Raw genomic sequence first — 115,343 nt, forward strand, 5'->3', positions numbered from 1 at the left:
CTGGGACGGTGAGGCCCAGCTCGCCTGCTGGCCCGACCAGCCGATCGCGCTGACCAGGACGATAGTCAATTAACCGCCTCACCCGCTCGCTGTCGCGGGTGAGGACGTCGCCACGACGCACACATGCCGCGCCGGCCGGCCCCTCCGCGGGACGGCCGGCGCGGTCGCGCTTGACCTCCAGTGCGGTTGAGGTTGCAGGCTGGAGGAGGACGACGCGGAAGTGGGGAGACAGACGCGGAGTGGGGAGACAACAGCAGTGAAGATCGAGATCTGGTCCGACATCATGTGCCCGTGGTGTTACATCGGCAAGGCGCGCCTCGACAGGGCGATCGAGCGGTTCGACGGCCGCGACGATGTCGAGGTGGTGTGGCGCAGCTTCGAGCTCCGTCCGGAACAGCCCAGGACACCCGGTGCCTCGCTCGGTGAGATGATGCGGAGGAACCTCGGACTCGCGCCGGGGGATACGGTCGCTCTGTTCGAGAAGATCCGTGTCCTCGGTGAGGCCGAGGGCCTGGACATCCGGCTGACCGACGTACGCCCCGTGAGCTCCTTCGACGCGCAGCGCCTGGTGCACCTCGCCGCGGGGAGCGGCCTCGCGCACCGGCTGAAGAGCGAACTGTTCAAGGCGTACCTGACGGAAAACCAGAACGTGGCCGACCATGGCGTCCTGTCGCGCACCGCGACCGGCGCGGGGCTCGAAGCCGGCGCTGTCGAGGCGGTGCTGGCGGGAGATGCCTACGCCCAGGACGTTCGTGAGGACGAGGCTGCCGCTGTCCGGCGCGGGGTCACCAGTGTGCCGACCATCTTCGTGGACGGCACGCGGATCGCCGTCGGCGTCCCCTCGGTCGAGGAGATCCACTCGGCTCTGGTGGAGGCCGGCTGACATGACTGTGGCCCGTCCCGCGTACAACGTCACCGAGCTCACCGTCGGACAGCTGTCGGCGCGCAGCGGCGTCGCCATCACGACGCTGCACTTCTACGAGTCCAAGGGGCTTCTCACAAGCCGCCGTACCTCAGGCAACCAGCGCCGTTACACCCGGGACGCGCTGCGCCGGATCTCAGTGATCCGAGTGGCGCAGCGCGTGGGCATTCCACTGAGTACGATCGGCGACGCGCTGGCCGAGCTGCCCGGGGGGCGTACCCCTGACCGGGCCGACTGGGCCCGCCTGTCGCGGCGCTGGCGCGCGGCCCTCACCGAGCGGATCGACGAGTTGCACGCGCTCCGCGACGGCTTGGAGGACTGTATCGGCTGCGGCTGCCTGTCAGTGAGCGCCTGCCCGCTGACCAACCCGTACGACGAGCTCGGTGAGGAGGGCCCCGGGCCGCGCAGGCTGGGGGGCGGGGTGCAGACCGGGGTGCGGACCGCTCCGGTGGCCGACCCGTGTGGGGGCACGAGCCCGTCCTGCCAGGGCGGCGCCACGGACTGAGGTGTACGGAGTGCGGCGGACCGGGGCTTATGGCGTATGGCGGACCGGGGCACAGGGAGCGAGGGGCCCCGCTCCCTGTGCCCCGGTCCGCCGTGTCTCACTCCGTGTCGCGCGGCGGGGCCGTGGGGTGCAGCTCGCGGGCGTACGACTCGGCGGCCCCTTCGAAGCCCAGGACGACATGGCCTGCCGCGGTGTGCGCGTCCCGCCAGTGGCGCTGGAGCGGTGCGGTCTCCTGGTGGGCGCGGGTGCCCGCGGACGCGAACAGCCGGTCCACGGCGGCCGTGGAGAGCTCGGCGGCGAGTGCGCAGTCCCGGCTGTTGCGGGCCACATCGAGCTCCGTGACCAGACCGCTGTCGGCGGTACGGGCAGCCGACTCCAGGAGCAGCGCCGCCGTGTCGGCCTCGCCGGCGGCGCGGGCGAGGACGACGGCCGCGGCGGTCGTCAGGCCGCTGGAGGCCGATGTGTAGCGGGGTGCGCTCTCCTCGCGCCAGGCGGTCAGCGCCCCGCGTGCGGCGCCCAGCACGGGGGCCGCGAAACATAGCCCGTTGACTGCTTTGAGGGGCACCCGGTGGCAGGGCGCCTCCGCGCCGTCGGCGACTCCGACGACGATGGCATCGCGGGTGAAGGTCAGCTCGTCCGGTACGAACGTCCCGTCGGTCGAGAGCGTGTTGCTGCCGGTGCCGCGCATGCCGACCGACGACCAGGTGGCTTCCGTACGGTAGTCAGCGCGCGGCACCGCGAAGAATCGGGCGACCGGCTTCCTCTCGGTGGTCATCGCGCACACCAGTGCCCAGCACGAGTGGTCCACGACGCTGACGTAGGGCCAGGTGCCGCTGATCCGCCAGCCGCCCTCCTCCCTGCGGGCCCGGCCGAGCGGCATGAGCGCGCCCACGATCAGGGTGTCGGGGTCGTCCGCCCAGAGGCGCTTCTGTCCGGTCTCGGGGAGGTAGGCCGCCATCCGGCCGAGGGAGGCGGTCAGGGACGCGGCCCAGGCAGCCGAGGTGCAGCCCTCGCCGACCACGGACACCGCCCGCACGATCTCCTCGAAGGTTCCGGCGTCGCCGCCGTGCCTTCGGGGCACGAAGTGGCGAGCGAATCCCGCGTCCAGCATGGACCGCACCACCTCCGGCGCAAGTCGGCGGTCGCGCTCGGCGGCCTGTGTCCGCTCCGCCGCGATCTTCGCGACCTCCGTGGCCGCGACCACTACGGCGGCGGTTTCTGTGCGGGACGGGTGCTGTGTCGGCATCCTGGTCAGCTCCTCGTGACAGTGGCTGCGGCTGGTGCTCGGAGCCAGCCTCACGTGGGCCGCTCGAGCGGGACTACAGGGGCCGCCATGGAAGACCGCCGGGCTCCGGCGGCAGCGATTCAGGGGGACTCGGGCACGTTTCGTAACGCCTCCGTGGCATGTCCCGCGACGCTCTCGTGCCGCACGTGCTTGTCCTCGGCGGCAGCGGCTTCGACGGGTGGGCGTCAGACCGTCGTGACGTGGGCCGCCCGGTGGACAGCGTCGACCAACTCGGCCTGGCGGAGCACCGGCGCCTCGTCGCCTTCGCCCCCACGTACGGCACGGGCGAAGGCGGCGACGCGCGCGGCCGCCTGGTCGTGGGCGGGCAGGACGCGATCCTCGGCGCCGTCGGCGTGCTCGATCCGCAGCACCGGACGGTGGCCTGCCGCCGGTGAGTAGGCGCGGTCGAGGGCGAGACTGCCTTCGCTGCCGAGCAGCCGCCAGCCCGCCGTGTAGTGGTGTTCCATGCCGAACACCAGATGGGCGCCGGCTCCGGTGGACGGGGCGTCGAGGTGGGCGCTGCCGCCGAGGTCGACCCCGCGCGCGGAGTCGTGGCGCAGGACGGCGCCGCGCACCTTCAACTCCGGTCCGAGGAGGAGGGAGGCGAGGCGAATCGGGTAGACGCCGATGTCGAGGAGGGCGCCGCCGCCCAGATCGGCGCGGTAGCGGATGTCGGACGCGGGGCGCGGCGGAATGGTGAACGAGGCGTACAGCGACCGGACTTCCCCGATCACGCCCGATGTCACCAGATCCTTTACGGTCGCGTAGGTGTGATGGTGGACGAACAGATGGTTCTCCGCGAGTGCGAGGCCGAGCTCGCGGGCCAGGCCCAGCAGCCGGGCGGTGTCGGCGGCCCGTGTGGTGAGCGGCTTCTCGGCGAGGACGTGTTTGCCCGCGCGCAGGGCGCGTTCGGTCCACCGGGCGTGCAGGGCGGCCGGCAACGGTACGTACACGGCGTCCACATCGGGGCGCTCCAGCAGCGCTTCGTAACCCTCGACGGCCGCGCAGCCGTAGGCCTCGGCGGCGGCACGCGCCTTGTCTGCGCCGCGGCTGGCGATCGCCGTCACCTCGGTATGCGGCGAAGCGGCGAAGGCCGGCAGCATGCGGCGCAGGGCGATGTCGGCACAGCCCATGACGCCGATCCGCACCGTGTTCACCGGTCGGTTCCATGGCCGGGCAGGGTGCGTACGCACGCCAGCAGGGTGCGTGCCTCGACATCGACGAGGTTGCCCACCCGGCCCGCGCGCGTGAGCTGACGCACGGTCACCCAGGTGTAGTCCTCGGGGACATCGGCGTCCACATCGATGTCCGTGCCATCGAGCACGAGGTAACGGTTCTCCGCGTGGTAGAAGCGGCCGCCCTCCTCCGAGTGAACGGTGTCGAACAGCACCTGCTCGGGCCGCGCGGCCAGCACTGCGTCCAGATAGGGCGGGCGCGGTGCGTCGGCGGTCAGGTTGCCCGGGTTGCACTGCACGGTGGGGCCCAGCTCGGCGATGTCGAAGGTGCCCGCCTCGGCGCATGCCCGCACCAGCAGATGGCGCTCCCCGTGGATCTCCTTGCTGACGAAGGCGACGACACCGCGGCCGACCGGCGCCAGCATCGGCTGGGACCAGGAAGCCACCTCGCGGCTGTCGGCCTCGACGTCGACGCCGATGATCCGGAAGTACCGGCCCGTCTCGTGGGCGATCTCGCCGCGCTCGTCGTCCCTGTGCCAGCCGGAGACCTGGCTCAGCGGAATGCTGGCGCGCTCGACGTGTTGGCGCACCTTGGCTCCGGTGAACCAGTGCATCAGCGCCGCGGTGTCGTGCAGCGGCTTGTGCGGTGCCCGCTCCGGCGCCGCCGGCTCGTCCGGCAGCCCGGCGAGTACCGTGCGGGAGTCCATGTTGACGAGGTTGTCGACGCGCAGCAGGTCGGCCATGACCGGCCGCGGCACCCAGCAGAAGTCCTCGTGGACCGGGATGTCCCCGGTGGTCTCGACGACGATGTTGCGGTTGCGCTTGCCCAGGAACCACGAGCCCTGCTCGCTCTGGAGCGCGTCGTAGTGCACGTGGTCCCCGGCGCCCGGCGTGAGGAAATGATCGAGGTAGCGCACCGCGGTGCCCTGGTGCACCCGTGTGTAGTTGCTGAACGTGGCCTGCACGGTCGGCGAGAGCTGAAGGCTGTTGATGTTCCCCGGCTCCATCTTGGCCTGCATCAGCAGGTGCGGTACGCCGTCGAAACGCTTGACCAGTATGCCGAGAATGCCGATCTCCGGCTGTCGGATCAAGGGCTGGGACCAGGCGGGGCCGTCCGGGGCCTGCCGCTGGAACCGCAGTCCCTCGATGGAGAAGAACCGGCCGCTGCGGTGGCGGACGTCTCCGGTCGCCGGGTCGGTGTACCAGCCCTCCAAGGCGTGCAGCGGGGCCTGGGTCACCCGGTAGCGGTGGGCCGCGCCGCGTTCGGCGAACCAGGTGTGGAAGCCGGCCGCGTCGTCGATCCGCATCAGCCTGCCGCCTTCTCGGTGACGGACAGGGCGGCAGCGGACGGCCGGGTGACAGCGGTCGGCGCCGTCGTGTGCGGTGCGCCGCCGAACGGCGTGCTCACGGACAGGGCGCCGACGGTGAGGCGTACGCCCTGGCCGTGCGGCGCGTCGGCGAGCAACACGAGGCCGGGTGCGATCGCCGTCGGCCGCACGGTGCCCAGCGGTCCCGGCGTCCACGCGTCCGCCCGGAGTGGCTCGGGCAGCCCCTTCCCGAGCCGCTCCACGGTGAAGACCTCGGCCCCGTCGAGCAGCCAGCGCGCGACTCCTTCCGCCGCGTCCACGACGAGCGCGCAGTGGTGCGTGTCGGAGGGTACGCGCGAGGCGAGCGGCACGCTGTACGAGAACCCACCGCGCGCCCCGTCGGGGCCGGGGACCCGGCCGTAAAGGGCCCACACCCGGCCGCCCGTCAGTGCGAAGTCCATGATCAGTCCGGTTTCGCGGTCGAGTACGACGAGGGCGCCCGCGCCCTCACCCACCTCGTCGGCCACGGTCCCCGACAGCTCGGCCGAGAGGGTCGCTGCGACGACCAGCGTGGAGCCGCCGGTCGGACAGGCCGGGCCGAAGGCCGCCCATCGCAGATGGTCGGACGGCTCGCCGTCGGGCGGTACGAGGAAGGCGGGACGCCCGGTGCGTGAATCCGCGCCGGTGGGCTCCACCACAAGACCGGCGGCGGTGGCGCGTGCGGTGCCGTCACCGCCGGGGAGGGCGCCGGTGCGCCGCAGCGACCAGGGGGCGTCGGGCCGGGCTTCCGGGTGGCGCACCCGCAGCCCTTCGGTGAAGTCGTCGTGGAACAGGACCGTCATGGTATTTCTCCGGGCGGTGAGCCTTACAGGGACGGGAGGCAGTAGGAGGGAGGAGGGGGATCGGGATGTCGGCGGTCACGGGGCGGGCGGGCGGACCGGCCGCGCGGGCCGCGCAGGGGCACGCACGGGACCACGCCGGGGCAGGAGCAGGACAGGGGCGGCTCAGTCGGCGGTGCCGGAGCGCTCCAGGGCACGGGCCGCCGCGTCGACGATGGCCAGCCGCCCCTCCAGGCCGGTGGCGGCGGCCGACACCATGACCCCGAGGGTGGTCACGCCCGCGTCCGCGTAGGCGCGCATCCGGTCCGCGATCCGGTCGACAGGTCCGATCAGCGCCGTACGGTCGATGAAGCCCAGCGGGAGCGCGGCCCCCGCGCCCGGGCGGTCGCCGGCGCCGAACCGGTCGAGGAAGGTGGCCAGCTCGGCTTCGTACCCCATCGAACGGGCCATCGAGCAGTAGAAGTTGCGGTCGGGGTCGCCGATGCCCATCAGGTAGACGTACTGGCCGCGCAGCAGGTCAGCGGCCTCCAGCGGGGTGTCCGCAACGGCGGTGGGCAGGCTGGGCAGCACTTCGAAATCGCCCAGGTCGTCGGTGCCCCGTCCCTTTCGGATCTGTGCGACGGCTTCCGTAACGGTCTCCGGTGAGGTGAAGACGCCGAGCCAGCCGTCCGCTATCTCACCCGCCAGCCGCAGGTTGAGGGGGCCCACCGCCGCCAGTAACACCGGCAGCCGGCCGGAGCGCCGCTCGGTCAGCAGGTGCAGGGGGGCGGGCCCACCGATGTCGAAGTGGTCGCCCCTGTGGGTCACCGGTTCGCCGTCCAGGGCGCGCCGCACGATGTCGACGTACTCCCGGGTGCGCTCCAGCGGGTGGGCGAACGGCACGCCGTACCAACCGGCCGACACGTCGGGGTTGGACACCCCGAGGCCGAGGCGGAACCGGCCGCCGCTCAGTGAGTCGAGCGTGGCGGCGGTCAGTGCGGCCATGGCCGGTGGGCGGCCCGGGATCTGCATCACGCCGGAGATCAGCGAGATGCGTCTCGTCACCCCCGCGACCAGGCCGAGCACGCTGGCGGCATCGGACCGGTAGCCCTCCGGGGCCAGCACGGCGGCGTAGCCCGACTGCTCGGCGGCGCGGGCGAGTTCGCCCGCGCCCTGATGGACGAGGTTCACAGCGAGCCGCATGGCGGGACTCCTCGGGAGGCAGGGGCGGAACGGGTCACAGGAGGTGGGCGCCGCCGTCCACCAGAAGGACCTGCCCGGTGGTGTACGTGGCGCGGATCAGTCCCAGGACGGCGTCGGCGACGTCCTCCGGCCGGCCCGTCCGACGCAGCGGTGTGGTCTTCCGCACGTGCTCGGCGATCGGAGCGAAGAAGTCGCTGTTCTGCGTCCAGGGCGTCTCGACGAGTCCGGGCGCGACCGCGTTGACCCGCACGGCCGGTCCGACCGTGTTGGCCAGCAGCCGGGTCATGTGCTCGATGGCCGCCTTGCTCACGGCGTACGGGATCGAGCTGCCGGCCGGTCGGCTGCCCGCGATCGAGGACACGTTGACCACGGTGGCGCTGCCGGCGCGGGTCAGGTGCGGCATCGCGGCGACGGTGGTCTGCCAGGTGCCGATCACGTTCAGGTCGAGGATCTCCCGCCACACCTCGGGGGTGGCGGCGGCCAGGTCCGCGTGCGGAACGGCCCGGGTCCGCCCGGCGTTGTTGATCAGGACGTCGAGCCGGCCGTAGTGCTCGACTGCGGTGTCGACCAGGCGACGCGCGTCCGCCTCGGCGGAGACGTCGGCCTGGACGTAGAGCGCGTCGGGCAGCTCGGCTGCGGTCTTCTCGCCGTCCTCCACGGAGCGGGCGGAGTTGACGACGACGCGGTACCCGTCGGCTGCCAGTCGCTGCGCGACGGTCCGCCCGATGCCGGAGGAGGAGCCGGTGACCAGCGCGACCGGCGCGTCCCCGGCCATCAGTAGTTGCCCAGTCCGCCGCAGACGTTCAGCGCCTGCGCGGTGACCGCGGCCGCGTCGTCCGCCACCAGGTACTCGACCATCGCGGCGACCTCGCGGGTCTCCACGTACCGGCCGATCGGCACCCGGTTGGTGATGCGGTCGAAAGTCTCCTTCTCCGTCACCTCCCAGATACCGGCGTAGTGCTCGCGCACCCTCTCGGCCATGGGGGTCTCGACGAAGCCGGGGCACACGGCGTTGACGGTGATGCCCGTACGCGCCAGCTCCAGGCCGAGGGCCTTCGTCAACCCGACGACGCCGTGCTTGGACGCCGAGTACGGCACGGCGTGCACGACGCCCTGCTTGCCGCCTGTGGAGGCGATGTTGATGATGCGGCCACGCTTCTTGGCCAGCATGCCACCGAAGTTGAGGACTTCCTTCGTCATCAGGAAGACACTGGTCAGGTTGGTGTTGATGACGTCGAGCCAGAGTTCGTCGGGGATCTCGGCGGTGGCACCGCCGCCGCTGCGGCCCGCGTTGTTCACCAGGATGTCGACCGTGCCGTAGCGCTGCACGGCGGCCGCCACGAAGGCGCGTATCTGAGCAGGGTCGGCCACGTCGCACACCGTGCCGTCGGCGTCGAAGCCCGCGGTCCGCAGCTCCTTGACCGTCGTCGCCAGCCGCTCCTCGTCCCGCGCGCACAGGAAGGTGCGCGCCCCGAGTGCGGCGAGCCTCCATGCGATCGCCAGGCCGATTCCGCTGGTCGCACCGGTCACCAGCGCCACTGGCTTCGCTGCCGTGGCCGTCGAAGTCGCCGTCGTCATTGCTCGTCTCCCTTGGGTGGGGTGCGTGGCGGGGGCCTTGCCATGCCACGGGAGAGCGTGGCCGCCCCTCCTTGAGCGGGGCTGGAAACCCGATCGAGTGCGCGGCGGTCCCGGCAGGGCGGGCCCGGATCACCACCGCGGGCAGGCTCTGGTCCGACCGGTTCGCGAGTCGCTCTCGAGCCGGGCCGGGAAGCGTGCCGGTGTGTCAGTGAGGTACGGCGCGCGAAAGGACCCCCATAAGATGCCCAGCAGTACAGGAGAACGACAGTGACCCGACGCGCGGTGATCACCGGTGTCGGGGTGAGAGCCCCTGGCGGCCCCAGGACGAAGGAATTCTGGGAGCTGCTCACCGCGGGCCGCACGGCCACCAGGCCCATCAGCTTCTTCGACGCGTCGCCGTTCCGTTCCCGGGTGGCGGGCGAGGTCGACTTCGACGCGCGGGCGGAGGGCTTCTCCCCGCGGGAGGTCCGGCGCATGGACCGTGCCACCCAGTTCGCCGTGGCCTGTACGCGGGACGCGCTGGCGGACAGCGGCCTGGAGACCGGCGCGGTCGACCCTTCCAGGATCGGCGTGGCCCTGGGCAGCGCCGTCGCCTCGGCGACCAGCCTGGAGAACGAATACCTGGTGATGTCGGACGCCGGCCGTGAGTGGCTGGTGGATCCGGCTCATCTGTCGCCGTACATGTTCGACTACCTCAGCCCGGGTGTCATGCCCGCCGAGGTGGCCTGGGCGGTGGGGGCCGAGGGCCCGGTCACCATGGTCTCCGACGGGTGCACCTCGGGTCTGGACTCGGTCGGCTACGCAGTCCAGCTCATCCGCGAGGGCAGTGCCGACGTGGTGATCGCGGGAGCGGCCGACACCCCGGTCTCCCCGATCGTGGCCGCCTCCTTCGACGCCATCAAGGCGACGACGACCCGCAACGACGACCCGTCCCACGCCTCGCGGCCCTTCGACGGCACGCGTAACGGCTTCGTCCTGGCCGAGGGCGCCGCCATGTTCGTACTGGAGGGGTACGAGGCCGCCAAGCGGCGCGGCGCGCACATCTACGCCGAGGTCGGCGGCTATGCCACACGCTGCAACGCGTACCACATGACGGGCCTCAAGAAGGACGGCCGCGAGATGGCGGAGTCCATTCGGGCCGCCCTCGACGAGGCCCGTCTGGACCGCACCGTCGTCGACTACGTCAACGCGCACGGTTCCGGCACCAAGCAGAACGACCGGCACGAGACGGCCGCGTTCAAGCGCAGCCTCGGCGAACACGCCTACGCGGTGCCGGTCAGTTCCATCAAGTCCATGGTGGGCCACTCCCTCGGCGCGATCGGCTCCATCGAGATCGCCGCGTCGATCCTGGCCATCGAGCACAACGTCGTCCCGCCGACGGCGAACCTGCACACACCCGACCCCGAGTGCGACCTGGACTACGTACCGCTCACCGCGCGCGAACAGCGCGTCGACACGGTACTCACCGTGGGCAGTGGCTTCGGCGGATTCCAGAGCGCCATGGTCCTGCACCGCCCGGAGGTGGCCGCATGAGCACGAGTTCCCCCGTACGAGCCGTCGTGACCGGCCTCAGCGCCGTCACACCCGGCGGACTCGGCATCGAAAGCTACTGGAAGTCGCTGCTGACCGGCGAGAACGGCATCAGCGAGGTCTCCCACTTCGACTCCACTCGCTACCCGGCCCGGCTCGCCGGGAAGATCAAGGACTTCGAAGCGCGCGATCACCTGCCCAGCCGGCTGCTCCCGCAGACCGACGTCTCCACCCGCTACGCACTGGTCACCGCCGACTGGGCGCTGGCCGACGCGGGCGTCGGCCCCGACTCGGGCCTTGACGACTACGCCCTGGGCGTCGTGACCTCCACTGCCCAGGGCGGATTCGACTTCACCCACCGTGAGTTCCAGAAGCTGTGGAGCGAGGGGCCCGAGTACGTCAGCGTGTACGAGTCGTTCGCCTGGTTCTACGCCGTCAACACCGGCCAGATCTCCATCCGCAACGCCATGCGCGGCCCCAGCGCCGCCCTCGTCGGTGAGCAGGCAGGCGGCCTCGACGCCGTCGGCCACGCCCGCCGCACGGTTCGCCGCGGCACCCGGCTCGTTCTCAGCGGCGGCGTCGACTCCGCGCTGGACCCGTGGGGGTTCGCATCCCAGCTGGCGGGCGGCCTGGTCAGCACGGTCGCCGATCCGGACCGCGCCTACCTGCCCTTCGACACCGACGCGTCCGGCTACGTGCCGGGCGAGGGCGGAGCCCTCCTCGTCGTCGAGGACGCCGCGTCGGCCCGCGAGCGCGGAGCCGAGCGGATCTACGGCGAGATAGCCGGCTACGCCGCGACATTCGACCCGGCGCCCGGCTCGGGCCGGCCGCCCGCCCTCGGCCGCGCCGCCGAACTCGCACTGGCGGACGCTGGTCTGACGCCCGCCGATATCTCCGTGGTGTTCGCCGACGGTGCGGGCGTCCCGGAGCTGGACCGTGCCGAGGCCGACGCGATCAGCCGGCTCTTCGGCCGGCGCGGTGTCCCGGTGACCGCGCCCAAGGCCCTCATCGGCCGCCTGTGCGCCGGTGGCGGCCCCTCCGACCTCGCCGCCGCCCTGCTCGCCCTGCGCGACCAAGTCATTCCGGCGACCGGCCGCACCACGAGTGTGCCCGACGCGTACGGCCTCGACCTGGTGACCGACGAGCCCCGCGAGGCCGCCCTGAGCGCTGCCCTGGTGCTGGCCCGCGGCCGTCACGGCTTCAATTCGGCCGTGGTTCTCACTACTGCCTGATACCGATACGGCCGGGGTTCTCACCATCGCCCGGAACCGATTCGGCCGTTGTCCTCGCCACTGCCCGACACCGATTCCCAAGGAGACTCCGCACATGGCTGGACTGACCCTCGACGGACTGCGCACCATCCTCGTCGCCTGCGCCGGCGAGGACGACGGCGGCAACCTTGCCCGCGACATCCTCGACACCACCTTCGAGGACCTCGGCTACGACTCCCTCGCTCTGATGGAGAGCGCTGCCCGCATCGAACGCGACCTCGGCGTCACCCTCGACGACGAGGACGTCAACGACGCGCTCACCCCGCGCATGCTCCTCTCCCTCGTCAACGGCGCCGCGGCCGAAGCCGTCTGACGCCCTCTCACGGTCGCGTCCGGGGGCACCCACTCCGGTAGCGCCGACCGACCCGACGCGCCCATGCCCCGCCGAAGGAGTACGCACCATGGCCCACACCGCCACACTCGTCCACCGCAGTGAGCACACCGTGACGGTGGCCGCGCCGGCCGAGGCGCTCTACGCGCTCGTCGCAGACGTGACGCGGTGGCCCGCCGTGTTCGAACCGACTGTGCATGTACGGCACCTGGCCAGGGAAGGGCGGACCGAGCGGTTCGAGATCTGGGCCGAGGTGAACGGCGCGATCGCGCACTGGCGGTCGCGCCGGGTGCTGGACCCGCGGCGGCTGTACGTGTCGTTCAGCCAGGAGCACAGCCGCCCGCCCGTGATGTCGATGTCGGGCGGCTGGCTGTTCCGGCGGCTGGCCGACGGACGTACGGAGATCGTGCTGCGTCACCGGTTCACCGTCGCGGACGACGATCCGGGGGCCGTGGCCCGCGTCGAGGAGGCACTCGACCGCAACAGCGCCCGCGAACTGGGCGCGCTCGCGGCGCTCGCCGAGACCGGGTATCCGGCCGACGACCTGGTCTTCTCGTTCACCGACACGATCCCGCTCCAGGGCACCGCCCAGGACGCCTACACCTTCATCGAGCGCGGCGAGCGCTGGGCGGACCTGCTGCCGCACGTCGCCCGGGTCGAACTGACCGAGCCCGAACCGGGCGTGCAGTGGCTTGAGATGGACACCGTGACGGCCGACGGCTCCACCCACACCACGCTCTCGGCGCGGATCTGCCGGGCACCGGAGTGGATCGCCTACAAGCAGCAGCGCACACCCCGGTTGCTGTCCGGCCACAGCGGCGAGTGGACGTTCACACAGACCCCCGAGGGTCCCGTCGCGACGGCACGCCACACGGTCGCCGTCGACCCGTCCGCCATCGTCGAGGTCCTCGGCGCGGACGCCACCCTCGCCGACGCCCGCGCCTACCTCCGCGACGCACTCGGCGGCAACAGCCGGGCCACCCTGCGTCACGCCGCCGAGGCGGCCCAGCGCGTCTCGTAGTCCCTGCCGCTGAGCCTTCGGCCTTCGGCCGGGAACGCCCGCGGGCCGGCGGCGGCCGACGGCCCGGCCTCTGATCAGCACGACACCTGGTACGCACCGGGGCCGCCGCCCCGGTGCGTACGCCGTCTACGCCCCGGCCGGGGGACGCGCCCCAGTGGACCGCGCGCTCCCGTCCGCCATGTTCTGAACCGGAGCCGCGCCCTGCCGGCGGGCGGCGGCTCGGAGCGTCTCGTGCCCGTCCCCCGCGGCGAGAGACACTCGCCGGACGCGCAGACGCACCCCCTGGCCGTACGCCGACGTCGCGAGCAGCCCCAGGCCGAGTGCCAGGCGGTCGGGGGCCACCTCGATGCGCGGGCCCGGGGTGGACCACTCCAGGTGGCGGCCGTACGCGCGGGCATCGAGCTCCAGGCCTGTACGGTCCACCGCGAACACCTCCTCCCCCTCCAGCGACCAGCGGGCCCGCCCGGCCGACGGATCCACCTCGACGGCGCAGCGATGCCACTCCCGCGAGGCGCGGGCCGTCAAGGGCACGGCGTACGCGAAGGAGCCGTGCACCGAGCCGGGACGGGGGAGCCGTTCGTACAGCGCCCATACGAAGCCGTCCGTCAGGGCGAAGTCGAAGGCCATGCCTGAGGCCATGTCCACGCAGATCAGCGCGGCCATCGCACAGCGCGGACCGTCTCCGTCCGGGTGCCGGTCCGCTCCCAGTACCCGGGCCGACAGCTCCGCCTCGGCCCGGAACGGCCCCGGCCCGCGGGCCTCGGGCCGCGCGAAGGCCGCCCACCGCAGTTGGGCCGAGTCCTGCTGCCCTTCGGGGGCCTTGGTGAAGGCGGGCGGCTCCCGGCCCGCCGAGCCGTACCCGGACTCCACGCACAGTCCGTCGCCGTCACCGGGTGTCCCCGCCCGTCCGTCGCCCTCCGCCAGCCACGGCAGCGGTCGCAGCCGCCAGCGGGCCGCCCGCCCCGGCATCGCCCAGTCCTCGCGGAAGTCGTCCTCGAACAGCATGTCCTCTCCCTCTGCAGCCCAGGTAACGGGTCGAGGATCTGTGGTCGCGCTCAAGCCGCAGTGGAGGGTGCTTCGAGCCCGCCGGGTGAGGGTGGGGTGTCCGGCGGATCAGGGCCGGACATCCCCTTGCGCCATCGCCCGCACCCTGGAGAACCGATGACCGCCACCGCAGTACGTACCGACGTGTACGCCCAGGTCCAGCACTTCTACGCCCACCAGATGCAGGCCCTCGACGGAGGCCGCTTCAGCCAATACGCGGCCACCTTCACGGAAGACGGCACCTTCCAGCATTCCCCCGCCGCGGAACCCGCCGTCGGCCGCGCCGGGATCGTCGCCGAACTGGAGGAGTTCCACAAGCGCTTCATCGGCGACCCGGTCCAGCGCCGCCACTGGTTCAACCACATCGCCCTGGAGCCGCAGGCGGACGGCTCGCTGCGCTCCACGGTGTACGCCCTGGTCGTCACCGTCCGGCCCGGCGGCAAGCCGGAGATCGCCCCCAGCTGCGTCGTGCACGACGTCCTGGTCGTCACGGACGAGGGCGTGCACACCCGCTCCCGCCTGGTCACTCACGACCAGCTGACCTGACCCGTGGCTCCGCCGCCACCGCTGCGGCCGGTGCCCGGCGGACCGCCCACTCCGGAGTCCGGCCTCGGTCCCGGACAGCCGTCCCGCACCTTGGGGCCGGACACCGCGGACCCGGCCGGGCAGCCCGTGCTGAGAGACGCGGCCGGTGCCCCGCTGGCCGGCGGGGCACCGCGGCCACGAACAACCTGTCGGAGGCGGTGGTCAGCATGGTCGCGGCGTACCACCGGCCACCGCGTCCGGGCCGCTGACCGAGCCTGGAACCGCTCGCATTCGAGCCGGGCTCCACCCGCTCAACCGACTATGGGCCAGATTCATGATGTCGACGAGGAGGCCCGCATGACCGGAACAGCCGCTGGTACAGCCGTCGGAGCAGTCGCCGGAGCAGTTGTCGGCGTGTCCGCCGAAGCCCCTGCCGGGGTTGCCCGGGGACCGGCCGGCGGGCGGCCGGAGATGACCGAGGTCGCCGACGGAGTCTTCGCCTACGTGCAGCCGGACGGAGGCTGGTGCCTGAACAACGCCGGCCTCATCGTCTCGGGCGACCACACCGCGCTCGTGGATACCGCGGCCACCGAGGCGCGCGCCCGTTCGCTGCGCGAGGCCGCGCTCCACGTTGCCGCGACCGCCCCACAGGTCCTGGTCAACACCCACTTCCACGGCGACCACACCTTCGGCAACTTCGTCTTCCCCGAGGCCCTGGTCGTCGGCCATGAGCGCACCCGCACGGAGATGGCCGAGGCCGGCCTGCACCTGACGAGCCTGTGGCCGGAGGTGGAGTGGGGCGAACTGGAACTCTCCATGCCCACGCTGACGTTCCGTGACCGGATCACCCTGCACATCGGTGACAGGAGTGCCGAGCTCCTGCACTTGGGGCCGGCACACACCAGCAACGACACGGTGGTCTGGCTGCCCGCCGAGCGGGCGCTGTTCACCGGCGATCTGGTGATGAACGGTGTGACGCCATTCTGCCCCATGGGCTCGGCCGCCGGTTCCCTGGAGGCTCTGGACACGATGCGCGCCCTCGCCCCCGAGGTGGTCATCCCCGGCCACGGACCGGTCGGGGGACCCGAGTTGTTCGACGAGACCGAGGGCTATCTGCGCCTGCTCCAGGATCTCGCCCAGCAGGGTCTCGCCGAGGACGTCGATCCGGTCGACCTGGCCCGCCGCACCGACCTGGGCCGGTACGCGCGCTGGCTGGACGCCGAGCGGCTCGTACCCAACCTCCTCCGGGCGTACGCCGAGGAACAGGGGGAGCCCCGCGGCTCCCGTGTGGACATGAGTGCGTACTTCAGCCGCATGGTGGAGTACCACGGCGGACTGCCCGCCTGCCACGCCTGATCGCCGCGCGCTCATACGCGCGCGGCGATCTCCGCGACCGCGGTGTCCCACGCGGCGAAGGCCCCCCGCTGGTAGAGCAGCGGGCGGGCCTTCCCGTGCGTCCTGACCTGTTTCATGCGCCCCATCAGCAACTGGTGGTCACCGGCCGGCACGGCCCGCACCAGGGTGCATTCCGCGTGGCCGAGCACCCCGTCCAGCAGCACCGGGCAGTCGGGAACGGACTCTCCGCGACGCCAGGCCACCCCGTCGAACTTCCGGTCCGAGCGCCCCGCGAAGGTCCGCGCCAGCTCCTCACCACCCTCGGCGGCCAGGAGGTGCAGCGCGAAGATCCCCGAGTCGAGCAGCGCGGGCAGTGTGCGGGACCGTTCGTCCACGGACACCAGCAGTAGGGCCGGGTCCAGCGAAACCGCGCAGAAGGCGTTGCAGGTGAATCCGAGCGGGCTGCCGTCGGGACCCACCGTGGTCACCACCGCGACGGCCGTTGGTACGGATCCGAAGAAGTCGCGGAATGCCTCTGGTCCCAAGGCCATGCCCCTCACCGCCGTCACTGAAGTCGCACGTTCGCAGTGCCGGGCGGACCCCGGCCACGCTGAGCAGCGTGGCCGGGCTTTCTGGAGGTGCCCTGGACTCCCGCTGGAGCGGGGGGGTCCTGGGCTCCGCTGGAGCCGAGGGCGGGGCTTGCTTACCCGACACGTGGGTGATATATGAGCAAATGGCCATGTTCTGACGCCGCGAAAACCATATTGACCGGTTATCTCTCCTGCCCATACGTCGCGGCGGGCGATCACCTCGACGCCACCGGAGCACAGCTGAGGAGTACCGTCACGCAGGCGGTCGTCCGGGCTTCGCCGGTTGAGGTGAACTCGGTTTCCTGCCGAAGGGATTCGGCACGTTCGGCGAGCGGCTGGTCCTGCCTTCCGCACGTCACTCCGGCGGGTGACGACTGGGGGCTCGGGTGATCGATCTTGGCCGGTTCCGCGACCCGCGCTGCGCCCACTCGTTGAGCATGTTGCGGGCGTCAGGACTAAATCCGACCGATCGATCCGAGCTTTACAGGTGCCCGATTTGACCGAAACGCCATGCGTGAAATGCGCGACTGGTGTCCTCCGCCAGGCAATGTCCGCCCCGTCGCGACGCCTGGCACGCTCCCCCACTGCCTCAAGGGCGTGGGAGGTGCCCCCACTCGCCGCACCGGGCGAAAGCCCAAGTACAACCAGTACGAGGGCCTCCGTCCGGCACGCCGACAGCACGCACCAGACGCCGCTCCTCTCGGGCAGACATTGCCTGCCGCGGCACTAGGAGACCACGTCCTTGCGGGCGAAACCCCGGAAGGCCAGGGCGAACAGGACCAGCGCGTACGTTATGGAGACGGCCGTGCCCTGGATCATGCCGGACCACTCCGCGTGCGGCTGGACGGCGTCCGCCCAGGCGAACTGCCAGTGCGCGGGCAGGAAGTCGCGCCAGTGGCCGAGGGCCGTGACGGCGTCCAGGACGTTGCCGACGATGGTCAGGCCGACCGCCCCGCCGACCGCGCCCAGGGGGGCGTCCGTCCTGGTCGACAGCCAGAACGCGAGCCCCGCGGTGACCAGTTGGGACACGAAGATGTACGCCACTACCACCACGAGACGCTGGGCGGCGGTCCCGGAGTCCAGCGTGCCGCCGGTGGGGACCTGCAGCGGGCCCCAGCCGTAGGCCGCCGTACCGACGGCGAGCGCCATCACCGGCAGCAGGACCATCGCAGCCAGGCTCATGCCCAGCCCGACGACGAGCTTGGACCACAGCAGCCGGCCGCGGGGCACGGGAGCCGCCAGCAGATACCGCAGGGAGGACCAGCTCGCCTCGGAGGCGACCGTGTCCCCGCAGAACAGGGCCACCGGGACGACGAGCAGGAAGCCCGCCGACACGAACAGGTTCACCGCGGCGAAGTTGGCGCCGGACGCGGTGGCCGTGTCCATCAGGCTCACCCGGTTGCCTCGCCCGTCCGGGTCTCCGCCGATCGCGAAGGCGATCAGCAGGACGAACGGCAGCACGGCGAGGACGGCGCCCATGAGCAGGGTGCGGCGGCGCTTGAGCTGGCGGGCCAGTTCGACGCGGAGCGGCAGCGTACGGCGGGCCTGGTAACCGGAGGCGACCTCGGTGAGGGTGCTCATGCGGAACCTCCGATCAGGGTGAGGAAGGCGTCCTCCAGACGGCGATGCGGTCCGACCGACTGTACGGGCACCTCGAGCCGGACGAGTTCGGCGACCAGGCCCTGGGCGCTGCCCCCGGCCTCGAGCCGGACCAGGATGCCGTCGTCGGTGCGCAGGGCGGAGCCCACGCCCGGCAGGGCGGCGACCTTCTCGACGATGGGCTCCTCCACCGGAGCGGCGGTGCCGACGAGCAGGGTGTCGCCGGAGCCGACGATCTCCCCGACCGGGCCTGCCTGCACGAGTCGGCCGCGGTCCATCACCACGAGATGGGTGCAGGTCTGCTCGACCTCGGCGAGCAGATGGCTGGAGACGATCACCGTGCGGCCGGCGGCCGCGTACCGGATCAGCACCTCGCGCATCTGGCGGATCTGGGGCGGGTCGAGGCCGTTGGTGGGTTCGTCGAGGATGAGCAGGTCCGGCAGGCCCAGCATGGCCTGGGCGATGGCGAGCCGTTGGCGCATCCCCTGGGAGTAGGTACGCACCGCGCGCTCCAGCGCGTCCCCCAGACCCGCGATCTCCAGCGCTTCGTCCAGGTGCGCGTCCTGTGCGGGCCGGCCGGTCGCCCGCCAGTACAGCTCCAGGTTCTCGCGTCCGGAGAGGTGCGGGAGGAAACCGGCGCCCTCGACGAAGGAACCGACCCTCGACAGGACCGGGGCGCCGGGGCGGATCGCGTGGCCGAAGACCCGGGTCTCGCCACCGTCCGGTGTGATCAGGCCCATCAGCATCCGCAGAGTGGTGGTCTTGCCGGCGCCGTTCGGCCCCAGCAGGCCCAGGACCTGGCCCTTCTCCACACGGAAGGACAGGTTCCGTACCGCGTACCGGTCCACCGATCCCGCGTACCGCTTGCTCAGGTCCGTGATCTGGAGGGGGACCTCGGCCAGCCGCGGGTCGGGGGCCGGGGTCGCCGTGCGGCTGCGGCCCGTCACCAGCAGCGTCAGCGCGAGTACGGCGCCCCCGAGCGGCAGCCACCACACCCACGCGGGCAGCGGTACGGCCGCGGTCGTCACACCGGGCGCGGTCGGCACCTGCAGGTCGCCCTTCAGGGCCACCGTGTACGTCGCCGGGGCGGCCGGTGAGGCGTAGCCGAGGTCCGTGGAGGCCAGGACCATGCGCAGCCGGTGGCCCTGCTCCACCTCGTGGTCGAGGGCGGGCAGCGTGATCGTCACGTCCTTGCCGACCTTGGCGCCCTCGACCCGGACGGATGCGACCAGTTGGGAGGGCAGCACCGGCTGGGCCGCCCCCGGGCCGACGTCGTACACCTTCCCGAAGAGCACGGCGTCGTCGCTGGTCGAGCGCACATGGACGGTGACCGTCGGGGAGCCGGTGATCCGGAGGTTACGGGTCATGGGCGCCGACTCGAAGCGGGCGAACTGGCCGGGGAAGTCCAGGGACACGCCGAGCCCCAGCGACGACAGCTGGGAGAGGCCACCGGAGCCGCCGATGCCGGGCAGGGCGGAGACGGCGGGCGGGTTCCCGCCCGCCGGGTTGGCGAAGCTCTGCTCGCGTCCGGTCAGGGCGACCGGACGCTGTCCGCTCTCCAGACCCGGATAGGTGTCGCCGCTCGCTCCCCTCAACTGCGCGGCGCCGTCGGTGGAGTCGACGCCTCCGGTGCGGGTGACCCGGAAGGCCGGTCCGGTGTCGACCCCCTTGTCGTCCTTGAGGTAGCGATCGAACCACGTACGCACGCGTGCCTGGACGCGGTCGTTCTCCCGGTCGCCGCCGTCGTGCCCGCCCGCGATCCAGTCGACGTCGACCGGGGCGCCGTTGGCACGGATGGCCTTCGCCGCCGCGTCGGCCTGGCCGAGCGGGAAGAGGGAGTCGGTCTGGCCCTGCGTGATCAGCGTGGGCACCTTGATGCGGTCCCCGACGGCGGACGGCGAGCGCTCCTCGAGAAGTCTGCGCGCCTCGGCGTCCGGCGTGCCGGACTCGGCGACCCGGTCGTACATCCGGCACAGTTGCGCCTCGAACCGGTCGCAGCCGCCACCGGCGTTGATGAAGATGCCGCTCCACAGCTTCTTGAAGACGCCGTTCGGGAACAGCGCGTCCGCGAGGTTCCAGTAGGTGATCGCCGGGGCGATGGCGTCCACCCGGTGGTCGTACCCGGCGGCCAGCAGGGAGATCGCGCCGCCGTAGGAGGCGCCGGCCACACCCACCCGCGGGTCGTCGGCCTTGTCCAGTTGCACCCCGGGCTGTTTCGCCAGCCAGTCGATCAGCTTCGACACGTCGGCGACCTCACCCCTGGGGTCGTTCAGCCCTATCTTCCCGGTGGACTTCCCGAGGCCCCGCGCCGACCAGGTCAGCACCGCGTATCCGTCCCTGGCCAGGTCCTCGGCCTGCTGCTGGACGTCGGCCTTGCTGCCGCCGAAGCCGTGTGCCAGCAGGACGGCGGGGCGGCGGCCGCCCTCACCGGCGGTGATGTACGACGTGTCGAGGCGCACCCCGCCGCCCACGGCCATGACCCGGTCGGTGCGGTGCACCTGGGGCACACCGTCGGAGGCGACAGCCGTCCACGTGCCGGCACCGGCGATCACGACCACGGCGGCCGCGGCGGCGGCCAACCGTCGTGGCCCTTGTCGCGGCAGCCTCGATCCGGGAAGTCGAAGATCCATGCGTCAACGGTACGGGCCACCACGGACAGCCGATGCAGCCCCCGGGCTGAACCTCCGTGGTCCCACGGGTGTACGGGACCGCTGTCCCGTACCGCGTGCGTGGTACGGGGCGACACGGGCCCCTCCCTGTACCGACGTGGCCCGCGGTCGTCCCGGGCGCCCGATGTCACTGAGCCACTGACCATTCCTATTGTCTGGTGGAATCCCAACTCATCAGCGCATGGTCATACCGCAACCACCGAAAATCGCACGATCAAAACAGAATTCAAGCGCCGATGTGACGAATTAGCCCGAGCGCACTGTTTTTCACTCGGATGCCTCACACCTGGGTCACAAATGAATTCGTTGTGGGGTGTATGACAAGAGCGCAACTCCCCACGGCAACCGCGGGCGGGTATTCACACGGTGTCAAGACCCCCGCCTCACAGCTCGGGGAGTGGACATTCAGGCCGGCCCCGGTGACCTCCGCCCCGGAGGCGGCCGCGGTCCTCCAGCGCGGCATGGAGCGGGTGGAGCTCAGGTACACCTCGGCGTTGCTGAACGACTTCCTGTTGGCGATGACCCGGATCCAGGGCGACTTCACCCGCCTGTCGGGCACCACCGGGTTCGCCGCCGTCCCCGATACGCGCTCCCGGCGGCACAGCCATGCATGAGACGCAGTCTTTCTTTTCCTCCCGCAACGGCCACGTCGGCGAGAACCTGTACGACGCGTGGGTGAACTCGACCCGTCACGCCGCCCGTACCGTGTCCGGCAGGGAGGCGTGGTCCCCGGACAAACTGCACGTCACGGCGAACTGGGACCCCGCCGAGGAGCTGGCTTACCTCCTGCAGGCCCAGACCGCCGAGAACCAGTTGACCGAGGGCCCTCTGTACGAGGACGGCTTCCCGCCGGAGCAGGAACCCGTGTTCACCCCCGAGGGCTCGGTCAGGCGCCCGCGTCCCCCGGCGCACCGGCGGGTCCGCACGCCCAAAATGCTGCTGTCGAGGATGCAGACGGTCAGCTTCATGGTCGCCTCGATGGCCAGCGTCATCGTGGCCATGGTCAGTGTGTTCAGCGGCATCGTCGCCTACGACCCGTTGCGTCAGGTGGCGACCGCGGTCCCCGCCCACTCCCTTGCGGCCCGCTGGTGGCCGCTGCTGGTCTACGGGCCGTGGATGGTCTCCTCCCTCTCGATCCTGCGAGCCGCTCTGCACCGCCGCCGCGCCGCACACTCGTGGTGCATCGTCATGTTCTTCTCGGCCGTGGCCATGGCACTGAGCGTCATCCAGTCACCGAAGACCATTCCCGACATCGCCGCCGCGGCACTCCCGGCGATCGCCGCGCTGACCTGCTTCCAGCAGCTGGTGCGCCAGATCACGCTGACCCGTCCGCCCCGCAAGGCCGCCCGGCGGCATCGCGACGCCTCGCCGCCGCCCGAATAAGCGGGTGCGGCCGGTGAAGACGCACCGTCAGCTCGCGCATTCTGATCAACAGACGTGTCGGTGAATTCGGTTGAGGGTTCTGCGAACTCGGGCGAACGCAGACGACCACCGAAGAACTCAGGCGAAGTCAGGCGAACTCCTGGTGATTCGACGCGCCGCACGAGCGGGAGGTTCGGGCGGGTGCGGGCCTTGATCGCGTCGAGTGTGCGGGCGCAGGTCAGACGGCGGGCAGGGAGTTCGAATTCGAGGCTCGGAATACCGGATCGATCATGACGGCGTCTCCTTTGCGGGACGCCGTTTTTGTGCATGCCGGTCCGCCGAAAGCGTCGGCCGTGACGGTTTCCGCCTGCTGAGCCGGGCACCTTGAGGTCGCCGCTCGGCCATCGCGTAGGCAAAGGACGGGGCTCCTCAAGGAGGCAGCGCGTCAGCCGGGCGGGCGGGGAGGTGAATACCGCACCACGCAATTGACCCGGGCACTCGCCGGGCGCCTGGCGGGCGGACCGGGCCATGGGCAAGGCTCGGGGGACTCTCCGACATCAGGGGAACACCCTTTCCAGGAGCGAACATTCTGGAGGCATTCGCCATGGTTCGCCACCCCTTCCGCGAAAGGGAAACGCCCACGATCATGAGCGTGCCGGGGCCACCACCCTGGCGGCGAGGGAGAAGTACGTCGCCCGAGCGGGCCGACCGGATCCCGGAGGAACATGATGCAGAGAGCCCCGAAGCAGGCCACGGAATGGCTGGCCGCCGCGGCGACCAACCCGCGCGACTGCAAGCGGCAGTGGCGAGGAGAGTCGGGGATCGCGGTGCTGGCCTGCGGACGGTTCTGGGATGTGCTGAGCATGTCGGAGGAGCTGGGCCTGCTGGCCCTCGACACCCTGCTGTGCGTTGCGCCGCCGCCCGGTCCCGTGCTCGTCGACGCCGCCGCCCGCCGGGTGGGCTTCTTCCTGCCACCGGATCCCAAGTGCCGCTGGATCGGCTCGGACATTCGCTATCTGGGCCAGGACGCGTGGATCGCGGCTCCCGCGCCGCACCGGGCCGCGGGGCGCCTGCGCTGGCTGGTCCCGCCCGACGGCAGCGGCACGCTGTTCGTCCCGGCCGCCGTGGAACTGGCACTTCAGCAGGCGCTGGGCACTCTGTCGATGCAGGCCGGCGCGCGGCGGCTGTGTCCGACGTGCGGACCGGCCACCCCGCGCGCCCGCGCCGGGAGCGGTGGCCGCCCCGCCGACAGGCCCACTCCGTAGGCGGGGCACCCGCCCCGTACGCGGGACGCCCGCCCGTACGGGGGGGGACACCTGCCCCGTAGGCGGAACCCTTGCCCGTACACGGGACCCCGCCCCGTACGCGGAACCCCGCCCCGTAGGCGAGACGCCCCCAGCCGAAGGCCCGCGCCGCGATCAGTGGTTGCGCGGGAAGCCCAGGTCCACGCCCGAGGGGGCGTCGGCCGGGTCGGGCCAGCGGGTGGTGACGACCTTGCCGCGGGTGTAGAAGTGCGTGCCGTCGTTGCCGTAGATGTGGTGGTCGCCGAAGAGCGAGTCCTTCCAGCCACCGAAGCTGTGGTAGCCGACGGGGACCGGGATCGGGACGTTCACGCCGACCATGCCGGCCTCGATCTCCATCTGGAAGCGGCGAGCGGCACCGCCGTCCCGGGTGAAGATCGCGGTGCCGTTGCCGTAGGGCGAGCGGTTGATGAGGGCGACACCCTCGTCGTACGTGTCGACGCGCAGCACGCACAGCACCGGGCCGAAGATCTCGTCCTGGTAGGCCTTCGCCGACGTGGGCACCTTGTCGAGGAGCGAGATGCCGATCCAGTGGCCGTCCTCGAAGCCGTCCACCGTGTGACCGGTGCCGTCGAGGACGACCTCGGAGCCCTCGGCCGCCGCGCCCGCGACGTACGACGCCACCTTGTCGCGGTGGACCTTCGTGATCAGCGGGCCCATCTCGGAGGCCGGGTCGTTGCCGGGGCCGATCTTGATCTTCTCGGCGCGCTCGCGGATCTTCTCCACCAGCTCGTCGCCGATCGCGCCGACCGCGACCACGGCCGAGATCGCCATGCAGCGCTCGCCCGCCGAGCCGTAGGCCGCCGAGACGGCCGCGTCCGCCGCCGCGTCCAGGTCGGCGTCCGGGAGGACCAGCATGTGGTTCTTGGCGCCGCCCAGGGCCTGGACGCGCTTGTGGTGCGCGGAGGCCGTGGCGTGGATGTAGCGGGCGATCGGAGTCGAGCCGACGAAGGAGACGGCCTTGACGTCCGGGTGCTCCAGGAGTCGGTCGACGGCCACCTTGTCGCCGTGGACGACGTTGAAGACACCGTCCGGCAGACCCGCCTCGGCGAACAGTTCGGCGATCTTCAGAGAGGCCGACGGGTCCTTCTCGGACGGCTTCAGCACGAACGTGTTGCCGCACGCGATGGCCATCGGGAACATCCACATCGGGACCATCGCCGGGAAGTTGAACGGCGTGATGCCGGCGACCACGCCCAGCGGCTGGCGGAGGGACGAGACGTCCACCCGGGTGGCGACCTGCGTCGACAGCTCGCCCTTCAGCTGCACGCTGATACCGCAGGCCAGGTCGACGATCTCCAGGCCGCGGGCGACCTCGCCGAGGGCGTCGCTGTGCACCTTGCCGTGCTCGGCGGTGATCAGCTCGGCGATGGCGTCCCGGTTGGCGTCGAGCAGCGCGCGGAAGCGGAAGAGGATCTCCGTGCGCTTGGCCAGTGAGGACTGTCCCCAGGTGGCGTACGCGTCCTTGGCGGCGGCGACCGCCGCGTCGACCTCGTCGACGGTGGCGAACGGGACCTTCGTGGTGACCGCGCCGGTCGCGGGGTCGGTGACCGGCCCGTACGTGCCCGACGCACCTTCGACGGACTTGCCGCCGATCCAGTGGTTGACGATCTTCGTCATGACCGAGTGCTCCTTCACAGATGGCGGCGTCGGGTGGAGACGTGCCGTTCGTACAGCTCACGGGCCTTCACCGCGGACGGTCGCGTCGCGGTCTCGGCCACAGGTACATCCCACCAGGCCTGCGCGGGAGGCGGACCCGCCGACACTGTGTCCGCGATGTCGGTCTCCACATAGACACAGGTGGGAGTGTCCGCGGCCCGCGCCTGGGCCAGGGCGGCGCGCAGGTCGCGTACGGTCTTCGCGCGCAGCACCCGCATGCCGAGGCTCGCCACGTTGGCGGCCAGGTCCACCGGGAGGGGCGCCCCCGTGTACGTACCGTCCTCGGCCGGGTAGCGGTAGGCGGTGCCGAAGCGCTCGCCGCCGACCGACTCGGACAGGCCGCCGATGGAGGCGTAGCCGTGGTTCTGCACGAGCAGGATCTTGATCGCGATCCCCTCCTGCACGGCCGTCACGATCTCTGTCGGCATCATCAGGTACGTGCCGTCACCGACCAGCGCCCAGACGTTGCGCTCGGGAGCGGCCAGCTTCACGCCGATCGCGGCCGGGATCTCGTAGCCCATGCAGGAGTAGCCGTACTCCACGTGGTACTGGTCCCGGGAGCGCGCCCGCCACAGCTTGTGCAGGTCGCCGGGGAGGGAGCCGGCCGCGTTGATGATCACGTCCGACTCGTCGACGAGGGCGTCGAGGGCGCCGAGGACCTGCGACTGCGTCGGGCGTACGTCGGGTTCCTCGGCCTCGTAGCAGGCGTCGACGCGCTGTTCCCAGCGTTCCTTGTCGAGGGTGTACTCGCCGGCGTACGTGTCCGTGACCCGGTGCCCGTGCATCTGGAGGGCCTCGGTCAGCTCCTGGAGGCCGCTGCGGGCGTCCGCGACCAGCGGCAGGCCGGCGAGCTTGTGGCCGTCGAACGGGGCGATGTTGAGGTTGAGGAAGCGGACGCCGTCGCCGGTGAACAGGGTGTTCGAGGCGGTGGTGAAGTCGGTGTAGCGGGTGCCGACACCGATCACCAGGTCGGCCTGGCGGGCGAGTTCGTCGGCGGTGGCCGTGCCGGTGTGGCCGACACCGCCGACGTCCTGCGGGTGGTCGTGGCGCAGGGAGCCCTTGCCGGCCTGGGTGGAGGCGACCGGGATGCCGGTGGCCCGCGCGAACTCGTCGAGGGCCTCCTCGGCGCGGCTGTGGTGGACGCCGCCGCCCGCGATGAGGAGGGGCTTGTCCGCGGCCCTGATCACCCGTACGGCCTCGGCGAGTTCAGCCGGGTCGGCACCCGGACGGCGGACCGCCCAGGTGCGCTCGGCGAAGAACTCGTCCGGCCAGTCGTACGCCTCGGCCTGCACGTCCTGCGGGAGGGCGAGGGTGACCGCGCCCGTCTCCACGGGGTCGGTGAGCACGCGCATCGCCTGGAGGGCGGCCGGGATCAGCGCCTCGGGGCGGGTGACGCGGTCGAAGTACCTCGACACCGGGCGCAGGCAGTCGTTGACCGACACATCGCCCGCGTACGGGAGTTCGAGCTGCTGGAGGACCGGGTCGGCGACCCGGGTGGCGAAGGTGTCACCCGGGAGAAGCAGGACCGGGAGGTGGTTGACGGTCGCGAGGGCGGCACCGGTGACGAGGTTCGTCGCGCCGGGGCCGATGGAGGTCGTCACCGCGTGTGTGGACAGGCGGTTCGACTGGCGGGCGTAACCGACGGCCGCGTGCACCATGGACTGCTCGTTGCGGCCCTGGTGGTACGGCATGTCGTCGGCGTACTCCACGAGCGCCTGGCCGAGGCCGGCGACGTTCCCGTGGCCGAAGATGCCCCAGGTCGCGCCGATCAGCCGCTGCCGTACGCCGTCGCGTTCCGTGTACTGGGCGGCGAGGAAACGCACCAGCGCCTGCGCGACCGTCAGCCTCGTCGTCGAGGTCATCGGTAACCCTCCGTGTGATCGGGGTGGAAGCAGATCCGCCACTCCCGCGTCTCGCCCGGGCCCGCCATGACGTTCAGGTAGTACATGTCGTGGCCGGGCTGAGCGATCGACGGGCCGTGCCATCCGTCGGGTACGAGGACGGCGTCGCCGGAGCGGACCTCCGCGAGGACGTCTGCTCCGCCCACGCGTGAAGGGGATACGCGCTGATAGCCGAAACCGTTCGGGCCGTCGATCTCGAAGTAGTAGATCTCCTCCAGCTCCGCCTCCTCGCCCGGCCGGTGCTCGTCGTGCTTGTGCGGCGGGTACGAGGACCAGTTGCCGCCGGGCGTGATCACCTCGACGGCGATCAGCTTGTCGCAGTCGAAGGCGTCGGCGGAGGCGAAGTTGCGGACGTGGCGCGCGCGGTTCCCGCTGCCGCGCTGCTCCACGGGGACCTCCGGCGCGGGGCCGTAGCGGGCGGGGAGTTGTCGCTCGCACTTCGCTCCTGCCAAAGCGAAGCGGCCACCCGCGCCGGAGGTGATCTGTGCCCGGGCTTCACGGGGTACGTACGCGAAGTCGGAGACTGACGCGAACACGCTTTCCCGGCCCGAGAGTGGGAACTCTTCGCCATCTGTTTGTACGACACATCCACCTTGCAGCGGGAGGACGATCCATTCACTGTCCCCGGCGGTGAAGGTGTACGCACCGCCCGGCTCCAGCTCGACGATCCGCAGACTGCTGTGGGTCCAGCCGGCCCGCTTGGGGTCGATGTCGAGGACGTGGTTCCCGTCCGCGGTCGTCCCCTTGGCGACGTACAGCTCGTTGCTGGTCATGCGGCCCTCACAGCAGTCCGACGGCGGTGTCCACGGCGGCGGCCACATCGCCGTCCGCCGGGTACAGCAGTGAACGGCCGACCACCAGGCCGCGCACGGTGGGCAGTTGCAGGGCGCCGCGCCACTTCTCGTACGCGCGGGCTTGATCCTCGGCGGTGCCACCGACCTCGCCGCCCAGGAGCACGGCGGGCAGCGTGGAGGCCGCCATCACTTCGGCCATGTCGTCGGGGTTCTCGGTGACCGGGACCTTCAGCCAGGTGTAGGCCGAGGTGCCGCCGAGGCCGGAGGCGATGGCGATGGACTTGGTGACGGCCTCGGCCGACAGGTCGTTGCCGAGCCTGCCCTCGTCGTCGCGGCGGCTGATGAACGGCTCCACGAAGACCGGGAGCCGGCGTGCGGCCATGTCGTCGATGGCGCGGGCCGTGGACTCCAGCGTGGTGAGGGAGCCCGGGTCATGGTAGTCGATCCGCAGCAGCAGCTTGCCCGCGTCGAAGCCGAGGCGCTCGATGTCCTCGGGGCGGTGGCCGGTGAAGCGGTCGTCGAGTTCGAAGCTGGCGCCCTGGAGGCCGCCGCGGTTCATCGACCCCAGGACGACCTTGCCGTCGAGGGCGCCGAGCAGCAGCAGGTCGTCCAGGATGTCGGCGGTGGCGAGGACGCCGTCCACGCCGGGGCGGCTCAGCGCCAGGCAGAGGCGTTCGAGCAGGTCGACGCGGTTGGCCATGGCGAACTTGCGGTCACCGACACCGAGGGCGCCGCGTGCCGGGTGGTCGGCGGCGACGATCATCAGACGGCCGCTCGCGTCGATCAGGGGCCGGCGGGTACGCCGGGCGGCGGCCTCGGCCACGGCCTCCGGGTGGAGGGTGCGGGTGCGGACGAGGTCCGTGATGTCGATGGTCACTTGACGGCTCCCGCCGCGATCGCGGTCTCGATCTCGTCCGGGGTGGGCATCGCTGACGAGCACTCCAGTCGGGAGGCGACGATGGCGCCGGCCGCGTTCGCGTGCCGCATGATCTTCTCCAGGTCCCAGCCTTCGAGCAGACCGTGGCAGAGGGCGCCGCCGAAGGCGTCACCGGCGCCGAGTCCGTTGAGGACGGTCACCGGGAGCGGGGGCACCTCGGCCGACTCGCCCTTGTTGTTGACAGCGAGGACGCCCTTCGGTCCCTGCTTGACGACGGCGAGTTCGACACCGGCGTCCAGCAGCGCGCGGGCGGCGGCGTGCGGCTCGCGCACTCCGGTCGCCACCTCCACCTCGTCGAGGTTCCCGACGGCGACGGTGGTGTGCTTCAGGGCTTCTCGGTAGAAGGGGCGGGCCGCGTCCGGGTCGGACCAGAACATCGGACGCCAGTCCAGGTCGAAGACGGTCAGGCCGGCCTTGGCGCGGTGGGCGAGGGCCGCCAGGGTCGCCGTACGGCTGGGCTCCTCGCTCAGACCGGTGCCGGTGACCCAGAAGATCCGGGCCTCACGGATGGCGTCCAGGTCGAGCTCCTGGGCGCTGATCTCCAGGTCGGGTGCCTTGGGGCGGCGGTAGAAGTAGAGCGGGAAGTCGTCCGGCGGGAAGACCTCGCAGAAGGTGACCGGCGTGGGCAGGCCCGCGACCGGGGTGACCCAGCGGTCGTCGACGCCGAAGCCCCGCAGCTCCTCGTGCAGGTAGGTGCCGAACGGGTCGTCGCCGGTACGCGTGATCACCGCGGCGTGCCGTCCCAGGCGGGCCGCGGCCACCGCGACGTTCGTCGCCGAACCGCCGAGGAACTTGCCGAAGGTCTCCACCTGCGGCAACGGGACGCCCGTCTGCAACGGATAGAGGTCCACTCCGATCCGCCCCATGGTGATCAGGTCGTACGCCATCGAGTTCCCTTCGTGCGACGTGACGGCTCCTGGCCGCGTCGGCTCATGGCCCCGTCGGCTCCGGCCGCGTCGGCTCGTATCGGCTCTCTCAGGTTTTTAGCCCGGCGCACGCCGCCCTGTCAATACTTTGTCCAGACATTCGGACCAGCCCTTGACAGCGCTTACCAGGCGCCCGGAAGCTGACTGTCATGACGTCGTTGCCACCTCAGTCCCCATCTTCCGGTGTCTCCCGCATCCGCGTCGGATCGGCGCCCGACTCCTGGGGCGTCTGGTTCCCGGACGATCCCCAGCAGGTCCCCTGGCAGCGCTTCCTCGACGAGGTCGCGTCCTCCGGCTACGAGTGGATCGAGCTGGGCCCGTACGGGTATCTGCCGACCGACCCGGCCGTCCTCACCGAGGAGACCGCCAGGCGTGGCCTGAAGGTGTCCGCGGGCACGGTGTTCACGGGCCTGCACCACGGCGAGGCCGTCTGGGAGAAGACCTGGGCGCACGTCGCGGACAACGCGGTGCTGGCCCAGGCGATGGGCGCGTCCCATCTCGTGGTCATCCCGTCCTTCTGGCGGGACGACAAGACCGGCGAGGTGCTGGAGCCGGACACCCTCACGCCCGAGCAGTGGCGCAATCTCACCTCGCTGACCGAGCGACTGGGCAAGGAGGTGCGGGAGCGGTACGGCCTCCAGATCGTCGTCCACCCGCACGCCGACACCCACATCGACAGCGAGGAGAACGTCGTCCGCTTCCTCGACGGGACGGACTCCGGCCTGGTGTCGCTGTGCCTGGACACCGGGCACTACGCGTACTGCGGCGGCGACAGCGTCAAGCTGATCGAGACGTACGGGGAACGGATCGGGTATCTGCACCTCAAGCAGGTGGACCCGGAGATCCTGGCGGACGTACGGGCGAACCAGGTGCCGTTCGGGCCGGCCGTCGCGCGCGGCGTGATGTGCGAACCGCCGTCGGGCGTGCCCGCGCTCGGGCCCGTGCTGGAGGCCGCGGGGAAGCTGGACGTCGATCTGTTCGCGATCGTCGAGCAGGACATGTACCCGTGCGACCCGGACCGGCCGCTGCCGATCGCACAGCGGACCCGGGCGTTTCTCCGGTCCTGCGGGGCGTAGCCCTCCGGGGGTGAGGCGTAGCCCTCCGGGGGTGAGGCGTAGCTCCCCGGGGTGAGGCGTAGCTCCCCGGGCGTCTGTCGGGGGCGCGGGGTCGGCCAGGGACGCCGGGGCGGATAGCGGCCCGGCTCAACAGGTCCGGGCTGTCTTGCGCATCGCGCAGCCGGTGTCAACGCGCCACGCCCCTGAATCGGCGTATGCCTTTGTGGCATTCGTGTCACAAATGCCCCCTTCGTGTCACGCATGTCGCGACTATGCAGGTCTTGCGTCACACCCGCGCACGGGCCCTTCCCTGGCTCCGCACGGCGTCGTTCACCGAGCGCAGGCTTTGTGATCGCCAGCGCAGTGCCCGGTACCCCCGACGGCCGCCCCCGGCCGCCGCCGCGGCACACGCAGGGAGGTGCACTCATGACCGACCGAAGGCTTTGGTCCTACAAGGAGATCGCGGCGCACATCCGGGTGCAGCCGGACACCGTGCGGTCCTACCGCAAGCACGGTCTGCTGCCCCCGCCCGACCATGTCGAGGGCGGCAAGCCCTACTGGTACGCGGACACGGTCCGCGCGTGGGTGGCCTCCCGCCCGGGCAACCGCGGCCGGAGAGAGGCCTGACCTCTTCCGGGAGGGACCTGTGCTCCGCACGAGGGTGGGGCACAGGTCCTCTGCCCCACCCTCGTGGGGGGCTGTCAGCTCCACGGACGTGCGGGGACTGTCAGCTCCACGGCGCGATGACCGTGACGCCCGCGCCCGGTGCCGTCCCCATCGCCGCCAGCGCGGCCGGGGTGGCGTCCAGGGTGATCCTGGACGTGACCAGCAGGTCGGGGCGGAGGACTCCCGCACGCACCAGTTCCAGCAGCGGCGGGTAGGCGTGGGCGGCCATGCCGTGGCTGCCGAGGAGTTCGAGTTCGAGGGCGATGACGCGGGCCATGGGAACCGGGGTCGCGCCCGTCGGGGAGGGCAGCAGGCCGACCTGGACGTGCCTGCCCCTGCGGCGCAGCCCGTTCACGGAGGCGGCACAGGTGGCGGGCGAGCCGAGGGCGTCGAGGGAGAGATGGGCGCCCCCGCCGGTCAGCTCGCGGATCGCCGCCGCCGTGTGCTGCGTGCGGGACGCGTCCACGCACTCCGTCGCGCCGAACTTCCGCGCCAGGTCCAGGGCGTGCGGGGAGACGTCCACCGCCACCACCCGCGCCCCCGAAGCCGCCGCGATCATCACCGCGGACAGGCCGACGCCCCCGCAGCCGTGCACCGCGACCCACTCCCCCGCCGCGACCCGGCCCTGCTGCACCACCGCACGGAAGGCCGTGGCGAACCGGCAGCCGAGGGAGGCGGCGGTGGCGTAGGACAGGTCGTCCGGGACGGCGATCAGGTTCACGTCGGCGTGGTCCAGCGCCACATACTGGGCGAAGGACCCCCAGTGGGTGAAGCCGGGCTGGGTCTGCCGCTCGCACACCTGCTGCTCGCCCGCCGCACAGGACGGGCAGGTGCCGCAGGCGCACACGAAGGGAACCGTCACGCGGTCGCCGGGACGCCAATGCGTCACCCGGGTCCCCGCAGCCTCGACCACGCCGGCGAGTTCGTGCCCCGGCACGTGCGGCAGCGCGACGTCCGGGTCGTGGCCCTGCCAACCGTGCCAGTCGCTGCGGCACAGCCCCGTGGCCTCGACCCGCACCACGACCCCGTGGTCCGCGGGCTCCGGGTCCGCCACCTCGCGCACCTCGGCCGGCTCCCCGTACCGCTCGAACACCACAGCCCGCATGAGCGCTCTCCGCTCCTTCGCCGATCACCTCTGACGGCGGCACGCTATCCGTGCGCGCCCTGCCTGTCCCAGCCGGACGGCCGCGACCCCCGGGAAAATGCCGGGCGAATATCCCCTGGCCCCAGCACCTGGTCGGTGAAGTCGGCCTGCAAGATCGCCGAACGCTCGTGGAGGTAGTCGGCGTAGCGCGACTACCTCAACCCGTTGTCGGCAGCGTTTCCGAACCGGTGAGCCAGGCAGTCACACTCCCGTCCTGCCGTCAGGGCTCATCACCACCTTCGACGGGCCCTCGCCGACCTGCAGGTCGGCGACGACTCCCCCGCGCACGGCGTCGACGACCGTGACCGTGTCCCGGCCACGGTTCGCGACCCAGAACTGCTTGCCGTCGGCGGTGAAACTGCGTCCGGTTCCGAGGAGACCGGGGATCAGCAATGGTCTCCGGCTACCCGACCACATTCAACGCCGGGGGCGAGGCGCTTGTGCTGGGTCTACAGCTCGATGTCGAGCCGTTCCACGTCGGTGAACTCCACGCCCAGCCCGTGCGCGCGGCTGTTGTTGGCGCGGAAATACATCTGCGCGAGGCCGTCGGCCGCGATCTGCTGGTGCTGCTGCTCGTTGGCGCCCTGCTCACGGGCGGTGAACAGGCGGTCGGCCCACTGGGGCGGCAGGGCCTGGGGTGATCACGTGGACGGCGTCAGGAGAAGAAACCTCGATCACGGACATGACGACTTGCCGTCTCTCTCAGCCCTTTACCGCACCGGAAGTGAGCCCCTGGACGATGTGGCGGCTGGCGAAGGCGAACAGCACCATCGTGGGCAGGATGGTGAGGACCGCCGCCGCAGACATCGAACCCCAGTCGATGTTGAAGCTGGAGATGAACCCGTTCAGGGCCGTGGGGACGGTCTTGTTCCTGTCGCTGTTCATCAGCGTCACCGAGAGAAACAGCTCGTTCCAGCAGTTGACGAAGTTGAAGATGAACGCGGCGACGACCCCGGGGCGCATCACCGGCAGCAGCACCCGGAACAGCGCCCCGAACCGGGACAGGCCGTCGATCATGGCGGCCTCCTCCAGCGCGTCCGGGATGTTCTCGAAGAAGCCGCGGAGCATCACCGTGCAGAAGGGGATGCACACGGCGATGTAGACGAGGATGAGCCCGAGCCGGTTGTCGACCAGTTTGAGGTCGGTCATCAGCAGGTACAACGGCCCCAGCGCGATGAAGGTCGGAATCATCTGGGTGACCAGGGCGGCCATCAGCAGCGCGGACTTGGTGCGGAACTCGAAGCGGGCCAGTACGTACGCCGACAGCATCGAGATCGCCGTGGCCATCGCGCCCGCGACGGTGGCGACGAGGAGGCTGTTGGTGAGGTAGACGCCGAAGTCGGCCTTGCCGAACAGGCCGCTGTAGTTCTCCAGCGAGAAGTGCTCGGGCCAGTAGGCGATCGGGTAGGCGAAGATGTCGCCGGGCGCCTTGAGCGAGGTGATGGTGATCCAGTACAGGGGGAAGACGGTGAAGACCAGCCACAGCCCCAGGAAGGCGAACTTGATGGCCCGGCCGGCCGTGGACTCCTTGCCGATCACGGCTTCACCTCTCGTTTGTCGTTCCGCTTCTCGCGCGTGGCCAGAAGGTAGAAGACCGCGAACACCAGCAGCGTGGCGACCACAATGAGGCCGAGCGCCGAGGCCTTGCCGTAGTCGCCCTGCTGGGTGATCTTGATCATCCAGGTGGTCACGATATGCGTCTCGTTGTTAGGTCCGCCGCCGGTCATTCCGAAGATCAGGTCGGGGAAGTTGAAGATCCAGATGATCCGCAGCAGCACGGTCAGCGCGAGCGTGACCCGGATGTACGGAATGGTGATCTGGAACAGCGTGCGCACCTTGCCGGCACCGTCGAGTGCCGCCGCCTCGTACAACTCGTCGGGGACGGACTGCAGCGCGGCCAGGATCATGATCGCGAAGAAGGTGACGCCGTACCAGACGTTGGCGACGAGCACGGCGAACATCGCCTTGTGCGGGTCGGCCAGCCAGGCGACCGGCTCGTCGATCAGACCGGCCTTCTGCAGCAGGTCGTTGACGACGCCGAACTCGCTGTTGAACAGCCAGCGGAAGAGGATGCCGATGAGGAACCCGGAGATCGCCCAGGGGAAGAAGACCAGCGCCTGGTAGAGGCCGCGGAAGCGGAACCTGCGGCGCAGCCACAGGGCGAGGGCGAAGCCGATCACCAGCTGGGGCACGATCGACCCGAACACCCAGATGGCGGTGTTGGCAAGGACGGTGTCCCAGGCGGGGTCGGCGAAGACGTCGCGGAAGTTCTTCACGCCCACCCAGGAGGTGTCGGTCAGGTCCGACAGGTTCCAGTGACGGAAGGCCATCTGACTTCCGGCGATCATCGGGTAGTACGTGAAGACCGCCACGAAGATCGCGGCCGGGGCCATGAAGACGGCGATGAGGAAGCCCCGCCGGGAGGTGAACTCCGGCTTGCGGCGGCCTTGTTCGGCGTTGCGGGTGGGCGGGGCGCCTCCCTTGCGGGAGGGGCCCGCCGTGTTGGTTTTCGTCGTTGTGGACGCGGCAGGCATGCCTACTTCTCCTGATCCCACTTCTTGGTCCAGTACGCGTTCCAGCCGGCCAGCAGCGCCTTGGGCGTCGTCTTGCCGAGCACCATCTTCTGCACGTCGGCGTCAGCCATCTGCTGCCACTCGGTCCACCAGGTGACCCCGCGCGGCTGGCTGACGCTGAGGTACTTCTCCGGGTGCTCCGTCATGGTGACGTAGCTGGACCAGGGGCCGGTCTTGTAGAACGACTCCTCGGTGGCCGACTTGAGGATCGGCACCAGGCTGTTCTTCTTGGTGAAGGTCGTCGACGCCCCGCCCTCGGACAGGAACTCGACCAGCTTGACCGCCTCGGCCTTGTGCTTGCTGCCGTCCGCGATGCCCCACCCGGCGGTGGCCAGCGGCTGGACGGTCTTGCCGCTGGGTCCTGCCACCAGCGGGGCGGTGTCCCACTGGTCCTTCGCGATCGCCTTGGACTCCGCGACGGTGGCGATCACTTCGGGATCCTGGAGCAGGAAGGCCGTGGAGCCGTTGGAGAAGCCCTCGACCATCTCCGGATAGCCCCACGAGACGGACGACTTCGGCGATGCCTGCTTGAAGAGCTTGAGGTAGGTCTCCATGGCGTCGAGGGCCTCGGGGGCGGAGAAGATCGTGCTGCCGTCCTTCAGCTTGAAGCCGTTGGTGGGGTCGATCCTGTCGGCGACGTACGCCTCGATGACCGCGGTGGCGTTGCTGTTGGCGTTGGCTCCGCCGCGGAATGCGTAGCCGTACCGGCGCTTGGCCGGGTCGTGGATGGCGGAGGCCTGCTTCAGCAGTTCGTCCCAGGTGGCCGGCGGCTTGCTGAAGCCGGCCTCCTTGATCAGGTCGGTGCGGTAGAAGAGGCTCAGGCCGTAGAAGCCGTACGGGACGAAGTAGGTCTTGCCCTCGGCGTCCTCGGAAGCCTTGACGGCGTTCTCCGTCATGGCCTGCCAGCCCTTCCAGCCGGTGAGGCCCTTCTTCATGTCGTAGAGCCAGCCGTTGTTCGACCATGGGCCCACGGTGGTGTCGCGCACTTCGAGGGTGTCGACGCCGCTGCCGGACTGGAGCATCTGCTGGATCTTCTGGTCGGCCTGCTCGGTGGGCGGCGAGATCAGATTGACCTTGATCTTGGGGTTCTGCTTTTCGAAGTCCGCTATGAGGTCCTTCAGCAGGTCCGTGCGGGCGGGGTTCGTCAGGCTCTCGACCATGTTGAGGGTGACCGCTCCGCCGCCCCCACCGCCGCTCATGGTGGAGCAGCCGGTCAGGACCAGCGCGCTGGCCGTGCCTAGGGCGAGTACTGCCGTCCTTCTTCTCATTTTCGCCGACCTCTTCCTTGGATATGGCCGCGCCGGCGGCGGCTTCGGGGACAGGGGGTTGCGGTATCGCGCAGCTACGACGCGTCGGGCTGTTCGCGGGCCGCGCGGGCCCACTCACCGAGGACGGGGACGCACTCCTCGGCGAAGTGCTCGTAGTCGGCGGCGGTGTTGTAGACGTGCGCGGACAGACGGAGATAGCCGGTGCCGCCGAAGCTGGTGAAGGCCGTCTCCACACCCAGCTCGCGGGCCGCCCGGTCGCGCAGGGCGTCGGCCTCGATGCGGCTGGCAGCCAGCCCCGCCGGCAGTCGGACCAGCCGCATGCCGGGGATCGGCATTCCCACGTCAACAGTGCTGGAGGCGCCGGTCAGTTCGGCGAAGGCGGCGCCGACGACGCGCTCGGCGTAGCCGGCCAGGTCGTCCATGTACTGGCGGGCGGTCCCCCAACCCCAGGTGCGCTCGATGAAGTCGAGCGCCGTCGGCGCCGCGAGATAGCTGGTCGCGTCGACCGTGCCCTGCTGGTCGAAGCGGTCGGGATAGGGATCGGCGGCGCCCCACGAGTCGATCAGGGGGTAGAGCCGCTCGCGCAGAGCGCCGCGGGCGACCAGCGCGGCGGTGCCACGCGGTGCGCAGCCCCACTTGTGCAGGTTGCCGACCCAGAAGTCGCACGTGACACCGTCAAGCGGGGCGGCGATCAGACCGGGGGCGTGCGCGCCGTCCACCAGTAGCGGGATACCGCGCTGCTGAGCCTCAGCGCCGATCCGCTCCACCGGCATCCGCCGTGCGGTCGCCGAGGTGATGTGGTCAAGGACGATGAGGTCGGTGGCCTCGCTGAACTCGGCGGCCACGGCCTCGTACGCCTGCTCCTCGTCCGCGTCCAGCGGCACCTTCGCGGTGCGTACCCGGCCGCCCCAGCGGCGTGCCAACCGCTCGGCGCCCATGGTCACGGCGCCGTAGCCGTGATCGGTGACGACGATCTCGCCACCGCGGCGGCGAGGGAGGCCGGCGTACACCACGCTGGCGCCGGCGCTCGCGTTCGGCACCAGGGCGAGGGCGTCCGGGGCGACCTCCAGGAAGGCGGCGAGCTCGACGCGGGTGGCGGCGATCCGCTGCGGCAGTGCCGGGAACCACACCACCGGGGAGCTGTCCATCTCCGCGCGCAACTGGTTCTGCCGCTCCTGTGCTCCCGAGGGGACCGCCCCGAACGAGCCGTGGTTCAGGTGCTTCATGGCCGCGTCCAGCGACCACGCTTGGGCTGCCGGCCGGCCGTCGGCCAGCAACAGGGGGCGCGGGGCGGTGGTGACCTCGGTCTCGCTCACATCACTCCATATCTGCGGACTCGGATAGGCAAGTCATCGGATGACTGGTGAGGGACATCTGATGTCTCGGTATCCTGGCACCGCATTTTCCGGATGCACAAGGGCCTTCGAGGGAAAGTCATCAGATGAGTCTTGGCCGATACACACAAGACATCTGATTACTCGCTACAGTGCGATGCGGGCCCCGGCGAGTCACCGGCCCGCAGGGGAGGAATCGGATGTCCGCAGTCGACAGGGCGTTCCACGGCCTACGCCACATGATCGCGACGAGCCGCCTGGGCGCGGGAGAGCGCATCCCGCCCGAAGCGGAGCTCTGCGAGGAACTCGGTGTCTCACGCGGATCGTTGCGCGAGGCCGTGCGGATGCTCGCGGCCCTGGGAGTGATCGAACCACGGCACGGCTCCGGCACCTACGTCTCCCAGCTCAGACCGGAGGACGTCATCGGCAGCCTCTCGCTGACCGTCGAACTCCTGCCCTTTCCCGGACTGCTGGAGGTGTACGAGATCCGGCGGGTCCTGGAGGCTCATATCGCGGCCAAGGCGGCCGCGCGCCGAACCCCCGAGACGGTACGGACGCTCTTCTCCCTCATCGACGCCATGGAAACCACCGACGACCCCGCCGAGGCCTCGGACCTCGACCACCGCTTCCACGCGGAGATCGCCCGGGCCGCCGGAAACCCCGCCGCCGCCTCTCTGCTCGCGGTCTTCCGCGCCCGCTCCCGCAAGTACCAGATCTTCACGCTCCCTGAGGGCCCGGAGTTGCGGCGCAAGAGCGACGAGGACCACCGCGTGCTGGCCACCGCGATCGCCGACCGCGACCCGGGCGCCGCCGCCGGCGCGGCCGAGGCCCACGTCGCCCAGACCGAGCGATGGCTGCGCGCCCTCATGCCGCCCGTGGAGGAGGACGGCAGCTTGGCTGACGACACCCCGAGCTGACGGGCTCGGTCGTCGGCGGTCCTGCCCGGCGACGTCAGCGGACGTTTCGCCGGAATGTCTGGAGATTCGTGAGGAGGAGAGCGAGGGTCTCCAGACCCGGGAAGTGGCCGCCGCGGGGGAGCTCCGTCCAGTGGACGATGTTGTTGGTCCGTTCGGCAAGATGCCGTACGGGCACGGAGGTGTCGGCTGGGAAGAAGGCCAGGCCGGTGGGTGTGGAGGAGGGTGCGGTGGCGCAGGCGAAGCCCCGTGCCCGCGCGGCCTGGACAACCCCGAACAGGTGCCCGCCATCGTGGTCGACTACGTCGCCGAGTAGTTGCGACTGGATGCCGCGGAGTTCGTCGGCCACGGCACGGAAGAGACCCGCTGGGATCACCAGGACCAGATACACGAGGGGCACGGGTACACGAAGTTCGAGTTCGGCCAGTGGTTCGCGCTGGCCCGCTCGATGTACCAGCGGGCGTGGATCGGCTCGGAGCGCCCGACGCTGCTGTTCGACCTGGTCGCCAAGCGGCTGGTGGACAAGAAGGTCGTGCTGCCCGGGGTGACCCTGCTGGAACGGCTGGTCTCGGGCTCGCGTGAGCGCGCCGAGAAACGAAACCGATCGTCGGGTCATCGCTCACCCGTACACTCTGGCGGCCCCGACTGGTGTCAAAACTTCTGACAGCAACACCGGTTTCCTGGTCCGTTCCTACTCGGACCCCAGGGTCCGAGCCGTTGTGCTCGCCTGCGGGCGCCGCTACTTCTGATCGGAGGCGCAGAGTTCCTTGTCGATCAGGGTGTTCTGAGCGTCCGACGTCTGCTCGCAGGTAGTGATGCACGGGCAGACCGTGCTCCTCGCCGACGCCGAAGGCGCCGTCGGCCAGCGCTGCGGTGATACTGGGATTACGACAGGGAAGCACGCAGACTCCACCGTGAGTCACGACCACCTCGCGGTGACCCAGAAGTTTGCGGCTGCGCGCATTCTGATGCCCGACCCCCCTGGAGTCCAGCGCCACCCTCACATAAGCTCTTCACAAGGCTCGCGCATCATCCTTACGCTTGGGCCTCGATTTGCCGCATCCGTGGTCTTGCGTATCTATCGGACATATGCAAGAGACGCAGATCACAGTGGTGTGAACGTAACCATCGAAGGGATTCGAAGGTCTAAGTTGACAGTGTCAGGCAGCGTCTTGGGGGGCGTTCCCTGGCATCCGAGGATGTCTTGGGGGACTTCCTCGGAAATGCGTTGCCGGGGCACGTACACCGGGAAGCTTTGAGCGGCCCTCCCGGCGTGCGCTGTCCCGGCAGACCGCACCGAGGAGTAGTACGAGCAATTTTGCTCGTTCTGCTCAACGGCAGTACCGAGCTTTACCGCAAGACAGCGATTCAGGCGCTGGTTCCCACAGACGCCCGGCCGGATCCCGTGGGGGGAATCCGCACCGGGACTGGGAAGGCGCCCTGGTCGTCGGCCCGTGGGGGGACCGGCGCTGGGGCGCCTTCCGCATGTCACCGCCAGGCGGGCATCCGGTCGGCACCCGAAGATCCGCAGCCGGCTGAAGCCGTACTCCGGCACACGACGAAGGCCCCGCACCCGGCCGAAGCCGTGCACGGGGCCCTGATGTGACGAACGACTCACCGCCTCCGAGAGCGCGGCGCCGCGACGGGGCACCGGTGAAGCGGCGCCCTCACCGGCAGGTGTCAGCGCCCCTCGACCGGAACGAAGTCGCGCTCGACCACGCCCGTGTAGATCTGGCGCGGGCGGCCGATGCGGGAACCCGGCTCCTTGATCATCTCGTGCCACTGGGCGATCCAGCCCGGCAGGCGGCCGAGGGCGAAGAGGACCGTGAACATCTCGGTCGGGAAGCCCATGGCGCGGTAGATCAGGCCCGTGTAGAAGTCGACGTTCGGGTAGAGGCTGCGCGAGACGAAGTAGTCGTCGGAGAGCGCGTGCTCCTCCAGCTTGAGCGCGATGTCCAGCAGCTCGTCGGACTTGCCGAGAGCCGAGAGGACATCGTGCGCCGCCGCCTTGATGATCTTGGCGCGCGGGTCGAAGTTCTTGTAGACCCGGTGACCGAAGCCCATCAGGCGGACGCCGTCCTCCTTGTTCTTCACCTTGCGGATGAAGGAGTCGACGTCGCCGCCGGAGTCGCGGATGCCTTCCAGCATCTCCAGCACCGACTGGTTGGCGCCGCCGTGCAGCGGGCCCCACAGCGCGTTGATGCCGGCGGAGATCGAGGCGAACATGTTCGCCTGCGAGGAGCCCACCAGACGGACCGTGGAGGTCGAACAGTTCTGCTCGTGGTCCGCGTGCAGGATGAGCAGCTTGTCCAGCGCGGCGACGACAGTCGGGTCGGGGTCGTAATCCTGCGCCGGGACCGAGAAGGTCATGCGGAGGAAGTTCTCGACGTAGCCCAGGTCGTTGCGCGGGTAGACGAACGGGTGACCGATCGACTTCTTGTACGCATACGCGGCGATCGTCGGAAGCTTGGCGAGCAGCCGGATCGTCGAGAGGTTGCGCTGCTTCTCGTCGAACGGGTTGTGGCTGTCCTGGTAGAAGGTGGACAGCGCGGAGACCACCGACGACAACATGGCCATCGGGTGGGCGTCGCGCGGGAAGCCCCGGTAGAAGTTCTTGACGTCCTCGTGCAGCAGGGTGTGCTGCGTGATGTCGTTCTTGAAGACGGTGAGCTCGTCGACAGTAGGCAGCTCGCCGTTGATCAGCAGATAGCCGACCTCCAGGAAGGTGGAGCGCTCGGCCAGCTGCTCGATCGGGTAGCCCCGGTACCGGAGGATGCCCGCCTCACCATCGAGGTAGGTGATGGCGGATTTATAAGCGGCGGTATTCCCGTAGCCGCTGTCCAGAGTCACCAGACCGGTCTGGGCGCGGAGCTTCCCGATGTCGAAGCCCTTGTCGCCGACGGTGCTGTCGATCACCGGGTAGGTGTGCTCGCCGTCGCCGTACCGCAGTACTACAGAGTTGTCGCTCACGTCATCCCTCACCGACGTTGTGCCTCTTCTTCGAGGTTGCCCTGACTGTCTCTACCATCCCCCATTTGGCGCAGAAGAGTGCACTCGGGGTCGGCCGTTGGGCGTATTGGCGGCACTGAGTGCCGCCAACCTGGCCATCCTGCCCCTCCCGTACCCGCTTCCGGAAGAGCTCTGTGACCGACATGACTCATTTGATCGATCATTTTTTGCGATGTCGGTCGCGAGCAGCCCGCCGAGAGGATCAAAGGACGCAGCCCGCCGAGGAGGTCGGAGCCGTCAGCCCACCAAGGACGTCCGAGCCCGTCAGCCCACCAAGGACGTCCGAGCCCGTCAGCCCGCCGAGGAGGTCGGAGCCGTCAGCCCACCAAGGACGTCCGAGCCCGTCAGCCCGCCGAGGACGTCCGAGCCCGTCAGCTCACCGGCCCGAGAGCCGGAAGTCCAGTGCCGTGCAGCGCCGTCCCGCCGACACCGTGCGCACCGCCTGGCCGATCGCCTTGCGCGAACCGACCAGGACGACCAGCTGCTTCGCCCGGGTGACCGCCGTGTACAGCAGGTTCCGCTGCAGCATCATCCAGGCGCTGGTGGTGACCGGGATCACCACGGCCGGATATTCACTTCCCTGTGAACGGTGGATGGTCACCGCGTACGCGTGCGCCAGTTCGTCCAGTTCGTCGAATTCGTACGAAACCTCCTCGTCCTCGTCCGTCAGCACGGTGAGGCGCTGGTCGACAGGGTCGAGCGAGGTGACCACGCCCACGGTGCCGTTGAAGACACCGTTGGCGCCCTTCTCGTAGTTGTTGCGAATCTGGGTGACTTTGTCGCCGACCCGGAAGACCCGGCCGCCGAACCGCTTCTCGGGCAGCTCCGGGCGGCCCGGAGTGATCGCCTGCTGGAGAAGACCGTTGAGGGTGCCGGCGCCGGCCGGTCCCCGGTGCATGGGCGCGAGTACCTGCACGTCCCGGCGCGGATCGAGCCCGAACCGGGCCGGAATCCGGCGGGCCACCACGTCGACGGTGAGCCGGCCGACCTCCTCCGTGTCGTCCTCGACGAAGAGGAAGAAGTCCTTCATGCCGTCGGTGACCGGGTGCTGCCCGGAGTTGATCCGGTGCGCGTTCGTCACCACGCCGGACTTCTGGGCCTGGCGGAACACGCGCGTGAGGCGCACGGCGGGGATCGGACTGCCGTCGGCGAGCAGATCGCGGAGCACCTCTCCCGCGCCGACGCTGGGGAGTTGGTCGACGTCCCCGACGAACAGCAGGTGCGCGCCCGGGGGCACGGCCTTGGCCAGCTTGTTCGCGAGCAGCAGGTCCAGCATGGACGCCTCGTCGACCACCACCAGGTCGGCGTCGAGGGGGCGGTCCTTGTCGTAGGCCGCGTCGCCGCCGGGCTTGAGCTCCAGCAGTCGGTGGACGGTGGAGGCGTCGGCGCCGGTGAGCTCGGACAGACGTTTGGCGGCTCGGCCGGTCGGGGCGGCCAGGACGACCTTCGCCTTCTTGGCGCGGGCCAGTTCCACGATCGAGCGGACCGTGAAGGACTTGCCGCAACCGGGGCCGCCGGTGAGGACGGCGACCTTCTCGGTGAGCGCCAGCCTGACGGCCGCCTCCTGCTCGGGGGCCAGCTCGGTCCCGGTGCGCGCGACGAGCCAGCCGAGCGCCTTGTCCCAGGCCACGTCCTTGAAGCCGGGCATGCGGTCCTGGTCGGTGCGCAGCAGGCGCGACAGCTGGGCGGAGAGGGAGAGTTCGGCGCGGTGGAAGGGGACGAGGTAGACGGCGGTGACGGGCTCCGAGTCGCCGTCGGGACCGGGAACCTTCTCCCGTACGACACCGGGATCCTCCCCCTCCTCAGGGGGCGCCGCCAGCTCGGCGAGGCACTCGATGACCAGACCGGTGTCGACCTGGAGCAGCTTCACCGCGTCGGCGATCAGCCGTTCCTCGGGGAGATAGCAGTGGCCCTGGTCGGTGGACTGCGACAGGGCGTACTGCAGGCCCGCCTTGACGCGCTCCGGGCTGTCGTGCGGGATGCCGACGGACTGGGCGATCTTGTCGGCGGTGAGGAAGCCGATGCCCCAGACGTCGGAGGCCAGTCGGTAGGGCTGGTTCTTCACGACCGAGATCGAGGCGTCGCCGTACTTCTTGTAGATGCGGACCGCGATCGACGTGGACACCTCGACGGTCTGGAGGAAGAGCATGACCTCCTTGATCGCCTTCTGTTCCTCCCAGGCGTCCGCGATCTTCTTGGTGCGCTTGGGGCCGAGTCCGGGGACCTCGATCAGGCGCTTCGGCTCCTCCTCGATGACCCTCAGGGTGTCCAGGCCGAAGTGCTGGGTGATGCGGTCGGCGAAGACCGGACCGATGCCCTTGACCAGCCCGGAGCCGAGATAGCGGCGGATGCCCTGGACGGTGGCCGGCAGGAGCGTCGTGTAGTTCTCGACGGTGAACTGCTTGCCGTACTGGGGGTGTGAGCCCCAACGGCCCTCCATGCGCAGGGACTCGCCGACCTGGGCGCCGAGCAGCGCACCGACGACCGTGAGGAGGTCGCCGCCGCCCCTGCCGGTGTCGACGCGGGCGACCGTGTACCCGTTCTCCTCGTTGGCGTACGTGATCCGCTCCAGGACGCCCTCGAGCTCCGCCAGTCGCCGCTCCCCCGCCTGTGGGGAGTTCCCCGTCTGCCGGGAGTTCCCCGTCTGATTGGACATGATCCGACGCTACAGCCGGGGTGTGACATCACGATCCGGTCTCGGGGTCTTGCCTTCCGCCGTGTAATCGATTCCAATCCTTCAGGTGGGTCGATGTAATCGATTCCACGAGTCGAGTGAATTGCGCGAGTTGTACGAGTTGCGCGAACTGCGCACGTTGCGCGAGTTCACAAGCCCACGAGTTCCACAAGGAGGTGGAGCGGCGATGGCGAGCATCAAGGACGTCGCTGCCGAGGCGGGGGTCTCCGTCGCCACGGTCTCGCGTGTCCTGAACGACCATCCGTCGGTCAGCGCGGACGCACGCACGCGTGTGCTGGCCGCCGTCGAGACGCTGGGCTACCGCCCGAACGCCGTCGCCCGGTCGCTGCGCACCGACCAGACCCACACCCTCGGCCTGGTCATCAGCGACGTACTCAACCCGTACTTCACCGAGTTGGCCCGCTCCGTCGAGGAGGAGGCCCGCGCGCTCGGCTACAGCGTCATCATCGGCAACGCCGACGAGCGGCCCGACCTCCAGGACCACCACGTACGGAACCTGCTGGACCGCCGGATCGACGGTCTGCTCGTCTCCCCCACCGACGGCGGCTCCCCGCTGATGCTGGACGCCGCGCGCGCGGGGACGCCGATGGTCTTCGTGGACCGGTGGATTCCGGGCCTGGACGTGCCGGTCGTGCGGTCCGACGGACGGGCCGCCGTACGGGACCTCGTCACGCACCTGCACGGGCTGGGTCATCGCAGGCTCGCCATCATCGCGGGGCCCGCAGCGACCACGACCGGGCGGGAGCGTGTGGAGGACTTCCGCGAGGCGCTCGGCGCGTACGGGCTCCAGCTCCCCGACGCCTACACGGGCCAGGGCGACTTCCAGGCCGCCAGCGGGCGGCGGGTCACCGAGGGCTTCCTCGATCTGCCCGAGCCGCCCGAGGTCGTCTTCGCGGCGGACAACCTGATGGCCCTCGGTGCGCTGGACGCGATCCGCGCGCGCGGGCTGCGCGTTCCGGACGACATCGCGCTGGCCGCGTTCGACGACATCCGCTGGTTCGTCCACACCGATCCGCCGATCACCGCGATCGCCCAGCCCACGGGCGAACTGGGCCGCGCCGCCGTGCGCGCGCTCGTCGACCGCATCGAGGGGCGGCCTCCCGAGTCCGTCACCCTCCCCGCCCGTCTCGTCGTACGCCGCTCGTGCGGCGAGTCCGCCGGCGAGTCCCGCGGCGAATCCCGCCGCGAACCCACCATCAAGTCCCCCGTCGAGTCCCCCGTGACGAACAGGAGCCAGTCGTGAGCAGCCCGGACGAGTTGCTGCGCATCGAAGGCATACGCAAGACCTTCCCGGGTGTGGTCGCGCTCGACGGCGTCGACTTCGACCTGCGCCGGGGCGAGGTGCACGTACTCCTCGGTGAGAACGGCGCGGGCAAGAGCACCCTCATCAAGATGCTCTCCGGCGCCTACACGCCCGACGGCGGGCGGATCCTGGCCGGCGGCGAGGAGGTACGCATCCATGGTGCGCAGGACTCCGAGCGCCTCGGGATCGCCACCATCTACCAGGAGTTCAACCTCGTTCCCGATCTGACGGTGGCCGAGAACATCTTCCTGGGGCGGCAGCCGCGCCGCCTGAGGATGATCGACAAGAAGAGGATGGAGGCCGACGCGGCCGTCCTCCTGGAGCGCGTCGGGGTGAACGTGTCGCCCCGCGCGCGGGTGCGTGAACTCGGTATCGCGCGCCTTCAGATGGTCGAGATCGCCAAGGCGCTCAGCCTGAACGCGCGCGTGCTGATCATGGACGAGCCGACCGCCGTGCTCACCTCCGAGGAGGTCGAGAAGCTCTTCGCGATCGTGCGCACCCTGCGCGAGGACGGTGTCGGCATCGTCTTCATCACGCACCACCTGGAGGAGATCGCCGCGCTGGGCGACCGGGTGACGGTCATCCGGGACGGCAGAAGCGTCGGCCAGGTGCCCGCGACCACGCCCGAGGACGAACTCGTACGCCTCATGGTGGGCCGGTCGATCGAGCAGCAGTATCCGCGGGAACGGGCCGACAGGGGCACGGACCGGGGCTCTGACCCGGGCTCTGACCGGGGCTCTGACCCGGGCACCGCGTTGCTCTCCGTCGAGGGACTCACGCGCGACGGCGTCTTCCACGACGTCAGCTTCGAGGTGCACGCCGGTGAGGTCGTCGGTGTCGCGGGGCTGGTCGGGGCCGGGCGTACGGAGGTCGTACGGGCCGTGTTCGGGGCGGACCGGTACGACCAGGGGGCCGTGAAGGTCGCCGGTTCCGCGCTGCGCCGGCACGACGTCAACGCGGCGATGGCGGCCGGCATAGGTCTGGTCCCCGAGGACCGCAAGGGCCAGGGGCTGGTGCTGGACGCGTCCGTCGAGGACAACCTCGGGCTGGTGACCCTGCGTGGCGCGACCCGCGCCGGGCTCGTCGACCTCAAGGGGCAGCACGAGGCCGCCGAGCGGATCGCCGGGCAGCTCGGAGTACGGATGGCCGGACTCGGCCAGCACGTACGGACGTTGTCCGGCGGCAACCAGCAGAAGGTCGTCATCGGCAAGTGGCTGCTGGCCGACACCAAGGTCCTCATCCTCGACGAGCCGACGCGTGGCATCGACGTCGGCGCCAAGGTCGAGATCTACCAGCTGATCAACGAACTGACGGCCGCCGGTGCCGCCGTCCTGATGATCTCCAGCGACCTGCCCGAGGTGCTCGGCATGAGCGACCGGGTGCTGGTGATGGCCCAGGGCCGGATCGCGGGCGAACTCTCCGCCGACGAGGCCACCCAGGACGCGGTCATGGCCCTCGCGGTGAGCAACCCCAACCTCACTCCTGCTCCCCCTTCCCCTTCCACTTCCACTTCCCCTTCCACTCCCACCACCATTACTGAACCGGAGGCCGGCCGTGGCCGCTGACACGCTCAAGAGCGGGGCGGGCGCCGGTGGCGCCGCGGCGGTCCGCCGTCTGCTCCTCGACAACGGCGCGCTCACCGCGCTGATCGTCCTCGTCGTCGCCATGTCGGCGCTGTCCGGGGACTTCCTGACCACCGACAACCTGCTGAACGTCGGCGTCCAGGCGGCCGTGACCGCCATCCTCGCCTTCGGTGTCACGTTCGTGATCGTCTCGGCCGGCATCGACCTGTCGGTCGGCTCGGTGGCGGCCCTGTCGGCCACCGTGCTGGCCTGGAGCGCCACCTCCCACGGCGTACCGGTCGCGATAGCGGTCGTGCTGGCCGTCGCCACCGGCATCGCCGCCGGTCTGGTCAACGGCTTCCTCGTCGCGTACGGCAAACTGCCCCCGTTCATCGCGACGCTGGCCATGCTGTCGGTGGCCCGGGGTCTGTCGCTGGTGATCTCCGAGGGCTCCCCGATCGCCTTCCCGGACTCGGTCTCGCATCTGGGGGACACGCTCGGCGGCTGGCTGCCGGTGCCGGTGCTCGTGATGGTGGTGATGGGGCTCATCGCCGCCTTCGTGCTCGCCCGGACGTACATCGGCCGTTCGATGTACGCGATCGGCGGCAACGAGGAGGCGGCCCGCCTCTCCGGGCTGCGGGTGAAGAAGCAGAAGCTCGCGATCTACGCCTTCTCCGGCGTGTTCGCCGCCGCCGCGGGTGTCGTGCTCGCCGCCCGGTTGTCCTCGGCGCAGCCGCAGGCCGCCGACGGGTACGAGCTGGACGCGATCGCCGCGGTCGTCATCGGCGGTGCCTCCCTCGCGGGCGGTACCGGCAAGGCGTCCGGCACGCTGATCGGCGCGCTGATCCTGGCGGTGCTGCGCAACGGGCTGAACCTGCTCAACGTGTCGGCGTTCTGGCAGCAGGTCGTCATCGGTGTCGTCATCGCGCTGGCGGTGCTGCTGGACACCCTGCGCCGCAAGGCGGGGGCGACCACGGTGGCGTCCGGTACGGGCAGCAACAAGGGCAGGCAGACGGCGACGTACGGACTCGCGGCGGTGGTCACCGTGGCGATCGTCGGCGCGACCTCGTTCCTGCACAACGGCACCTCCTCGGCCTCGGCCCCGAAGATGGGCCTGTCGCTGTCCACCCTCAACAACCCGTTCTTCGTGCAGATCAGGGCGGGCGCCCAGGCCGAGGCGAAGAAGCTGGGCGTGGACCTGACCGTGACCGACGCGCAGAACGACGCCTCCCAGCAGGCCAACCAGTTGCAGAACTTCACCAGCGCCGGCCTGGGCGCGATCATCGTCAACCCGGTGGACTCGGACGCGGCGGGCAACTCGGTCAAGGCCGCCGACAAGGCGAGGATCCCGGTGATCGCGGTCGACCGCGGCGTCAACCAGGCCACGGTGGACGCGCTGGTCGCCTCCGACAACGTGGCCGGCGGCGAGCTCGCGGCGAAGACCGTCGCCGGGAAGCTGGGCGGCCAGGGCAAGATCGTGATCCTCCAGGGCCAGGCAGGCACCTCCGCCGCCCGGGAACGCGCCGAGGGCTTCGCCAAGGGGCTGAAGGCCTACCCGGGCATCCAGGTGGTGGCCCAGCAGCCGGCCGACTTCGACCGCACCAAGGGCCTCGACGTGATGTCGAACCTGCTCCAGGCGCACCCGGACGTCCAGGGCGTCATCGCCGCCAACGACGAGATGGCCCTCGGCGCGGTCAAGGCGCTGGGATCCAAGGCCGGTACGTCGGTCTCCGTCGTCGGCTTCGACGGCACGCCGGACGGCCTCACCGCGGTGAAGGCGGGCACGCTGTACGCGTCCGTCGCGCAGCAGCCGAGCCAGCTGGGCAGAATCGCCGTGGACAACGCGCTCAGGGCCGTTCAGGGCAAGAAGGTCGAGCAGACGGTGAAGGTGCCGGTGAAGGTGGTCACGAAGAAGAACGTGGCCGGCTTCAGCGGCTGACATCGGCGAACGGGCGGGCGGTTGCCTTCGGTCATCTCCGGGGACGACCGCCCGCCCCGAGTCACGTACTGCACGTACTACACGTACTAGGGGAGTGACTTCATGTACGACTACGACCTCCTGGTCGTGGGGTCGGCCAACGCCGACCTGGTGATCGGTGTCGAGCGGCGGCCCGGGGCCGGTGAGACGGTGCTCGGCTCGGACCTGGCCGTGCATCCGGGCGGCAAGGGCGCCAACCAGGCCGTCGCGGCGGCCCGGCTCGGGGCGCGTACGGCCCTGCTGGCCCGGGTCGGCGACGACGCCCACGGCCGGCTGCTGCTCGACTCGCAGCGGGCGGCCGGCGTCGACCCGGTGGGCGTCCTGGTCGGCGGGGCGCCGACCGGGGTCGCGCTGATCACGGTGGATCCGTCCGGGGACAACAGCATCGTGGTCTCGCCGGGCGCGAACGGGCGGCTGACGCCGGACGACGTGCGGGCGGCCGGAGGCCTCGTCCAGGCCTCCCGGGTGGTGTCGGCGCAGCTGGAGATCCCGCTGGAGACGGTCGTGGAGGTCGTACGGAATCTGCCGACGGGCAGCCGGTTCGTGCTGAACCCGTCGCCGCCGCGGCAGTTGCCGGCCGAGGTGCTGTCGGCCTGTGACCCGCTGATCGTCAACGAGCATGAGGCGAAGGTGATCCTCGGCGGGGCGAGTGCCGGCGACACCCCGGAGGACTGGGCCCGGCAGCTGCTGGCGAAGGGCCCGCGGACGGTGGTCGTCACGCTGGGCGCTCAGGGCTCACTGGTCGCGTCCGCGGAGGGAGTGGCCAGGGTGCCGTCCGTGAAAGTGGCCGCCGTGGACACGACCGGCGCGGGTGACGCGTTCACCGCGGCGCTTGCCTGGCGGCTGGGCCCGGGCTCGTCCTTGGCGGAGGCGGCGGCGTACGCGTCCCGGGTGGGGGCGGCGGCTGTGACCAAGCAGGGGGCGCAGGACTCCTTTCCGACCGCTCGGGAGGTCGAGGCCCTGTGAAGAAGGCCGGAATCCTGAACCGTCATCTGTCCGGAGCGCTGGCCGAACTGGGGCACGGGGACGGGGTGCTGGTGTGCGACGCCGGGATGCCGATACCGGACGGTCCGCGGGTCGTGGACCTGGCCTTCCGGGCCGGGGTGCCCTCCTTCGCGGAGGTCCTGGACGGTCTGCTGGCCGAGCTGGTGGTGGAGGGCGCGACGGCGGCGACGGAGGTCCGGGACGCCAATCCCCCGGCCTCGGCCCTGCTGGACGCACACTTCCCCGAGCTGGCCCTCGTCCCGCACGAGAAGCTCAAGGAGCTGTCGGGGGGTGCGCGGCTGATCGTCCGCACGGGGGAGGCACGGCCGTACGCGAATGTGCTGCTGAGGTGTGGGGTGTTCTTCTGAGCGTGGGCATCCCGCGTCGGAGCCGCGTGCGACAACCGCCCGGATCGCGGGCCGGTCCGGGCGAGGCGAACCCCGGCCGTGGAAAAACTTCGAGGGGGTCCGATCCGTCGACCGGGCCCCCTCGGTTTCCCTCCCCATCAGAACCCCGCGATCCCCCCGGATCCCCCTCCGAGACGTCCTGATGCCCAGTACGACCCGGGAAGCGGGGAAAGGGTTGTACGGCATCCTCAGATTTTTTTCTCCGCTGCCCGGCGCGGTAGCGCCGTCGAGCAGTACTTCGACGCGAACGGCACCAGCGGCATGGCCGGCCAGCCCGGTGTCCACGAAGAGTTCTTCAGGTGCGGGCGCGACGGGTGCGCTGGGGTGGGTGCGTGAGGCGCTTCTCCAACTGCTGGGCCGCCTGCCGGAGCGCGTCGAGCCGGCCTTCGGGCCCGTCGGGGAATCGGTCCTCCGCGCCGCCCAGGCTGAGGCTGCCGTAGGGCTCACGGCCCAGGAACACCGGCACGGCGACCGTGGCGATCCCCGTGTCGTACTCCCCGACCGTCCATGCGTACCCCTGCGAGCGCACCCGTAGGAACTCCCGTTCCAGCTGGTCGGGGTCGGTGATCGTACGCTCTGTGAAGCGGGCCATGGGCCGGTCCCGGAAGAGCCGGTGGCGCTGCTCGTCGGGGAGGAACGCGTAGTACGACTTGCTGGTGGCACCGGCGTGCGCGGGATAGAGCTCACCGACGAGCGGGTAGTAGCGCAGCGGCCCCGATGCGCCTTCGGCCGCCGCCACACAGCGCATGTGGAAACTGTCGGGGAGGCAGAACAACACAGTGTCACCGGTGGCACCGCGCAGCTCTTCCAGCACGGGTCCGGCCAGCAGCTCGAGCGATCCGGAGCGCTCCCACAGCCGCCCGAGCCGCAGCACGGCAGGCCCGATGCGATAGCGGCGGGTCGCCGGGTCCGACACCAGGAACCCGCGTCCGGCCAGCGTGGACAGGAGCCGCTGAGCCACGGAGGTGTCCCAGCCGAACTCCGTGGCGACCTCGGTCACACCCCAGTCGGGTCTGGTCCGCTCGAAGGCCAGCAGGACGAGCAGGGCCCGGTCGACGGTTTGCAGGGCGCCGGCAGGGGTCCGCCGGTCCAGTGCGATTTCAGCCATCGGCATCTCACCATTCAGACCTGGATTGCATATAACGGGAAACAGTTGCGGACAACGCTATCCGATCCCGAATCTGCTGTCGCAGCAACCGGCAGCAGAGCGCCGTACGGGTGCGGACGGAAGCGAGAGAGACCGCCCATGTTGAAGTACGTATTGGACATCGTGGATCTGCTGGACGATCCGGACGCCGACGGCAAACGCGTCGTGGACTACCTCGACTCCCTGGCAGGCCCCGACGGCTCCGGCGCCCGGGTCACCAACGTCGTCGGCGAGTACGGCTCCACCGACTTCGTGCTCGTGCGCATCCCGGGCCGCACCGGCCGTTCCGCGGGCGGCGCGGCCCGCACCCTCGGCGTGATCGGGCGGCTCGGCGGGATCGGCGCGCGACCCGAGGTGACCGGCCTGGTCTCCGACGCGGACGGCGCCGCCGCCGCACTCGCCGCCGCCGCCAAGCTCCTCGACATGCGCCGCCGCGGCGACGCACTGCCCGGCGACGTGATCATCGGGACCCACATCTGCCCGAACGCGCCCACCGAGCCGCATGACCCGGTGCCGTTCATGGGCTCGCCCGTCGACATCGCCACGATGAACCGGCACGAGGTGACCGGCGAGATGGAGGCCGTGCTCTCCGTCGACACCACCAAGGGCAACCGCATCATCAACCACAAGGGCCTGGCCCTGTCCCCCACCGTCAAGGAGGGGTGGGTGCTGCGGGTCAGCGAGCAGCTCGGTGAACTGCTCGCCGTCGTCACCGGTGCGCCGTTGGTCACGTATCCCGTGACCACGCAGGACATCACCCCGTACGGTAACGGCGTCCACCACATCAATTCGATCCTGCAGCCCGCCACCGCGACCAACGCCCCGGTCGTCGGGCTGGCGATCACCTCGGCCGCGGCAGTGCCCGGCTGTCAGACGGGCGCGAGCCACGAGAGCGACATCGCGTCCGCCGCCCGCTACGCCGTCGAGGTCGCCAAGGCCTACGGCGGCGGCCAACTGGACTTCCACGACGCGGTGGAGTTCGAGAACCTCGTCAACCGCTATGGCCCGCTGTCGCACCTGCAGACGGCCGGCCGTGAGTCCCGGGAGTCCTCATGACCTCCACCACCTCTCGTACCGAGAGCCCGAAGCAGTTCGGCAGCGACGACTACTCGCTGTCCCGTGTCCCGCGCAGCCGGCGGCTCGGCTTCTGGACGATGCTGCTCCAGTGGCTCGCCCAGTCCGGCTCGATCTCGCAGTTCACGCTCGGCGCGACCATCGGCATCGGCATGACCGTCCAGAACGCGTTCCTCGCCTTCACGTTCGGCGCCGTGATCCTCGAGATCGTGATCTTCGCGGTCGGCCTGGCCGGCATGCGCGAGGGCCTCGCCACGCCACTGCTCACCCGCTGGGCCGGTTTCGGGCGCAACGGTTCCGCGCTCGTCAGCTTCGTCATCGCCATCAGCCTCGTCGGCTGGTTCGGCGTACAGAACACGATCTTCGGCACCAGCGTGTCCGCGCTGGCCGGCGGCCCGTCCTGGATGTGGTGCGTGATCGCGGGCGTGGCCGTCACCGTGCTGGTGATCTTCGGTTTCCGCTTCATGGCGCTGTTCGCGAAGATCGTCACCCCGCTGTTCTTCGCCCTGGTCGCCTGGTCCGTCACCGACGCGCTGATGGACCACTCGATCGGCGACCTGATCAGCTCGCCGCCCCCCGGCCAGACCATCCCCCTGGCGGTCGCCGCGACCGCGATAGCGGGCGGCTACATGACCGGCGCGATCGTCTCGCCGGAGATGACCCGCTACAACCGCAAGGGTTCGCACGTCTTTCTGCAGAGCGCCTCGTCGATGATCCTCTCCGAGTACATCGTCGGCCTCACCGGTGTACTGCTCGGCCACATGGTCAAGAGCAGCCAGGTCACGCACATCGTGCTCAGCACCTCGGGTCTGGTCGGCGTACTGATCGTGCTGATGTCCACCGCGAAGATCAACGACTGGAATCTGTACGGCTCCTCGCTGGGCGTCGTCAACTTCTTCCAGGTCGTCTTCGGCAAGCGGCTGCACCGCGGCGTCGTCACCATCGTGCTGGGTATCGCGGGGACGGTGCTCTCCGCGGTCGGCATCATGACCCACTTCACGGAGTTCCTGTCCGTCCTCGGCGTCGCCATCCCGCCCATCGGAGGCATCGTCGTCGCCGAGTACTGGGTCGTACGACAGATGCGCAAGCCGCTCGACGAGACCCGCGAGGCCGAGACGCTGCCCGCCGCCTCGCCCACCTGGGTTCCGATGTCGCTGGTGATCTGGGCCGCGGCGTTCTGCGTCGGCAAGTTCGTCACCGTCGGCATACCGGCACTGAACTCGCTGGCCACCGCCTTCGTACTGTATTCCGTGCTCGGCCTGCTCGGTCTGGTGAAGCCCTACGGCACCTCGGCCCTGGACGACCAGGGCAGCAGTGCGCCCGCCGTCCCCGAGACGGCCACGGTGGGAGCGGCATGAGCACCCCTGTCACCCTTGTGTCCACCGCCTCCGAGGAAGCCCAGCGCGAGGTCGTCGAACTCTGCGCCGAGCTGATCCGCTTCGACACCTCCAACCCGACGAGCGACGAACGCGCCTGCGCGGACTGGGTCGTGGACCGGCTCGCCGAGGTCGGCATCGGGTCCGAGCTCGTGGAGAGCTCGCCCGGGCGGGCCAGTGTCATCGCCCGGATCCCCGGCGCGGACCCGGACCGCGGCGCGCTGCTGGTCCACGGCCATCTCGACGTCGTACCGGCCGACGCGTCCGAATGGCAGGTGCCCCCCTTCTCCGGAGAGATCCGCGACGGCTACCTGTGGGGCCGCGGCGCGATCGACATGAAGGACACCGTGGCCGTCATGCTGGCCACCGCCCGCCACTTCGCCCGCACCGGTATCCGGCCCTCGCGCGATCTCGTTCTCGCCTTCCTCGCCGACGAGGAGGCGGGCGGCAAGTACGGCGCGCATTGGCTCGTCGAGCACCGGCCCGAGTTCTTCGCCGGCGTGACCGAGGCGATCGGCGAGGGCGGCGGTTTCTCGTTCGCCATCGACGACACCCGGCGCCTCTACCCCATCGAGAACGCCCAGCGCGGCATGGCCTGGATGGAGCTGACGGCCACCGGCCGGGCAGGGCACGGCTCGTCCCCGAACGACGAGAACGCCGTCACCGATCTCGCCGAGTCCCTGACCCGCGTCGGCCGCCACACCTTCCCGATCCGCCTGATCGAGCCCGTACGCGCCCTGCTCGCCGAAGCGGCCCGCCTCCAGGGCGTCGACTTCGACGAGAACGACATCGAAGGAACCCTGGCGAGGCTCGGACCGGTCGCCGACTTCATGCAGGTGGTGCTCCGCAACTCCGCGAACCCCACCATGTTCTCGGCGGGCTATCAGACCAACGTCATCCCGGGGAAGGCCACGGCCCGCGTCGACGGCCGTTTCCTGCCCGGCCACGAGCAGGAACTCCACGACACCATCGACGAGTTGCTGCTCCCGTCCGTCACTCGCGAGTGGGTCAACCACGACGTCGCCCTGGAGACGACGTTCGAGGGCCCCCTCGTCGACGCGATGTGCGAGGCGGTACGCGCCGAGGATCCGGACGGCCACCCGGTGCCCTACTGCAACCCCGGTGGCACCGACGCCAAGGCCTTCACCAAGCTCGGCATCCGCTGCTTCGGCTTCAAGGGCCTCAAGCTCCCGCACGACCTGGACTACGGCCGCCTCTTCCACGGCGTCGACGAACGCGTCCCGCTGGACGGGCTGCGGTTCGGCGTCCGCGTCATGACCCGCCTCTGGCAGAGCTGCTGACCGGCTGCTCCGCCGGTCATCGATCCGGGCGCCTCGGATATTTTGCAGGCGCCCGGGACCACACCGCGACCAGTGGCGCACGGCAGGCGCGTGACCCGACCGGCCGTCACGTCACCCGCCGGTCACAAGCGCCCCCTTTGACCCGTATCCACGCCATCGTGGGGTTTATGGATACTTCTCACCTTTTCACTGGTCGGCGCTGTGACGATGGCCACCGAGAGGACTCCACTTCTGCGGAGCCTCCGGGACAGAAGGACATACACATGCGAGTCAAACAGGCGATCGGCGCGGGCGTTCTGACCCTGGCCCTGGTATCCGGAGCCGGCTGGGCCGCCCAGGCCACCACCAGCGACACCGCTGCCGGCCACGCTGCCGCGGCCAAGGCGCCGGCGCGGGCGCGGGCCGGGGCCGTGGACGGCTACCAGATCGTCCAACTCCCCAACGCCAACGTGCCCAACTTCCAACGCCGGACCCTCTACTGCCCTGCGGGCAAGAAGGTCCTCGGCGGCGGCGCCGAGGCCCAGGGCAACGGCGCGGTACTGGTCGGCAGCTTCCCCACCCCCGACGGCACCGGCTGGATCGCCCTCGGCCGACAGGACGGCTACTCCACGGTCGGCATCAGCGTCTACGCGATCTGCGCCAATCCCTGATCAGACAGTCCCGACATGGTGGTGGTTGCCGTCCAGCCGGAGGCAACCACCACACGTTTGATCACTCCCATGCCTCACCCGGCGAGACGGGCTCCCCGGCTGGTACATGTCCAGTTACAGCGGCGGCGATCAGGGCGAGTGCCTTGAGATCGTCACCTGGCCCGACGCCGTCCGAGTCCGGGACTCCAAGAACAGGCGGGGTTCCCAGCTCGCCCTCTCCCCGCCGCCTAGGCCGACTTCATCGCGTACGCCGGCCGGGAACGAGCGACCGGCGCCGCGCCCTGACGCATCGGACGGGTGAGGAGGCGCTGGAGCGGGCATGGGTAGGGGCGTGACCGAAGTGCGGGTGGGGATCAGCGTCGACGGCACGGCCGGGAACAGCACGGCCATGAACACCTCTGTACACGATCTGCGGCGACGCCTGTCCGCTGAACCGCAGTTGCGCGGCCGACTCCGGCCCGCCGACTCGGCGCCGCCGCCCGGCGCCATGGGTCTGCCCGGCGAGGCGCTGCTTGCCCTGCTCGAACCGGGCGGGGTCGTCACGACGTTCGCCGCCGGCCTGATCACCTGGCTGGCCACTCGTCGGACCGCGTGCACGGTGAGCGTCACCCGTCCCGACGGGACGGAGATCACCCTCACCTCCACCAGCGTCACGAACCTCTCGGCTCAGAAAAGGGCCCAGTACATCCGCGAGATCACGGCCGCGCTGGACGAGGGGGTCGCCGAGACCAGGAGCGCGCCGAACGAGGCCACCCCCGAGACCCCCGCCGCCCCGAACAGCACCTCCGGCACCTCCCGCACCTCCGGCACCACGACCAGGCCCGACGAGGGCACGTCACGGCAGGAGTAGCACATGTCGGCGCCGGACAGCGTCCACGACGGCGACTTGGGTGACTTCGCGGCGCCGGGTGCGTACGCGATCCTCATCGGTACGCCCGACCACGTCCCGGCCTCCGAGCTGCCCGATCTCCCGGCTGTCGCCACCACACTCGACGACCTCGAAGCGGTGCTGAACGACCCGTGCGGGATGCGCGGCCGGGTACACCGCGTACCCCCGGACGCCACGTCGAGCGAGATCGTCGAGGCAGTGGAACGGGCTGCCCGGGAGGCGACCGGCCCGATCCTGCTGTGCTACGTCGGGCACGGCATCCTCGGCCCCGGCGACGAGCTGTACCTCGCCACCCGCGCCAGCCGGTCACCCGGCCGGATCGCCGACGCGGTGCCCTACGGCACGGTCAGAAACCTGCTCACCGAAGCGCCCGGCGGCAGCGTCGTCGTACTGGACTGCTGCTACTCGGGCCGGGCCAAGGTGCCCGGTGGCCCGGCGCAGGGCTCGCCGCCCTTCCTGGTCACTCGCCCGGACGGCAGCTTCCTGCTCAGTTCGGCCTTCTGGTACGACCTGTCGTACGCGCCCCAGGGCCACCGGCACACGCTGGTCGGCGGGCGGTTGATCGACCTGCTCACGGACGGCGACCCGGCCGGCTCCCCGTGGCTCACGCTGGACGGGCTGTACGAGGCCGTCGACCGCGCCTTCCACGGTGAATCGATCCGCCCCTGGCGACAGAGCGAGGGCACCCTCGGCTCCCTGCGGCTCACCCGCAACCGCGCCTACCGGGACCCCCACGATCCCGGCACCGAACCGCCAGCCGACGTGCCGTGCCCGTACCCCGGGATGGAGCCCTTCGGCACCACTCAGGCACGCCACTTCTTCGGCCGCGAGGACCTCACCCGGCGGCTGCTGGACGCCGTGTGCGACGACCCGCGGGAACCGCGGCGGGGCGACACCGCACCCGTCGTACTCGTCGGCCAATCCGGTGTGGGCAAGTCGTCGCTGCTGACCGCCGGGCTGTTGGCCGGTCTGGAGCGGCGCCGCGCCGAACCGTCCGCTCACGGCGGCCTGCCGTGGCCGCCCGTGCTGCTGCCCGCGCCCGGCCCGCGTCCTTTGCGCGCGCTGGCCGAGGTGTGGGCCAGGGCCACCGGCCGGCCGCCGAACGAGGTGCACCGGGCTCTGACCGAAGGACGGCTGACGGAGCCGTTACCCGGCCGGGAACCTCACCGCCTCCTCGTCGTCGACCAGTTCGAGGAGGTCTTCACCCGCTGCACGGACGCGAAAGAGCGTGCCCGTTTCATCGACGTCCTGACCCGCCCCCAGGGCACCGCCGAACCGCCGCGGGTGGTGCTGGGCCTGCGGGCCGACCACTACGGCGACTGCCTCACGCACCCCGGTCTCGCCCGCGCGCTCGACCACGGCCAGTTCACCGTGCGACCGATGAACGACGACGCCCTGCGCGCCGCCGTGGAGCGCCCCTCCCGGGCCGCCGGTCTGACCCTCGAACCCGGCCTGACCGACCGTCTGCTGCGCGACCTCCGGCACGGCGAGACCGGCCACGATCGCGACGCCGCGCTCCCCTTCCTGGCCCATGCCCTGCGCGAGACCTGGCTGCGGCGCAGCGGCGCCACACTGACCCTGGCCGGGTACGAGGCGACCGGAGGGATCTGGCGTGCGGTCACGACGACCACCGACCACCTGTACGACGGTCTCGCCCCGGCCGAACGCGGAGCGCTACGCGAACTCCTCTTCCGCCTGGTCCACTTGACCGACGACGGGGTGGTGGTACGGCGCCGGGTGCCCGTGGCCGACCTGCTCGACGGCCTGTCCGCCCCGCAGCAGGTCGCTACCCGCTCCGTGCGCGAACGGCTCGCCACCGCCCGTCTGATCACTGTGGACCAGGAGTACGCACAGATCGCCCACGAGGCACTGCTTCATGCCTGGCCGCGGCTGCGGACGTGGATCGAGGAGGACAGGGACCTGCTCGTCCAGCGGCAGAGGCTGGCGGACAGTGCCCGGGAGTGGGAGGCGGGCGGGCGGCACGGGGACCTGCTGCTACAGGGCATCCGGCTGGATGCCGCCGTGGACCTGCTCCGGGCGGAACGGCTGCGCCATCGCCGACTGCCGCGTGCGGAGGAGGCCCTCGTCCATGCAAGCCTGGCGGCGGACCGGAAGCGGCGGGAAGGCCTCAGAAGGCGGCTGCGGGTCCTCGTGTCCCTGCTGTGCGCGTTGGCGGTCGTCGCGGTGCTCGCCGTGTGGCAGACCGTCGAGGCGAACCGGCAACGCGGCGAAGCCCAGGACCAACGGCGGTTGACCACGCTGCGCGCCCTCATCGCCGAGTCGCAGAACCTGCGCGACGAGAACCCGCGGCTGTCCCTGAGACTCGCCCTGGCCGCCCACCGGATCGAGCCCACCGCGGAGTCGCGGGCCGCCGTGTTCGGCACCCTGGCGGAGAGCCGGTACGCCGGAAGTACCTCCGATGAGCGTGCGGTCACGGCCGGCCCCGGTGTCCTCAGCCGCGACGGCCGGCTACAGGCCGCCGCGCAACGGGACAGCATCGGTCTGTGGGACGTCTCGGACGCCACCCGGCGCAGACAGCTCGCGACGCTCAAGGGCTGCGGCGAGTACCCCAACGGTCTCGTGTTCAGTGCCAACGGCCGCATGCTGGCCGGTGCCTGCGACAACGGCACCGTCGTCGTGTGGTCGCTGGCGGACCTGAAACATCCGCGGCGCGCGGCCGTCCTGAGGGTCGACGGCCTGACGGGCAATCCCTCAGGAGTCGCCTTCAGCACGGACGGAGAGCTGCTGGCCGCCGCCGGATGGGGTGACGGCGAGAGGGCCTCCGCGCCGGACCGATCCGTTGTCCTGTGGAGCCTCTCCGGGAACAAGCCACGGCGAGTGGCCGTGGAGCGTGGCGTCTACGACAACAGCGTCGTGCTCTTCAGCCCGGACGGGCGGACCCTGGTGAGTTCGACGGGGCGGGTCGAGGCCAAGGAGGAACCCACCGACCGCAACTCCATCACCCACACCTCGGGCGCCACCGTGTGGGACGTCTCCACGCCGGCGCGACCACGACGGCTGACCCGCTTGGACCGGGTTGACGAAAAGATGGCCTTCAGCCCCGACGGCCGGCTACTCGCCACGGACCATGACAACGACGTCGTGCTGTGGGACATCACCAGCCCCGCGCAGCCCAAGGCGCGAGCGGCCTGGCGCGCTCACAAAGAATCCGTCACCGCTCTCACATTCGACCGATCGGGAAAACGGCTGGCCACGGGCTCGTCCGACGACTTGGTGACGGTGTGGGACGTCGAGAACAGCGCAAAGCCCCAGCAGGAAGTGACACTGAGAGGCCACGAGAGAGCGCCGCTGGACATGGTCTTCGGCGAGGACACCCTGACGGCCGTCAGCCCGGAGGAGGTCATCCGCTGGAGTCTCGACGTCCCCGGACGGCCCGAGGTCCTGGCGACCATAGGCGACCTGGACGGTCACACCGCGGCGGCCGCCATCACGCCGGACGGGAAGACCATGGCCCTCGCCGGTTACGGACAGACGATCACCCTGTGGAACATGACCGACCCGAGCCGCCCGAAACGCGTCGGGTCCGTGGATGTGAAGGCGTTCGTCCAGGATCTCGCCGTCAGCGCCGACGGAAACATCCTCGCGGGGGCCGATCGCAAGGACAGGATCACCCTCTGGGACATCACCGAGTCCACCCGGCCTCGTCAGCTGTCGGTCATCAACCCCGTCAGGAAGCGCGGCGACGCCAACTGGATGCATCTCAACTTCTCGCCGCGCGGCGCGACCCTGGTCGCCAACGGCGCGGCGACGCTGGTCTCCGACGGATGGGCCGCGCTGTGGGACGTGAAGGACCCCGAGCACCCCGAGGAACTGGGCGCGTTCAAGAAGGGGGTGACTCCCCTGACGTCGGCCGAGTTCAGCCCCGACGGCGAGCTGTTGTCGGTGCCCTCCGGCACCGACACGTACCTGGTCCGCTACCGCTCGCCCTCCGCCGAACCGATCCATCTCCGTGACGCGTTCGCCGATTCCGCCTTCTCCCCAGACGGCAAACTGCTCGCCACCGCGCTGAGCAAGGAACTGCTCTTCCTGGACATCAGCTCCCCGGAGAAGCCCCGCAAGGTCGCCGAGACACCGAAGGGGGACGAGGACTCCAAAAATCCCGTCTTCCACCCCGACGGGAACCTCCTCGCCACCACCACCGAGTCCGGAGACATCCGTCTGACCGATGTCGGAGACCTGTCCCGCCTGCATACGGCCGCGACCCTGTCCGCCTCCGAGCAGCTGACCCTGCTCGCCTTCAGCCCCGACGGCCGCCTCGCCGTGACCTCCCTGTACGGCGGCCCGGTCCAGATCTGGGACCTGCACGCCCTCCCCGCCATCAGCGCCGATCCCATCGGCAGGGCTTGCAAGCTGGCGGGTGGAGGGCTCCCCGAGGACAACCCTCTGAAGCCCCTCGAGGACAAGTGGTCGACGTATGTGTCAGGACTCCCGTACCAGGACAGCTGTCCAGAGCACGGGGAGTCCTGACCGCCCTGACCGCTGAGGGTGCCCTCGCGTCACCTTCGCCAGAACAGGTGGTGCGTCACGCCGCTCGGGCTGGGCACGACCTCCAGGTGGAACCGGTCGAGCAGCTCATCGGGGGACTCCCACAGTCGCAGTCCGGACCCGAGCTTTACCGGCGAGACCACCACATGCATGGCGTCGACGAGGTCAGCGTCAAGGAACTGCCGAATGGTGGTGACCCCGCCGCCGAGTCGGACGTCCTTGCCCTTCGCCGCTTCCCGCGCCCGTTCGAGGACCGTGGCCGGGTCGCTGTCGACGAAGTGGAACGTGGTGTCGGAGAGCGTGAACGAAGGGCGCGGGTGATGGGTCATGACGAACACCGGTGTGTGGAACGGGGGCTCCTCCCCCCACCAGCCGCGCCACTCGTGGTCCGGCCAGGGCCCGCGTTGGGGCCCGAACTTGTTGCGGCCCATGATCTCGGCCCCGATGTTGCGTGCGAAGTCTCGCGTGAAGTAGTCGTCGAGGCCCCGGCTCCCTCCGGGATCGGTGCGCATGGGCCAGCTCGCCGTGGCTCCGGCCCAGGTGAACAGCCTCGCCGGGTCGACGGCGTGGCCGAACGGACTCTCAAGGCTCTGATCCTCACCGGCACCGATTCCGTCACTCGAGACGGTGAAGTTCATGACTCTCAGCAGTTGATTCACGTGTTTCCTCGTCAGGTCCTGGCGCGTCATCGTGGGGCGAGGCGCCTCACATCATGACGTCGAACGGCAGGTGGCCGGATCGACAGCGGCCCGCAACTTTTTTCCAAAGCGAAGACTGTGCCTGGTACCGATCGCCGGATCCTTCGGGTTCGTCACCATGCTCACGTACCTCAACGGTTCAGGTCCATGATCCCGACCCCGAGTCCTTGGTACGGCTCCGGTGCCACGGTGGCGATCAGACCGCCCGTGGGGAGCGTCTGGTTCGGGCGGGCGGTGTGGACGGCGGCGGATATGCCGAAGTCGACGCCTGCGCGACCCAGTTCGGCGATGGTCACCACCATGGCGTAGTCGTCGTCGATGAGATGGAGAACGTCCACCAGCACACCCACGTGGCCGACGATCCCGGCGCGTCGGCGCTCGGCCTCCAGGAGACACAGGACAGGGACCCACAGACGCACGTCGTCACTGGAGGCAGCGGCATGGATGAGGCCGGAAACCTGCTTGTCCCCTCCCAACGCCAGGAGGGTGGGGGTGTCGAGGACGTAGTGTTCGGGCCAGCTCAAGGGGACGACTCCGTCTCGGCCGGGGCGGCGCGGTGAGCGGCGGCGGCCTCCCGCATCTTGCGCCGCATCTCGGCGGACTCCTCGTCCGAAACGTAGTGCCCGAAGCGCTCGGCGAGCACCGCACGCGTGCGGTCGGCCCGTTCCCCGATCTGCTCGGGAGTCAGCGTCTGAGCGGCTATGTCCTGCATGAGGGCACGGAGACTGGTGCCTCGCGCCTCGGCCACGGCGGCCAGTTGATCACGGACTTCGGCGGGCACGCGGATCATGACGTCGGACATGCGTCGAGTATACGTCACGTATACGTCGACGGGCGGAGAGTAGGGTCGCCCCGTCCCACCAGATGCGGTATGTGTCCCCCGTGACGCCCACCTGGCGTGCGGGGAAGCGTTCCGCGACGCAGCGGGCGGAGCTGCCGCGCTGGGCGGGCGGGGCGGTGCGTCCCCGTCTTGTTGAACGTGCGCGAGTCGTTCTTGTCTGTGCGGACGGGGCGTCAAATGCCGCGGTGGCGGCGGATCTCGGCGTTACTTCATCGACGGTGGGCAAGTGGCGTTCCCGGTTTGCCGCCCACCGGCTGGCGGGCCCGGCATCCCCGCTTCTCTCACCGAGACACGTCGGACGGCGCGTGTCTGCGCAGCGACGGCGAGGGGCGCGAGGAGAAGACAGAGCTGCGCTCGGTGGCCGACACCACGTATCCGATCTACCGGCGTCGGTTCACCCCACTGCGTCACCGAGCACGAGGAGCCGCTCGGGAAGCCGCGGCAGTCGTTCGTAGCGGCGCCGCAGACTCGCGGGGAAGCGGAAGGAGACCGGATCGGTGATCGGTTCGGCCTCCCGGATGTGCTGGTGGATGTCCTCGACGGGAAGCGACCGGGCGAAGCGGTGGAACCCGTCGGGATCGGTGGGTGGGTGGTCGCCGTGGAGTCCGGTCAGCGACAGCAGGGTGGTGCGCGGATCGACCTGCCCGAAGAACGCGCCCCTGGGGAATTCGGGTGAGGCGATGCAGTTGATGAACCGCGCTCCGTCGGGCACGTTCGGACGGGTTCGGTACAGGCGGGTGGTGTAGGCCAGGACGATCGGCATGCGCGTTTCGGCGGGTCGCTCGTAGCCCATCTCTTGCAGCCACACGGGAGTGCGTGATCCGCGGCCGGTGGCGTCGACGAACAGGTCGGCCTGGAGAGTCGATTCGTCCGCGGTCTCCGGTGCTGTCGGACGCAGCCGGGCTCCGGTCACCCGTGTCCCGTCCGGTGTCGACAGGAGGCCGAGCAGCTCGGTGCGTTCGAGGAAGGTGACGTTGGTCAGCGCCGCCACTTTGCTGCGCAAGTACTCTTCGAGGACGGCGCGTTGGGCAGTCACTGATGACAGGCCGGTTCGCCGGGGCTGGAACTGCCGCGCGTTGTAGTACCAGCGTTGCTCGCCCAAGTCTCCTACCCGGCCGCTCTTTGACGGAGTCGGCAAGCACCGACTGCACGGCGGTCACACGGTGCGCCGGTCGTGCATGCCGGTGATCTCCAGCAGGCGGAACGTCACCGCAACGTCACCGGCCCTGCGTGCCTCGCACCGCCGCTCGATGACCCGTACACCGGCCTGAGACGCCAGCGAGTCCAGCCGGCCCGCGTCACCGAGGCTGTTGAACCCCAGGAACAGGCGCCCCACCCCGGTCAGCCGCGCCAGGCCCTGACACAGGTAACGCTGGTGCGCCGCGTAGTCCCGATCGAAGATCGCGTACTGCACTTGCCGGCTATAGACGAAATCCTCCGGTGCCCACACGACGTTGGAGTTCCAGAACACCAGGTCGAACCGCTCACCCGGTTCCAAGGCGTCGAACAGATCGCTCCGCTGCACCCGCACCCGGTCCGCCACACCGTGACGCGCCGCGTTGAGCCCGGCGTTGACCACGGCATCGGAGCTGATGTCCGAGGCGGTGACCCGCTCACAGCCCGCCATCGCCGCCGTCACCGCCGTCACGCCCGCGCCGCAGCCCACCTCCAGAAAGCTGCCCCCCACAGGAAAGGGAAGCCACTGGGTGAACAATTCGGTGGAATCGGTATGGACCGGAGCGAACACCCGGGGAAGCAGATCCCACCGCGACCCCAGCATCTCGAACTCTCCCGGCTCCCTCTCTCCGCCGTGCCGTTCCACCAGGCGCCGACCGACATCGAGGAGAGCAGCAGCGGCTGGCGGGGAGGCAGGAACGGCAGGTGCGGGAGCGGACCGGACAGACATGAGGATTCCTTGTCAGGAGGTGTGGTTCTTCAGAGCCGGACGCAGGGGCGGCCACTCGTCAGGGACTCGGCGGCCTGCCGACCCCGGTGCGCACGCCGGGGCACAGCTTCACCGGTCTGGCGGGTAGTGCTTCCGGATCACTTGATGGATGGGTTTGCCCGCCGCAGACCCGGGCGGAGGAGCGCTGGCCTCCAGCATGGAAGCAGCGCGCCTCCGGTGGCACGGTTGCTTCGTAGGTGAGCGCGCCGACGGTCGGTGAACGGTGAAGGGATGACGATGAGCACTGCCCCTGCGGCAGCCACAGGTGACGAGCACTCCGCCGGTGCGATCCGCACGGTCGCGGGGATCGGGGTCGCGGAGTCCAAAGGGGACGACGGCCCTGCTGCCTCGGCTCAGTTGAACCTTCCCTACGGGGTCGCGGTGGACAGCGCCGGAGCCCTCTACGTCTGCGACTACAAAGGCCACCGGGTTCGGAAGATCACGACTGACGGGAAGATCAGCACGGTCGCCGGCACGGGCACTGCGGGCGCCGACGGTGACGGCGGCCCGGCGGTCTCGGCCCAGCTGAACGGCCCTCGCGGGGTGGCGGTGGACAGCACCGGCAACCTCTACATCGCCGATGGCGACAACCACCGGGTTCGCAAGGTCGCGGTGGATGGGGAGATCAGCACGGTCGCCGGCACAGGCTCCGAGGACTTCGGCGGTGACGGCGGTCTCGCCATCGCCGCCCAGTTGAACAACCCGCGTGGGGTAGCGGTGGGCAGTGACGGAACCCTCTACATCGCCGATGGCGACAACCACCGGGTTCGGAAGGTAACGGTGGATGGGGAGATCAGCACGGTCGCCGGCACGGGCGCCGCGGACTTCGGCGGTGACGGCGGCCCGGCGGTCTCGGCCCAGCTGAACGGCCCTAGTGGGGTGGCGGTGGACAGCACCGGCAACCTCTACATCTCCGACCACGTCAATCACCGGGTTCGGATGGTCTCGGTGGATGGGGAGATCAGCACGGTCGCCGGCACGGGCACCGAGGGCTTCGGCGGTGACGGCGGCCTTGCCACCGCCGCCCAGCTGTACCACCCGACGGGGGTGGTGGTGGACAGCGTAGGCAACCTCTACATCGCCGAGTACAACGGTCACCGGGTTCGGATGGTCGCGGTGGACGGGGAGATCAGCACGGTCGCCGGCACGGGCACCGAGGGCTTCGGCGGTGACGGCGGCCCGGCCGCCTCGGCCCAGCTGCGCAACCCGTGGGGCCTCGCTGTGGACTGCGTCGACGCCCTCTACATCGCCGACCACAACAACCACCGCCTGCGGAAGGTCGCGGCGGCGCCGATGGCCGGGCTGCCCGAGTCGGGCACGTTGGTCTCCTGGGCCAACGTCCGCAGCAAGCTGCGGATGGCGGTGGCGCGTGAGTCCACCAAGGACGGGGCCGAGGTCCACCAGATGCTCACCGTCCCCAGGGACCACCAGCGGTGGCGGCTGGTCGTGGCGGGCCAGGACGACGGAGAGGTCCTGTACCGGATCGAGAACCTGCGCAGCGGCAAGGTCCTGGAAGTCGCCGAAGCGCGAGAGCGGGGCGGGGCAATGGTCGCGCAGCGCGCCTACGAGGGCGATGACGCACACCACCAGCACTGGCGGCTGATCCCGGTGGGCTCGCTGACCGACACCCCGCGGGTGTATGAGATCGCGAACCGCAACAGCGGTCTGCTCCTGCAGGTCGACACCAACGCGCGCACGGTGATCAAGCAGCACGGAGCAAAGAGCGGCCACCGTGACCGGCAGTGGCAGCTGCTCCCCGTGTGACCGACGCACGGGAGGGGGGCAGGGGCGTGATCGCCCCTGCCCCCCTCGCAGGCCGGGCTCTATTGGGGGCTGGGCGGGTCCTCGGCGGTCGCGTTGGTCTTCTTGGTTTCCCCGAGGGTCTTCGGGACTTGGGCGGTCGCCGTGGGCGGCGCAGGGGCTTCTTTGGCTTGGGGCGTTTCCGGGGCTTTGGGGTGCTTGGTGTAGTTGTCTTTCTTCGGCTTGTCCTCCAGGTCCTCGTTCTTCTTCAGGTCGTCGCGGACCGTCACCCTCTCGCTCGCCTTGTTCATGCCGTCGAACGCCGCCGTGGACACCGAGCTGGGCTCCTTGGCGTAGGCCTCCTGGGCATCGGCTGATTTCTGGGCGGTGCGGATGAAGGAGCCGAGGAAGCCCAGGACGGCCCGTGCTTCGGGTGACTGCTCCTGTACGACTTTCGCCCGGGAGGAAGCCCCGTGGATCGCGTTGCTGAACAGGCTGGTGCTCTTGTCGTCGTATGCGTCCTGCTCGACCTCCTCGAAGTCATCCACACCCGGCTGCGACCTGTCTTTGTCGGTCTTCACCGAGAAGAGCCCCGCGCTGTTCTTCGCGGAACCGAAAATGTTGTCGAACACCATGGTCATCACCTCTGGTCGTCGTGGCGGCGGAACCGTCCGGTCAAGGCCCCTTGTGGAGCGCTCGCTGGCTGAAGGTCAGGCTCTCCTCGTCGAACATCGTGTGGTGGACGTCCAGAGCGGAGACGACCTCGGCCAGCCCCTTCATGCGGAAGCCGGCGCCGCCCGCCAGGTCGATGTCGCCGATGTCGCGGGCGACCACCTGGGCGAGGCCGGGGAGGTTCCCGGACTGCGGGGGAGACAGGACCGCCACCGGCACCGCGTACTTCACCGCGAGGAACCCGGAGAAGGTCACCGGGATCTCGTACGTGTAGTGCTTGTGGGTACGCCGCTGCGTGGCAATGGTCTCCACACGGGAGCTTGCCGGGACCTGCCCGGAGATCTGCGACTTCGACGTCCAGCTGGTGGTCAGGGACCCGCCGACGGTGGCCGCGATACCCAGCGCCAACTGGGCGTTGAGCGACGCGCTGCCGGTGGCGCTGCCCTGGGTCGTGAACGCCACCGAACTCGTCACCGAGTTCGACGCGGAGTTCCCCATGGAGTTCGTCGTGGCCGTTTCGGTGGCGTTGGCGTTGTCCACCCCGACGCTGTCCTTGCTGTTCTTGTTGGTCACCGTGTTGGCGTTCTTGTTCGCCATGTCGTTCCGGAGCTGCGTTCCGAGCTGGGCCTGGAGGTCCATCTTGAGCTGGTTCTGCAGTTGCAGCTGCAGCTGCGCGCCGACGGTGCCGCCGAAGGTGAGCTTGGCGTCCCCGTGGAGCGACCACGTCACTCCGTTCGACACGGTGAAGTCGACCGAGTCGGTGAAGGTCATAGAAGACGTCTGGCTGCGGTTGACATAGGCGCGCGAGGAGAACGTGTCGGGCGCCGGCTGGGTGATGTCGCACCGCTCCTCGATCAGCGGCTCCCCGAGGTTCATATAGCCGAGCCAGCCCAGATCGAACGCGGAGCCAGGAAAATCACCGAAGCGCAACTTGTTGATGGAGAACCCGACGGGCTTGTGCTGCACGCCGTAGTTGTCGGTGTAGACCAGGTTGGGGTGGTTCAGGATGGACTGCCAGGTCTGAGCGATGTTCAGTTCCCGCAGGTTTTTCTTCGTCAGCGGATGGCGCTTGAACCGTTCCAGGTTGTACGCGTTGGAAGGCAATGTCTGTCCTCGACTGATCTGGGCTAACCGCGCTCGGTGAAATCTAAACAGTAATCTGCGTGCGTTCCGAAAACTGAAGCTATCAGGGGCCGCATTGCCCGGTAAGGCGTCTGTGCACATCACGCTCAATCGAGTGAAAAGAATCGATGGCCGCTCAACTGGGTTCAAGAGGCGGTAGGTTGAGGAGCTGTCGATCACTCGGCCGATGGTTTTCCCACCGATGGTTTTCCAGGAGTCCTGCCTGCGGCGTTGCTTTACGCGAGGGTGCTCGATTACGTCACCCGTCGTTCTCGAATTCCTTTCGATTGAGAGCGGCTAAGCCTGCCGCAATTCCCCGTGATAGACGACTGCACTGAGCGTGCGGCGTATTGTCCCCGTATCCAAAAAAGGTGAGGTTTCCGCGATGTACACCCAAGAACGCACGGCGATGTCGAATTTGGTGGTCGGCGGCCCGGTAGCCGTGAACAGCTACGACAACGCGATCGTGGCCGCGCTGATCGAGAGCCGTCCGGTCATGCTCGTCCACGCCTTCAACGGCGGCTATCTGCGGCCGGCCGAGCTGAAGGAGGACAGCCACGACAAGGGCGTCAAGCTGGCCACCACGCTCGATCCGGCCACCAAGGAGGCGCAGGGCCACCTCTGGCACATCACACCTGCCGGGTTCTTCGGGCAGCGACCGCTGTACTTCATCGAGAGCGCCGCGGGCCAGGTGCCGCCCCCCACCGCCAAGGCGAGCGACACCGACGCCGGGCGCGGCGACGACGGCGCGCCGAAGCCGCAGCGCCGGCGGATCACCGTCCACCAGGAGGCCCCCAAGAGCACGGCCGACACCGTCCAGGTCGGTCTCCCCGACAAGGTGGGCGACCAGTGGCGCGGTATGAACGGCGCACCGGAGGACACCCAGCTGTGGGTGGTCACGGTGACGCCGTGGGGCGGGATCACGTTCGTGCCGATCACCCACCCCGACGCGATCCTCGGGTTCAAGGACCACGCGGTGACGGCCGACAGCGAGGTGCGTCTGACCTACAACTGGGGCGGGGACTTCACCGGGACGGTCATCAACACCTTCTACCCGCGGCTGCCCAACGAGTGGAATGTCCCGTACCACCACGTCTTCACGTGACCTGCCGCCACCGCCGCGCCGCATCTGTCCCGAGCCAACGCCCCAACCGCCCGGAAGAGGCACCACGATGCCCGTGCCCACGCAAGAACTGAAGCTGTACATCGTCCACGCCGCCACGGGCAAGACCCTCGGCGCCAAGGCCGCGCCCGGCGCAGACGGGGCCCTCGTCGTCCGCGACTACCCCGACGGCGGCCCGAGCCCCGAGCAGTGGCAGCTCACCCCCGTACAGGCCGCACAAGGCGGGCAAGGACAGGACGAGCCGGCGTATGTGATCCGCAACGCGGTCACCGGCAAGGTCCTCGACAACCCCGCCGACGCGGACCACGGCGTCCGCCAGTGGGACGCCACCGCCGCCAACAAGGCCCAGCAGTGGCACCTCGTCCCCGTCGAGGGCGAAGCGGGCCTCTACTTCATCGAAGGCGCGACCGACGGCGCCGTTCTCGACCTCGACGACCCTGGCACGGACGACACCCGGATCATCCTGCGCGAGCACGACGACAGCGCGGAAAGCCAGCACTGGCGCCTCGTCCCGGCCGAACCCGAACGCACCAGCGACCCCGTGCTGCGCTACGCACCCCTGAGCCACTGGAACGGCCGCCGCTCCTGGCGACTGACCCGCTCGACCGCGCTACGGCCGGCACCCGGTGCGACGCCCTCCTTCAGCGACATGCTGCTGGTCCTCGACCGCTTCGGAAGTGACCAGGACGCCGGCGGGTGGAAGACCGACGGACCCAACCGCTCTCCCAGCGAGCACCTCGACTGGTGGGCTGGGGTCGGTGCGAGGTTCCTCGCCCGCACCACATGGGGGCTGGACATCGTGGGACTCAAACCCGCCACGGGGGCTGTGACGTCTTCCAGCAGAAGCGACGGCACCTTCGAGGACGACGAGCGCGTCCTGCACCAGCCCGGGCCCTCCCCGAGCCCCAAGGATCTGTGGACCCTCGCGCACATGACGGGCAGCGAGACCGAGGTCGTCGTGCTCTGCGCCGACGGCGTCCGGGTGTCGCGTCAAGACGAGGACGGGACATTCAAGCCCGCGGGTGGCGAGCTGCTTCTTGGGGCGTTCGGGCATGGTCCGCAGGCCGGCGGGTGGCTGGCGGACAAACACCCCCGCTTCCTCGTCGACACCACCGGTGACGGCCGCGCCGACATCGTCGGCTTTCACGACGACGGCGTCTGGATCTCACTCCAGGACTGGCAAGGGACGTTCGCACCTCTCGGCGACGAACCCGTTCTCCGGGCGTTCGGCCACGACGAGAAGGCGGGTGGCTGGCTTGCCGAAAAACACCCCCGCTTCCTCGTCGACACCACCGGTGACGGCCGCGCCGACATTGTCGGCTGCCACGACGACGGCGTCTGGATCTCACTCCAGGACGAAGAAGGCACGTTCGCCGACCCCCTGTACGTCCTCGACGACTTCGGGGCCGACCAGGGATGGAGCTCAACCGAGGAACACCCCAGGTTCCTGATCAGGGCCCTCCACTCCAGGACATCGGACATCATCGGGTTCGGCCCACAGGGCGTCGTCGTCGCACACGGGCGCGGCGACGGCACGTTCGAGCCCTCCAAGCTCGTCCTGAACGAATTCGGTACCGCCCAGCAATGGACGAGCAAGAAGCACCTCCGGTGCCTCGCCGACGTCACCGGTAACGGCTACCTGGACATCGTCGGCTTCGGCGACGAGGGAGTCTGGGTCTCGCACAACCACGGCGGCGACCAGTTCGAGCAGGCCCAACTGGTGTGCCGCGGGTTCGGGTACAACGAGGACGCAGGCGGCTGGCGGGTCGACCGCCACCCCCGCTTCGTCGCCGACGTCACCGGCAACGGCTGCGCCGACATCGTCGGCTTCGGCGGCCCAGGCGTCTACGTAGCCCGCAACCTCTACCGCCGCTTCAGGACCCGCTAGCCGTCCAAGGGCGCCCACGCCCGCAGCACGGCGACTGGCCGTGGGCGTACCGGAACCTGTCACCTCGACCCGTCGTGCTGCCCTCACCGGCTGGTACAAGTCCAGCTACAGCGGCGGCAACCAGGTGTCGCGCCCGATCCTACGTCCGTGGCCTGCCCGTCCGTGGCGGAGGCGGGCAGGCCACGGACGGTTGGGCCACGGACGGTCAGGCCACGGACGGTCAGTCCGCCGTGTGCGTCACGAAGCGTTCCGCCGTCTCCGCGAGGACCTCGCGCCCGTCCCGCGCCCACAGCCCGTCGTTGAACAGCTCCACCTCGATGGGGCCGGTGTAGCCGGCCGCCGTCACGTATCCCAGCCACTCCCGCATGTCGATCGCGCCGTCGCCGATCTGGCCGCGGCCGTTGAGGACGCCCTCCGGCAGCGGGGTGGTCCAGTCGGCGAGCTGGAAGGTATGGATGCGGCCGGAGGCGCCCGCGCGGGCGATCTGCTCGGGGGCCCGGTCGTCCCACCAGATGTGGTACGTGTCCACGGTGACGCCGACCTGCTGGGCCGGGAAGCGTTCCGCGAGGTCCAGGGCCTGGGTGAGGGTGGAGACCACGCAGCGGTCGGAGGCGTACATGGGGTGGAGCGGCTCGATGGCCAGCTTCACTCCGTGGTCCTCGGCGTACGGGCCCAGTTCGGCCAGGGCGTCGGCGATCCGCTCCCGGGCGCCGTGCAGGTCCTTCGAGCCGGCGGGCAGGCCGCCGGAGACCAGCACGAGGACGTCCGTGCCGAGGGTGGCCGCCTCGTCGACCGCGCGGCGGTTGTCGTCCAGGGCCCGGGACCGCTCGTCCGGGTCGATGGCCGTGAGGAAGCCGCCCCGGCACAGGGTGGTGACGACCAGGCCCGCGTCGCGGACCAGCTTGGCCGTCGCCTCCACGCCGTACGTCTGCACGGGTTCGCGCCAGAGGCCGACGCCCGGCACACCCAACTCCAGGCAGCTGTCGACCAGTTCCGGCAACGACAGCTGCTTGACGGTCATCTGGTTGATGCTGAAGCGCGCGAGGTCGGTCACTGTTCCACTCCGTACACGGACAGCAGGTTCTTCATCCGCTCCTCGGCCAGCTTCGGGTCCGGGAACAGGCCGAGGCCGTCGGCGAGTTCGTAGGCGCGGGCGAGGTGCGGCAGGGAGCGGGCCGACTGGAGGCCGCCGACCATGGTGAAGTGGCTCTGGTGGCCGCCCAGCCAGGCCAGGAACACCACGCCCGTCTTGTAGAAGCGGGTCGGCGTCTGGAAGAGGTGGCGGGACAACTCGACGGTGGGGTCGAGGAGTTCACGGAATCCGGCCACGTTCCCGGTGTCGAGGACGCGGACCGCCTCCGCCGCCAGCGGCCCCAGCGGGTCGAAGATGCCGAGCAGGGCGTGACTGAAGCCCTGCGCGTCGCCCGCGATCAGCTCGGGGTAGTTGAAGTCGTCGCCGGTGTAGCAGCGGACGCCCTGCGGCAGGCGACGGCGCAGGTCGACCTCGCGCTGGGCGTCCAGGAGGGAGACCTTGATGCCGTCGACCTTGTCGGGGTGGGCGGCGATGACCTCCAGGAAGGTGTCGGTGGCCGCGTCCAGGTCGGACGAGCCCCAGTAGCCCTCCAGCGCCGGGTCGAACATCGGGCCGAGCCAGTGCAGGATCACCGGTTCGGCGGACTGGCGCAGGAGGTGGCCGTAGACCTCCAGGTAGTCCTCGGGGCCCCGGGCGGCGCCGGCGAGAGCCCGCGAGGCCATCAGGATGGCCTGCGCGCCGGACTCCTCCACGACGGCGAGCTGCTCCTCGTAGGCCGCGCGGACCTCCGCCAACGTCCCCGAGGCGATCTGGTCGGTGCCGACACCGCAGGCGACGAGACCGCCGACCGCCTTGGCCTCGGCCGCGCTGCGGCGGATCAGCTCGGCCGCGCCCGCCCAGTCCAGGCCCATTCCGCGCTGGGCGGTGTCCATCGCCTCGGCGACGCCGAGCCCGTGCGACCACAGGTGGCGGCGGAAGGCGAGGGTGGCGTCCCAGTCGACGGCGGCGGGCCCGTCGGGCGACACGTCCGCGTACGGGTCGGCCACCACATGGGCCGCCGAGAAGACCCGGCGGGAGGTGAAGGGGGCGCCGGTGGTGAAGGCGAGGGGCTCGGTGCGAGGCTCGTAGGTCCGCACGCCCCCCTTGCCGTCGGGCAGCTGGACGGTCACAGCTCGACCTCCGGTACGTCGAGACGGCGGCCCTCTGTCGACGACCTCAGGCCCAGCTCGGCGAGCTGGACACCGCGGGCGCCGGCCAGCAGGTCCCAGTGGTAGGGGGCGTCGGCGTACACGTGCTTGAGGAAGAGTTCCCACTGCGCCTTGAAGCCGTTGTCGAACTCCGCGTTGTCCGGGACCTCCTGCCACTGGTCGCGGAAGACCTCGGCGGCGGGGATGTCCGGGTTCCACACCGGCTTCGGGGTGGCCGAGCGGTGCTGGACACGGCAGTTGCGCAGACCGGCGACGGCGGATCCCTCGGTCCCGTCCACCTGGAACTCCACCAGCTCGTCGCGGTTGACGCGCACGGCCCAGCTGGAGTTGATCTGGGCGATGGCGCCGCCGTCGAGCTCGAAGATGCCGTAGGCGGCGTCGTCGGCGGTGGCGTCGTAGGGCTTGCCGTTCTCGTCCCAGCGCTGCGGGATGTGGGTGGTGGCGATGGCCTGGACGGACTTCACCCGGCCGAACAGCTCGTGCAGGACGTACTCCCAGTGCGGGAACATGTCGACAACGATGCCACCGCCGTCCTCACTGCGGTAATTCCACGACGGGCGCTGGGCGGCCTGCCAGTCGCCCTCGAAGACCCAGTAGCCGAACTCGCCGCGGATGGAGAGGATCCGGCCGAAGAAGCCGCCGTCGATGAGGCGCTTGAGCTTGAGCAGGCCGGGGAGGAAGAGCTTGTCCTGGACGACTCCGTGCTTGATGCCCTTGTCCTGCGCCAGACGGGCCAGCTCCAGGGCGCCTTCGAGGGACGTGGCCGTCGGCTTCTCGGTGTAGATGTGCTTGCCCGCGGCGATCGCCTTCCTGATCGCCTCCTCGCGGGCGGAGGTGACCTGGGCGTCGAAGTAGATGTCGACGGTGGGGTCGGCGAGGACCGCGTCGACGTCCGTCGAGATGTGCTCCAGGCCGTGCTGCTCGGCGAGCGCCCTGAGCACGTGCTCGCGCCGGCCGACCAGGATCGGCTCCGGCCACAGCACGGTGCCGTCGCCGAGGTCGAGGCCACCCTGTTCGCGGATGGCCAGGATGGAGCGGACCAGGTGCTGGCGGTAACCCATGCGCCCGGTCACGCCGTTCATGGCGATACGCACCGTCTTGCGTGTCACGTCATTCCTTTCGCAGGCGTCGTACGCGGCGTTTGTGCGCGGCGTTCGTGCGCGTTTGTGCGCTCTGGTGCGCGCTTGTGCTCTGATGCGCGGTCGTGCGCAACGTCGCGCACAGTTCATGCACAGCGGCCGTGCGCAGTCCGTACGCAGCGATCGTGCGCAGTCCGTACGCAGCGATCGCGCGCAGTCCGTACGCAACGGTCGTGCGCGTTTTCCTCCACGGTGGTGCGCGCCGTGTACGCCTCTACTGCCGAGCGGTACAGCAAGCGCTTTCTATCTAGTGAAAAGCTAACCTCTGAGCAGTGGTCTGGACAAGACCGCGACGGGGACGAGTTGTTCGAGGGGGCGAACGACAGGGGATTCATGGTCGTAAGGTCTGCTCGACACGTCCGGAACCATGCCCGTGGTGCGGCCTGTCTACGTGGGCGTACGGGCGTACGAGGACGGACGACGAGATGCGCGACCGGAGGACGACGAGATGACGGTGACCCTGGCGGACGTGGCGGCCCGCGCCCAGGTCTCCCCCGCGACGGTGTCGCGCGTACTGAACGGGAACTACCCCGTGGCGGCGTCCACCCGGGAGCGGGTGCTGCGGGCCGTGGACGAGCTGGACTACGTCCTGAACGGCCCCGCCAGCGCACTGGCCGCGGCCACCTCCGACCTGGTCGGCATCCTGGTCAACGACATCGCCGACCCCTTCTTCGGGATCATGGCGAGCGCGATCCAGTCCGAGATCGGCGGGCCGGGCGGGCGAGCGGGGGGCGAGCGGCTGGCGGTCGTGTGCAGCACCGGGGGTTCGCCGGAGCGGGAGCTGACCTATCTGACCCTGCTGCAGCGGCAGCGGGCGGCGGCGGTGGTGCTGACCGGCGGGGCCATCGAGAACGCGGCCCACACGGCGGCGATGGCGTCGAAGCTGCGGAAACTGGCGGAGGCGGGGACGCGGGTGGTGCTGTGCGGGCGCCCGCCGGCCCCGGAGACCGGGGCGATCGCGCTGACCTTCGACAACCGCGGGGGCGGACGGGAGCTCACCGAGCACCTGATCGGACTCGGGCATCGGCGGCTCGGCTACATCGCGGGACCCGAGGAACGTACGACGACCCGGCACCGGCTGGAGGGGCACCGGGCGGCGCTGGAGGCCCACGGGATCAAGGAGGATCCCCGGTGGGCCGTGTGGGGGCGGTACGACCGGCAGTCGGGGTACGAGGCCACGCTGGAGCTTCTGCGGCGGGATCCGTCGCTGACGGCCGTGGTCGCCGCGAACGACTCCGTCGCGCTCGGGGCGTGCGCGGCGCTGCGGGACTTGGGGCGGCGGATTCCGGACGACGTCTCGGTGGCGGGGTTCGACGACCTCCCGTTCAGCGTCGACGCGGTGCCTTCGCTGACGACGGTGAGGTTGCCGCTCGCCGAGGCGGGGGCGCGGGCGGGGCGGATCACGATGGGGCGGGAGGAGCCGCCGCCCGGGGGGATCGCGGTGATCCGGGGGGAGTTGATGGTGCGGGGGTCCGCCGGGGTGCCGCGGGATCTGCACGGCACGGGTGAGTGACCGGACGATCTTCAGGGCACCGGTGAGGGACGGACGGGACGACACGTACCGCCCCCCGTCTGGACCCGAGCCGACCCGCGAGTGAGAGTAGGGACATGAAACTGGCGTTCTCCACCCTCGGCGTTCCCGGCCTTCCCCTCCCCGACGTGCTGCGCCTCGCGACCACGTACGGCTATCACGGCGTCGAACTGCGCGCCCATCCGGAGGAGCCGGTGCATCCGGGCCTCGATCTGAGCCGGCGCACCGACGTGGCCGCCGAGTTCAAGGCGGCCGGTGTGGAGGTGCTGGGCCTCGCCGGGTACGCGCGGGTGGCCGCGCCGGGCCCGGACGAGCCCGTGATCGAGGAGGTCCGCCGACTCCTCGACCTCGCCCGCGACCTCGGCGCCCCGTATGTGCGGGTCTTCCCCGGCGGCGGCACCGAGCAGAGCCGGGAGGAGGCCGACGCGACCGCCGCGCGGCGGCTGGGGACTGCCGCGGAGTACGCCACCGACGTCGGCGTACGGATCCTGCTGGAGACCCACGACTCGCACCGCACCGGCGCCGACGCGATCCGGGTGCTGGGCCTGGTCGGACACCGTCAGGTCGGCTCGCTGTGGGACGTCATGCACACCTGGCTGGGCGGCGAGCAGCCCTCTCAGACGTACGCGGCCCTGTCCCCGTACCTCGGATACGTCCAGGTCAAGGACATCGCCTCCGCCGAGGACAAGACCCCGCTGGCCCTCGGCACGGGGGTGCTGCCGCTGACCGAGTGCGTGGACGTGCTCTGCCGGAACGGCTGGGACGGCTGGCTGTGCTGGGAGTACGAGAAGCGGTGGTACGAGGCGGCGGCGCCGCTGCCGGAACTGCTGGGCGCCGGACGGGACCATCTGGCCCGGCTGCTGAACGAGTCCGCCTGAGGTCCCGTTGAGGCCCGGTTGACCGGTGGCCCCGCTCGGCGGCCGCCGGTCGGCGACCCCTGTGTGGGGTTGTGTGGACCGGCGTGGACCGGGGTGGGCCGGCGTGGGCCGGCGTGGGCCGACCCCGCGCCGCCGGGTTCCGCCCCGCTTCAGCCGCGGTGGCGGAGGGCCCGCGGCGCGCACCCCGAACGCCTCGTTGACCCCAATGACCCCCGGCGTCCCGACTTCCGGGAATCCGGTCCGGACCGGGAACCCTGGCCCTCCCCCGCTCGTCCAACCCGCAAGCTGTCGGAGAGTCACCGTGGTGCGGTGTCGGCCTCGCTGCTGGCTGCGAACGCTGACCCACCCTCTCCGCCGTGCCGCGGCCGGCAGCATGCCGCCATCGGCGCGCCCCCTCCCACAGCGCCGATGGCGGCCCCTTGCTCGCTCCCGTGTGTTCCCTTGACTGTGACTGGCAGAAACTTCCCGGATGTTGCCGACTCCTCGGAAGTTTCCTTCAAAGGATTCCGGAAGGAGTGCCGGTGCAGCGGGCCAACGATCCGGCGCGGGTGCCGTATCCGGTCGGATACGGGCTGTCGTACCAGACGTAGTCCCCATACGTCGCACAATCGCCGCACCACCCCCAAAAGGCGCAAAGCACCCCGCATATCTGGCGTGGGTCCGCCCTGGCAGGTCACGCTGAACGGGAATGTCGGGGGTGCCGGGGGCGCCGAGGGTGCCTGGGGGTGGCGATGCGCGAGCGATGTTCGGCGGGAGCGGTGGGTGCGGTGGGTGCGGTCTTGGTGGCGCTCACCGCCCTGCTGGCGGGGTGTCAGGGGTCCGATGTCGGAGGTGCCGTGCAGGACGGGCGGCTGGGCAACGAGACATCCGTGGCACCGGCCCGGCCCTCCGGGTACGGGGCGGTGTTCCTCGCGGTCGACGAGTGCAGTTCCTTCGGGACGACCCGCTTCACCGAGGTCCCGTGCACCGGCGAACGGGCGGCGGCCCGGGTGGTGGCGCGGCACGACAGCACCGCGGGCGACGGCCCGTTGTGCCCGGCGACCACCGACTTCGTCCTGCACATCAGCGAGCAGAGCCCGGCCACGGACGAGGACGGCGACGACTCCGTGCCGCAGGGCTACGCCTGCATGCGCAACCTGGAGCCGCCGCATCCCGGCGACCCGGGCGCCGGGGGCGGGCCCCGCACCATCGTCGGCGACTGCGTCTACAGCCTGGGTGACGGCGGTGACGGACAGGTCCGCGAGACGGCCTGCGACGGCACGGGCGAGAAGAAACCGCAGTACAAGGTGGAGAAGGCCGTCGCCGACCGGGCCGAGTGCCCGCTGTCGACGGCCCTGTACGTCCAGCTCGGCGGCGAGCGGCCGGTGGGCTGCGCCCGGACGGTGTGACCGGCACAGGGCCGACGGCCGGCCCGTCACCCGCAACAGGGGTCAACGGCCGGGCTGTTACCCGCACAGGAGCCGACGGCCGGATGCGGTCGTAGGTAGTCGTGGGTGGTCCTGGGTGGTCGTCGGTGGTCGTCGGTGGACGTAGGTGCACGCCGTCGTCATGACCCGTGAGTCAGCAGAGGATCCAGCCGGACGCGACCGAGCCCTGGCCCACCGTCCCCTTCACCCGCACACACCGGTGTCCGGCGTGCACGGTGACCGGTCCGGCCCGGCGCGTGTACCGGCCGTCGTCGACGACCGGGCGGAGGCCGCGCGCCTGCACGCTGATCATCATGTACCGCTTCGGACCGGGGTTCTTGGGGAGGGTGACCGCGCAGACGTAGCCGCTCCGCTTGTAGATCTGCACGGAGCCGGTGGTGAAGGAGAGCGTTCTGACCTTGCGTCCGGCGCACGACGAGGCGTCGGCGGCCTGCGCGGCCCCCGGCGCCACGAACGCGAGCAGGCCCGACGCGGTCAGCAGGGCCAGACCGAGCGCGAGGCGGCGCCGTAACGCACGTAACGCACGTAACGCACCACTGTCCACTGTCGTCCCTCCCGTCAGCACGACTCCTGGGCGTACGCGATCTCTGGGGGTACGCAACCGTTGGGCGTACCCAATGCCTGGACGTACAACAACCCCTGGACGTACGAACGTACTGACGCAGAACACATGTCCGTTGGTTGCGGGGTCGTCACTGCGCCGCGCCGACCGGCTCCTCGGGTTCGGCCGCCCCCACGAACGTCCGCCACAGCTCGGCGTACTGCCCGTCACGGGCCAGCAGCTCCTCGTGGGTGCCGTCCTCCGCGACGCGTCCGTGGTCCATGAGGACCACCCGGTCCGCGCGGGCCGCCGTGGTGAGGCGGTGGGCCACGACGAGGGTGGTGCGGTGGCCCGCGATGCGGTCGGTGGCCTGGTTGACCTGGGCTTCCGTGGCCAGGTCCAAGGCGGCGGTGGCCTCGTCGAGGAGGAGGATGTCCGGGTCGACCAGCTCCGCGCGGGCCAGCGCGATCAGTTGGCGTTGGCCCGCCGAGAGGTTGCGTCCGCGTTCGGCGACCTCGTGCAGGTAGCCGCCCGTGAGCTGGGCGATCATCTCGTGCGCGCCGACCGCGCGGGCCGCCGCCTCCACCTCGGCGTCGGTGGCGTCCGGGCGGCCGTAGGCGATGGCGTCACGGACGGTGCCCTGGAAGAGGTACGACTCCTGCGGGACGACCCCGAGGCGGTGGCGGTACGAGGTGAGGTCGAGCCTGCGCAGGTCCGTGCCGTCGACCGTCACCCGGCCGCCGGTCGCGTCGTAGAACCGGGCGACCAGCTTGACCAGGGTCGACTTGCCGGCGCCCGTCTCGCCGACGAACGCCACCGTCTGTCCGGCGGGTATCCGCAGGTCGACGCCGCCGAGGGCCTCCTCGCCGTCGCCGTAGGCGAAATGGACGTCCTCGAAGGCGATCTCGCCCCGCAGGGACAGCACTTCCAGCGGCTCGTCCGCGGCCTTCGTGGACGTCGGTTCCTGGAGCAGTTCCTGGATACGGCCCAGCGAGACGGTCGCCTGCTGGTAGCCGTCGAAGACCTGGGAGAGCTGCTGGACGGGGGCGAAGAACAGGTCGATGTAGAGCAGGTACGCGACCAGGGCGCCCGTCGTCAGGGTCGCCGCGTCGATCCGGCCCGCGCCCGCGATCAGTACGCCGGCCGCGGCCACCGACGACAGCAGCTGCACGAACGGGAAGTAGATCGAGATCAGCCACTGGCCCCGGATCCGGGCCTGCCGGTAGCTGTCGCTGCGCTCGGCGAACCGCGCCCCGCCGTCCCGCTCGCGCCGGAAGGCCTGCACGATCCTGAGCCCCGACACCGACTCCTGAAGGTCGGCGTTGACCACCGACACCCGCTCACGGGCCAGTTCGTACGCCTTCACGCTCGCCCGGCGGAAGAAGAACGTGCCGATGATCAGCGGCGGCAGGGTCGCGAACACCACGAGCGCCAGCTGTATGTCGATCACCAGCAGGGCGACCATGATCCCGAAGAAGGTGACGACCGAGACGAAGGCGGTGACCAGACCGGTCTGGAGGAAAGTGGAGAGCGCGTCGACGTCCGTCGTCATGCGCGTCATGATCCGTCCCGTCAGCTCCCGCTCGTAGTAGTCGAGTCCGAGCCGCTGGAGCTGGGCGAATATCTTCAGGCGCAGCGAGTACAGGACCCGCTCGCCGGTACGGCCGGTCATCCGGGTCTCGCCGATCTGCGCCGCCCACTGCACGCCGACGGCGGCCAGGGCGACGAGGGAGGCGGCCCACACCGCGCCCAGCGCCAGCTGCGAGACACCGTCGTCGATGCCGTGCCGGATCATCACCGGGAGGAGCAGGCTCATGCCGGCGTCCACGGCGACCAGGACCAGGCTCACCAGAAGGGGCAGGCCGAAGCCGCGCAGCAGCCTGCGCAGGCCGTACGAGTCCTCGGCGGTGACCGCGCGGGCCTCGTCGATGTCCGGGAGGTCGGTCGCCGGGGGCAGCGCGTCGACCTGGGCGAGGAGTTCGGGGGTGGCCGGGGTGCCGGAGAGGGCCGTGTCCTTCGGCTCACGGTCGCCGGACCACAACCGGGGGGTCACGCCGCGCTCGGCGTCGAACTCGGCGTCCAGTTCGTCCCGTACGGAGGTGTCCTCGGCTTGGGCGGCGGGCAGGGCGTGGCCCGGTGAGACGCCGCCGAGTTCGTCCGGGTCGGTGAGCAGCCGGCGGTAGAGGGCGGAGCGCTGCTGGAGCTCCTCGTGGGTGCCGAGGTCGGCGAGCCGGCCGGCGTCGAGGACGGCGATGCGGTCGGCGAGGTTGAGGGTGGAGCGGCGGTGCGCGATCAGCAGGGTGGTGCGGCCCCGCATGACCTGCTGGAGGGCCTCGTGTATCTCGTGCTCGACGCGGGCGTCCACCGCGGAGGTGGCGTCGTCCAGGACCAGCAGGCGCGGGTCGGTGAGGATCGCGCGGGCGAGCGCGACGCGCTGACGCTGGCCGCCGGAAAGGGTGAGGCCGTGCTCGCCGACCTTGGTGTCGTAGCCCTCGGGGAGTTCCCGGATGAAACGGTCCGCCTGGGCGGCGCGGGCGGCGGTCTCGATCTCCTCCTGGGTCGCGTCCGGGCGGCCGTACGCGATGTTGTCGCGGACCGTTTCCGAGAAGAGGAAGGAGTCCTCGGGGACCAGGCCGATCGCGGCCCGCAGCGAGTCGAGGGTGAGCTCGCGGACGTCGTGGCCGCCGATGAGGACGGCGCCGTGGGTGACGTCGTAGAAGCGCGGGAGCAGGAGGGAGACGGTGGACTTGCCGGAGCCGGAGGAGCCGACGATCGCGAGGGTCTCGCCGGGGCGGATCTCGAAGCTCAGCCCGTCGAGGACGGGGCTGGTGGTGCCGGCCGCGTCGGCGTAGCCGAAGGAGACGTCGTCGAACTCGACGGTCGCGGGGGCGTCGGCGGGCAGCTCCTTGGTGCCGTCCTGGATCGACGGCTCGGTGTCGATCAGCTCCAGAACACGCTCGGTGCCCGCGCGGGCCTGCTGGCCGACCGTGAGGACCACCGCGAGCATCCGGACCGGGCCGACGAGCTGGGCGAGGTAGGTGGAGAAGGCGACGAACGTACCGAGCGTGATGTGCCCGCGCACCGCGAGCCAGCCGCCGACCGCGAGCATCGCGACCTGGCCGAGGGCGGGGACGGCCTGGAGGGCGGGGGTGTAGCGAGAGTTGAACCGGATGGTCCGGAGCCGGCCGGCGAACAGGCGGCGGCCCACCTCGCGCAGCTTGCCCGTCTCCTGGTCCTCCTGCCCGAAGCCCTTCACCACGCGTACGCCGCTGACGGCGCCGTCGACCACGCCCGCGACGGCGGCGGCCTGGGCCTGGGCGTACCAGGTGGCGGGGTGCAGCTTGCTGCGGGAGCGCCTCGCGATCCACCAGATGGCGGGGGCCACGGCCAGGGCGACCAGGGTGAGCGGCACGGACAGCCAGGCCATGACGACGAGGGAGATCAGGAAGAGGGCGAAGTTCCCGATGGTCATCGGGAGCATGAAGAGCAGGCCCTGGATCAGCTGCAGGTCACTGGTGGCCCGGCCGACGACCTGGCCGGTGGACAGCTCGTCCTGCCGACGGCCGTCGAGGCGGGTGATCGTCCCGAACATCTCCGTGCGCAGGTCGTGCTGGACGTCCAGGGCGAGACGGCCGCCGTAGTAGCGGCGGACGAAGGTGAGCACGTAGACGATCACGGCCGCGCCGATCATGGCGCCGGCCCAGGGAGCCATGTCGCGGCTGTGGCCGACGATCACGTCGTCGATGATCACCTTGGTGATCAGCGGGACGCCGGCCAGGACGGCCATCCCGGCGAGGCTCGACCCGAGGGCGAGGACGACGTCCTTGGGGTAGCGCCACGCGTAACCGGCCAGCCTGCGCGCCCAGCCCTCCTTCTCCCCCTGTTGCGCTGCCACGCGGTGCCCTCCTTCAGACCTGAACTTCCGCAAGGCACTAACACCGGACGCGGCGGATTTCATCCCTCCGCAACAAACGGGAGGGAAGGGTCACGTGCGGTCGCGCAGGGATATGCGCAGGGATACGGGCAGGGAAACGCGCAGGTAGAAGAACCGCGTCATCTGCACCGCGTTCTGGTTGTCGTCGCTCACCAGCAGCACCTTCAGGCGGTCGCGCGTGCGTCCCGTGATCACCATGCCCTCGATGTTGTCGAGGAGCGGGTTCGGCTGGGGCTGCTTGGCCGTGGCGCCGAGGGACGGGCAGGACGCGAGGTCGGTGAGGAGCGTCTTCCCTCCCCGGCTGAAGCCGGGGATCCCACACAAGATCAGGGATGGACGTCACCGTAGGGCGGCCCGGTGACGCGCGGGAGGCCGCCTCATGACGTGTCAGCTTGCGGCCAGGTCACGGTGGACGGCCTTGGCCACGCCCTGGATGGTCGTGATGCCGTAGTCCATGGTGCTGTTGCCCTGCGTGAGCACCGTGATCAGGTAGTCGTGGCCGTTGCCCTTGAACGCGCCGATGCTGTGCACCCGCCAGCCGTTGCTGGCCCGCTCCAGCCAGCCGTTCTTGAGGGCCACGGTGACCCCGGACGGCACTCCGTACGGCGTTCCCCAGCGCTGCGAGGAGATGACCTGGCTCATCAACTTGATGATGTAGGCACGGGAGTTGTCGCTCAGGACCGTGTTCTTGGCGGTGATCAGCTTGAGCAGCTTCTGCTCGTCGGTCACGGTGATCTGGGTCAGGCCCCAGTAGCCGTTCGCACCCGGCTTGGTCTGGGTCATGCCGGCCGCGGTGAGGAAACCCTTGATCTTCGTCAGGCCCAGCTGCTTCCAGAGGGTGCTGGTCGCGGTGTTGTCCGACTTGGTGATCATGGCTTTGGCGAGGGCGGCCTCACGGTCGGTGAGGTACCGGTTGTGCTTCTTCGCGTCCCAGAGCAGCGTGGCGAGGACGGTGACCTTGACGACGCTGGCCGAGTCGAAGGCGGTGGAGGCGCGCAGAGTGCAGGTGGTGTTCGTCGGGCGGTCGTAGACGCCGACCGCGATCGTGCCCCTGCGGTTCGCGAGGGCGGCGGTGATGTCCTTCTTCAACTTGTCGGCGAGGCCCGCTTTGGCGGACGTACAGCTGACGGTCGGGGTGGCCGCGGCGGCGGCGGGCGCGGCGGCGGCCACGACGGGTATGAGCGCGCCTACGGCCACGCCGGCCGCCAGGAGTCTCGTACGGCGTGAAGTCATGTGAGTCATACACCATTTGACTCACGGGTTCGATCGAAAAGTTGTACAAGTCGCCGAACAGTTCGACAAAGGTGGGACACCTTCACATGGCCGACTCGTGCACGACACGTAGGCGCCGAGACTCATGGACAGTTGGAGGAGCGGGCACCCCACCTCATTCTCAACTGATGACGTGCGAGGTCCCCTTGAGCAGGCTTCTGGATGTTTTCGAGACCGTGGTTTTTCCAAGTTATCGCGCCTTTGGGACGGGTGGAAGTGCTCGGGCTCGGAGGTGACGGTACCCAGGTGGGCGGTCTCACCGGTCGCGGCGACGAGGAGCTGGACCGTCCGGAACAGTTCCGGCACACCGGCGGGGACGGGAATACCGGTGGCGTCGAGGTCCAGAACGGGATTCCCGGCGTAGTGCCGAAGATCGAGCACTGCGGCGCGGGCGGGCTCGCCGGAGCGGCTGCACACACGGAGCTGGTCGACGACGGTGAAGGTGTTGCGTGTGACATGGTCCGGGTGCCACTCGACGTACTGGACGGTGGCGGACGGACCACCGTACGCGGCGGAGGCCGAGGGAAGCGTCCAGGCGTGGAGCAGCATGTCGGTGGCGGCGAGGTTCGCGTGCACGACGCCTTTGCCGAGGGAGAGGGAGGCAAGCTCGCCGACCGCCCGCCGAATGTCGTCCTCGCCCATCCAGGGCTGACCGTCACTACCCCCGGAGGTTGATCCGCCTCAACGCGGGCCCGAGCTGGTCGACAAGCAGCGGTACAACCGCGTCAAGCGTGTCCACCTCCTTGCCCGGGACGTGCGTCCATCCCACGGCCTCTAACTGCGCGACGAACGGCCGCTCCGCCTCGTCCCGCTCGCGACGTGCACCACCACAGCCCCGCGCCTCTCTCAATACGTCCCGCTGTTCCTCTGAGACCCATTCTGTGCCCAGGGGTCGGGGTAAGGGAAAGGGATCCGAACGGAGGGCATGGCGGAGCGCGCGGACGCACGAGGTTTTGTGACGCTACGTCCGCACGCTCGGCGGGGGTGGGCGGGTTCAGGTGCCGGGGCTCTCCTCAAGCACATCGTCGTCATCGGGGATGGACAGGCGAGCTCCCCTGCTCCGGGCGACGCGATGTACGTCATGGAGCGATTCGGTCAATCGGAGCGCAAGAAAACGGAGTTGGGGCGCGGTGGCTCTGCCGTCACCGAGGAGATCGGCGGCGTGGTCGAGAAGGTCGCCGGCCATGCCGAGCTGGACGGCTTCGACGTCGTCGGCCATGCGGGAGAGACGACTGGTGCCGGTGTCGTCGGTGATGAGATAGCAGGGGTTGCCGTCGAGGTTGGACCAGGGGAGGAGGCGAGGCCGGGTGGCTGTGGGGGCGGTGGTGTCGTGACTCTCGTAGATCACGCGGCGGTCACCTCCGCGCCGTGGGTTCGGCGGGAGCCGACGTCGACACCGTGGATACGCCGTGGTCCAACGTCGACGCCGTGCACGGCGAGCCAGAGGGCCCGGCGCCGGACGCGCTGCTGTCTGGCCTGCTCGCGTTGTTCGTCGGCGAGGAGGTAGGGGCGGACGAGCCGGGAGTCCTCGCCATGGAGGAGGGCTTCGTGCGAGGAGGGGCGACGGCCGGATGCGGCGGGGGCGGCCGGTACGGGGGTGAGCCTCGCCCTTCCCCCGGCGCGGTGCCGGTTCCGGTGCCGGTGCCGGTGCCGTCCGCAGGCGGGCCACAGCAGACGCAGCAGCGGCTCGACGAGGCGGGCGATATGGTGCAACACGTCTTCAACTCCAGTGTGGTTGAGGGCCATGCCCCCGGGCCGTCGGTAGCGGTCGCGGGGGTCTTCCCTGCCCGAGGGCAGGTCGACGTGCATGGACATCGCTGTGTAGCGATCCACTCACAGCGTGATACCGGCCGGGCTAGGCTCGCCAGGGGGTCAGAGGTGACAACGCATCTGTCACATGGGAGTGGACGATGAGCAACATCTATGGGGAGTGGTTGAAGGCGCAGCGCGAGGCGGCCGGGATGACGCAGCAGGAGCTGGCGACGGCCGCCGTCATGACGCGTTCGCACATCTCGCACATCGAGGCGGGCCGGCGCACCCCGTCCAAAGAGGACGCGAGACGCCTCGACAGGGCGCTGAACACGGGCGATGTGCTGAGCAGCTTCCTGCCGGACGACGACACCGCGGTCGCGGGGTACTTCGAGGCGGCCCTTCAACTCGAACAGCAGGCGACGATGATCAGGGAGTTCGCCCTGTCGTTCGTCCCTGGCATCCTCCAGACGGAAATGTACGCGCGTGCGGTTCTGAGCACGTCGTTCCCTCCGGTGGGTGAGGTGGAATGTGACAGGCTCGTTGTCACACGCCTTGAGCGGGCAAAGATCCTGAAAGACCCGGTGACGCCCGTAGTGTGGGCGCTACTTGACGAGGCTGTGCTGCGGCGGGTTGTGGGCGGGCCGGAAGTCATGGCGGAGCAACTCCGACATGTCATGGAACTGGTGGAGTCAGGGCGCGTACGCGTCCACGTGTTGCCCTTCGGGCTGGGGGTGCATCCCCTCATGCAGAGCATGCTCACCCTGCTCAAGTTTGAGGATCAGCCGCCGGTGGCGTACTCCGAAGGCATCCAGGTGGGCAAGATTCACGACTCCCCCGCCATGGTCGACCGCCTTGAAGGCACCTACGATCTCGCGCTAGGCGACGCAATGCCGCTTAAGGAGTCAGTGGCCCTGATGAGGGCAACAGCAAAGGACTATGAACGCCGTGAATGAACACATCATCCCCGATGCCTCCTCCCTGCACGGCTGGCGCAAGTCGACGTACAGCGGCAACGAAGGCGGCAGCTGCATCGAGGTCCTGGACGGCTACCCGGGCGTCCCGGTCCGCGACTCCAAGGCACCTCAGGGGCCCGCGCTGGTCTTCCCGTCAGCCGGCTGGAAATCGTTCCTTTCGGCAGTCAAGGACGGAACCCTCCCCAGTTGACCGCTGCCCAACACGATTCGTCCGGCCCGTGCCCAGGGGCCTACCGATCAATAACTCTTCCCCCCCCGCCGTCTGGGGCGGGAAAGGGAAACCCACGTCTGGTTTCATCCTCCCGCCCCGCCACCACGACGGTAGGGGCCGTCCAGCCCATATACCCAGGATAAACGGCCCCCGGACGGCCCCGAGGAGACAAGCCATGACGTTCCGGGGCCGCCCTTCACCTGCTGGTTCCGCCGGAGGGCGCGGCCCGACCCCCGGCGGGGAGGAGGTGCAGGCGTCAGACCGCCGACACGCTGAACGCGACGCGCTCCGGCGCCAGCGCGAAGGGCTTCTCGATCGCCATGGACAACCAGTACTCCAGCTGTAGATCGTGATCTCGCCGCCAGGCAGGCCCTACTCGTTCGCGCCGTGTCCCGGTGGCCACCCGATGACGCCTTCCGCTTGAACGTTGCGCAAAGATGCTCCTTCGAACCGGGCGCCGGTGACGTTGGTCAGCCCGAGCGGGGGTATGCCAGTGTTCACGCTGCCGAACCTGGCGTCGGTCAGATCGGTGTCGCGCAGGTCAGCACCCCGTAGATCGCATCCGGCCAGGCTGACCTCTCGCAGTGAAGCCCCGCGCAGGTCTGCGTCGCTGAAGTCACAGAACTTGAACCAACACCCGTCCAGGGTGGCGTGGCGTAGATCGGCCCCGCTGAACGAGCAGCGGGTGAACCTCATCCGCGACGTGCGAGCGGAAGCCAGGTTCTGGCCGGTGAAGTCCTCACCGTTCACGGCCGCATAGCTGTGGAGCGCGGCGAGTCGCTGTCTCGTGGTCAGTGGCGTGGTCATGTGCGCCAGCGTGTCAGCCGGGTCGGTGGCCGTCGCCCGTCTTTCCGGCAGTTCGGCGTCCGTCAGCTGGTCACACAGGTCCGGGCTGGTGCGGGAACGAGTGCGGCCACCGGTGATCATCGGTGTGTGAAGACAGAAGATCAGACGGTGGCCGCAGGTCACAGCGTAGACCCTGCCCGCTGGCAGGAGGCGTTCGAGGGCCTGATGGCCCGGATCGCAGGCCGGTTCACACGGGTCGAACCCCGCCGTCGGGTCGGGCGGTTGGTGCTCGGCCTGCTGTCGGACCTGCCGCGCAAGAACTGCTGGACCATCGCCGAGTGGGCCGGGGAGAGGACCCCCGACGGCATGCAGCACCTGCTCGGGCGGGCCAGGTGGGACGCCGGCCAGGTCCGCGACGACGTGCGTGCCTACGTGGTGGAGCATCTGCACGACGACCAGGCGGTTCTGGCGGTCGACGAGACCTCCAGGACGGACGGCGGGGCGTCGGTGATCCACTCACCCACCGCCAGCAGGGAGGTCGCTCCGGCCAGAACCGCGCACACGGTCAGCGCAAGCATGACGACCAGAGCGTGCCGTACGCCGGGGTCGTCCCGCTGGCCCGGCGCGTTCAGGGCCGTGACCGCGAACCACACGAGAGCAGCCGCAACGATCGCGCCGATGATGACGTCCACGTACCGGAAGGCGGCGTGGGAGAACACGGTTCCGCGCCGCACCATCGTTACCAGTCGCCATACACAACAGCCTCGGCAGAGCGAACAGCCGGCCGTCCACCGTCTGGATGCCTCGGCCCTCAGCTGACGGATCTCGCCCCAACGGCCCTCGACCCACCAGTCGGGGGTCGTTTTGCCGCGTCAACTCGCGTAGAACACGCCCGACTTGCCGGTTTCCGTCACCCGAAGGACATGTCGAATTCCTTTACACGGCTACATGTCCATGTCACTCTCCCGATTGCCGCCTTCAATCCACCCGCGTAGATGGGACCCCCACATGCTGGCGACCACACGGATACGACGCTGGAAGCCGGTGGCGCTCGCCACCGCCGCCGTCCTGGCCGGCCTCGCCGCCCCCGCCCTGACCGCGACCCCCGCCGCGGCCACGACGACGGCGTACGACACGACGTACTACAAGAACGCGATCGGGAAGACGGGGACGAGCCTCAAGTCCTCCCTCCACACGATCATCAGCAGCCAGACGAAGATCTCGTACTCCGCGGTCTGGAACGCCCTCAAGGCCACCGACCAGGACCCGAACAACAGCAGCAACGTGATCCTGCTGTACAGCGGGGTCTCGCGCAGCAAGACCCTCAACGGCGGTGACGTCGGCGACTGGAACCGCGAGCACACCTGGGCCAAGTCCCACGGCGACTTCGGCGAGGCGACCGGACCGGGCACCGACCTGCATCACCTGCGCCCCGCCGACGTCCAGGTCAACAGCATCCGCGGCAACCTGGACTTCGACAACGGCGGCGGCACGGTCAACAATGGCGGCGGCAGCCTCGTCGACTCCGACTCCTTCGAGCCGCGCGACGCCGACAAGGGCGACGTGGCCCGCATGATCCTCTACATGGCCGTGCGCTACGAGGGCGGCGACGGCTGGGCCGACCTGGAGCCCAACGAGCGGGTTAACAACGGCAGCAACCCGTACATCGGCAAGCTCTCCGTCCTCAAGCAGTGGAGCGACGAGGACCCGCCGAGCGCCTTCGAGGAGAAGCGCAACCAGGTCATCTACGACACCTACCAGCACAACCGCAACCCGTTCATCGACCACCCGGAGTGGGTCGAGGCGATCTGGTAGGGCGACCTGGCGGGCCGACGGGAAAACGTCCGCGCGGACGGGTCGGCCCACCGGGATCGTTGAACGATCCTACAAGGGGTGGGGACGTTTTTCTCCGAGAGGCGGGCGAAGGGTCTCCAACTGTGCGGCGATTGGCTTGGGGAAGCTGCGGCAAGTTGATTCCGGCTCGGGCGTAACCCGATGGACTGACTCTCGTTCTACCTGACATACACGCCGCGTGCTTGAAGTGCGCGCGGTCCCCGCCACTGGCATCGTGTTTCATCTGCGGTGACCGGTTCAGCGTCCGGCGGGGCAGCGATCCCCGGGTGTGCCTGACTCGAAAGAGCCGGACACAGTCCAGACGCTGGCACCGCGTCACCGCCAGTGATGCCGCACACGGGCTCTACCCAAGGATCGGCCCGGAACCCTCCGCGCTCGTCACCGCTTCCACCTCTCGAGGCCACGCGATGACCCAGGATCCTTAAGAGTTCCAGAGACGCTCACTCGGAACCGGCGCAACACCTTGACGTCACCCTCCGGGAACCGAGGATCAGGTAGGGCAAGCGCCCGCGGCACGGCTGCGGCACGCGATATTCACAATCGCAGGATTGTTCAACGAGATTTCGGTTGCCGCGTGCGGCCTGGAGAACCCAGTCCGCCCCGAGCTCCGTCCGCTCTCATACGGGGGCAGCCGAGATACGGCCGAAAGGGATAGCAGCGTGATCCTGGGTGGGTGATCGAGGCTTCCGGGCGGTGGCTGTGGGTGGGTCTGCCGGTGGCACGGGGACCGGACGGTCGGGGCGGGCGGGGGTTGTTTGGGGTGGTTGTATCGGCTGGTGATCGCCCTGGTACGGTCCCGCGCGGAAGTGATCGTTTTCGTACCATGGGGCGGGAACCGGCGGCGTGACCTCGATAGAACGGACCGCGTACCCGCGGTTCAAGCGGCTGATGTCGGCGCGGGAGATGCACGTCTTCTTCACCCCCAAGCGCGAGGAGATCGACTGGGCCCAGGAGCGGACCCGCTCCGGGGAGCATTTGCTCGCCCTGGCCTTGACGCTGAAGTGCTACCAGAAGCTGGGCTACTTCCCGAAGGCCGCCGAGGTGCCCGGGGCGGTGGTGGAGCACGTGCGCGGAGCCCTGGAGCTGCCGGAGGGCACCGGGCCGCACTACGAGTCGGTCAACACCGCCAAGCTGCACCGCAAGCTGGTGCGCGAGCGGCAGGGAATCTCCTACGACCAGGAACGAGCCCGGAATATCGCCGAGGAGGCGATCCGGCGGGCGGCGCTGGTGAAGAACAACCCGCCGGACCTGATCAACGTCGCGCTGGAGGAACTGGTCCGGGGAACCTGCGAACTCCCGGCGTTCCGCACCCTGGACGAGATGGCCGCCCGGGTCCGCCGGGAGGTGAATGAGGACATCTTCGCCACCGTCAGGTCCCGCATGACTATGGAGGACCGGGCCCGGCTCCACGGGCTACTGGACGTGGGCGGCCTGGACCGCAAGAGCGGGCTGAACCGGCTGAGGAAGCCCGCGAAACGGCCCAGCTGGAGCCATCTGAAGGAGCAGCACAAGCACCTTCAGTGGGTGGACGGGCTCGGGGACACCGACGCGTGGCTGGAGGGCATCGCTCCGGGGAAGATCGCCGACTTCGCGGCCGAGGCCGGCGCCCTGGACGCGGCGGAGCTGCGGGATTACGAGGCGGGCAAGCTCATTGCGCTGCTGGCCTGCCTGGTGCACGCGGCCCGGCGGCGGGCCCGCGATGACCTGGCGGAGATGTTCTGCAAGCGGGTGGCCACCAAGCTGAAGAACGCGAAGGACGAGCTGGAGGAGATCCGCAAGCAGCAGCAGGCGCTGGTGGAGCGGATGATCGGCACCTACCGCACGGTGCTGGAGCGGATCGACCCCGCAGGCCTTCTGCCGTGTGGCACGGACGGGGCCCCGGCTCTGTTCCGTACTGGGTGGAGTGGTGGCGGCGATTCGGCCCGGCCTCTGGCAGCGACCCGAAGCTGAAGGACCCGTTCGGCCGGTACGTGCTGACGACCTTCGTGGGCGGCATCAACATGACGTTCGCCGAGGCCGCGCGGCACATCGCGGGGGTGTCCGCGCACGAGCTGAGCGCGATCACGAACCGGCACCTGAGCGTGGAGAAGATCAACGAGGCGATCACCGACGTGGTCAACGCGTTCATGCGCCTGGACCTGGTCAAGGCGTGGGGCGACGGAACGTCTGTGGCGGCGGACGGCACGCAGATGGACACCTTCATCGACAACCTGCTCGCCGAGTCCTCGATCCGGTACGGAGGCTTCGGCGGCATCGCGTACCATCACATATCGGATCAGTACATCGCGCTCTTCTCCAGATTCGTGCCTTGTGGGGTGTGGGAGGCGGTGTACATCATCGACGGGCTGCTGAAGAACGCCTCTCAGATGAAGCCGGACACGATCCATGCCGATACGCAGGGGCAGTCGTTCCCGGTCTTCTGTCTCGCCCATTTGATGGGGTTCGAGCTGATGCCGAGGATACGGAACTGGAAGGACCGCACCTTCTACCGGCCCTCCGCCAGCGCCCGCTACCGGCACATCGATGTCCTGTTCGACCAGGGCGGGCGCAACGTCATCGATTGGCGGCTGATCGAGACGCACTGGCGCGATCTCATGCGGGTCTCGATCGCGATCCGGGACGGCACCCTGGCTTCGCCGCTGCTGCTGCGGCGCCTGGGCAGCAACTCCCACCGCAACCAGATCTACCGGGCCTTCCGGGAGGTAGGCCGGGCGGTCGCCACCGTGCAGCTGCTGCGGTTCATCTCGGACCCCTCGCTGCGCCGCCGGGTGACGGCGGCCACCAACAAGGTCGAGTCCTTCAACAACTTCACCGACTGGCTGGCGTTCTGCAACGGCGGGCTGATCGCCGAGAACGACCCGGTCGAACAGGAGAAGGCGGTGAAGCTGACCTCGCTGCTCGCCAACTGCGTGATCTTCCATACGACCCTGGACCTGATGAACGTGGTCCGCGACCTCCAGGCGGAGGGATGGCAGATCACCAGGGAGGACCTGGCTGCGATCAGCCCGTACCTGACCGACCACATCATGCGGTTCGGCACCTACGCCACCACTGAGCTGACCGTGCGGCCTGGCGCGTTCAACCCGCACCTGGACGTCGAGTTCGAGGCGGAAGAGGAAGAGCCGGCCGCGGTCTGACAGGCCCTGCGCAGTCGTAGGCGGTGACCGGCGATCGGCCTCGGCGATACCCCGCGAGGGCGTCGCCGAGGCCGCCGTCCGCAGGCCGGTCGTGCTCTGCGGGGCGGGTCAGCTGCCGCAGGCGCATCCGGCGGCCGTGACCGGCTCGGCGTCGGCGGCCTGTTCGCCCGCTGCCGCAGCAGGCGTCTTCGCCGCCCCCGTACTCAGTATCCGGGCTGGACAGTAGAGGCACCGCTGTACAGCGGGCGCGGAAACCCGGGAACCGCCCCGGCTCGGCGGTTGGACCTGGTAGAAGGCGCCCGGACGGGGGCCGCCTCTCTCCCCGTCCGGGCGCCCGGAGCGTACGGCCCGCGTCAGGGCCGGGGCAGGGGCCAGCCGGGCATCTGCGGCGACCTCGCCGACGGTTGTCATCTGCGCGTCGGGCGCGGCGCTTTGGGCGAGGAAACGCAGGTGAAAAGCCTTCTCAGTGGCGGCGCTGATCCGCTTGGGGCTGTGCGGGGTGGTCCGGGGCCCCGTCGGCAGACCCGCAGCCCAGTGAGTGAGGTTGCCGAACGCTGGCGCCGCGTGCATACGGGCGCATATGAAGGAGACCGTGCCGGGCAGCAGGCGGCCTTCGCCGGTGCCGTCCTCGACCACCGTCAGCAGACCTGTCAGTGCTTCGCCGGATGGGTCAGCCACGACGCCAGCACAGCGGTACTCGAGCTACGGCGTGTACGCCGCCGGGAAAGCGGGCCAGCCGATCGTGGGGTGGAGATGGTCACCCGCATGTCCCACCAGATGATCTACTTCGGCCGCCCCGACGGCGCCCTCGGTCTTCTCTGTGAAAATCAGTGCTGCGAGAAGTCGGTCGTTCGCTCGCGACCGCGGAATGTGGCGCGGTAGGCACTGGGTGAGACCCCTAGTTCTGCTTGTAGATGCAATCGCATTGAACCGGCGGTGCCGAAGCCTGCGGTGACGGCGACCTCGTCGATGGGCAGGTCCGTGCATTCCAGGAGGGAGCAGGCTCGCTCGATGCGCTGTTGGGTGAGCCACCGTCCCGGCGAGGTGCCGATTTCGTCATGGAAGCGTCGGGTGAATGTTCGCGTGCTTGTCGACTCCTGGGCTGCCAGTTCCCGGAGCGTGACGGGCCGGTGCAGGTTCGCGAGTGCCCATCGGCGTGCCTTGCTGGTTGAGGAGATTCTCGGGTCCGGCATCGGTCGCTGCACGTATTGCGCTTGCCCGCCCTCGCGGTGTGGCGGGACGACGGAGCCGCGCGCCACGTCGTTGGCGACTGCTGCGCCGTAGTCGGTGCGAATCATGTGCAGGCACAGGTCAATGCCTGATGCTGCTCCGGCAGAGGTGAGGACGCCGTCGTCGTCGGTGTAGAGGACATCGAGGTCGAATGCGACGTCCGGGAATCGCTCCCGGAACCGGGTGGATGAACGCCAGTGCGTGGTTGCTCGCCGCCCGGTGAGCAGGCCCGCCGCGGCCAGCACGAACGATCCTGTGCAGATCGAGGCGACCCGTGCGCCGGGTCGAATCCGCGCCAGCGCGGCGGTGAGCGAGGGTTCGAGCGGCCCGCTCCGGGGCTCGAAATCAACTCTGGCCCCTGGGACAACGACGGTGTCGGCCTCGGCCAGCGCCTCGGGGCCGTGAGCGACGGTGACGGCGAAGTCGGCGTCCGTGCGTATTTCCCCGGGCTCGGGTGCGCAGGTCACGACCTCGTAGAGCGCGGCACCGGCGGCCGAGCGCGCCTGGCCGAAGAGGCGGTGAACGATGCTGAGCTCGAATGACAATATCTCGTCGCGGACCAGGACCGCCACGCGGTGGCACCCAGTACCAGCAAAAACAGCCATGGCCCGATCTTCGCACATATTGTCTATCGGGCCAGTCGTCGTGGCCGTGCCGCGCGGCCACCATCGACGTCATGAACGTTCTTTGGATTCTCGCCCACCCCGAACCCCGCTCGCTCAACGGCTACCTCGCCGCGCAAGGGCAGCGCGCGCTCCGCGCCGAAGGCCACCACGTTGAGGTGTCGGACCTGTACGCGATGGGCTGGAACCCCGTCGCTGACGCCGCCGGCTACGCCCACGACCCGGCAGAGCGCTTCCAGGTCGCTGCCGCCGCGAAGCAGGCGTATGAGAGCGGCACGCTGAGCGCCGATATCCGAGCCGAGCAGGAAAAGATCAACCGGGCAGACACCATCGTCGTCCAGTTCCCTATGTGGTGGTTCGGAATGCCCGCCATCCTCAAGGGCTGGTTCGACCGGGTCTGGCACCAGGGCTTCGCGTACGGGTTGCGCGGCCCGAACGGCGAGTGGATCGGTTACGGAGACGGGTTCCTTGCAGGTAAGCGTGCGATGGCGGTCGTGACCATGGGTGGGCCGCCGTGGTTCTACGGCGAGCGGGGCATCCACGGAGCCGTCGACGAGCTGCTGTTCGGGTTGCAGCACGGCACCCTGTTCTACGGGGGCGCAGAGGTGCTGCCCCCGGTGCTGATCTCGGGTGCCGACAGGTTCACGCCCGAAGAAGGCGAGGCAGCGGCCAAGGAGCTGCACGAGCGCCTGCTCGCGATCCCGACGACCGAGCCGATCGCGTACCGAACGCAAAACGGCGGAGACTACGACCACAACCTCGTGCTGCGACCGGACGTGGCACCGGGGCTGACCGGACTGGGAGCGCACGTGGCCTGACGCCGACACAGGGACAACTCTGGGCGCCCACATCGGCAAGCACCATGCTGTAGAGGTGGGCGCCCAGTCATTGGATTGCCTGCACGGCGCTGTCAAAGCCATCACGCTTCGCGCTCGCAGAAATGAGTAGGAGTCGCCACACCGCGCTCAGTCGTCTCCATGCGTCGGTGCGAACATCCGCAGTACCGCCGGGAGGACGACCACCGCCGGGCCGGGTGCCGCCAGTGCCTTCGTCAGGTCGTCGCGGAACGTCCGCGGAGTCGTGCGCGTCGCCGGTACGCCGAACGACTCGGCCAGCGCCACGAAGTCCGGCCGGGTCAGCTCAGTGGCCGTGGCCGTGGTCTGGCCGAAGGCGTCCGTCATGTAGTCGCGCAGGATGCCGTAACCGCCGTCGTCGACGATCAGCCAGGTCACCGACAGGTTGTACTGCTTCGCCGTCGCCAGTTCGGCGAGGGAGTACATCGCACCGCCGTCTCCGGACACGGCCAGTACCGGCCTGGTCGGGTCGGCGACCGCCGCGCCGAGGGCGGCCGGAAACCCGTAGCCGAGACCTCCGGCACCCTGCGCCGAATGCATGGTGTTGGGCTGCCTGGCGTCGAACGCGGACCATGCCCAGTAACTGAGAATGGTCATGTCCCAGAAGCTGGGCGCGTCGTCCGGCAGCGCCTCCCTCACGTCGGCCAACAGCTGCTGTTCCAGGGTCAGTTCCTGAGCCGCGATGTGCTCGCGCACCCGCGAGAGCAGGTCCCGTACTCGCTCCGGCGCCGTCGGGTCCGTGCGCTCGGTGACCGTCTCCAGCAGCGCCTGCAGCGCGAGGCGCGCGTCCGCGTGGATGCCGAGCGCCGGGTGGTTGGACTCCAGTTTGCCGAGGTCCGCCTCGATCTGGATGACCCGGCCGCGAGGCTTGAACGTGTGGTAGTTGGAGGAGAGTTCACCCAGTCCCGAGCCGACGACGAGGACGACGTCCGCGTCCTCCAGGAAGTCGGTGGTGCGGCGGTCCTCCAGCCAGGACTGCAACGACAGCGGATGCTTCCAGGGGAACGCGCCCTTGCCGCCGTAAGTGGTGACCACGGGTGCCTTCAGCTTCTCGGCGAGTCGGCGCAGTTTGCCCGACGCGTCCGCCCGTACCACTCCCCCGCCCGCGATGATCGCCGGGCGCGCGGCGCGGGACAGCAAGTCGGCGGCCACCGCCGTCAGTTCGGGGCGCGGGGGCAGGTCGTCGGGGAACGCGTCGCCTCCCGTCACGACCGGGATCAGCGTTTCGGCCAGCAGTACGTCCTGTGGGATCTCCACCCAGACGGGGCCGTGCGGAACCGTCAGCGCCGATGTCCACGCCGCCGCGATCGCGGACGGGATCTGGGACTGGGTACGGGCGGTGTGCACCGACTTCACGACGCCCCTGAACGAGGCTGCCTGGTCCGGGAGTTCATGCAGATAGCCGTGGCGGCCACCGCCCAGGCCCGCCGTCGGGATCTGGCTGCTGATGGCCAGGACAGGGGCCGAGGCCGCCGCCGCCTCCTGCAAGGCCGCGAGCGCCGTCAGCGCCCCGGGCCCCGTCGACAGCAGCAGCGGGGCCGCCTCGCCGGTGATCCGGCCGTACGCGTCCGCCGCGAATCCGGCGTTGTTCTCCACCCGCAGGCCGATGTAGCGCAGATCCGAGCGGCGCAGGGCGTCGAACATCCCCAACGCGTGCTGGCCGGGCAGGCCGAAGACCGTCGTCGCGCCGAGTCCGGCCAGCGTCTCCACGACCAGGTCGCCGCCGTTGCGGCCGGCGGGAGGGTTCAGAGCGGCGGCGGTCTGTGCCTCCGTCGGACGGAGCACCAGGTCGTGGTCGTGGGTCACTTCGAACGTGCCTCTGCAATCTGACGGGACATGATCGTGGTCAGTTCGTACGCCGTGTGGGAGGCCGCCACCGACGTGATCTCCGCGTGGTCGTACGCGGGGGCCACCTCGACGACGTCCGCCGACACCAGGGTGCACGATGTCAGACCGCGCAGGATCTCCAGGAGCTCTCGGGAGGTCATGCCGCCCGCTTCGGGCGTGCCGGTGCCGGGCGCGTGCGCCGGGTCCAGGCAGTCGATGTCGATGGAGATGTAGAGGGGCCGGTCGCCGATGCGCTGCCGGAGCTGGTCGGCGACCTCGTCCGCGCCCCGGCGGTAGATGTCCGCCGATGTGACGATGCCGAAGCCCATCTTCTCGTCGTCGGTGAGGTCCTGCTTGCCGTACAGCGGGCCGCGCGTACCGACGTGGGAGAGGGCGGAGGTGTCGAGGATGCCCTCCTCCACCGCCCGCCGGAACGGCGTGCCGTGCGTGTACTCCGCGCCGAAGTACGTGTCCCAGGTGTCGAGGTGGGCGTCGAAGTGGAGCAGGGCGACCGGGCCGTGCTTCTTCGCGACCGACCGCAGCAGCGGCAGCGCGATGGTGTGGTCGCCGCCCAGGGTCATCAGGCGGGCCCCCGTCCCCAGCAGCTGGTCCGCCGCCGCCTCGATCGTCTCCACGGCCTCGTTGATGTGGAACGGGTTCACGGCGATGTCGCCGCCGTCCGCGACCTGCGCGAGGGCGAAGGGGGACACGTGCTGCGCCGGGTTGTAGGGCCGCAGCAGCCGGGACGCCTCGCGGATCGCGTTGCCTCCGAAGCGGGCGCCCGGCCGGTACGAGACGCCCGAGTCGAACGGCACACCGATCACGGCGACATCGGCGCGGCCGACCTCGTCGAGGCGCGGCAGCCGGGCGAAGGTCGCGGGTCCGGCGAACCGCGGGATGCGGGACGAGTCGACGGGGCCGCGGGGCGGCGTCTCGTTACTGCTCATGGGCGATGCCTTCTTCCCTACGCTTCGTCGCGTATCAACCGCTCTGCGCTACTGGATACGACTGTACTGGGGAGCCGGGACCGCTTCGGACACGAGTTCGGGCCTCGTCGCGAGGACGCGAGGACGCGAAGGAGAGGAGGGAGAGGAGGGAGAGGAGGGACGCGAGGGAGACGACAAGGCCTTCGCGCGGGACGGCCCCCGTGATCGCGTGACCCGCGTCCCAGCGTGCCGGATGCCGAGTGATCCTCTCGGGGTCTGCCTCACAATGGGAGGCATGCCGATACCCGGGACACCCAGCCGCGCCGAGCTCGTCGACCACCTTGTGAAGACCCGTATCGCGGGCGATGTCGCGACCCCGCGTGAGAACAACCTCTCCCACTACCGCCAGCTGGCGAACGGTGTCCGCAACTTCTGGCTCGGCCTGGAACTCGGCGACCGCTGGACCGACGAGCAGGATGTGCTCGCGGTGATGGCGGAGCGGGTCGGAGTGAACGACGATCCCGAGTTCCGGTACGGCCAGGACACCATCGACCCCGGTCTGACGGTGGCCGCCCTGGACCGGATGGCGGCGCGGCTGCGCAAGGCCGCCGACGGCCGGCAGCGGATCCTGTTCGCCACCGGTCACCCGGGCGGCCTGCTCGACGTGCACCGCGCCACGGCCGCCGCGCTGCGGGCCGTCGGCTGCGAGATCGTCGTCATCCCGGACGGGCTGCAGACGGACGAGGGGTACGTCATGCAGTTCGCGGACGTGGCGGTGCTGGAGCACGGCGCCACGCTGTGGCACACGCACTCCGGCGAGCCGATGAAGGCCATCCTGACCGCCCTGGAGAGCGAGGGCCGCCCGCTGCCCGACCTGGTCGTCGCCGACCACGGCTGGGCGGGTTACGCCGGCCAGCACGGCGTCGACTCCGTCGGGTACGCCGACTGCAACGACCCGGCGCTCTTCCTCGCCGAGGCGGAGGGCACCGTCCAGGTGACGGTCCCCCTCGACGACCACGTGGTCAGCCCGCGCCACTACGACCCGATGACGGCCTACCTGCTGGCGGAGGCCGGGCTGGCCGAGGGCTGAGGGGCGAGGGGCGAGGGCTCGGCGCTGAGGGGCCAGGGCTCAGCCCCCAGCCGTCAGCCGTCAGCCCTCAGCCCTCAGCGAGGGACCCGGACCACGCCCTCCTGGATCACCGAGACGGCGAGCCGGCCGTCCTGCGTGTAGATACGGGCCTGGCCCAGGCCCCGGCCGCCGTGCGCCGACGGGGATTCCTGGTCGTACAGGAGCCACTCGTCGGCGCGGAACGGCCGGTGGAACCACATGGCGTGGTCGAGCGAGGCTCCCACGATGTCACCGACCGCCCATCCGCCGCGCCCGTGCGCGAGCAGGACCGAGTCGAGCAGGGTCATGTCGGAGACGTACGTGGCGAGGACGACGTGCAGGAGGGGTTCGTCGACAGCGCCGCCGAGTTTGCCGTTGGTGCGGAACCAGACCTGGGAGTGCGGTTCCCGGGGCTCACCGAACACTCCGTACGGGGGCTCGTCGACGTAGCGCAGGTCGATCGCCTCGCGGGCCTCCAGGAACTTCTCCACGACCTCGGGGGCGAGATGGCCGTAGCCGCGCAGCCGCTCCTCCGAGGTGGGCAGCGTGACGGGGTCGACGGAGGGCGGCATCGGGGCCTGGTGCTCGAAGCCCTCCTCGTACCGCTGGAAGGAGGCGGACAGCGCGAAGATCGGCTGTCCGTGCTGGATCGCGAGGACGCGGCGGGCGGTGAAGGAACGGCCGTCGTTCATCCGCTCGACCGTGTAGACGATCGGCGCTCCGGGGTCGCCGGGGCGCAGGAAGTACGCGTGGAGGGAGTGGGCGAGGCGGTCCTCGGGGACCGTCCGCCCGGCGGCGACGAGCGCCTGTGCAGCGACCTGTCCGCCGAAGACCCTGGGGATCAAGGCGGACCGGGACTGACCGCGGAAGATGTTCTCCTCGATCTGCTCCAGGTCGAGCAGATCGAGGAGATCGTCCAGCGCCTGACGTGCCTGACGTGCCTGACGTGCCTTACTCATGCGGTTGTTTCTACGGGCCAGTGGTTTCCGGGACCTTACAGACCCATGTCCTTGGCGATGATCGTCTTCATGATCTCGCTGGTGCCGCCGTAGATGCGGTTGACGCGGTTGTCCGCGTACAGGCGGGCGATCGGGTACTCGTTCATGAAGCCGTAGCCGCCGTGCAGCTGGAGGCAGCGGTCGATCACCCGGTGGGCGACCTCGGTGCAGAACAGCTTGGCGCTGGCGGCCTCGGCGGGGGTCAGCTCGCCGGCGTCCAGGGCCTCGAGCGCGCGGTCGGCGACGGCCTCGGCGGCGTCCACCTCGGCCTGGCAGGCGGCCAGCTCGAACTTGGTGTTCTGGAAGTGCGCGACCGGCTTGCCGAAGACGGTGCGCTCCTGGACGTACTCCTTGGCGAACCGGACGGCGGCCTTGGCCTGCGCGTAGGCGCCGAAGGCGATGCCCCAGCGCTCGGAGGCCAGGTTCGCGCCGAGGTAGTAGAAGCCCTTGTTCTCCTCGCCGAGGAGGTCCTCGACGGGGACCTTGACGTCGACGAACGCCAGCTCGGCGGTGTCGGACGTCTTCAGGCCGAGCTTGTCGAGCTTGCGGCCGACGGAGTAGCCCTCGGACCTGGCGTCCACGGCGAACAGCGAGATGCCGTGGCGGCGGTCCTCGGGGGTCGGGGCCGAGGTGCGGGCGCAGACGATCACGCGGTCGGCGTGCACGCCACCGGTGATGAAGGTCTTCGAGCCGTTGAGGACGTAGTGCGTGCCGTCCTCGGAGAGCTTCGCGGTGCTCTTCATACCCGCGAGGTCGGAGCCGGTGCCCGGCTCGGTCATCGCGAGGGCCCACATCTCCTCGCCGGAGACGAACTTCGGCAGGTAACGCTTCTTCTGCTCGTCGGTGGCGAGCATCTTGATGTACGGCAGGCCGAGCAGGACGTGCACACCGGAGGCGCCGAACTGGATGCCCGCGCGCGCGGTCTCCTCGGACATCACCGCCTCGAACTTGTACGAGTCGATGCCGGCGCCGCCGTACTCCTCGTCGACGCGGATGCCGAAGACGCCGAGTTCGGCGAGCTTGTAGTAGAAGTCGCGCGGCGCCTGGCCGGCGGCGAACCACTCGTCGTAGACCGGGACGACCTCGGCCTCTATGAAGGCCCGGAGGGTCTCTCGGAACGCCTCGTGGTCTTCGTTGAACACCGTACGGCGCACCGCCGCACCTCCTTGCGCCTGAGCCGGCGCCGCAGTCGCGTATGTGGTTGCTCGCCGTCGGGGTTCCTCAAGTGATGGTTGCGGCCCCCACCAACGGCTAAGCGCTTGCTCACTTACCGTACCGGCGAGTAGGAGGAGCGTCCAGGGTGGGGCGGGGGTAACGCTCGTCACTCCCCCACCGCCGACGACCACCCCACCGACGGCGCTCATCCCGCCGACGGTGTTCACCTCACCGCCGACGACCACTCCACCGACGGTGTTCACCTCACCGCCGACGACCACCCCACCGACGCCGCTACCCCGCCGCAGCCGCGAACGCCCCCCGCGCCATCCGGTGCAGCAACTCCGCCATGGGCCCGCGCCCCGGCAACGTCCCCGCCCTCCCCAGGTGCGGGGTCGAGTTCAGCAGGCCGAAGACGGAGTGCACCGCCGAGCGGGCCTCGGGCTCGGCGAGGCCTGGATAGACCTCGCGAAGGACCTCCACCCACAGCTCGACGTACTGCCGCTGGAACTGGCGCACCAGCTTGCGGTCGCTGTCGCGGAGGCGGTCCAGCTCACGGTCGTGCAACGTGATCAGAGGACGGTCGTCGAGGGCGAAGTCGATATGGCCCTCGATGAGGGAGTCGAGGACCGCCTCGGCGGCCGCCCCGTCGGCTTCCCGCAGGCGCTGCTTGGCCCCGGTCAGCAACTGCCCGCTGATCCCCACCAGCAGCTCGGCGAGCATCGCGTCCTTGCCCGCGAAGTGGCGGTAGAGACCGGGGCCGCTGATCCCGACCGCGGCACCTATCTCGTCCACACCGACACCGTGGAAGCCGCGTTCGGCGAACAGTCGCGCGGCTTCCTTGAGGATCTGCTCGCGGCGGGTGGGGGCGTCGGTTCTGGTGGCCATGGAAGCAATTCTAGACAGGGAGGTTAGCGGTCGTTAACCTGGAGGGCGTAATTAACGCCCATTAACCAGTCGACCACCGTTCGACAGCCGGTCGGCAACCGTTCGACAGCCGGTCGATCGCTGGTCGACAGCCGGTCGATCGCTGGTGCCGATCGCTGGGTGAGGGGACCGAGGAATGCACGAGGCAGCAGAGCTGACCAGCCTGGGAGATCCCGCGTCGGAGGCCTGGCGGGCCAACGAGGAGGCACACCGCGCGCTCGTCGAGGAGCTGAGCGGCAAGCTCGCCGCGGCCCGGCTCGGCGGGGGCGAGCGGGCCCGCGCCCGGCACACCGCGCGCGGGAAGCTGCTGCCGCGCGACCGGGTGGACACGCTCCTCGATCCCGGCTCCCCCTTCCTGGAGCTGGCCCCCCTCGCCGCCGACGGGATGTACGAGGGGCAGGCCCCGGCCGCCGGTGTCATCGCCGGGATCGGCCGGGTCAGCGGGCGGGAGTGCGTGATCGTCGCCAATGACGCCACCGTCAAGGGCGGCACGTACTACCCGATGACGGTGAAGAAGCATCTGCGCGCGCAGGAGGTGGCGCTGGACAACCGCCTGCCCTGCGTCTATCTCGTCGACTCCGGCGGCGCCTTCCTGCCCCTGCAGGACGAGGTCTTCCCGGACCGGGAGCACTTCGGGCGGATCTTCTACAACCAGGCCCGGATGTCGGGCGCGGGGATCCCGCAGATCGCCGCGGTCCTCGGGTCGTGCACCGCCGGCGGCGCGTACGTCCCGGCCATGAGCGACGAGGCCGTCATCGTCCGCAACCAGGGGACCATCTTCCTGGGCGGGCCGCCCCTGGTGAAGGCCGCCACCGGTGAGGTCGTCACCGCGGAGGAGCTGGGCGGGGGCGAGGTGCACTCCAGGATCTCCGGCGTCACCGACCACCTCGCGGAGGACGACGCCCACGCGCTGCGCATCGTGCGGAACATCGCCGCCACGCTTCCCGCGCGCGGGCCCCTCCCGTGGGAGGTGCGCCCCGCGGAAGAGCCCAAGACCGACCCGTACGGGCTGTACGGCGCGGTGCCCGTCGACTCCCGCACCCCCTATGACGTACGCGAGATCATCGCGCGCGTGGTCGACGGTTCCCGTTTCGCCGAGTTCAAGGCCGAGTTCGGGCAGACCCTGGTCACCGGCTTCGCCCGGATCCAGGGCCACCCGGTCGGGATCGTCGCGAACAACGGCATCCTGTTCTCCGAGTCCGCCCAGAAGGGCGCCCACTTCATCGAGCTGTGCGACCAGCGCGGGATCCCGCTGGTGTTCCTGCAGAACATCTCCGGGTTCATGGTCGGCAAGGACTACGAGGCCGGCGGCATCGCCAAGCACGGCGCCAAGATGGTGACCGCGGTGGCGTGCACCCGCGTGCCCAAGCTGACCGTCGTGGTCGGCGGGTCGTACGGCGCCGGGAACTACTCGATGTGCGGCCGGGCGTACTCCCCCCGCTTCCTGTGGATGTGGCCGGGCGCCAAGATCTCGGTCATGGGCGGCGAACAGGCCGCCTCCGTCCTCGCGACCGTCAAACGGGACCAGCTGGAGGCCCGCGGGGAGGCGTGGCCCGCCGAGGAGGAAGAGGCGTTCAAGGACCCGATCCGCGCGCAGTACGAGCGCCAGGGCAACGCCTATTACGCCACCGCCCGACTCTGGGACGACGGGGTCATCGACCCGCTCGACACCCGGCAGGTACTGGGCCTGGCCCTGACCGCGTGCGCCAACGCGCCCCTGGGTGACCCCCAGTTCGGCGTCTTCCGGATGTGAGGGGCTTTCAGACGATGTTCGACACAGTTCTTGTGGCCAACCGGGGCGAGATCGCCGTCCGCGTCATCCGTACGCTGCGCTCGCTGGGCGTGCGCTCGGTGGCCGTCTTCTCCGACGCGGACGCCGACGCACGGCACGTCCGGGAGGCCGACACCGCCGTACGGCTCGGTCCGGCGCCCGCCGCCGAGAGCTATCTGTCCGCCGAGCGGCTCCTGGCGGCGGCGGCCCGCACCGGCGCCCAGGCCGTCCACCCGGGCTACGGCTTCCTGGCGGAGAACGCCGGCTTCGCGCGCGCGTGCGCCGACGCCGGGCTGGTCTTCATCGGGCCCCCCGCGGACGCCATCGCGCTCATGGGCGACAAGATCCGCGCCAAGGAGACGGTCCAGGCGGCCGGGGTGCCCGTCGTCCCCGGGTCCAGCGGCAGCGGGCTCAGCGATGCCCAACTCGCCGACTCCGCCCACGACATCGGCATGCCGGTGCTGCTGAAACCCTCCGCGGGCGGGGGCGGCAAGGGCATGCGGCTGGTGCGCGACCCGGCCGTACTCGCCGACGAGATCGCCGCCGCGCGGCGCGAGGCCCGCGCCTCCTTCGGGGACGACACCCTGCTCGTCGAACGGTGGGTCGACCGGCCCCGGCACATCGAGATCCAGGTCCTGGCCGACGGCCACGGCCGGGTGGTCCACCTGGGCGAGCGCGAGTGCTCCCTCCAGCGCCGCCACCAGAAGGTCATCGAGGAGGCGCCCTCCGTCCTCCTGGACGAGAAGACCCGGGCGGCGATGGGCGGGGCGGCCGTCCAGGCGGCCCGTTCCTGCGGCTACCGGGGCGCGGGCACGGTGGAGTTCATCGTCCCCGGCGAGGACCCGGCGTCGTACTACTTCATGGAGATGAACACCCGCCTCCAGGTGGAGCACCCGGTCACGGAGCTGGTCACCGGCCTGGACCTGGTGGAGTGGCAGCTGCGGGTGGCGGCCGGGGAACCGCTGTCCTTCGGGCAGGACGACATCGCCCTCACCGGCCATGCGATCGAGGCCCGCGTCTGCGCCGAGACGGTGTCCGTCAAAGAGGGCGCGCGCGGGTTCCTCCCCTCCGGCGGCACGGTCCTCAGGCTCCACGAACCCCAGGGCGACGGCGTCCGCACCGACTCCGGGCTCAGCGAGGGCACCGAGGTCGGCAGCCTGTACGACCCGATGCTGTCCAAGGTGATCGCGTACGGGCCGGACCGGGCCACCGCCCTCCGGAAACTCCGGGCCGCCCTCGCTCAGACCGTCACGCTCGGCGTGCAGACGAACGCCGGGTTCCTGCGCCGGCTGCTCACGCATCCGGCGGTCGTGGCGGGCGAGCTGGACACGGGGCTGGTCGAGCGGGAGGTCGACGGACTCGTACCGACCGAGGTGCCGCGGGAGGTCTACGCGGCGGCGGCGCTGCTGCGCCAGGCCGCCCTCGGCCCGGCGACCCTCGGCCCGGCCACCCTCCCCCCGGCGGGGACCGCCCTCGGCCCGGCCACCGTCCCCCCCGCGGGGCCCGGCCCGGCGGGGACCGGCTGGGTGGACCCGTTCTCCGTCCCGGACGGCTGGCGCCTCGGCGGCGAACGGGCCTGGACGGCTCACCACGTCCAGGTGACGGGGCACGACCCCGTCACCGTGCGCGTGCGCAGCACGCCGGACGGCGGCGGGGCCGAGGTACTCCTCGACGGCGCGCAGGCGCCCCTCAGGACGCGCGGGGGCCCGCCTCCGGGACCGGGCGGTGACTCCCGGTTCACCGTCCACCTCGACGGCGTCGCCCACACCTTCGCCGCCCTGCCGGGAGGCACCTGGCTGGGCCGCGACGGCGACGCCTGGCAGGTGCGCGACCACGACCCGGTCGCCGCGTCCCTCACGGGCGCGGCCCACGCGGGCGCCGACTCGCTCACCGCACCGATGCCCGGCACGGTCACCGTGGTGAAGGTCGCCGTCGGCGACGAGGTGACCGCGGGCCAGAGCCTGCTGGTCGTCGAGGCGATGAAGATGGAGCACGTCATCTCCGCCCCGCACGCCGGCACGGTCGCCGAACTGGACGTCGTACCGGGGACGACGGTCGCCATGGACCAGGTGCTCGCCGTGATCGCACCGAACGAGGCCGTGATCGCACCGCACAAGGAGGCGGAATGACTGTCCAGGGGCTCCCCATGGCCGTACCGGCACCGAACCTGCCCGCGCGCGTGCGCATCCACGAGGTCGGTGCCCGCGACGGCCTGCAGAACGAGAAGGCGACCGTCCCTACGGAGGTCAAGGCGGAGTTCATCCGCCGGCTGGCCGACGCGGGGCTGACGACGATCGAGGCCACCAGTTTCGTGCACCCGAGGTGGGTGCCCCGACTGGCCGACGCGGAGCAGCTGTTCCCACTGGTCAGCGAGCTGCCCGTGGCTCTCCCGGTGCTCGTGCCGAACGGCCGCGGCCTGGACCGGGCGCTCGCCCTCGGCGCCACCCGCGTGGCCGTCTTCGCCAGCGCGACGGAGTCCTTCGCCAAGGCCAACCTCAACCGGACGCTCGACGAGTCGCTGGCCGTGTTCGAGCCCGTCGTGGCCCGCGCCAAGGACGAGGGCGCCCATGTGCGCGGCTATGTCTCCATGTGCTTCGGCGACCCCTGGGAGGGGCCGGTCCCCGTCCACCAGGTCGTCCGCGTGTGCACGGCACTGCGGGACATGGGCTGCGACGAACTGAGCCTCGGCGACACGATCGGGGTCGCCACCCCGGGTCATGTCCTCGGCCTCCTCTCCGCGCTCAACGAGGGGGGCGTGCCGACCGACGTCATCGGCGTGCACTTCCACGACACCTACGGCCAGGCACTGGCCAACACTCACGCGGCCCTGCAACACGGCGTCACCACCGTCGACGCCTCCGCCGGCGGCCTCGGCGGCTGTCCGTACGCCAAGTCCGCGACCGGCAACCTCGCCACCGAGGACCTCGTGTGGATGCTTCAGGGCCTCGGCATCGACACCGGGGTCGACCTCGGCCGTCTCGTCGCCACCAGCGCGTGGATGGCCGGCCGGCTGGGCCGCCCCAGCCCCTCCCGCACCGTCCGAGCCCTGTCCCACGAGGACCCCGAAAGCCGCAAGGAGCAGTGAGCGTCATGGACCACCGTCTCTCCCCCGAACTGGAAGAACTCCGCCGCACGGTCGAGGAGTTCGCGCACGACGTGGTGGCGCCCAAGATCGGCGACTTCTACGAGCGGCACGAGTTCCCATACGAGATCGTCCGCGAGATGGGCCGCATGGGCCTGTTCGGGCTGCCGTTCCCGGAGGAGTACGGCGGCATGGGCGGTGACTATCTGGCCCTCGGAATCGCGCTGGAGGAGCTGGCGCGGGTGGACTCGTCGGTGGCGATCACCCTGGAGGCGGGTGTGTCGCTGGGCGCGATGCCGATCCATCTCTTCGGCACCGAGGCCCAGAAGCGGGAGTGGCTGCCCCGCCTGTGCTCGGGCGAGATCCTCGGCGCGTTCGGACTGACCGAACCCGACGGCGGCTCCGACGCGGGCGCGACCCGTACGACGGCCCGGCTGGACCCGGAGACGGACGAGTGGGTGGTCAACGGCACCAAGTGCTTCATCACCAACTCGGGCACGGACATCACGAGCCTGGTCACGGTCACCGCGGTGACCGGCCGCACACCGGACGGCAGGCCGCGGATCTCCGCGATCATCGTGCCGTCCGGCACCCCGGGCTTCACGGTCGCCCCGCCCTACTCGAAGGTCGGCTGGAACGCCTCGGACACCCGTGAGCTGTCCTTCTCCGACGTCCGTGTCCCGGCCGCGAACCTGCTCGGAGAGGAGGGCCGCGGCTACGCCCAGTTCCTGCGCATCCTGGACGAGGGCCGGATCGCCATCGCCGCCCTCGCCACCGGTCTGGCGCAGGGCTGTGTGGACGAGTCGGTGAAGTACGCGAAGGAACGCCAGGCCTTCGGCCGCCCCATCGGCGCCAACCAGGCCATCCAGTTCAAGATCGCCGACATGGAGATGAAGGCCCACACCGCCCGCCTCGCCTGGCGCGACGCGGCCTCGCGCCTGGTGTCGGGCGACCCCTTCAAGAAGGAGGCGGCCCTCGCCAAGCTGTACTCCTCCACGATCGCCGTGGACAACGCCCGCGACGCCACCCAGATCCACGGCGGCTACGGCTTCATGAACGAGTACCCGGTCGCCCGGATGTGGCGCGACTCCAAGATCCTGGAGATCGGCGAGGGGACGAGCGAGGTTCAACGGATGTTGATCGCGAGGGAGTTGGGGCTGGAGGGCTGATTCGGGTCGGTGTCCCGCGTCCGCCGCGGAGGCGGACGCGGGCCGGCGACTGACGGGGTCAGCCGCGGACCCTTGTCGTCCGCCGGCCGTGTCGGCCGCCCGGCCCTACCGGTTCAACCGCCGCCGTACGCGCCGGACCTGGGGGTTGTCGGCGACCGCGTCCCGGAGCCGGCGCCCGGTGCCGGCCTGGTACGCCGGGCCCTCCAGACGCAGCAGGGAGCCGTCACGGACGACGGCGTACGCGACCGGGGTGTCCGTCTTCGGGAAAGTGACCGGGTGGCGTCCGGCCGGGAGCTCGATACGGGTGGGAAGGCGTAATCGGGCCGTTCCGTCGGCTCCGGGGGCCAGCTTGGCCTCGACCGTCAGGGTGGACACGGTCACCTTGACGGGAAGCGGGGCACCCCCCGCGGCGGCCATGTAGGGCAGCCCGAGCGACCGCTGGGCACGCGCGGTGTTCGCGGAGACGACACCGTTCGTGTCGGGCCCGAGTCTTCGCAGGCGCTGGTCCACGTCGAGGGCGAGCTGGCCCTTGCCTTTGGTCCAGTACGGGAGGGCGAGTCGCCCGCCGGTCAGCGCCGGACCCGCCGCCGGACCGCCCTGTACGCCGTCGCCGCTCACGCGGACCATCCGGTCGACGCCCAGCAACTGGACGTACGCCCACACGTCGTGCACCCCGCGCTCAAGCGGCCGGCCGCCTGCCAGCCGCTCCGGGTCGAGACGCAGCCGCCCGGACACGACGAGCCGCGACCGTCCCTCCCCGAGCGGCTGCAGCCGCACCTCCAGGTCACCCTCCGGGTACCACCAGTCCTCCCGGTCCCGGTCCTTCACCACCAGCTCCGCGTGCGCCAGCCGGAACGGATCGCGGACCTCCCACCCGCCCTCGGTCCCCGGCACACCGTCCAGCAGCTCCGGGTCCAGCCACTGCTTCCCGTCCCGCTCGACGAGGACTAGAGGTTCGCCGTCCCCACGTAACAGGTCAAGGGTGACGTCGGCGACCAGGCAGCCGTCCTCCCACCGCGGTTCGCCGACCTCGCCGCGTGCCGTCACGTCGCGGACGCGTTCCGCGAGCGCCACCGCCCCGTCGAAGTCGCCGCGTTCCAGCAGTTCGGCCCGCAGCCGTGACACCGCGGGCAGTCCCTCCCGCACGGCCGCCGGTAACTCCTCGAACGCCACTTCCCGGGCCGCCTCGAAGCGCTGCCGCTGCTCGGCCGGATCCTCGCGCAAGATCTCGGGCTCACGGGTCCGGGAGAGGATCTCGACGTGGTAGACGCGGTGCAGCAGCCGGTTCTGTAGCGCGTCGATGTCGTCGGAAGGGGTGGTGCCGTCCTTGATCTGGCGGACGATGGTGCGAAGGTTGGGCCAGAAACCGTGCCGCGGGTTGAACCGGTGCCGGGTGTTGTTGCCACCGTCGTCCCGCTTCATCCAGTGGTAGCAGGGGTAGTCGGCGAGGATCGAGATCCGTTCGGCTTTCAGGTAGGCGGCGCCGACGAAGGCCAGATCCTCCATGATCCACGGTCCCTCCGGGAACCGCAGCCCGTGGTCCTCGACGAACGCACGCCGGAACATCTTGTGCGGCGACAGGCTCTGCATCAGCTCGTCGTTCTCGATCGTGCAGGCGTCCACTGTGTGCCGGAACAGCCGCCGGGGCCGCGCCATGTTGGTGGACATCTTGCCGATCACCACGTCGGCGTCGTTGCGCTTCGCGTGCTCGTACAGCCGCTCCAGGGCCTCGGGCCCGAGCGTGTCGTCGTGGTCGACGAACTGGACGTACTCGCCCTGGGCGTGCCGCATACCGAGGTTGCGCGGCGCACCCGGCCACCCCGAGTTCGCCATGGTGTGCACCTGGACGTTCGGATGCACGGCCGCGATCTTCTCCAGCCGGGCCGGCGTGTCGTCCGTCGACCCGTCGTCGACGTAGATCACTTCGTACTCGTCGGCGGGCAGGCTCTGCCCCAGCAGCGACGGCGCGCACTCGTCGACGTACTTACCGGTGTTGTAGACGGGAACGATGACGCTGACCTTGACTCTCGGCATTCCACGGAGCCTACCCGCCGGCCCGGGCATTGACGGATTGTTCGCTCAACACCGGGGCCGATGGGGGCACCGAGAAAATCACCAAATGGCAGCCCCGACTGTCGTGGCACACCTTCTCAAAGAACCGGCAAGCGTAATCGAACTGGACTCTCTGTCGAGCGAATTACAGCACCCAATTCAAGTGGCAATTTACTTACAGGATGCCTCGTCGAGAAGTGACGATATCACGACTTTCCTGTGCCCACCAGGTGAGGATTCGGTGGAGCAGCGGTTGACGGGCCACTTTTGAAGCGGCGAAGCAGCCCCGTTTGCCTTGATTCGCAGCGAAAGTCCCTTCTCATCCACTAATGCAAAGATCGCCCCATCCCGGGTTTAATTGCTGGGCGCAAGCAGTTTCTCGAAACGTCTTGACGATCTTTATTTGGACCCTATTTAGTTGTCTCTTACGTCATTCATGGGGCAGCCTTACATGGGCGCGCCCGAAGGGGAAAAGAAGGGGTGGGGGTGTGCGCACGCGTACACATCTGGCCGGGAGGGTGGTCGCGCTGGTCGGCTTATCCCTGGCCGCTATGGGGGTCATGACGCTGGGGTCGCAACAGGCGACGGCGGCCACGTGCACGGCTGGGACGACGAACGACTTCAACGGCGACGGGGTGGCCGACACGGTGATCGCGGACCCGGACGCCACGGTGAACGGGGCCAAGCAGGCCGGGCTCGTGCGCGTGGTGCTCGGCGGCGGCAAGGGTGTCTCGGAAATTTCCCAGGCCACCACCGGAATGTCGGCGACGCCGGAGACGGGTGACAGCTTCGGGGTCTCCGTCGCCGCCTATGACGCCGACGGTGACGGCTGCAGCGACCTGGTGGTAGGGGCGCCGTACGAGGATGTCGTGCAGGACGGCGTCAACGCCGTCAACGCGGGGGCGATCTACATCATCCATGGCACTCCCACCGGCATCGGGGCGGGCTCACAGATCCAGGGTTATACCCAGAAAGGGCTCGACTCGACCACCGCGGTCGAGACGTCAGACTGGTTCGGCTTCTCCCTGCAGGCAGGCACGACCGCGACCGGTGCGCCGTACCTGATCGTCGGTGTCCCCGGGGAGAACGTCACCGTGGACGGCAAGACATACTCGGACGCCGGCTGTATCGAATACATCCAAGGCAGCACGAAGAAGCCCCTCAGTGAGAACGACCCCGGGATCCCCGGTGTGGTCGAGGCCAACGACCGCTTCGGTTACTCGCTCGCCGGAACCAACCGTTACTTCGCGGTTGGCAGCCTGGGAGAGGCCGTCGGTGACGAGAAGTTCGCCGGAGGCGTCGCGGTCTTCAACCACACCCTCTCCGATGGCATGCCCAAGCCACTCCTGGGACTCGACCAGAACAGCACGGGGATCGCCGGCACGCCGGAAGCCGGCGATGGCTTCGGTACCTCGATTTCCATGACCGGCTACCGGCCGAACGACCAGACGTACAACTCCGACGTACTACTCGCCATCGGGATGCCCGGCGAGGACGTAGGGACGCTGGCGGACGCCGGCGGTGTCGCGGTCGTCCGCGTCCAGCCGTCCGGCGCATACACCCAGGTCACGGCGATGGACGGCAGCACGATGGACCTCGAGGGCGACGCGGTTGCCGGCGACTTCATGGGCCAGCGGGTGGCGATCACCAACACCGACACCAGCGTCGTGACCACCTCGGCCACCGTCCGACTCGCCGTCGGTGAGCCCGGCAAGGACACGGCGTCGGTCAAGGACGCGGGGGCCGTCCACATCTTCCGGCCGCTCGACACATCCATCGGCGCTGCCGACCAGGAGCTCACCCGCGGCTCGGGGCTCCCCGGCGCTGCGACGGCCCGGGACTACACGGGTATGGCCCTGGCGGCCGGGCCCACCGACCTCTACGTGGGCGTGCCCTACAGCAAGGCCTCGGCCACCTCGAAGGGCGTCCTCTACGTCGTGCCCTGGACGAACATCGACAGCAACACGAGCACTGGCACGACGACCTACCAGCCCGGTTCCGGTGGACTACCCAACGAGGGCGCGGCGTTCGGGGCGATGCGATGAACGCGGAGCCGAGGAGAAGAAGGCGCAGCACCATGAAAATCCGCACCGGAGCGCGACGCCGCCCCCTCGTCACAGCCGCCGCCATCGCAGCCCTGCTCACCTCCGGCCTGAGTGTCACTCCCGCCTCTGCCGCAGAGCAGACGTCGGCGGGCACGAGCACCTCCGACGACAGCACCCCGTCGCTCTCCCCCTCCGCCGCCCAGACCAAGGCGAAGAAGTCCGGCAAGCCCGTCGAGATCCAGACCCTGCGCGACGAGCGCGGCACCACTGTCGCCAACCCCGACGGCACCTTCACGACCAGCGAGTACGTCCAGCCCGTCCGCACCCGCAAGAACGGCGAGTGGACGGACATCGACACCACGCTGGTCACGCAGGAGAACGGCACGATCGCTCCGAAGGCAGCGCTGACCGCCATGTCCTTCTCGGGCGGCGGCGACTCGACCTTCGCGGCGATCGAGAAGGACGGGCACACCCTGTCCCTCGACTGGCCCGGCGAACTGCCGAAGCCGAAGCTGGACGGCTCCACCGCCACCTACGCGAGTGTCCTGCCCGGCGTCGACCTCGAAGTCACTGCCAGCGCGGAGGGCTTCTCTCACATCCTGGTGATCAAGAACAAGGAGGCTGCGGCCAACCCTGAGCTGGCCGAACTCGAACTTCCGGTCGCCACCACCTCGTTGGACGTCAAGGAGGACGCCGGCGGCGGGCTGACCGCCACCGATACCGGCTCCGGCGGCACGGTCTTCGAGGCGCCCCAGCCACTGATGTGGGACTCCGGCAACGGCTCCGGCGACACGGCCTCGGCCGAACCGTCCGCTGCCGCGAGCGACTCCTCCGCCGACCCGGCTGACGACGCCGCCCCGCCGCAGGGAGCCCAGGTCGCCGACGTCGCCGTGGACGTCGCCCCGGACGCCCTGACCCTCACGCCGGAACAGGGCATGCTCACCGACGCGGACACGGTCTACCCGGTCTACATCGACCCTGTGGTCAAGACGGCCAACCGCACCGGCTGGACCATGGTGTCGTCGTACAACTCGACGTACGAGTTCTGGAAGTTCGGCGACGACGAGGGCGTGGGCCGCTGCCCCTCCGACGTGTCGTTCCGCTGCGCCAACTCCACCGACGTCAAGCGACAGTTCTTCGCGATGCCGACCGGAAGCTACGAGGGCAAGGACATCATCAGCGCGGAGTTCGCGGTGACGCTGGTGCACACCTACAGCGACTCCGCGCGCGAGGTGCAGCTGGCCCGGGTCAACAGCGGCGGCGCGAGCGCGATCAACTCGTCGACGAACTGGTCGAACCAGCCGTCGTCCAAGGAGACGATCGCCACCAAGTCACCTACGGACACGGCGGGTTCCTGCACATCGACCAATCAGAACGTGCGCTTCGGCGTGACGGGCACCGTCCAGAAGGCCGCCGACAACGGCTGGGACACGACGACGTTCCGCCTCAAGGCGGGCAGTGAGTCCGACACGTCGTACTGGAAACGCTTCTGCGGCAACGCACACCTTTCGGTCACCTACAACCGGCCACCGCTGGAACCGGACCAGGACGACCTCCAGATGAAACCGGGAGGTTCCTGCGAGTACGGCAGCGCCACCGAGCACTACGTGACCGAGGCGCCGCGGGTGACTGCGGTGATCAAGGACTACGACCACAACGACACCGGTTCCAACACCGAGACTCTCCAGGCCCAGTTCAAGGTCTCGTGGACGAACAGCTCCGGTGCCGACGTCGTCCACTACGCCACCGCCACCAAGAAGACCACGGTCGATGTGACCAAGGGCAGCCAGACAGGCCAACAGACCTTCTACTACACCATCGGCTCCGACGTTTCGGGCGACGGCGAAGCAGGCTTCTCCATCCCGCCGAACACCACCATCTCCTGGGCGGTCCGCGGCTACGACCAGACCTCCTACGGCCCTTGGTCCACCGACGGCGAGCAGACCCGCTGCGAGTTCATCTACGACGCGGGCAGGCCCAAGTCGGCCACGGTCACCTCGGCGGAGTACCCGGACGACGAGGCATGGCACGCGGGCATCGGTGACTACGGGTCCTTCACCATGGACTCGCCGTCCACTGATGTGACCGGTTACTCGTACTACTTCACCGGTCCGCGGGCCGACAACACGAAGAAGACGGTGGCCGCCAAGCCCACCGGCGGCCCGGCGACGATCCGCTGGATGCCGCCGAGTGAGGGCTCGTACACCCTGCACGTCACCGCGGTCGACGGGGCCGGCAATCCGCAGAAGACGCCGACGACTCATGTCTTCCTGGTCAGTGACGGCCGTGCGCCGGTCGCCGCCTGGACCCTCGGCGACAAACGGGGTTCGGCCAAGGCGGCGGGCTCGAGCGGCGCACCCGACGCCACCGCGGGTTCCGGGGTCACCTTCGAGCAGGAGGGACCCCTGGGCTCCACCGACACCGCGGCCAGGTTCGACGGCACCGAG

At 70.0% G+C, this 115,343-nt stretch carries 98 protein-coding genes and 5 pseudogenes (2 of these 103 running past the window's edge); 51 read left to right on the plus strand and 52 right to left on the minus strand.

Annotation, left to right across the window (positions count from 1 at the left end; genetic code table 11):
• From M2271_RS06520 to soxR, 3 genes are all read left to right on the plus strand, one after another.
• A protein-coding gene (locus tag M2271_RS06520) for a hypothetical protein (RefSeq protein WP_280886131.1) crosses the window boundary here: on the plus strand, window positions 1–73 show its final stretch. 254 nt of this gene lie to the left of the window's left edge; 73 of the gene's 327 nt are visible here — the last part of the coding sequence; the start codon falls outside the window, past its left edge; the stop codon is at window positions 71–73.
• A 183-nt stretch (window positions 74–256) separates the two neighbouring features.
• A complete protein-coding gene (locus tag M2271_RS06525) occupies window positions 257–883 on the plus strand; it encodes a DsbA family oxidoreductase (RefSeq protein WP_280886132.1) in 627 nt (208 codons plus the stop codon).
• A 1-nt stretch (window position 884) separates the two neighbouring features.
• Window positions 885–1,427: a redox-sensitive transcriptional activator SoxR gene (soxR, locus tag M2271_RS06530; protein ID WP_280886133.1), complete on the plus strand. Its 543-nt coding sequence runs from the start codon at window positions 885–887 to the stop codon at window positions 1,425–1,427.
• A gap of 97 nt (window positions 1,428–1,524) precedes the next feature.
• On the opposite strand, the gene M2271_RS06535 is transcribed toward soxR, so the two are convergent.
• From M2271_RS06535 to M2271_RS06565, 7 genes are all read right to left on the minus strand, one after another.
• Window positions 1,525–2,673 (minus strand): hydrolase, encoded by a 1,149-nt coding sequence (locus M2271_RS06535; protein ID WP_280886134.1) that lies wholly within the window; start codon window positions 2,671–2,673, stop codon window positions 1,525–1,527.
• Window positions 2,674–2,897: 224 nt separating this feature from the next.
• Window positions 2,898–3,869: a Gfo/Idh/MocA family oxidoreductase gene (locus tag M2271_RS06540; protein ID WP_280886135.1), complete on the minus strand. Its 972-nt coding sequence runs from the start codon at window positions 3,867–3,869 to the stop codon at window positions 2,898–2,900.
• On the minus strand, window positions 3,866–5,194 hold the full coding sequence (locus M2271_RS06545; protein ID WP_280886136.1) for an NDP-hexose 2,3-dehydratase family protein: 1,329 nt from the start codon (window positions 5,192–5,194) through the stop codon (window positions 3,866–3,868). Before M2271_RS06545 ends, M2271_RS06540 begins: the two co-directional genes overlap by 4 nt.
• Window positions 5,194–6,036 carry a DUF6081 family protein gene (locus M2271_RS06550; protein WP_280886137.1) on the minus strand — a complete coding sequence of 281 codons (843 nt, stop codon included), beginning with the start codon at window positions 6,034–6,036 and terminating at the stop codon, window positions 5,194–5,196. Before M2271_RS06550 ends, M2271_RS06545 begins: the two co-directional genes overlap by 1 nt.
• 162 nt (window positions 6,037–6,198) lie before the next feature.
• Entirely contained in the window at window positions 6,199–7,215 is a 1,017-nt protein-coding gene (locus M2271_RS06555; protein WP_280886138.1) for an LLM class flavin-dependent oxidoreductase, read from the minus strand.
• Between the two features lie 34 nt (window positions 7,216–7,249).
• Complete coding sequence (locus M2271_RS06560) at window positions 7,250–7,990, minus strand: SDR family oxidoreductase (protein WP_280886139.1); 741 nt, start codon at window positions 7,988–7,990, stop codon at window positions 7,250–7,252.
• Entirely contained in the window at window positions 7,990–8,793 is an 804-nt protein-coding gene (locus tag M2271_RS06565) for an SDR family NAD(P)-dependent oxidoreductase (protein WP_280886140.1), read from the minus strand. The genes M2271_RS06560 and M2271_RS06565 overlap by 1 nt, the downstream gene beginning before the upstream one ends.
• A gap of 267 nt (window positions 8,794–9,060) precedes the next feature.
• On the opposite strand from M2271_RS06565, the gene M2271_RS06570 reads away from it, so the two are divergent.
• From M2271_RS06570 to M2271_RS06585, 4 genes are all read left to right on the plus strand, one after another.
• Complete coding sequence (locus M2271_RS06570) at window positions 9,061–10,326, plus strand: beta-ketoacyl-[acyl-carrier-protein] synthase family protein (RefSeq protein ID WP_280886141.1); 1,266 nt, start codon at window positions 9,061–9,063, stop codon at window positions 10,324–10,326.
• Entirely contained in the window at window positions 10,323–11,555 is a 1,233-nt protein-coding gene (locus M2271_RS06575) for a ketosynthase chain-length factor (RefSeq protein ID WP_280886142.1), read from the plus strand. Before M2271_RS06570 ends, M2271_RS06575 begins: the two co-directional genes overlap by 4 nt.
• Before the next feature lie 94 nt (window positions 11,556–11,649).
• On the plus strand, window positions 11,650–11,907 hold the full coding sequence (locus tag M2271_RS06580; RefSeq protein WP_280886143.1) for an acyl carrier protein: 258 nt from the start codon (window positions 11,650–11,652) through the stop codon (window positions 11,905–11,907).
• Window positions 11,908–11,995: 88 nt separating this feature from the next.
• On the plus strand, window positions 11,996–12,946 hold the full coding sequence (locus M2271_RS06585; RefSeq protein ID WP_280886144.1) for an aromatase/cyclase: 951 nt from the start codon (window positions 11,996–11,998) through the stop codon (window positions 12,944–12,946).
• Between the two features lie 126 nt (window positions 12,947–13,072).
• Here the strand turns inward: M2271_RS06585 and M2271_RS06590 are convergent, their stop codons facing one another.
• Window positions 13,073–13,951, minus strand: a complete 879-nt coding sequence (locus M2271_RS06590) for a DUF6081 family protein (protein ID WP_280886145.1) — start codon at window positions 13,949–13,951, stop codon at window positions 13,073–13,075.
• A gap of 156 nt (window positions 13,952–14,107) precedes the next feature.
• Here M2271_RS06590 and M2271_RS06595 point away from each other — a divergent pair, with 156 nt between their 5' ends.
• Together M2271_RS06595 and M2271_RS06600 are read left to right on the plus strand one after the other, a co-directional pair.
• Complete coding sequence (locus M2271_RS06595) at window positions 14,108–14,536, plus strand: nuclear transport factor 2 family protein (RefSeq protein ID WP_280886146.1); 429 nt, start codon at window positions 14,108–14,110, stop codon at window positions 14,534–14,536.
• Between the two features lie 450 nt (window positions 14,537–14,986).
• Window positions 14,987–15,871: an MBL fold metallo-hydrolase gene (locus M2271_RS06600; RefSeq protein WP_280886240.1), complete on the plus strand. Its 885-nt coding sequence runs from the start codon at window positions 14,987–14,989 to the stop codon at window positions 15,869–15,871.
• Between the two features lie 11 nt (window positions 15,872–15,882).
• Here M2271_RS06600 and M2271_RS06605 read toward each other — a convergent pair whose 3' ends face one another.
• The 3 genes from M2271_RS06605 to M2271_RS06615 all read right to left on the minus strand — a co-directional run bounded on the left by M2271_RS06605 (window position 15,883) and on the right by M2271_RS06615 (window position 20,669).
• Complete coding sequence (locus M2271_RS06605; protein ID WP_280886147.1) at window positions 15,883–16,401, minus strand: flavin reductase family protein; 519 nt, start codon at window positions 16,399–16,401, stop codon at window positions 15,883–15,885.
• 765 nt (window positions 16,402–17,166) lie between these two features.
• Window positions 17,167–18,021 (minus strand): ABC transporter permease, encoded by an 855-nt coding sequence (locus tag M2271_RS06610; RefSeq protein WP_280886148.1) that lies wholly within the window; start codon window positions 18,019–18,021, stop codon window positions 17,167–17,169.
• Window positions 18,018–20,669, minus strand: a complete 2,652-nt coding sequence (locus M2271_RS06615; protein WP_280886149.1) for an alpha/beta fold hydrolase — start codon at window positions 20,667–20,669, stop codon at window positions 18,018–18,020. Before M2271_RS06615 ends, M2271_RS06610 begins: the two co-directional genes overlap by 4 nt.
• Before the next feature lie 458 nt (window positions 20,670–21,127).
• Between M2271_RS06615 and M2271_RS06620 the strand changes: the two genes are divergently transcribed.
• The 3 genes from M2271_RS06620 (at window position 21,128) to M2271_RS06630 (ending at window position 23,335) form a co-directional block, all read left to right on the plus strand.
• The gene (locus M2271_RS06620; RefSeq protein ID WP_280886150.1) at window positions 21,128–21,322 is read left to right on the plus strand and encodes a hypothetical protein; all 195 of its coding nucleotides are present in this window, start codon (window positions 21,128–21,130) and stop codon (window positions 21,320–21,322) included.
• Window positions 21,315–22,091 carry a DUF2637 domain-containing protein gene (locus tag M2271_RS06625; protein ID WP_280886151.1) on the plus strand — a complete coding sequence of 259 codons (777 nt, stop codon included), beginning with the start codon at window positions 21,315–21,317 and terminating at the stop codon, window positions 22,089–22,091. The genes M2271_RS06620 and M2271_RS06625 overlap by 8 nt, the downstream gene beginning before the upstream one ends.
• A gap of 704 nt (window positions 22,092–22,795) precedes the next feature.
• A complete protein-coding gene (locus M2271_RS06630; RefSeq protein WP_348539149.1) occupies window positions 22,796–23,335 on the plus strand; it encodes a hypothetical protein in 540 nt (179 codons plus the stop codon).
• A gap of 153 nt (window positions 23,336–23,488) precedes the next feature.
• On the opposite strand, the gene mmsA is transcribed toward M2271_RS06630, so the two are convergent.
• The 5 genes from mmsA to iolC are packed head-to-tail and all read right to left on the minus strand — an operon-like array spanning window position 23,489 to window position 29,549.
• Window positions 23,489–24,991: a CoA-acylating methylmalonate-semialdehyde dehydrogenase gene (mmsA, locus tag M2271_RS06635; RefSeq protein WP_280886152.1), complete on the minus strand. Its 1,503-nt coding sequence runs from the start codon at window positions 24,989–24,991 to the stop codon at window positions 23,489–23,491.
• 14 nt (window positions 24,992–25,005) lie between these two features.
• The gene (gene iolD / locus M2271_RS06640) at window positions 25,006–26,892 is read right to left on the minus strand and encodes a 3D-(3,5/4)-trihydroxycyclohexane-1,2-dione acylhydrolase (decyclizing) (protein ID WP_280886153.1); all 1,887 of its coding nucleotides are present in this window, start codon (window positions 26,890–26,892) and stop codon (window positions 25,006–25,008) included.
• Entirely contained in the window at window positions 26,889–27,704 is an 816-nt protein-coding gene (gene iolB / locus M2271_RS06645) for a 5-deoxy-glucuronate isomerase (protein WP_280886154.1), read from the minus strand. Before iolB ends, iolD begins: the two co-directional genes overlap by 4 nt.
• A gap of 7 nt (window positions 27,705–27,711) precedes the next feature.
• Window positions 27,712–28,602, minus strand: coding sequence for a deoxyribose-phosphate aldolase (locus M2271_RS06650; protein ID WP_280886155.1), 891 nt, complete (start codon window positions 28,600–28,602; stop codon window positions 27,712–27,714).
• Window positions 28,599–29,549, minus strand: a complete 951-nt coding sequence (iolC, locus tag M2271_RS06655) for a 5-dehydro-2-deoxygluconokinase (protein ID WP_280886156.1) — start codon at window positions 29,547–29,549, stop codon at window positions 28,599–28,601. The genes M2271_RS06650 and iolC overlap by 4 nt, the downstream gene beginning before the upstream one ends.
• Before the next feature lie 188 nt (window positions 29,550–29,737).
• Between iolC and M2271_RS06660 the strand changes: the two genes are divergently transcribed.
• Window positions 29,738–30,664: a sugar phosphate isomerase/epimerase gene (locus tag M2271_RS06660; RefSeq protein ID WP_280886157.1), complete on the plus strand. Its 927-nt coding sequence runs from the start codon at window positions 29,738–29,740 to the stop codon at window positions 30,662–30,664.
• Between the two features lie 405 nt (window positions 30,665–31,069).
• Window positions 31,070–31,270: a MerR family transcriptional regulator gene (locus M2271_RS06665; RefSeq protein ID WP_280886158.1), complete on the plus strand. Its 201-nt coding sequence runs from the start codon at window positions 31,070–31,072 to the stop codon at window positions 31,268–31,270.
• 100 nt (window positions 31,271–31,370) lie between these two features.
• Here M2271_RS06665 and M2271_RS06670 read toward each other — a convergent pair whose 3' ends face one another.
• Both M2271_RS06670 and M2271_RS06675 read right to left on the minus strand, forming a co-directional pair.
• Window positions 31,371–32,414 (minus strand): zinc-dependent alcohol dehydrogenase family protein, encoded by a 1,044-nt coding sequence (locus M2271_RS06670; RefSeq protein WP_280886159.1) that lies wholly within the window; start codon window positions 32,412–32,414, stop codon window positions 31,371–31,373.
• A gap of 240 nt (window positions 32,415–32,654) precedes the next feature.
• Window positions 32,655–32,846, minus strand: coding sequence for a hypothetical protein (locus tag M2271_RS06675; protein WP_280886160.1), 192 nt, complete (start codon window positions 32,844–32,846; stop codon window positions 32,655–32,657).
• Here M2271_RS06675 and M2271_RS06680 point away from each other — a divergent pair.
• On the plus strand, window positions 32,846–33,094 hold the full coding sequence (locus M2271_RS06680; protein ID WP_280886161.1) for a hypothetical protein: 249 nt from the start codon (window positions 32,846–32,848) through the stop codon (window positions 33,092–33,094). The genes M2271_RS06675 and M2271_RS06680 overlap by 1 nt on opposite strands.
• Before the next feature lie 61 nt (window positions 33,095–33,155).
• Here M2271_RS06680 and M2271_RS06685 read toward each other — a convergent pair whose 3' ends face one another.
• The 4 genes from M2271_RS06685 to M2271_RS06700 all read right to left on the minus strand — a co-directional run bounded on the left by M2271_RS06685 (window position 33,156) and on the right by M2271_RS06700 (window position 37,610).
• Window positions 33,156–33,992 carry a carbohydrate ABC transporter permease gene (locus M2271_RS06685; protein ID WP_280886162.1) on the minus strand — a complete coding sequence of 279 codons (837 nt, stop codon included), beginning with the start codon at window positions 33,990–33,992 and terminating at the stop codon, window positions 33,156–33,158.
• Window positions 33,989–34,987, minus strand: a complete 999-nt coding sequence (locus M2271_RS06690) for a sugar ABC transporter permease (RefSeq protein ID WP_280886163.1) — start codon at window positions 34,985–34,987, stop codon at window positions 33,989–33,991. The genes M2271_RS06685 and M2271_RS06690 overlap by 4 nt, the downstream gene beginning before the upstream one ends.
• Before the next feature lie 2 nt (window positions 34,988–34,989).
• Complete coding sequence (locus M2271_RS06695; RefSeq protein ID WP_280886164.1) at window positions 34,990–36,294, minus strand: sugar ABC transporter substrate-binding protein; 1,305 nt, start codon at window positions 36,292–36,294, stop codon at window positions 34,990–34,992.
• Between the two features lie 74 nt (window positions 36,295–36,368).
• Window positions 36,369–37,610 carry an aminotransferase class V-fold PLP-dependent enzyme gene (locus M2271_RS06700; protein WP_280886165.1) on the minus strand — a complete coding sequence of 414 codons (1,242 nt, stop codon included), beginning with the start codon at window positions 37,608–37,610 and terminating at the stop codon, window positions 36,369–36,371.
• A 218-nt stretch (window positions 37,611–37,828) separates the two neighbouring features.
• On the opposite strand from M2271_RS06700, the gene M2271_RS06705 reads away from it, so the two are divergent.
• On the plus strand, window positions 37,829–38,545 hold the full coding sequence (locus tag M2271_RS06705; protein ID WP_280886166.1) for an FCD domain-containing protein: 717 nt from the start codon (window positions 37,829–37,831) through the stop codon (window positions 38,543–38,545).
• Window positions 38,546–38,579: 34 nt separating this feature from the next.
• Here M2271_RS06705 and M2271_RS06710 read toward each other — a convergent pair whose 3' ends face one another.
• Window positions 38,580–38,891 carry a hypothetical protein gene (locus tag M2271_RS06710; RefSeq protein ID WP_280886167.1) on the minus strand — a complete coding sequence of 104 codons (312 nt, stop codon included), beginning with the start codon at window positions 38,889–38,891 and terminating at the stop codon, window positions 38,580–38,582.
• Between M2271_RS06710 and M2271_RS06715 the strand changes: the two genes are divergently transcribed.
• Window positions 38,859–39,206 carry a DUF4158 domain-containing protein gene (locus tag M2271_RS06715; protein ID WP_280886168.1) on the plus strand — a complete coding sequence of 116 codons (348 nt, stop codon included), beginning with the start codon at window positions 38,859–38,861 and terminating at the stop codon, window positions 39,204–39,206. The two genes, M2271_RS06710 and M2271_RS06715, sit on opposite strands and share 33 nt — an antisense overlap.
• Before the next feature lie 1,016 nt (window positions 39,207–40,222).
• On the opposite strand, the gene M2271_RS06720 is transcribed toward M2271_RS06715, so the two are convergent.
• Together M2271_RS06720 and M2271_RS06725 are read right to left on the minus strand one after the other, a co-directional pair.
• Entirely contained in the window at window positions 40,223–41,512 is a 1,290-nt protein-coding gene (locus M2271_RS06720) for a citrate synthase (protein WP_280886169.1), read from the minus strand.
• Between the two features lie 415 nt (window positions 41,513–41,927).
• Complete coding sequence (locus M2271_RS06725; protein WP_280886170.1) at window positions 41,928–44,207, minus strand: ATP-dependent RecD-like DNA helicase; 2,280 nt, start codon at window positions 44,205–44,207, stop codon at window positions 41,928–41,930.
• A 205-nt stretch (window positions 44,208–44,412) separates the two neighbouring features.
• On the opposite strand from M2271_RS06725, the gene M2271_RS06730 reads away from it, so the two are divergent.
• From M2271_RS06730 to rbsD, 5 genes are all read left to right on the plus strand, one after another.
• Window positions 44,413–45,489, plus strand: a complete 1,077-nt coding sequence (locus M2271_RS06730; RefSeq protein WP_280886171.1) for a LacI family DNA-binding transcriptional regulator — start codon at window positions 44,413–44,415, stop codon at window positions 45,487–45,489.
• The gene (locus M2271_RS06735) at window positions 45,486–47,114 is read left to right on the plus strand and encodes a sugar ABC transporter ATP-binding protein (protein ID WP_280886172.1); all 1,629 of its coding nucleotides are present in this window, start codon (window positions 45,486–45,488) and stop codon (window positions 47,112–47,114) included. The genes M2271_RS06730 and M2271_RS06735 overlap by 4 nt, the downstream gene beginning before the upstream one ends.
• On the plus strand, window positions 47,104–49,050 hold the full coding sequence (locus tag M2271_RS06740) for a substrate-binding domain-containing protein (protein WP_280886173.1): 1,947 nt from the start codon (window positions 47,104–47,106) through the stop codon (window positions 49,048–49,050). Before M2271_RS06735 ends, M2271_RS06740 begins: the two co-directional genes overlap by 11 nt.
• A gap of 102 nt (window positions 49,051–49,152) precedes the next feature.
• The gene (locus M2271_RS06745) at window positions 49,153–50,055 is read left to right on the plus strand and encodes a ribokinase (protein WP_280886174.1); all 903 of its coding nucleotides are present in this window, start codon (window positions 49,153–49,155) and stop codon (window positions 50,053–50,055) included.
• The gene (gene rbsD / locus M2271_RS06750; protein WP_280886175.1) at window positions 50,052–50,441 is read left to right on the plus strand and encodes a D-ribose pyranase; all 390 of its coding nucleotides are present in this window, start codon (window positions 50,052–50,054) and stop codon (window positions 50,439–50,441) included. The genes M2271_RS06745 and rbsD overlap by 4 nt, the downstream gene beginning before the upstream one ends.
• A gap of 334 nt (window positions 50,442–50,775) precedes the next feature.
• Here the strand turns inward: rbsD and M2271_RS06755 are convergent, their stop codons facing one another.
• Window positions 50,776–51,594 (minus strand): IclR family transcriptional regulator, encoded by an 819-nt coding sequence (locus M2271_RS06755; RefSeq protein ID WP_280886176.1) that lies wholly within the window; start codon window positions 51,592–51,594, stop codon window positions 50,776–50,778.
• Between the two features lie 132 nt (window positions 51,595–51,726).
• Here M2271_RS06755 and M2271_RS06760 point away from each other — a divergent pair, with 132 nt between their 5' ends.
• The 7 genes from M2271_RS06760 (at window position 51,727) to M2271_RS06790 (ending at window position 61,405) form a co-directional block, all read left to right on the plus strand.
• A complete protein-coding gene (locus M2271_RS06760) occupies window positions 51,727–52,683 on the plus strand; it encodes a DUF1177 domain-containing protein (RefSeq protein ID WP_280886177.1) in 957 nt (318 codons plus the stop codon).
• Window positions 52,680–54,059 (plus strand): cytosine permease, encoded by a 1,380-nt coding sequence (locus tag M2271_RS06765; RefSeq protein WP_280886178.1) that lies wholly within the window; start codon window positions 52,680–52,682, stop codon window positions 54,057–54,059. The genes M2271_RS06760 and M2271_RS06765 overlap by 4 nt, the downstream gene beginning before the upstream one ends.
• Window positions 54,056–55,378 carry a M20/M25/M40 family metallo-hydrolase gene (locus tag M2271_RS06770; RefSeq protein WP_280886179.1) on the plus strand — a complete coding sequence of 441 codons (1,323 nt, stop codon included), beginning with the start codon at window positions 54,056–54,058 and terminating at the stop codon, window positions 55,376–55,378. The genes M2271_RS06765 and M2271_RS06770 overlap by 4 nt, the downstream gene beginning before the upstream one ends.
• A 263-nt stretch (window positions 55,379–55,641) precedes the next feature.
• The gene (locus M2271_RS06775; protein ID WP_280886180.1) at window positions 55,642–56,028 is read left to right on the plus strand and encodes a hypothetical protein; all 387 of its coding nucleotides are present in this window, start codon (window positions 55,642–55,644) and stop codon (window positions 56,026–56,028) included.
• A 106-nt stretch (window positions 56,029–56,134) separates the two neighbouring features.
• Entirely contained in the window at window positions 56,135–56,329 is a 195-nt protein-coding gene (locus M2271_RS06780) for a DUF397 domain-containing protein (protein WP_280886181.1), read from the plus strand.
• An 18-nt stretch (window positions 56,330–56,347) separates the two neighbouring features.
• Complete coding sequence (locus M2271_RS06785; RefSeq protein WP_280886182.1) at window positions 56,348–56,878, plus strand: hypothetical protein; 531 nt, start codon at window positions 56,348–56,350, stop codon at window positions 56,876–56,878.
• A gap of 3 nt (window positions 56,879–56,881) precedes the next feature.
• Window positions 56,882–61,405 (plus strand): hypothetical protein, encoded by a 4,524-nt coding sequence (locus M2271_RS06790; protein ID WP_280886183.1) that lies wholly within the window; start codon window positions 56,882–56,884, stop codon window positions 61,403–61,405.
• Between the two features lie 29 nt (window positions 61,406–61,434).
• Here the strand turns inward: M2271_RS06790 and M2271_RS06795 are convergent, their stop codons facing one another.
• From M2271_RS06795 to M2271_RS06805, 3 genes are all read right to left on the minus strand, one after another.
• A complete protein-coding gene (locus tag M2271_RS06795; RefSeq protein ID WP_280886184.1) occupies window positions 61,435–62,082 on the minus strand; it encodes a dihydrofolate reductase family protein in 648 nt (215 codons plus the stop codon).
• A gap of 170 nt (window positions 62,083–62,252) precedes the next feature.
• Complete coding sequence (locus tag M2271_RS06800) at window positions 62,253–62,645, minus strand: hypothetical protein (protein ID WP_280886185.1); 393 nt, start codon at window positions 62,643–62,645, stop codon at window positions 62,253–62,255.
• Window positions 62,642–62,923, minus strand: coding sequence for an Arc family DNA-binding protein (locus M2271_RS06805; protein WP_280886186.1), 282 nt, complete (start codon window positions 62,921–62,923; stop codon window positions 62,642–62,644). Before M2271_RS06805 ends, M2271_RS06800 begins: the two co-directional genes overlap by 4 nt.
• Window positions 62,924–63,096: 173 nt before the next feature.
• On the opposite strand from M2271_RS06805, the pseudogene M2271_RS06810 reads away from it, so the two are divergent.
• A pseudogene (locus M2271_RS06810) lies at window positions 63,097–63,225 on the plus strand (helix-turn-helix domain-containing protein); the annotation flags it as partial.
• 131 nt (window positions 63,226–63,356) lie between these two features.
• Here M2271_RS06810 and M2271_RS06815 read toward each other — a convergent pair.
• Complete coding sequence (locus tag M2271_RS06815) at window positions 63,357–63,998, minus strand: hypothetical protein (protein ID WP_280886187.1); 642 nt, start codon at window positions 63,996–63,998, stop codon at window positions 63,357–63,359.
• A 120-nt stretch (window positions 63,999–64,118) separates the two neighbouring features.
• Window positions 64,119–64,709, minus strand: coding sequence for a methyltransferase domain-containing protein (locus tag M2271_RS06820; RefSeq protein WP_280886188.1), 591 nt, complete (start codon window positions 64,707–64,709; stop codon window positions 64,119–64,121).
• A gap of 435 nt (window positions 64,710–65,144) precedes the next feature.
• Between M2271_RS06820 and M2271_RS06825 the strand changes: the two genes are divergently transcribed.
• On the plus strand, window positions 65,145–66,671 hold the full coding sequence (locus M2271_RS06825; protein WP_280886189.1) for an RICIN domain-containing protein: 1,527 nt from the start codon (window positions 65,145–65,147) through the stop codon (window positions 66,669–66,671).
• A gap of 59 nt (window positions 66,672–66,730) precedes the next feature.
• On the opposite strand, the gene M2271_RS06830 is transcribed toward M2271_RS06825, so the two are convergent.
• Both M2271_RS06830 and M2271_RS06835 read right to left on the minus strand, forming a co-directional pair.
• Window positions 66,731–67,282 carry a hypothetical protein gene (locus M2271_RS06830; protein ID WP_280886190.1) on the minus strand — a complete coding sequence of 184 codons (552 nt, stop codon included), beginning with the start codon at window positions 67,280–67,282 and terminating at the stop codon, window positions 66,731–66,733.
• Window positions 67,283–67,322: 40 nt separating this feature from the next.
• On the minus strand, window positions 67,323–68,423 hold the full coding sequence (locus M2271_RS06835; protein WP_280886191.1) for a hypothetical protein: 1,101 nt from the start codon (window positions 68,421–68,423) through the stop codon (window positions 67,323–67,325).
• Between the two features lie 403 nt (window positions 68,424–68,826).
• Here M2271_RS06835 and M2271_RS06840 point away from each other — a divergent pair, with 403 nt between their 5' ends.
• Window positions 68,827–69,546 carry a hypothetical protein gene (locus M2271_RS06840; protein ID WP_280886192.1) on the plus strand — a complete coding sequence of 240 codons (720 nt, stop codon included), beginning with the start codon at window positions 68,827–68,829 and terminating at the stop codon, window positions 69,544–69,546.
• A gap of 67 nt (window positions 69,547–69,613) precedes the next feature.
• Complete coding sequence (locus M2271_RS06845; RefSeq protein ID WP_280886193.1) at window positions 69,614–71,452, plus strand: RICIN domain-containing protein; 1,839 nt, start codon at window positions 69,614–69,616, stop codon at window positions 71,450–71,452.
• A 220-nt stretch (window positions 71,453–71,672) separates the two neighbouring features.
• Here the strand turns inward: M2271_RS06845 and M2271_RS06850 are convergent, their stop codons facing one another.
• Genes M2271_RS06850 through M2271_RS06860 form a run of 3 tightly spaced genes read right to left on the minus strand, consistent with a single transcriptional unit; the run spans window position 71,673 to window position 74,802 of the window.
• A complete protein-coding gene (locus M2271_RS06850) occupies window positions 71,673–72,506 on the minus strand; it encodes a sugar phosphate isomerase/epimerase family protein (protein WP_280886194.1) in 834 nt (277 codons plus the stop codon).
• Window positions 72,503–73,654 (minus strand): dihydrodipicolinate synthase family protein, encoded by a 1,152-nt coding sequence (locus M2271_RS06855; protein ID WP_280886195.1) that lies wholly within the window; start codon window positions 73,652–73,654, stop codon window positions 72,503–72,505. Before M2271_RS06855 ends, M2271_RS06850 begins: the two co-directional genes overlap by 4 nt.
• Complete coding sequence (locus M2271_RS06860; protein WP_280886196.1) at window positions 73,651–74,802, minus strand: Gfo/Idh/MocA family oxidoreductase; 1,152 nt, start codon at window positions 74,800–74,802, stop codon at window positions 73,651–73,653. Before M2271_RS06860 ends, M2271_RS06855 begins: the two co-directional genes overlap by 4 nt.
• Window positions 74,803–75,280: 478 nt before the next feature.
• Between M2271_RS06860 and M2271_RS06865 the strand changes: the two genes are divergently transcribed.
• From M2271_RS06865 to M2271_RS06875, 3 genes are all read left to right on the plus strand, one after another.
• Entirely contained in the window at window positions 75,281–76,345 is a 1,065-nt protein-coding gene (locus M2271_RS06865) for a LacI family DNA-binding transcriptional regulator (RefSeq protein WP_280886242.1), read from the plus strand.
• A gap of 95 nt (window positions 76,346–76,440) precedes the next feature.
• A complete protein-coding gene (locus tag M2271_RS06870; RefSeq protein WP_280886197.1) occupies window positions 76,441–77,241 on the plus strand; it encodes a sugar phosphate isomerase/epimerase family protein in 801 nt (266 codons plus the stop codon).
• Between the two features lie 731 nt (window positions 77,242–77,972).
• Window positions 77,973–78,629: a hypothetical protein gene (locus M2271_RS06875; RefSeq protein ID WP_280886198.1), complete on the plus strand. Its 657-nt coding sequence runs from the start codon at window positions 77,973–77,975 to the stop codon at window positions 78,627–78,629.
• A gap of 172 nt (window positions 78,630–78,801) precedes the next feature.
• Here the strand turns inward: M2271_RS06875 and M2271_RS06880 are convergent, their stop codons facing one another.
• The 4 genes and pseudogenes from M2271_RS06880 to M2271_RS06895 all read right to left on the minus strand — a co-directional run bounded on the left by M2271_RS06880 (window position 78,802) and on the right by M2271_RS06895 (window position 84,385).
• Window positions 78,802–79,212 carry a hypothetical protein gene (locus M2271_RS06880; protein WP_280886243.1) on the minus strand — a complete coding sequence of 137 codons (411 nt, stop codon included), beginning with the start codon at window positions 79,210–79,212 and terminating at the stop codon, window positions 78,802–78,804.
• A 148-nt stretch (window positions 79,213–79,360) separates the two neighbouring features.
• The gene (locus M2271_RS06885) at window positions 79,361–83,104 is read right to left on the minus strand and encodes an ABC transporter ATP-binding protein (protein ID WP_280886199.1); all 3,744 of its coding nucleotides are present in this window, start codon (window positions 83,102–83,104) and stop codon (window positions 79,361–79,363) included.
• A 90-nt stretch (window positions 83,105–83,194) separates the two neighbouring features.
• A pseudogene (locus M2271_RS06890) lies at window positions 83,195–83,434 on the minus strand (hypothetical protein); the annotation flags it as partial.
• Between the two features lie 96 nt (window positions 83,435–83,530).
• Window positions 83,531–84,385, minus strand: a complete 855-nt coding sequence (locus M2271_RS06895; RefSeq protein WP_280886200.1) for a serine hydrolase — start codon at window positions 84,383–84,385, stop codon at window positions 83,531–83,533.
• 276 nt (window positions 84,386–84,661) lie between these two features.
• Between M2271_RS06895 and M2271_RS06900 the strand changes: the two genes are divergently transcribed.
• A complete protein-coding gene (locus tag M2271_RS06900; RefSeq protein WP_280886201.1) occupies window positions 84,662–85,090 on the plus strand; it encodes a hypothetical protein in 429 nt (142 codons plus the stop codon).
• A 319-nt stretch (window positions 85,091–85,409) separates the two neighbouring features.
• On the opposite strand, the gene M2271_RS06905 is transcribed toward M2271_RS06900, so the two are convergent.
• Window positions 85,410–85,763, minus strand: a complete 354-nt coding sequence (locus tag M2271_RS06905; protein ID WP_280886202.1) for a hypothetical protein — start codon at window positions 85,761–85,763, stop codon at window positions 85,410–85,412.
• Window positions 85,760–86,248 carry a hypothetical protein gene (locus tag M2271_RS06910; protein WP_280886203.1) on the minus strand — a complete coding sequence of 163 codons (489 nt, stop codon included), beginning with the start codon at window positions 86,246–86,248 and terminating at the stop codon, window positions 85,760–85,762. Before M2271_RS06910 ends, M2271_RS06905 begins: the two co-directional genes overlap by 4 nt.
• A 77-nt stretch (window positions 86,249–86,325) precedes the next feature.
• On the opposite strand from M2271_RS06910, the gene M2271_RS06915 reads away from it, so the two are divergent.
• Both M2271_RS06915 and M2271_RS06920 read left to right on the plus strand, forming a co-directional pair.
• A complete protein-coding gene (locus M2271_RS06915) occupies window positions 86,326–87,120 on the plus strand; it encodes a helix-turn-helix transcriptional regulator (RefSeq protein ID WP_280886204.1) in 795 nt (264 codons plus the stop codon).
• Complete coding sequence (locus tag M2271_RS06920) at window positions 87,113–87,331, plus strand: DUF397 domain-containing protein (RefSeq protein WP_280886205.1); 219 nt, start codon at window positions 87,113–87,115, stop codon at window positions 87,329–87,331. The genes M2271_RS06915 and M2271_RS06920 overlap by 8 nt, the downstream gene beginning before the upstream one ends.
• Window positions 87,332–87,724: 393 nt before the next feature.
• Here M2271_RS06920 and M2271_RS06925 read toward each other — a convergent pair whose 3' ends face one another.
• Window positions 87,725–88,159: a pentapeptide repeat-containing protein gene (locus tag M2271_RS06925; protein ID WP_280886206.1), complete on the minus strand. Its 435-nt coding sequence runs from the start codon at window positions 88,157–88,159 to the stop codon at window positions 87,725–87,727.
• A gap of 204 nt (window positions 88,160–88,363) precedes the next feature.
• Between M2271_RS06925 and M2271_RS06930 the strand changes: the two are divergent.
• Window positions 88,364–88,621, plus strand: a pseudogene (locus M2271_RS06930) (transposase); the annotation flags it as partial.
• Here M2271_RS06930 and M2271_RS06935 read toward each other — a convergent pair.
• A pseudogene (locus M2271_RS06935) lies at window positions 88,567–88,896 on the minus strand (transposase family protein); the annotation flags it as partial. The pseudogenes M2271_RS06930 and M2271_RS06935 overlap by 55 nt on opposite strands.
• Before the next feature lie 250 nt (window positions 88,897–89,146).
• Here M2271_RS06935 and M2271_RS06940 point away from each other — a divergent pair.
• The 3 genes from M2271_RS06940 (at window position 89,147) to M2271_RS06950 (ending at window position 93,129) form a co-directional block, all read left to right on the plus strand.
• Window positions 89,147–89,953 (plus strand): endonuclease, encoded by an 807-nt coding sequence (locus tag M2271_RS06940; RefSeq protein WP_280886207.1) that lies wholly within the window; start codon window positions 89,147–89,149, stop codon window positions 89,951–89,953.
• A gap of 882 nt (window positions 89,954–90,835) precedes the next feature.
• Window positions 90,836–91,942 carry a DUF4158 domain-containing protein gene (locus M2271_RS06945; protein ID WP_280886208.1) on the plus strand — a complete coding sequence of 369 codons (1,107 nt, stop codon included), beginning with the start codon at window positions 90,836–90,838 and terminating at the stop codon, window positions 91,940–91,942.
• Window positions 91,891–93,129, plus strand: a complete 1,239-nt coding sequence (locus M2271_RS06950) for a transposase (protein WP_280886244.1) — start codon at window positions 91,891–91,893, stop codon at window positions 93,127–93,129. Before M2271_RS06945 ends, M2271_RS06950 begins: the two co-directional genes overlap by 52 nt.
• Window positions 93,130–93,519: 390 nt before the next feature.
• On the opposite strand, the pseudogene M2271_RS06955 reads toward M2271_RS06950, so the two are convergent.
• Window positions 93,520–93,774: pseudogene (locus M2271_RS06955) on the minus strand (SAM-dependent methyltransferase); the annotation flags it as partial.
• A 182-nt stretch (window positions 93,775–93,956) separates the two neighbouring features.
• On the minus strand, window positions 93,957–94,991 hold the full coding sequence (locus tag M2271_RS06960) for a helix-turn-helix domain-containing protein (protein ID WP_280886245.1): 1,035 nt from the start codon (window positions 94,989–94,991) through the stop codon (window positions 93,957–93,959).
• Between the two features lie 44 nt (window positions 94,992–95,035).
• Between M2271_RS06960 and M2271_RS06965 the strand changes: the two genes are divergently transcribed.
• Complete coding sequence (locus M2271_RS06965; protein WP_280886209.1) at window positions 95,036–95,800, plus strand: NAD(P)H-dependent oxidoreductase; 765 nt, start codon at window positions 95,036–95,038, stop codon at window positions 95,798–95,800.
• Between the two features lie 147 nt (window positions 95,801–95,947).
• Here the strand turns inward: M2271_RS06965 and M2271_RS06970 are convergent, their stop codons facing one another.
• Both M2271_RS06970 and speB read right to left on the minus strand, forming a co-directional pair.
• Window positions 95,948–97,642 (minus strand): thiamine pyrophosphate-binding protein, encoded by a 1,695-nt coding sequence (locus M2271_RS06970; protein WP_280886210.1) that lies wholly within the window; start codon window positions 97,640–97,642, stop codon window positions 95,948–95,950.
• On the minus strand, window positions 97,639–98,610 hold the full coding sequence (speB, locus tag M2271_RS06975) for an agmatinase (RefSeq protein ID WP_280886211.1): 972 nt from the start codon (window positions 98,608–98,610) through the stop codon (window positions 97,639–97,641). Before speB ends, M2271_RS06970 begins: the two co-directional genes overlap by 4 nt.
• A gap of 274 nt (window positions 98,611–98,884) precedes the next feature.
• Here speB and M2271_RS06980 point away from each other — a divergent pair, with 274 nt between their 5' ends.
• Window positions 98,885–99,679, plus strand: coding sequence for a phosphatase (locus M2271_RS06980; RefSeq protein ID WP_280886212.1), 795 nt, complete (start codon window positions 98,885–98,887; stop codon window positions 99,677–99,679).
• A gap of 74 nt (window positions 99,680–99,753) precedes the next feature.
• Here M2271_RS06980 and M2271_RS06985 read toward each other — a convergent pair whose 3' ends face one another.
• The 3 genes from M2271_RS06985 to M2271_RS06995 all read right to left on the minus strand — a co-directional run bounded on the left by M2271_RS06985 (window position 99,754) and on the right by M2271_RS06995 (window position 102,738).
• Entirely contained in the window at window positions 99,754–100,656 is a 903-nt protein-coding gene (locus M2271_RS06985; RefSeq protein ID WP_280886213.1) for an acyl-CoA thioesterase II, read from the minus strand.
• A 35-nt stretch (window positions 100,657–100,691) separates the two neighbouring features.
• The gene (locus M2271_RS06990; RefSeq protein WP_280886214.1) at window positions 100,692–101,849 is read right to left on the minus strand and encodes an acyl-CoA dehydrogenase family protein; all 1,158 of its coding nucleotides are present in this window, start codon (window positions 101,847–101,849) and stop codon (window positions 100,692–100,694) included.
• A gap of 295 nt (window positions 101,850–102,144) precedes the next feature.
• A complete protein-coding gene (locus tag M2271_RS06995) occupies window positions 102,145–102,738 on the minus strand; it encodes a TetR/AcrR family transcriptional regulator (protein ID WP_280886215.1) in 594 nt (197 codons plus the stop codon).
• A gap of 175 nt (window positions 102,739–102,913) precedes the next feature.
• On the opposite strand from M2271_RS06995, the gene M2271_RS07000 reads away from it, so the two are divergent.
• The 4 genes from M2271_RS07000 to M2271_RS07015 are packed head-to-tail and all read left to right on the plus strand — an operon-like array spanning window position 102,914 to window position 108,799.
• Window positions 102,914–104,530, plus strand: a complete 1,617-nt coding sequence (locus tag M2271_RS07000; protein WP_280886216.1) for a carboxyl transferase domain-containing protein — start codon at window positions 102,914–102,916, stop codon at window positions 104,528–104,530.
• A gap of 14 nt (window positions 104,531–104,544) precedes the next feature.
• Window positions 104,545–106,677 (plus strand): biotin carboxylase N-terminal domain-containing protein, encoded by a 2,133-nt coding sequence (locus tag M2271_RS07005; RefSeq protein WP_280886217.1) that lies wholly within the window; start codon window positions 104,545–104,547, stop codon window positions 106,675–106,677.
• On the plus strand, window positions 106,674–107,633 hold the full coding sequence (locus tag M2271_RS07010; RefSeq protein WP_280886218.1) for a hydroxymethylglutaryl-CoA lyase: 960 nt from the start codon (window positions 106,674–106,676) through the stop codon (window positions 107,631–107,633). Before M2271_RS07005 ends, M2271_RS07010 begins: the two co-directional genes overlap by 4 nt.
• Before the next feature lie 5 nt (window positions 107,634–107,638).
• Complete coding sequence (locus M2271_RS07015; protein WP_280886219.1) at window positions 107,639–108,799, plus strand: acyl-CoA dehydrogenase family protein; 1,161 nt, start codon at window positions 107,639–107,641, stop codon at window positions 108,797–108,799.
• 105 nt (window positions 108,800–108,904) lie between these two features.
• Here M2271_RS07015 and M2271_RS07020 read toward each other — a convergent pair whose 3' ends face one another.
• Window positions 108,905–110,833, minus strand: a complete 1,929-nt coding sequence (locus M2271_RS07020) for a glycosyltransferase family 2 protein (protein ID WP_280886220.1) — start codon at window positions 110,831–110,833, stop codon at window positions 108,905–108,907.
• Window positions 110,834–111,339: 506 nt separating this feature from the next.
• On the opposite strand from M2271_RS07020, the gene M2271_RS07025 reads away from it, so the two are divergent.
• The gene (locus tag M2271_RS07025; RefSeq protein ID WP_280886221.1) at window positions 111,340–112,896 is read left to right on the plus strand and encodes a VCBS repeat-containing protein; all 1,557 of its coding nucleotides are present in this window, start codon (window positions 111,340–111,342) and stop codon (window positions 112,894–112,896) included.
• A gap of 32 nt (window positions 112,897–112,928) precedes the next feature.
• Window positions 112,929–115,343 carry the 5' portion of a LamG-like jellyroll fold domain-containing protein gene (locus tag M2271_RS07030; RefSeq protein WP_280886222.1) on the plus strand. 1,230 nt of this gene lie beyond the right edge of the window, so 2,415 of the gene's 3,645 nt are visible here — the first part of the coding sequence; it begins with the start codon at window positions 112,929–112,931; the stop codon falls past the right edge of the window.

This window comes from Streptomyces sp. LBL, from assembly GCF_029893585.1.
Taxonomy (GTDB): Bacteria; Actinomycetota; Actinomycetes; order Streptomycetales; family Streptomycetaceae; genus Streptomyces.

Bases quoted from the DNA above. Each gene is read 5' to 3' on its own strand.
- M2271_RS06665 (WP_280886158.1), top strand. From the start codon at position 31,070: ATGACCGACCGAAGGCTTTGGTCCTACAAGGAGATCGCGGCGCACATC.
- M2271_RS06865 (WP_280886242.1), top strand. From the start codon at position 75,281: ATGACGGTGACCCTGGCGGACGTGGCGGCCCGCGCCCAGGTCTCCCCC.
- M2271_RS06670 (WP_280886159.1), bottom strand. From the start codon at position 32,414: ATGCGGGCTGTGGTGTTCGAGCGGTACGGGGAGCCGGCCGAGGTGCGC.
- M2271_RS06605 (WP_280886147.1), bottom strand. From the start codon at position 16,401: ATGGCCTTGGGACCAGAGGCATTCCGCGACTTCTTCGGATCCGTACCA.
- M2271_RS06565 (WP_280886140.1), bottom strand. From the start codon at position 8,793: ATGACGACGGCGACTTCGACGGCCACGGCAGCGAAGCCAGTGGCGCTG.
- M2271_RS06625 (WP_280886151.1), top strand. From the start codon at position 21,315: ATGCATGAGACGCAGTCTTTCTTTTCCTCCCGCAACGGCCACGTCGGC.
- M2271_RS06825 (WP_280886189.1), top strand. From the start codon at position 65,145: ATGAGCACTGCCCCTGCGGCAGCCACAGGTGACGAGCACTCCGCCGGT.
- M2271_RS06745 (WP_280886174.1), top strand. From the start codon at position 49,153: ATGTACGACTACGACCTCCTGGTCGTGGGGTCGGCCAACGCCGACCTG.
- soxR (WP_280886133.1), top strand. From the start codon at position 885: ATGACTGTGGCCCGTCCCGCGTACAACGTCACCGAGCTCACCGTCGGA.
- M2271_RS06785 (WP_280886182.1), top strand. From the start codon at position 56,348: ATGGGTAGGGGCGTGACCGAAGTGCGGGTGGGGATCAGCGTCGACGGC.
- M2271_RS06575 (WP_280886142.1), top strand. From the start codon at position 10,323: ATGAGCACGAGTTCCCCCGTACGAGCCGTCGTGACCGGCCTCAGCGCC.
- M2271_RS06560 (WP_280886139.1), bottom strand. From the start codon at position 7,990: ATGGCCGGGGACGCGCCGGTCGCGCTGGTCACCGGCTCCTCCTCCGGC.
- M2271_RS06845 (WP_280886193.1), top strand. From the start codon at position 69,614: ATGCCCGTGCCCACGCAAGAACTGAAGCTGTACATCGTCCACGCCGCC.
- M2271_RS06965 (WP_280886209.1), top strand. From the start codon at position 95,036: ATGAACGTTCTTTGGATTCTCGCCCACCCCGAACCCCGCTCGCTCAAC.
- M2271_RS07005 (WP_280886217.1), top strand. From the start codon at position 104,545: ATGTTCGACACAGTTCTTGTGGCCAACCGGGGCGAGATCGCCGTCCGC.
- M2271_RS06595 (WP_280886146.1), top strand. From the start codon at position 14,108: ATGACCGCCACCGCAGTACGTACCGACGTGTACGCCCAGGTCCAGCAC.
- M2271_RS06695 (WP_280886164.1), bottom strand. From the start codon at position 36,294: ATGAGAAGAAGGACGGCAGTACTCGCCCTAGGCACGGCCAGCGCGCTG.
- M2271_RS06985 (WP_280886213.1), bottom strand. From the start codon at position 100,656: ATGAGTAAGGCACGTCAGGCACGTCAGGCACGTCAGGCGCTGGACGAT.
- M2271_RS06615 (WP_280886149.1), bottom strand. From the start codon at position 20,669: ATGGATCTTCGACTTCCCGGATCGAGGCTGCCGCGACAAGGGCCACGA.
- M2271_RS06730 (WP_280886171.1), top strand. From the start codon at position 44,413: ATGGCGAGCATCAAGGACGTCGCTGCCGAGGCGGGGGTCTCCGTCGCC.
- M2271_RS06940 (WP_280886207.1), top strand. From the start codon at position 89,147: ATGCTGGCGACCACACGGATACGACGCTGGAAGCCGGTGGCGCTCGCC.
- M2271_RS06875 (WP_280886198.1), top strand. From the start codon at position 77,973: ATGCGCGAGCGATGTTCGGCGGGAGCGGTGGGTGCGGTGGGTGCGGTC.
- M2271_RS06705 (WP_280886166.1), top strand. From the start codon at position 37,829: ATGTCCGCAGTCGACAGGGCGTTCCACGGCCTACGCCACATGATCGCG.
- M2271_RS06755 (WP_280886176.1), bottom strand. From the start codon at position 51,594: ATGCCGATGGCTGAAATCGCACTGGACCGGCGGACCCCTGCCGGCGCC.
- M2271_RS06805 (WP_280886186.1), bottom strand. From the start codon at position 62,923: ATGTCCGACGTCATGATCCGCGTGCCCGCCGAAGTCCGTGATCAACTG.
- M2271_RS06765 (WP_280886178.1), top strand. From the start codon at position 52,680: ATGACCTCCACCACCTCTCGTACCGAGAGCCCGAAGCAGTTCGGCAGC.
- M2271_RS06585 (WP_280886144.1), top strand. From the start codon at position 11,996: ATGGCCCACACCGCCACACTCGTCCACCGCAGTGAGCACACCGTGACG.
- M2271_RS06760 (WP_280886177.1), top strand. From the start codon at position 51,727: ATGTTGAAGTACGTATTGGACATCGTGGATCTGCTGGACGATCCGGAC.
- M2271_RS06680 (WP_280886161.1), top strand. From the start codon at position 32,846: ATGGTCTCCGGCTACCCGACCACATTCAACGCCGGGGGCGAGGCGCTT.
- M2271_RS06630 (WP_348539149.1), top strand. From the start codon at position 22,796: ATGATGCAGAGAGCCCCGAAGCAGGCCACGGAATGGCTGGCCGCCGCG.
- M2271_RS06725 (WP_280886170.1), bottom strand. From the start codon at position 44,207: ATGTCCAATCAGACGGGGAACTCCCGGCAGACGGGGAACTCCCCACAG.
- mmsA (WP_280886152.1), bottom strand. From the start codon at position 24,991: ATGACGAAGATCGTCAACCACTGGATCGGCGGCAAGTCCGTCGAAGGT.
- M2271_RS06770 (WP_280886179.1), top strand. From the start codon at position 54,056: ATGAGCACCCCTGTCACCCTTGTGTCCACCGCCTCCGAGGAAGCCCAG.
- M2271_RS06915 (WP_280886204.1), top strand. From the start codon at position 86,326: ATGAGCAACATCTATGGGGAGTGGTTGAAGGCGCAGCGCGAGGCGGCC.
- M2271_RS06660 (WP_280886157.1), top strand. From the start codon at position 29,738: ATGACGTCGTTGCCACCTCAGTCCCCATCTTCCGGTGTCTCCCGCATC.
- M2271_RS06580 (WP_280886143.1), top strand. From the start codon at position 11,650: ATGGCTGGACTGACCCTCGACGGACTGCGCACCATCCTCGTCGCCTGC.
- M2271_RS06545 (WP_280886136.1), bottom strand. From the start codon at position 5,194: ATGCGGATCGACGACGCGGCCGGCTTCCACACCTGGTTCGCCGAACGC.
- M2271_RS06895 (WP_280886200.1), bottom strand. From the start codon at position 84,385: ATGACTCACATGACTTCACGCCGTACGAGACTCCTGGCGGCCGGCGTG.
- M2271_RS06590 (WP_280886145.1), bottom strand. From the start codon at position 13,951: ATGCTGTTCGAGGACGACTTCCGCGAGGACTGGGCGATGCCGGGGCGG.
- M2271_RS06830 (WP_280886190.1), bottom strand. From the start codon at position 67,282: ATGGTGTTCGACAACATTTTCGGTTCCGCGAAGAACAGCGCGGGGCTC.
- M2271_RS07000 (WP_280886216.1), top strand. From the start codon at position 102,914: ATGCACGAGGCAGCAGAGCTGACCAGCCTGGGAGATCCCGCGTCGGAG.
- iolB (WP_280886154.1), bottom strand. From the start codon at position 27,704: ATGACCAGCAACGAGCTGTACGTCGCCAAGGGGACGACCGCGGACGGG.
- M2271_RS06790 (WP_280886183.1), top strand. From the start codon at position 56,882: ATGTCGGCGCCGGACAGCGTCCACGACGGCGACTTGGGTGACTTCGCG.
- M2271_RS06610 (WP_280886148.1), bottom strand. From the start codon at position 18,021: ATGAGCACCCTCACCGAGGTCGCCTCCGGTTACCAGGCCCGCCGTACG.
- M2271_RS06925 (WP_280886206.1), bottom strand. From the start codon at position 88,159: ATGACCACGCCACTGACCACGAGACAGCGACTCGCCGCGCTCCACAGC.
- M2271_RS07020 (WP_280886220.1), bottom strand. From the start codon at position 110,833: ATGCCGAGAGTCAAGGTCAGCGTCATCGTTCCCGTCTACAACACCGGT.
- speB (WP_280886211.1), bottom strand. From the start codon at position 98,610: ATGAGCAGTAACGAGACGCCGCCCCGCGGCCCCGTCGACTCGTCCCGC.
- M2271_RS06995 (WP_280886215.1), bottom strand. From the start codon at position 102,738: ATGGCCACCAGAACCGACGCCCCCACCCGCCGCGAGCAGATCCTCAAG.
- iolD (WP_280886153.1), bottom strand. From the start codon at position 26,892: ATGACCTCGACGACGAGGCTGACGGTCGCGCAGGCGCTGGTGCGTTTC.
- M2271_RS06780 (WP_280886181.1), top strand. From the start codon at position 56,135: ATGTCCAGTTACAGCGGCGGCGATCAGGGCGAGTGCCTTGAGATCGTC.
- M2271_RS06555 (WP_280886138.1), bottom strand. From the start codon at position 7,215: ATGCGGCTCGCTGTGAACCTCGTCCATCAGGGCGCGGGCGAACTCGCC.
- M2271_RS06535 (WP_280886134.1), bottom strand. From the start codon at position 2,673: ATGCCGACACAGCACCCGTCCCGCACAGAAACCGCCGCCGTAGTGGTC.
- M2271_RS06840 (WP_280886192.1), top strand. From the start codon at position 68,827: ATGTACACCCAAGAACGCACGGCGATGTCGAATTTGGTGGTCGGCGGC.
- M2271_RS06775 (WP_280886180.1), top strand. From the start codon at position 55,642: ATGCGAGTCAAACAGGCGATCGGCGCGGGCGTTCTGACCCTGGCCCTG.
- M2271_RS06980 (WP_280886212.1), top strand. From the start codon at position 98,885: ATGCCGATACCCGGGACACCCAGCCGCGCCGAGCTCGTCGACCACCTT.
- M2271_RS06600 (WP_280886240.1), top strand. From the start codon at position 14,987: ATGACCGAGGTCGCCGACGGAGTCTTCGCCTACGTGCAGCCGGACGGA.
- M2271_RS06550 (WP_280886137.1), bottom strand. From the start codon at position 6,036: ATGACGGTCCTGTTCCACGACGACTTCACCGAAGGGCTGCGGGTGCGC.
- M2271_RS07015 (WP_280886219.1), top strand. From the start codon at position 107,639: ATGGACCACCGTCTCTCCCCCGAACTGGAAGAACTCCGCCGCACGGTC.
- M2271_RS06870 (WP_280886197.1), top strand. From the start codon at position 76,441: ATGAAACTGGCGTTCTCCACCCTCGGCGTTCCCGGCCTTCCCCTCCCC.
- M2271_RS07010 (WP_280886218.1), top strand. From the start codon at position 106,674: ATGACTGTCCAGGGGCTCCCCATGGCCGTACCGGCACCGAACCTGCCC.
- M2271_RS06690 (WP_280886163.1), bottom strand. From the start codon at position 34,987: ATGCCTGCCGCGTCCACAACGACGAAAACCAACACGGCGGGCCCCTCC.
- iolC (WP_280886156.1), bottom strand. From the start codon at position 29,549: ATGGCGTACGACCTGATCACCATGGGGCGGATCGGAGTGGACCTCTAT.